Here is a 113474-nt window from a genome sequence, read left to right on the forward strand (position 1 = left end):
CTGCTACCGCTCCCGCGACTGGCGCGACGCCCTCACCGCGGCCGGGATCACCCACAAGCGCACCCGGCCCTACCGGCCCCAGACAAACGGCAAGGTCGAACGCTTCAACCGCACCCTGCTCGACGAGTGGGCCTACGCCCGCCCCTACCGCTCAGAGCAGGAACGACGCGACGCCTTCCCCGACTGGCTGCACACCTACAATCACCACCGCGGACACACCGCGCTGAACGGCCAACCACCCGCCAGCCGCGTCCCCAACCTCACGGGTCAACACACCTAGGGGTCCCCCCGGGGTCGAACAACGCCGGGCCGGATATCCACATCCGCCCGGTTGTCCACAGGCCGGCACGGGCCTGTTGACGCGGCCTGCGACGACTGTCACATTCGCCAGTGTCAGGTTACGGGCACGTACCGCGGTCGGCGTGAGCCGGCCTGGACAGGTGGGCGCTGGCATGACCACGACGGTGACGGAAGAGCTCTCCGCGGAGCTGCGGGGATTCAGGCGGGCCCAGCGGCTGGCGTACGAGTGCGCCGAGGCGGTCGCGGCCCGGCTGCGGCCCGGGGTGACCGAGCGGGAGGCGGCGCGGATGCAGCGCTCCTGGCTGCGTGAGCGGGGCGTGCGGGACTGGCTCCATCTGCCCTTCGCCTGGTTCGGGGACCGCACGGCGTTCGTGGGCTTCCGGGTGCCGGTGCAGTTCTTCCCGACCGACCGCCGGCTGGAGCCGGGTATGCCGTTCATCCTGGACATGGCTCCGGTGTACAGGGGCTTCACCGCCGACATCGGGTTCTCGGCCTCCCTGGGGAGCAACCCGGTGCAGGAGCGGCTGACGGCCGACCTGAAGGCACATCGCGCGCTGATCCTGACCTCGGCGCGCGAACGCCGTCCGCTGCGGGAGATCTACGAGGAGGTGGACCGCCTCATGGTCCGCCAGGGTTACGCCAACCGGCATCGCGCGTACCCGTTCGGTGTGATCGCGCACAAGGTGGGACGGGTTCGGGAGCGCCGCTGGTCACCGCGGCTCTTCGGGTTCGGCACCCAGGCCCTCAAAGGGCTGGCGGGCGACGCGCTGCACGGTCATCGCGAGGGCTGGTCCCCGCTGTGGTCGCCGTACCGCTTCTCCGACCACCCGCCGCACCCGGGCCTGTGGGCGGTCGAACCCCATCTGGGCTTCCGGGGCACGGGCGCGAAGTTCGAGGAGCTCCTGGTCGTCACCGACTCCCGGGACCCCGAGCAGAGCGCCTTCTGGCTGGACGACGACCTGCCGCACACGCGGCGCTGGGCGGAGGAGAGGTGACGGGCTTGTCGCAGGCGGGACCACGGGGCGCGCGGGAACGCCGGGTACGGACCGGCGGGGTCGAACTGTGTGTCGCCGAGCTGGGAGACCCCTCGGCGCCGACGGTCGTCCTGGTGCACGGCTACCCGGACAGCAAGGAGGTGTGGTCCGAGGTCGCCTCCCGGCTGGCCGAGCGCTTCCACGTCGTCCTGTACGACGTCCGCGGCCACGGCCGGTCCACGGCGCCGCGGCCGCTGCGCGGCGGGTTCACACTGGAGAAGCTCACGGACGACTTCCTGGCCGTCGCCGACGCGGTCAGCCCCCACCGGCCGGTGCACCTGGTGGGGCACGACTGGGGCTCGGTGCAGTCCTGGGAGTTCGTCACGGTGAGGCGCACCGAGGGCCGCATCGCCTCCTTCACCTCCCTGTCCGGGCCGTCCCTCGACCACTTCGGCCACTGGATCAACAAGCGCCTCAAGCGCCCCACTCCGCGCCGGATCGGCCAACTGCTGGGCCAGGGCGCCAAGTCCTGGTACGTGTACCTGCTGCACACGCCCGTGCTGCCCGAACTGGCCTGGCGCGGCCCCCTCGGCAAGCGCTGGCCGCGCATCCTGGAGCGCGTCGAGAAGGTCCCCGGCGGCGACTACCCGACCTCGTCGCTGCCCACGGACGCGGCGCACGGGGTGTGGCTGTACCGGGACAACGTCCGCCCCCGGCTGCGCCGTCCGCGCCCGGACGCGTACGCGCACGTGCCCGTGCAGCTCATCACACCCCTCGGGGACGCGTTCCTGTCGGAGAGGCTCTACGACGACCTGCACCTGTGGGCCCCGCGGCTGACCCGGCGCACGCTCCCGGCCAAGCACTGGGTGCCGCGCACCCGTCCCGACCAACTGGCTGCCTGGGTCACGGAGTTCGTGACGTCCGTGGAGAACGGGAACTCCCCGAGGGGAGCGACCGGGCGGTACGCCGAGCGGTTCGGCGGGCAGCTCGTGCTGATCACCGGCGCGGGCAGTGGCATCGGCCGGGCCACGGCGTTCGCGTTCGCCGAGGCCGGCGCGCGCGTGGTGGCCGTCGACCGGGACGCGCAGGCCGCGGCGCGTACCGCCGAGCTGTCCCGGCTGCTCGGCGCGCCCGAGACCCGGGCCGAGACGGTCGACGTCTCCGACGAGCAGGCCATGGAGAAACTCGCCGCGAAGGTCGCCGCCGAGTACGGCGTGGTGGACGTCCTGGTGAACAACGCCGGCATCGGCCTGTCCGGGTCCTTCTTCGACACCACCCCGGAGGACTGGAAGAAGGTCCTCGACGTCAACCTGTGGGGCGTGATCCACGGCTGCCGGCTGTTCGGAAGGCAGATGGCGGAGCGCGGGCAGGGCGGCCACATCGTCAACGTCGCCTCGGCGTCGGCGTACCAGCCCTCCAGGGCGCTGCCCGCCTACAGCACCTCCAAGGCGGCGGTGCTGATGCTGAGCCAGTGCCTGCGAGCGGAGCTGGCCGCCCTGGACATCGGGGTCACGGCGGTCTGCCCCGGCTTCGTCAACACCAGCATCACCTCGACCGCGCACTTCGCCGGCGTCGACGACGAGGAGGAGAAGCGGCTCCAGAGGCGGACCGCCCGCCTGTACGGACTGCGCAACTACCCGCCGGAGAAGGTCGCCGACGCGATCCTGCGGGCGGTCGTGCGGGGTGACGCGATCGTCCCGGTGACGCCCGAGGCGCGCGGTGCCTACCTCATGTCCCGCTTCGCGCCCAGAGTGCTGCGGCGGATCGCCCGACTGGAGCCACCGCTGTGAGCCACCGGACGGCCGCGCACCGGGCGGCTCCCGACCGAGCCGGACAGCCGCCTGCCCGCCAGGCCGAACAGCCGCCTGCCCGCCAGGCCGGACAGCCGCCGGCCCAGCGGCCCCAGGGACTGTCCGAAGGACAGCCCGCCCCTCCAGCCGAAAGCTCCGCCCGCCCACCCGCAAGCTCCGCCCATCGGCCCGAACCCCCCGTCTACCGGATCGAGGACCTCGCGCACCTCAGCGGTGCGACGGTCCGCACCATCCGCGCGTACCAGGACCGCGGTCTGCTGCCCCGCCCCGAGCGCCGCGGCCGTGCCAACGTCTACGCGGACGCCCACCTCGTGCGTCTGCGCCAGATCGCCGGCCTCCTCGACCGCGGCTACACCCTGGCCTCCATCAAGGAACTCCTGGAGGCCTGGGACGCGGGCCGGGGCCTGGGCGGGGTGCTCGGGCTGGTCGCCGAAGTCGACGGTCCGTGGACCGACGAGGAGGCGGTACGGATCTCACGCGCCGAGCTGGACGAGCGGTTCGGCGGCACCCCGGACGACGCGGCGGTCGCCGAGGCCGTGGAGCTGGGCGTGCTGGAGCCGGTCCCCGGCGACGACGAGGTCTACCTCGTACCGAGCCCGCAAGAGCTCACTGTGGCCGTCGAGTTGCACGCGGCGGGTGTGCCGCTGTCCGAGATCTCGGGCCACCTCCGGGAGTTGAGGGGCCAGGTGGAGCACATCGCCTCCCGTTTACTGGAGTTCACCACGGACCACGTCTTCGCGCGCCACCTCGACGGATCGCACCGTCCGAGCGACGCGGACGCGACCGCGGCGGCGGCCCTCGTACGACGACTGCGTCCCCTTGCCCAGCAGACGGTGGACGCGGAACTCTCCCGCGCCATGCGCCTGTTCGCGGTACGCCACCTGCGGATGCACCTAGGTTCACAAGAGGCGCCGGATCCGCCGGACCGGAAGCGTTCCGTCTCGCTCCCCGCCCGCACAATGCGGGCGGTGGAGCAGCTGGTTGGCGAGGAGCGGGCGGCGGAGTTCATCGCCTTGGCCGCCGAACGGGAAGTGCGCGCCCGGGCCTTGGACCGGCTGACCACAAGCCCCATACCGTCGGCCGACGTTGGTCAAATTCCCTGAATCCAAGGAGGGTTGTCCACAGAATCGCCAATTCCCCTGTGGATAACTACACTTGGCTGTGGATCAAACATCGGAGGCAAAATCATTCGCGTGATTCACGTCTCTCCCGGCACGCTGGCGGGATGAACGAAAGAGCGAGCGACGAGAGACGCACCGTGAAGGTGTCGAAGTACCTCTCGAAGCACCTGCGGCACCAGCCGGAGCGGATCGGGCTCACGCTCGACGAGGGCGGCTGGGTCGAGATCGACACCCTGATCGACGCGGCGGCCACGCACGGATTCCGGTTCACGCGCGAGGAACTGGACCATGTGGTCGCCGCCAACGACAAGCAGCGCTTCGCGATCGACGGCACCCGGATCCGCGCCAGCCAGGGGCACAGCGTCGAGGTCGACCTCGGACTGGCACCCGCGACCCCGCCGCCGTACCTCTACCACGGCACCGTGGACCGCCACCTGGACGCCATCCGCGCGGAAGGACTGCGGCCGATGAACCGGCACGACGTGCACCTCTCCCCCGACCGGGAGACGGCCGCACGCGTCGGCGCTCGCCGCGGCCGCCCCGTGGTGCTGTCGGTGGACTCAGGCGCCATGCACGGCGACGGCCATGTCTTCCACGTCAGCGCCAACGGGGTGTGGCTCACCCGGGCCGTACCCCCGCGGTACCTGCGGTTTCCCGAGCGGCACTGACCCCTCCTCCGGCATGCTCCCTCTTCGGCGACCTCGCCTACGTGCGGGCCCGTCGTTTCCCGCCCGGCTACTTCCTGATCGTGCCGTTGCCCGGCGACCGTAAGCACAAAAAGTACGTGCCGATGATCAGGCTCAGTCCCTGGCTGGGCGGACGAGTGCGGTGACCCTGTGCGCACGTTTCACGTGAAACACGACGCTCCGCATTCGCTCGACCCAGAGCGGCACTTCCGTACTCAGACGCCGATGAGCCGGACCCGGTCACCGCCCAGCCGGGCCATGTCGTCAAGGTCGGACCTGCTCGCCGACGCGTGCCGTTCCGCTGTACGGCCGCGGACTGGACCTGGGAGCAGGAGCCCGCCCGCGTCTTCGCGCGCTCCCGCGAGGGCTGAAGGCGACCCCAGCCGGGGATGTCCGGTGCTGCCGTTGCCGCAGTCACCGGAGCATAGGGTCGTAGGCATGCGACTGAGCACCGTGATCCTGCCCATCCACAGGTGGAGCGAGGGACAGAAACTCTGGCAGCGCGCCGAAGACCTCGGGTTCCACGCCTCCTACACCTACGACCACCTCTCCTGGCGCACCTTCCGGGACGGGCCCTGGTTCGGTGCCCTGCCGACGCTGACCGCCGCCGCGGGCGTCACCGAGCACCTGCGTCTGGGCACCCTGGTGACCTCGCCGAACTTCCGGCACCCGGTGACCCTCGCCAAGGAGCTGATCTCCCTCGACGACATCTCCGGCGGGCGGATCACGCTCGGTATCGGCGCGGGCGGCACCGGCTTCGACGCCACCGTGCTCGGGCAGGAGCCGTGGACCCCGCGCGAGCGGGCCGACCGCCTCGCCGAGTTCGTGCCGCTCCTGGACCGGCTGCTGTCCGAGGACGGCCCGAAGGGGGTGTCGTACGAGGGCGACCACTACTCCGCGCACGAGGCGCGCAACATCCCCGGCTGCGTGCAGCGCCCCCGGCTGCCCTTCGCGGTGGCCGCGACCGGCCCGCGCGGGCTCGCACTCGCCGCCCGGTACGGGCAGGCCTGGGTGACCACCGGTGACCCCAAGCTGTACGAGACCGGTACTCCCGAACAGTCGATGCGAGCCATGCGCGGACAGATCGAGAAGCTGGCCGACTCGTGCGCCGCGCTCGGGCGGGACGTGCGGGAGCTGGACAAGACCCTGCTGACCGGGTTCACCCCGGACCGCGGCCGTCCGCTCGAGTCCCTCGACGCGTTCGTGGACTTCGCGGGCCGCCACCAGGACCTGGGCTTCACCGAGATCGTGATCCACTGGCCGATCCCGGACTCGGACTTCGCCGCGGACGAGAAGGTCTTCGAGCAGATCGCCATGGAAGCACCGGCTCAGCTGGGATGACCGGCTGCGCCGGGCGGAGAAGACTCACATGTGCCGACTCCTGCACGGTCGTGCGCAAGATCTGCAGGAGAATGGCCGGGTGACCTCAGCGACTCGACAGCCCGAGACCCCGGCCGCCACCGTCCCGCCGCGCCTGATCGCCACCGATCTCGACGGCACCCTGCTGCGCGACGACAAGTCGGTCTCCCCCCGCACCGTCGCGGCCCTCGCGGCCGCCGAGAAGGCGGGCATCGAGGTCTTCTTCGTCACCGGCCGCCCGGCCCGCTGGATGGACGTCGTCAGCGAGCACGTCCACGGCCACGGCCTGGCCATCTGCGGCAACGGCGCGGCGGTGGTCGACCTGCACGGCGGCCCGGGCGCGCACCGGTTCGTGAAGGTGCGGGAGCTGGCGCGGCAGAACGCGCTGGACGCCGTACGGCTGCTGCGTGAGGCGGCGCCCGGCACGGTGTACGCGGTGGAGCAGACCTACGGCTTCCACCAGGAGCCGGACTATCCGAAGCTGCACATGGAGATCCCCGACGAGCTGGCACCGGCCGAGGAACTGCTGGCGCCGGACGGTCCCGGGTCCGCCGAGCCGGTGCTCAAGATCCTCGCCTACCACCCCACGGTCGACCCCGACGCCTTCCTCACCCTCGCCCGCCTGGCCATCGGCGAGCGCGCCAACGTCACCCGCTCCAGCCCCAGCGCCCTGCTGGAGATCAGCGGCCCCGAGGTGTCCAAGGCCAGCACGCTCGCCCTGTGCTGCGCCGAGCGCGGTATCTCGCACGAGGAGGTCGTCGCGTTCGGGGACATGCCGAACGACGTCGAGATGCTGACGTGGGCGGGCCGGTCGTACGCGATGGGCAACGCGCACCCCGATGTGCTGGCCGCGGCCTCCGGCCGGACCGTGGCCAACAACGAGGACGGGGTGGCGGTCGTGATCGAGCGGCTGCTGGAGGAACGAGGGTGACCGTGTCCCGGCGGGGCTCCGGCCCGTAGGCCGACGCGGGCCTACAGCGCGACCCCTCGCGCCGACAGCCATGACACCGGATCCACCGCCGAGCCCATCCCCGGCGTGACCCGCACCTCGAAGTGCAGGTGCGGGCCGGTGGAGTTGCCGGTGGTGCCCGACTGCCCGATCCACTGGCCGGGGCTCACCCGCTCGCCCTGGTCGACGGCGACGGCGGCGAGATGGGCGTACTGCGTGTAGTAGCCCCCCGCGTGCTCCACGACGATCTCGATGCCGAAGGCGCCCCCGCACGACACCTTCACCACCCGTCCCGCACCGACCGCCCGGACCGGCGTGCCGATCGGCACCGCGAAGTCCTGCCCGGTGTGCCGACTGACCCATCGGGCACCGCCGCTGCCGAAGCCGGCGGACAGTTCGTACGAGGCCACCGGGGCGACCCAGGCGCTCGTGGCGGCCGCCGCCTGCGCCTGGTCCAGCCGGACGGCACCGCGGCAGGCACCGGCCGTGACGGAGGCGTCGGCCTGACCCTGCAACTGCCCTCGCGCCTGGTCGAGCTTCTGCTCGATGTCCTTCTTCAGGTCGGCGAGTTCCGTGTTGCGCTGCTCCAGCGTCCGCCAGGCCGCCGCGGCCTTCGCCTCGTCCGCGGCGAGCCGCCTCTCCGCCCGTCGGCTCTTGTCGATCGCGTTGTGGACGGCAAGATGCGTCTGGGAGAACACGTGCTGACCCCGCATCAGCTCGCCGGGGCTGTCCGCGAGGATGATCTGCGCGGTCAGCGGCAGTCCGCCGCCGCTGCGGTACTGGGCCCGTGCGATCCGGCCCAGGTCCTCGCGCATCACGGCGATCTCCCGCCGCTCCCGGTCGAGAAGCGCCTCCAGCCGCAGCGCCCGCGCCCGCTGCTCCCCGGCCTCGCGCCGCCCCGCCTCGTACTGCTGTGACGCCACGGCCGCGTCCTCGTACAACCGGGCCACCTGAGCGCTGGTCCCGGTCCCCGGGCCGCCATGGGCGCCCTCGTCCCCTCCGTCGGCGGCGTCGGTGGGCCGGGCCGCGAGCACGGCGAACGCGCACAGCAGCGCCGGAACGAGCAGCGGGTGACGGCGAGGTGAGCGCATGTCAGCCATCGTGTCCCCGCGGCAGGGGTGCGGTCCTGTTCATGTGGTACGGGTGGGGGACAGGTTGCGGCAGATGGCTCAGCGGGGCGGGATCGTCACGGGCGTGCGGACCTGCGGGCAGCCGCGCCGCCTACCGCGCCCCCGCCAGCAGATCCGCTTGCTCCTCCCGCTCCGCCATCCTCCGCAACGGCCCTTGCGCCGACGTCAGTTCCGCGTACGTGCCCCGCTGCACGATCCGTCCTTCGTCCAGCACGATCACCTCGTCCACCGCCGCGAGACCGGCCAGCCGGTGGGTGATGAGCAGGGTCGTACGGCCCTCGGTGGCGGCCAGCAGGTCGGCGGTGAGCGCGTCGGCCGTCGGCAGGTCGAGGTGTTCGGCGGGCTCGTCGAGCACGAGGACCGGGAAGTCGGCCAGCACGGCCCGGGCCAGCGCCAGACGCTGCCGCTGCCCGCCGGACAGCCGTGCTCCGAGCTCGCCGACCAGCGTGTCGAGCCCGTCGGGCAGACCCTCGGCCCAGTCGAGCAGCCGGGCCCGCCGCAGCGCGTCCCGCAGGTCGTCCTCGGTCGCGTCCTTCCTGGCCAGGAGGAGGTTCTCGCGCACCGAACTGTCGAAGAGGTGCGCGTCCTGCGCGCACAGCCCGACGAGCCGCCGTACGTCGTCGCCGTCCAGCGCGTACGCGTCCACGCCGCCCAGCGTGTACGAGCCGGCGTCCACGTCCAGGAAGCGCAGCAGCACCTGGGCGAGCGTCGTCTTGCCGGACCCGGACGGCCCGACCACGGCGATCCGGCGCCCCTCCTCCAGCACGAGGTCGACTCCGGTGAGCGCGTCCCGCTCCTGCCCGGCGTAGCGGGCGGCCAGGCCCTTCACCACGACCGGGAAGGGCGACACGGGCGCCTGCCGGTGCCGCTGCGGTTCCCGGACCGGCTCGGGCGCGTCCAGCACCTCGTACACGCGCTCCGCGCTCTTGCGCACCCGCTGCCGGTACTGCGCGGCGAGCGGCAGCCCGAGGACGGCCTCGAAGGCGGCCAGCGGGGTGAGGACGACGACGGCCATGACCACACCGCTCAGGCGCCCGTCGGCGACCGCCTGAGTGCCCACCAGGGCGGTGGCGGTGACGGTCAGGCCGGAGACCAGCGCGGTCAGTCCGTCGCCGAGCGCGGTGGCGGTGGCGGCGCGCGAGGCGATCCGGGTGAGTGTCCGGTCGGCGCGCCGCACCTCGGCGGTACGTCCGGGCAGGGCACCGGCGACGGTCAGCTCCGCGGTTCCGGTGAGCAGGTCGGTCACCCGCGTGGCCAGCGCTCCCCGGGCGGGGGCCAGCCTGCGCTCGGCCCGCCGCGCCACCGCGCCGGTGACCAGGGGGACACCGGCACCCGCGGCCAGCAGTCCGACGGCGAGCGCGGCACCGGCCTCCGGCAGCAGCCAGGCCGTGAAACCGACGGACGCGGCGGACACGGCCACGGCCGCGCCGGCGGGCAGCAGCCAGCGCAGCCAGTAGTCCTGCAGGGTGTCCACATCGGCGACGAGCCGGGAGAGCAGGTCGCCCCGGCGGGTGCGCCGCAGTCCGGCGGGCGCCAGCCGCTCCAGTCGGCGGTACACGGCGACCCGGGTGTCGGCCAGCATCCGCAGCACGGCGTCGTGCGACACGAGCCGCTCGGCGTACCGGAAGACGGCCCGCCCGATCCCGAAGGCCCGCGTCGCCGTCACGGCCACCATCAGATAGAGCACCGGCGGCTGCTGCGAGGCCCGCGAGATGAGCCACCCGGACGTCGCCATCAGCCCGACGGCACTGCCGAGCGCGAGAGCGCCGAGCAGCAGGGCGAGCATCAGCCGTCCCCGCCGGGCACCGGACATGGCCCGGACCCGGGCCAGGACACCGCTTCCGGCCGTACCGGGGGCCGGGGCGCCGACGCCGTCCCCGAGCGGAACCGTGCCGGGGGCGCTCGCGGGGCGCGTCCCCCCGACGACCAGTTCGCCGGCCTCGGCGCCCTCCCGGCCGGCGCTCGCGGGAAGGGAGCGGGAGACGGCGGGCTGCCTGGACGGTGCGGGGGACACCGGCTCCGCCAGCCGTACCACCCGGTCCGCCACCGACAGCAACGCCGGCCGGTGCACCACCAGCAGGACCGTCCGGCCCACCGCCAGTCGCCGCACCGCCTCCACGACCTCGGCCTCGGTCGCCCCGTCGAGCGCCGCCGTCGGTTCGTCGAGCAGCAGCACCGGCCGGTCCGCGAGGAACGCCCGGGCCAGCGCGAGGCGTTGCCGCTGCCCGGCGGACAGCCCGGCCCCGTCCTCGCCCAGCACCGTGCCGGCCCCCTCGGACAGCGCGTCCACGAACTCCAGCGCGCCCGCGTCGCCCAGGGCCCGCCGTACGGCGGCATCGTCGGCGTCGGGCCGGGCGAGGCGTACGTTCTCGGCGATCGTCCCGGCGAACAGGTGCGGCCGCTGCGGCACCCACGCGATCCGCGACCGCCACTGTTCCAGGTCGGCCTCGGCCAGGTCGACTCCCCCGGCCAGGACCCGGCCCGCGGTGGGCCGCACGAACCCCAGCGCCGCGTTGAGCAGGGTCGACTTGCCCGCACCGCTCGGCCCGACGAGCGCGACCGTCTCACCGGGCTCGACGGCGAAGGACACGTCCGTCAGGGCGTCCGCCGACCGTCCGGGGTAGCGCATCGTGACGTCCTCGAAGGACAGGCCGCCCGCCGGCACGGCGGCGGAACCCCGCTCCGGCACCGGCGTCTCCAGCACCGAGAAGATCTCCTCGGCGGCGGCGAGCCCCTCCGCCGCCGCGTGGTACTGCGCACCCACCTGCCGCAGCGGCAGATAGGCCTCGGGCGCGAGCACCAGGATGACCAGGCCGATGTACAGGTCCATGTCCCCGTGCACGAGCCGCATGCCGATGGTCACGGCGACCAGGGCCACCGACAGTGTCGCCAGCAGTTCCAGTGCGAAGGACGAGATGAAGGCGATCCGCAGCGTCCGCATGGTCGCCTGCCGGTATTCGCCGGTGATCCGCCGGATGGACTCGGCCTGCGCCTTGGCCCGCCCGAACACCTTCAGGGTCGGCAGACCGGCCACCACGTCCAGGAAGTGTCCGGACAGCCGGGACAGCAGCCGCCACTGCCGGTCCATCCGGGACTGCGTGGCCCAGCCGATCAACACCATGAAGACCGGGATGAGCGGCAGGGTCCCGACGATGATGGCCGCCGAGACCCAGTCCTCGGTGACGATGCGCGCCAGCACCGCCACCGGCACGACCACCGCGAGGCCCAGCTGCGGGAGGTAGCGCGCGAAGTAGTCGTCGAGCGCGTCGACTCCCCGCGTGGCGAGGGCGACCAGTGATCCGGTCCGCTGCCCGCTCAGCCACCCGGGCCCCAGCGTGACGGCACGCTCCAGCAACCGCCCCCGCAGCTCCGACTTCACCGCCGCGCTCGCGCGGTGCGCGGCGAGCTCGGTGAGCCAGGAGACCAGAGCACGGCCTCCTGCGACAGCCGCCAACAGCAGCAGGGGAGTGCGCAGTTCGGTGACGGACATGCCGTGCTGGAACGCCCCCACCACCACCTCGGCGATGAGCATCGCCTGCGCGATGACCAGTCCCGCACCGACGGCACCGAGGCCGACGACCGCCACCAGGAAGAGCCGGGTGGCCCGGGCGTACCTGAGGAGACGAGGATCGATCGGTTTCACGTGAAACATGCCCTTCGGTCCTGGAGATGCGCTTCACGTGTTTCACGTGAAACATCGCGCAACGCGGTGCCGCGCGACACGGTGAACCACATCCCCTCGCGGACTCAGTGAGTGGCGTCGACGGCGAGGTGCTGCGTGCCGATCCGCTTGCGGAACACCCAGTAGGTCCAGCCCTGGTAGACCATGACGACCGGAGTGGCGATCGCCGCGCACCAGGTCATGATCTTCAGGGTGTACAGGCTCGACGAGGCGTTGGTGACCGTGAGGTTCCAGTCCGCGTCGAGCGAGGACGGCATCACGTTCGGGAAGAGCGTCAGGAAGAGCATCGCCACGGTGGCCACGATGGTGACGCCGGACAGGGCGAACGACCAGCCCTCGCGCCCGGCCCGGTTGGCCACGAGCGCCGCGACCAGCGCGCCGACCGCCACGACCAACGCGACCAGGCTCTTGCCGTCACCGCCGTCGACCTGCGTCCACAGCAGGAAGAGCAGCGCCAGCGCGGCGGTGACCAGACCGAGCCCCGACGCCAGCTTCCGCGCCCGCTCCCGGATGTCGCCCACGGTCTTGAGCGCCGTGAACACCGCGCCGTGGAAGGTGAACAGCGTCAGCGTCACCAGTCCGCCGAGCAGCACGTACGGGCTGAACAGATCCCAGAAGCCGCCGACGTAGTCGAAGTTCTGGTCGATCTTCACGCCCCGCACGATGTTGCCGAAGACCACGCCCCACAGGAAAGCCGAGATCAGCGAGGTCCAGAAGATCGCGTGCTCCCAGTTGCGCTGCCAGTTCTCCTCGGGCCGCTTCACCCGGTACTCGAAGGCGACACCCCGGACGATCAGGCAGACCAGGATGATCAGCAGCGGCAGATAGAACCCGGAGAAGAGCGTGGCGTACCACTCGGGAAAGGCCGCGAACGTCGAGCCGGCGGCCGTGAGCAGCCAGACCTCGTTGCCGTCCCAGACGGGGCCGATGGTGTTGATCAGCACCCGCCGCTCGGGCCGGTTGCGGGCGAGCACCTTGGTGAGGACACCGACCCCGAAGTCGAAGCCCTCCAGGAAGAAGTAGCCGGTCCACAGGACGGCGATGAGGACGAACCAGACGTCGTGAAGTTCCATGACTGCGGCTCCCTGGGCCTAGTAGGAGAAGGCCATCGGCTTGTCGGCGTCACGGGAGCCGCCGCCGATCTTCGTGGGCGGGTTGAGGTCGGCCTCGCTGAGCTCGGGCGGGCCGGCCTTCACGTACTTCACCAGCAGCTTGACCTCGATGACGGCGAGGATGGCGTACAGCACGGTGAAGGTGATCATCGAGATGAGGATCTCGGTCTGGGAGACACCGGGGGAGACGGCGTCCCGGGTCTGCATCACGCCGTACACGACCCACGGCTGGCGGCCCATCTCGGTGAAGATCCAGCCCCACGAGTTGGCGATCAGCGGGAACGCCATCGTCCACAGGGCCAGGAGCCAGTACAGCCGGGTGAACCTCGGCCCGAGCGGCTTCCTCAGCAGCACCAGATGGGGCACCTCGTCCTCCCCCGTCCGCAGCGCGGCCGGCAGCAGGAACTTCTTCCGCGTCAGCCACAGACCCAGCAGTCCGAGGGAGAAGGACGCCATGCCGAAGCCGATCATCCAGCGGAAGCCCCAGTAGGCGACGGGGACGATGGGCTTGTAGTCACCCGGGCCGAACTTCTCCTGGAGGGTCTTGTTGGTGTCGTGGATGCCGGGCACGTACGAGTCGAAGTCGCTGTGGGCGAGGAAGGACAGGAGTCCGGGTATCTCCAAGGCGACCTTGTTGTGCCCCTCGTCGACGTCCCCGTAGGCGAACACGGAGAACGGGGCCGGGCTCTCGCCGTCCCACAGCGCCTCGGCGGCGGCCATCTTCATGGGCTGCTGCTCGTACATGACCTTGCCGAGGGTGTCGCCGCTGATGGCGGTGAACATGCCGCCGACCGCGAGGGTGACCAGGCCGAGCCGGAGCGAGGTCCGCATCACCGGGATGTGCTTCCTGCGCATCAGGTGGAAGGCGGCGATGCCCACCATGAAGGCGCCGCCTGTCAGGAAGGCCGCCGAGAAGCTGTGGAAGACCTGGTTGAGCGCGGTGTTCTGGGTCAGGACCCGCCAGAAGTCGGTGAGCTCGGCGCGGCCCTTCGCCTCGTTGATCCGGTAGCCGACCGGGTGCTGCATCCAGGAGTTGGCCGCCAGGATGAAGTACGCCGACAGCAGCGTGCCGATCGAGACCATCCAGATGCACGCCAGGTGGACCTTCTTGGGAAGCTTGTCCCAGCCGAAGATCCACAGGCCGATGAAGGTGGACTCGAAGAAGAAGGCGATCAGCGCCTCGAACGCGAGCGGGGCACCGAAGACGTCACCGACGAAGCGCGAGTAGTCGGACCAGTTCATGCCGAACTGGAACTCCTGCACGATGCCGGTGACCACGCCCATCGCGATGTTGATCAAAAAGAGCTTGCCCCAGAACTTGGTGGCCTTGAGGTACTTCTCCTTCTCGGTACGCACCCACGCGGTCTGCAGACCGGCCGTGAGGGCGGCCAGCGAGATCGTCAGGGGCACGAACAGGAAGTGGTAGACGGTCGTGATGCCGAACTGCCAGCGCGCCAGGGTCTCCGGCGCCAAAGCCAGGTCCACGTTGCCGCTCCTTACTCACCCGCTTGTGAAAGCGTTCACATTCACAAGCAATTATGCAGCACCGTTTCTGCCCTCTGCGAAGGGGGTCCCTGTTCCACGTGAAACAGGCGCCCGACAGGCCTCCCGCGCTCGTGTGCGAGAGGCCCCTGGACGCCTGGCAACGGACCCGGTACGGCCCGTCTGACCTGGTCAGCAGCCCTACAGCTCCTTGCGGAAGCCTTCCGCCGCCTTCAGGAAGATGTCGTTCGCCTCACATTCTCCGACCGTGACCCGCACACCCTCACCCGGGAACGGCCGGATCATCACGCCCGCCTGCTCGCACGCCTGCGCGAACGCGACCGTGCGCTCCCCCAGCCGCAGCCAGACGAAGTTGGCCTGGGTCTCCGGCACCGTCCAGCCCTGGCCACGCAGCGCGTCCACCACCCGGGTGCGCTCGCACACCAGCGAGCCGACCCGGCCGAGCAGCTCGTCCTCGGCACGCAGCGAGGCGATCGCCGCGTCCTGCGCGAGCCGGCTCACCCCGAACGGCACCGCCGTCTTGCGCAGCGCCGCCGCCACCGGCTCGTGGGCGATCGCGAAGCCGACCCGCAGCCCGGCGAGACCGTAGGCCTTGGAGAACGTGCGCAGCACGCAGACGTTCGGCCGGTCGCGGTACAGCTCCACACCGTCGGGCACCTCGGGGTCACGGATGAACTCGCGGTACGCCTCGTCCAGGACGACCAGCACATCCCCGGGCACCCGGTCGAGGAACCGTTCCAGAGCGGCCCGCCGCACGACCGTGCCGGTGGGGTTGTTCGGGTTGCAGACGAAGATCAGCCGGGTCCGCTCGGTGATCGCGTCCGCCATCGCGTCCAGGTCGTGCACATCACCCGGCGTCAGCGGCACCTGGACAGGGGTGGCCCCGCTGACCTGCGTGATGATCGGGTACGCCTCGAAGGACCGCCAGGCGTAGACCACCTCGTCGCCGGGACCGGAGGTGGCCTGGACCAGCTGCTGGGCGACGCCGACCGAGCCGGTACCGGTGGCCAGGTGGGAGAGCGGGACGCCGAAGCGGTCGGACAGTTCGCTCATCAGGGCCGTGCAGGCCATGTCCGGGTAGCGGTTGAACGACTGGGCCGCGGCCGTCACGGTCTCCAGCACACCGGGCAGCGGCGGATACGGGTTCTCGTTGGAGGACAGCTTGTAGGCCACCGGGCCGCCGGCCGCGGCAGGCTTGCCCGGCACATAGGCGGGGATACCCTCCAGCTCGGCACGCAGCTTGGGGCTCGTCTCGCTCACCGCAGTCCTCCTCGTGACCACCGGCGGACCGTCAGCACCACCGGCTTCCATGCTCCTCACCTTATGAGGATTCGGCGCCGCCGCGTACAGGTGCGGGAACGGCCTCGCTCCCCGCAGGCACCTCTGCCTCCTGGGCCACAGCGGCATCACGGGCATCACCGTACGAACGCGTACGAATCGAGGGGCGCGGTCACATATATCTATGCGCCGGTGGCTCACGCCGTGGCGCGCATCCCTCGTGAAGGTGAGTTGAGACCGCTTCGAAACATCCGCGAGTTGGCAGGCCGGTGTGCATCGACACGCTACGTCCTGCCATGTAAACGCTCAACTCCCTTGCATTCAAAGGGAATTAACCCCTGAAGGCCTTGCAGAAACGTGCCTGTCAACGCGTGCATATGCGTCCGCCCTACCCCACCACATGAGCCCTACTATCGGCTCGCCATGACAGCAGCAGGGAAGCACCAGGTGAGCCGCGCGGAAACCTCACGGCGAGGCAGCCGGCCGGGACGAGCGGGTATCAGAGACGTTGCCGCCGCCGCCGGAGTCTCCATCACGACCGTCTCCGACGCCCTCAACGGGAAGGGCCGGCTCCCGGACGCCACCCGACGACATGTCCGTGAGGTCGCCGACCGACTGGGGTACCGCCCCTCGGCCGCCGCCCGCACACTCCGTACCGGCAAGTCAGGACTGATCGGCCTGACCGTGACGACCTACGGGGATGAACCTTTCACCTTCACGGAGTTCGCCTACTTCGCCGAAATGGCGCGGGCCGCCACCTCGGCCGCGCTCGCCCGCGGCTACGCCCTCGTCATCCTCCCCGCGACCTCCCGCCACGACGTGTGGTCGAACGTCGCCCTCGACGGCACGGTCGTCATCGACCCGTCCGACCAGGACCCGGTCGTCAGCGAACTGGTCCGCCAGGGTCTACCGGTCGTCTCCGACGGCCGCCCGGCCGGCTCGCTCCCGGTCACCGCCTGGGTCGACAACGACCACGAGGCCGCCGTCCTCGGCATCCTCGACCACCTGGCCGACGCCGGCGCCCGCCGCATCGGCCTGCTGACCGGGACCACCACGGACACGTACACCCATCTGTCGACCACCGCTTATCTGCACTGGTGCGAGCGGGTGGGCCAGGATCCGGTGTACGAGGCCTATCCGGCACACGATCCGTGCGCCGGAGCCGTCGCCGCCGACCGGCTGCTCGCCCGCCCCGACCGCCCCGACGCCGTGTACGGCCTGTTCGACCCGAACGGCACCGACCTGCTCGCCGCCGCCCGCCGCTACGGACTGCGCGTACCGGACGACCTGCTTCTGGTCTGCTGCAGCGAGTCCACCGTGTACGCCAACACCGAGCCGCCCGTCACCACGCTCTCCCTGAAGCCGCGCCGCATCGGCACGGCCGTGGTCCAGCTCCTCATCGACGCCATCGAGGGACTCGATTCGGACCAGCCGGTCGAACAGGTGATACCGACCGAACTGATCGTGCGTACCTCGTCCCAGCGACGTCCGCCGCGGACGACGGTCAGCCCGCCGCGGTCGCCCGAGGAGAGTTAGCCCCGGGACAGCCGGACCGCGGAAAGCGCGTTCCGCGAGGCGGGGCAAGGGGAGTCGCGGCGGAGCGAGGAAAGTCACGGGGTGGTCGAAGCCCTGCCCAATCGGGGCGAAAGCCGCGGTGAACTGGACTCTTGCGCTGATTCACCACCCCTGGGTCATCACATGGCGCGATCCGCATTCCTATGATGGGCCCACGACACCGCGGGCCGCTGCGACCAGGCAGTCCGAAGCGGTGCAGATGCGGCGCGATGGTGGAGGGGTCTGATGACTCAGGGGGCCGGTCAGGGACCCGAGGTGCAGCGAACGGCGACGTTGCGCGACTTCCGGGTGCCCGCGTACATCCACGAGACCGGTCCGTACCCGCAGGGTGTGCACTCCGGCGAGACCGTCCCACCGGTCGCCGAACCGGAGGACTACCCCGAGGGGTACACCCCCACGGAGCGCGACCTGCCGGTCATCAACCGGGGTGACACGCTGCGTACGGCGGTCGATCCGGCGTCCTTGCCGGCCCCGCAGCCGGCGGACGGCCCCGGTCCGCTCTTCGTCGTCGGGGACGTGCACGGCTATCTCGACGAACTGGTGGCCGCCCTCCAGGACAAGGGCCTCCTCGACGCCGCCGGGAACTGGTGCGCGGGCACCGCCCGGTTGTGGTTCCTCGGTGACTTCACCGACCGCGGCCCGGACGGCATCGGCGTCATCGACCTCGTCATGCGGCTGTCCGCCGAGGCGGCTGCGGCCGGCGGCTACTGCAAGGCGCTCATGGGCAACCACGAACTGCTGCTCCTGGGCGCCAAGCGGTTCGGCGACACCCCCGTCAACTCCGGTGCGGGCACCGCCACCTTCCAGGCCGCCTGGCTGCTCAACGGCGGCCAGAAGACCGACATGGACCGCCTTCAGGACCATCACCTGCAGTGGATGGCCCGCCTCGACGCCATGGAGGAGGTCGACGGGCACCTGCTCGTCCACTCCGACACCACCGCCTACCTGGACTACGGCGACTCGATCGAAGCGGTCAACGACACCGTCCGCGAGACGATCACGCGCAACGACGCGGACGAGGTGTGGGACCTGTTCCGCAAGTTCACCAAGCGCTTCTCCTTCCGCGACGAGGGCGGTGCCGACCACGTACGCTCCCTGCTCGACACGTACGGCGGCACCCGGATCGTCCACGGCCACAGCCCCATCCCGTACCTGCTCGGCGAGGTGGGTTCCGAGGACGGTGAGGACACGTCCGGTCCCGTGGTCGAGGGTCCGCACCTCTACGCCGACGGACTCGCCATCGCGATGGACGGCGGGGTGACCATGGCCGGAAAGCTGCTGGTCCAGCAACTGCCACTGGATATCTGAACGTTGCCAGGGCAGGCGGTCCCCCATGGAGGACCGACCGGCGACGGCACCGACCGCAGCGCATTTTCGGTAAACCCCCTGTCACCGCGTGCCGTCATCGCTCTACCATCGGCTTATCCGTAGCAGGCTCCCCTCCGTTCCTGCCCGACGGCTCGTCAGCGTGCGAGCCCCAAGCCCTACGGAGCATCGGGGGATGCACATGAACAGCGTTCCGCAGCACCTGCTGAGCGAGGACCGCCAGGATTACGAGCGGATCCTCGATGAGGCGCTGCGCTCCGCACCACACCGCCCGGAACTGGCCGCTGTCGGACAACGGCTCAACCCGGAACAACTGCGCACCATGGCGCTCAACGCCACCGCGCTCATCACGGCGGCTGCGGCGACCGAGTACCAGCACTACGTGAAGGTCCGCGAGGAACTGCGCCACCCGGCGCCGTCCACCCCCTCGTCCAACCGGGAAAGCGGCTCCGCGGAGCCGGGCACCGGCACGATGGGGCTCGCCGCCACCATGGGAGAGGTCGCCGAGACCGCGGGCGCGGGCGCCGTCGCCGTCGTCGCGGTCCTGGCCCCTGTCCTGGCCGGGACCGCCGCGGCGATCTTCCTGCTCGTGGGCTACATCCTGAAGATGCTGGACCCGGAGCCGGCCTTCGCCCAGGCCATGCTCACCACCGGATGGGTGTTCGGCGCCGTGACGGCGGCCGCGATCCTCATCGCCGCCGTCGGACTGCTGCTCACCGCCCTGCGCAACAGGCCCTCGCTCGCCGCCGGCCCGTACGGCGAGATGAACGCGGAGGTGACCCGGGCCAGGGAAGCCTGGTGCGAGGCACTGCTGGAGCGCGGCGTCCTGCCGTTCCTCAGGGAAGCACTCGCCGACCCCGGCACCGCCGCAGTGCGTCGTACGCCACCGCCGGCACCGACCAGCCGTATGCCGCACCTCGGCTACGACCGCCCCGGTTTCAGCAGCCCGGACGAGGGTGCCACCGGTCCGCGTCCGAGCTTTTCGAGCCCGGACTACACGAGCCCGGACTTCGGAGGGCCGGAGCACAAGCCGGAGTAACCCCTCGGCTTGCGCCCCCGTCCCTGGGAGCGCAAGCCGAGGACCCGGCCGGACACCGCCTCGGCGCCGCGCCGCGGCGGTGTCCGCCACAGGCGGCGGAGGATTTGCGCCTCCATCCATCCGACGAGCGGCCGGCAGAACGCGTGCACCGGAGCGAAGTGGAGAGAGCGGGTGCGGTGGCCGCCCATCGGTGCACAGGGTCCTCACGCAGCAGGTACGTGACCACGATCGCCGGACGGAGCCACATCGATCCCGTCCATGGCCACGACAGTGAGGAATTTGATGAGGACGGGCAGCGTCGTGCCGTCTTCCGTTACACCGGTCCTCCCTGTCGTCCCCCTCCATCCAGAAGGGCCCTGCCCGGCCTGCGCTGAACACGCGGCCGGACAGGACACCGGTCGGTTCGATCGGCCCGGTCGCTCAGTCGGCCCAGTCGCTCAGTTGGCTCAGTCGGCGATCGGCAGGTACACGCGGTTGCCCGCCGCCGCGAACTCCTTCGACTTCTGGGCCATGCCCTCCTCGATCTCACCCTGGCTTCCGCCGTGGCGACGGCGGATGTCCTGCGAGATCTTCATCGAGCAGAACTTCGGCCCGCACATCGAGCAGAAGTGAGCCGTCTTGGCGGGCTCGGCCGGCAGTGTCTCGTCGTGGAACTCCCGTGCCGTGTCCGGGTCGAGGGCCAGGTTGAATTGGTCCTCCCACCGGAACTCGAAGCGGGCGTCGGACAGCGCGTCGTCCCACTCCTGCGCACCTGGGTGCCCCTTGGCGAGGTCGGCTGCGTGGGCGGCGATCTTGTAGGTGATGACGCCGGTCTTGACGTCGTCACGGTTGGGCAGGCCCAAGTGCTCCTTGGGCGTGACGTAGCAGAGCATGGCCGTGCCCCACCAGGCGATCATCGCGGCACCGATGCCGGAGGTGATGTGGTCGTACGCCGGCGCGACGTCCGTCGTCAGCGGGCCGAGCGTATAGAACGGAGCTTCATCACAGATCTCCTGCTGAAGGTCGATGTTCTCCTTGATCTTGTGCATCGGGACATGCCCGGGGCCTTCGATCATGGTCTGCACATTGAAACGCTTCGCGATCCGGTTGAGTTCCCCGAGCGTGCGCAACTCCGCGAACTGCGCCTCGTCGTTGGCGTCCGCGATGGAGCCCGGCCGGAGGCCATCGCCGAGCGAGTACGTGACGTCGTAGGCGGCGAGGATCTCGCACAGTTCCTCGAAGTTCTCGTACAGGAAGCTCTCCTTGTGGTGCGCGAGGCACCACGCGGCCATGATCGAGCCGCCGCGCGAGACGATGCCGGTCTTGCGGTTCGCCGTCAGCGGGACGAACGGCAGGCGCACGCCCGCGTGGACGGTCATGTAGTCCACGCCCTGCTCGGCCTGTTCGACGACCGTGTCCTTGTAGATCTCCCAGGTCAGCTCCTCGGCGCGGCCGTCGACCTTCTCCAGTGCCTGATAGAGCGGCACCGTGCCGATGGGGACGGGGGAGTTGCGCAGGACCCACTCGCGGGTGGTGTGGATGTTGCGGCCGGTGGACAGGTCCATGACCGTGTCGGCGCCCCAGCGGGTCGCCCAGGTCATCTTCTCGACCTCCTCCTCGATGGAGGACGTCACCGCGGAGTTGCCGATGTTGGCGTTGACCTTCACCAGGAACCGCTTGCCGATGATCATCGGCTCGATCTCCGGGTGGTTGACGTTGGCCGGCAGCACGGCCCGCCCCGCCGCGATCTCCTCCCGGACCACCTCGGGGGAAACCTTCTCCCGGACGGCCACGTACTCCATCTCGGGCGTGACCTCGCCCCGGCGGGCGTACGCGAGCTGGGTGACCGCGTTGCCGTCGCGGCTGCGGCGCGGCATCCGGGGCCGTCCCGGGAACACCGCGTCGAGGTTGCGCAGGCCTCCTCGTGGCGAGGTGTGCTTGATCCCGTCGTCCTCGGGACGGACAGGCCTGCCCGCGTACTCCTCGGTGTCGCCGCGGGCGATGATCCAGTTCTCCCGCAGCGGCGCCAGGCCCCTGCGGACGTCGGTTTCGACCAGGGGATCGGTGTACGGGCCGGACGTGTCGTACAACGTGACCGACTGCCCGTTGGTGAGGTGCACCTGACGGACCGGCACCCGCAGATCGGGGCGTGAGCCCTCGACGTACGCCTTGTGCCAGCCGATGGACTTCCCGGCCTCCTCGTCCGGCGCGGTCTCCGTCGGCGTTGCCGTCGAAGTCCGCGCGGGCTCCGTGGAGGCAGGCGTGCGTGCGTCCTTGTTGGTCATGAGACCTACTCCCTACGCCGGCATTACCCGGTAACAGGTTCGGCGGTCGACGCAGCGATGTCCGTCTGCCATTGCTTCGTGTGAAACATCACTCGCTTGTGGCGATGTTTCATGTGAAACATGGCTGGGACGGAGGTCAGCGCCCTCTCAGCCCGGTGCTCCGAGCTCCCGCGTGTTCAAAGGTGCCTCCACGCTAGCGTCAATTCGGGCGCGGTGAACAGAGGGCCTCTGTCGTTCTTGCGATGATCGGTCGGTGACCACGACACAGCAGTTCCCGTTCCCGCCATCCGAGCCGCCGCGCGGGCCGGGCGGCGGGAACGGCAACGGAGACGACGGCGGACGTGGCGACGGCCGTGGAAACGGCGCTGGTGACAGCTCTGGTGGCGCGCCCGGCGGCGGCCACGGAAGTGGCCAGGGAGACGGCCATGACTTTTTCGGTGCCCGGGGCGGCAGACGCGTCCAGGGCGCCGGATTCGCTGACGGGCAGGGCCAGGGCTCCAGCGGTGGGCACGGGCACGGGCAGGGCCAGGGCTCCGGCGGTGGGCACGGGCACGGGCAGGGCTCCGGCGGTGCGTCCGGTCACGGTCACGACTCCGGTGGCGGACCCGGTCACGGCCACGGCGGTGACGGTTCCGGAGGCGGGCAGGGGCACGGTGGCAACGGCTCGGGGGGCGGTCACGGTCATGGCGATCCCGGCCCCGGTGGCGGGCACGGCCACTCGCACAGTCATGGGCCGGCCGCGCCCGTCTCCAAGCATCTGCGCAAGGTCATCGCCGCCGTCCTGATCCCGTTCGCCGCCGCGGTGGTGGTCGGGCTCGCGGTGTTGTGGCCCGGGGGTGCGCCGGCGCACGAGCGCACCGGCGTCGGCTTCGACCGGCAGACCCAGCAGGCGACGGTCACCAAGGTCGAGACTCTGAGCTGCGAGTCGGTGAACGCCTCCGGGGGCACGCCGACCGGCGACACCTCCACCGCCGAGGGCTCGTCCGCCCAGCAGCAGGCGAACGGCACCTGCAAGAGGGCGACGATCCGGGTCGACACCGGCAAGGACAAGGGCCGTACGTTCACGGAGATCGTGCAGCCGGACCAGTCACGGCAGCTGGACCAGGGCGAGAAGGTCGTGGTCGCCTACGAGCCCTCCGCGCCGCGGGACCTGCAGTACTCGGTCACCGACGTGAACCGCAGGCTGCCGATGTCCCTGCTCGCCGGCATCTTCGCCCTCGCCGTCGTGGTGGTGGGCAGGCTGCGCGGTGTCATGGCGCTGGTCGCGCTGGCCATCAGCTTCCTGCTCCTGAACTTCTTCGTCCTGCCCGCGATCCTGCAGGGATCGAATCCGCTGGTCGTGGCGGTGGTCGGGTCGAGCGCCATCATGCTCATCGCCCTGTATCTGTGCCACGGCCTGTCGGCCAGAACCTCCGTGGCGGTGCTCGGCACACTGATCTCCCTGCTGCTGATCGGTGTCCTCGGCTCGCTGTTCATCGACTGGGCGGCGCTCACCGGCAACACGGACGACAACACGGGTCTGATCCACGGTCTCTACCCGGCGATCGACATGAGCGGTCTGCTGCTCGCCGGCGTCATCATCGGTTCGCTCGGTGTCCTGGACGACGTGACGGTCACGCAGACGTCCGCGGTCTGGGAGCTGCACGAGGCCAATCCGTCCATGGGCTGGCGCGGGCTCTACCGGGCGGGCATCCGCATCGGCCGCGACCACATCGCGTCCGTCGTCAACACGCTCGTCCTCGCTTACGCGGGCGCCGCGCTGCCGTTGCTGCTGCTCTTCTCGATCGCCCAGAGCAGCGTGGGGACGGTCGCCAACAGTGAGTTGGTCGCGGAAGAGATCGTGCGCACGCTGGTGGGGTCGATCGGCCTGGTCGCCTCGGTGCCGGTCACCACGGCTCTGGCCGCCCTGGTCGTCTCGGCCGACCGGCCGGGAGCGGAGACGGCGGCCGTGGGGGCGGGGGCGGCAGGCGGAACGGGGACAGGGACGGGACCGGCATCTGCGGGCGCCCGCCCGGCTCCGGCACGCGGCGGTAAGGGACGTCGGCGCAGGCGTTGAGGTGGGAGCGGGTGGCCCTCAGGGGCCACCCGCGGCGTCAAAGGACGCCCAACCCGCTCAGTGGCAACAGGTGCGTACCGCTCGCTCGTACATACAGCTCGTGTCGACGGCACCTCGTGTCGACGCCCGTCGACACACCATGGAGCCGCAGCTGGAGCCGAGGGCACGGAGCTGGAGCGGTAGCCGCCGACCTAGTCACCGAACGTAATCACTCCCCGCCCCAGCCACCTGAGCAGAAGCGTTCCTGCGCCTCCGCGGCCGGGGCGGCTGAAGCGTTCCGCCACCTTCGCAGGGCGTGACGCCTCAGCCCGCGCTCTGCTCCTCCGCGAGGATGCGGTCCAGTGCCTCGTCGAGGTGGGCGTCGAAGTCGGCCAGGGCACCCTCCTGGCCCAACGGCACCAGCTTGTCGGTGCGGTCGAGGAAGGCGATCAGCGGGGCCGTGGACGAGCGGAACAGCGCCTGGTCGCTGCCGACCTGAAGCCGGATCAGCACGTCACCCAGCGTGTCGGCGTCTGCGGGCGTGACCCGTACGTCCCCCTCGCCGCATGGCCGGCCCACCCCGTCGATCAGCAGCTCGCGGCCGAACGCCCAGGTCACCGGGGCATCGCCGGGCAGATGGAAGGTCAGCCGGACGGCGTAGGGATCGCAGGTCTCGTAGCGCAGCTCCACCGGGATGCGGAAGGAGAGCTCCTCGGACACGAGAAAGCTCATCATGACCTCTGCCTGTACGGACTCGCGCATCGCCTACCCCGTCGTGTGACGTCGTCTGGCCGGGAATGACCCCTCTGACACTGTTGGCATCTTGCTCAACGTGTACGCCAGATCACAAGGAGTGAGTTTTCAAATGCTGATAGAGATCGCGAGTGACCCCAGCAGCCGTCCCACTTCGTCCTGCAACTGGCGGGTCGCCGCAGGCAGACGATCCGCCTGATGCGCGGGAAGGGAGATGGCCATGGTCGCGGCCGTCGTCCCCACCGTGATCGGAATCGCCGCGCACACCGTGCCCAGCGCGTACTCCTGCCGTTCCGTCACCGGATCCATCCGCCGCATGCGTTCGAGCCGCCGGAGCATGCTGTGGCCGTCACGCACCGTGTACGGGGTGATGGACTGCACGGGGTGGCGGTCGAGGTGGTCGCGGCGGGCGTCCTCGTCCAGCTGGGCCAGCAGACACTGGCCGATGGCGTGCGCGTGGCCCGTCTCGCGGAAGTCGGCCCACTCCTCGACCGCCGGATTGCCCGGGGTGTCGGAGACGCAGACGACCTCGATCTCGCCGTCGCGGTACATGGCGTAGTAGACGGGGACTCCGAGGGCGTCACGCCAGTCGGCGAGTGTGTCGACGACGGTGCTGCGACGTTTCTGCCGCGCTCCGCTGCTGCCCAGCCGCTCGGCCGCCTCACCGAGGAAGAACAGCCCCTTGTCCCGGCGCAGATAGCCCTCATGGACGAGGGTGCGCAGCAGGTGGTAGGCCGTCGGAAGCGCCACACCCGTCTCGCGCGCCAGTTGTTTGGCGGGGGCCCCGTACGCGTGCTCGGCGACGGCCTCCAGCAGGCGCATGGCGCGCTGTACCGACCCGATGAGGGTCGTGGAGTGCGGAGGCGCGGAGGACGGCGGTACGTGCCGCTGCGCGGGAGGGGGCGCGGTCGGGCGGGGCGGTGCCGATGGCGCCGGCCGCTCGGGAGGTGCCGTCGGGCGTGGCGGCCCGGCCGGCGGTGCGGGTTGCCCGGGGGGCCGGATGCGGGCCGGGACGGCGGTCGGGGAGGATGCGGGGGGATCGGCGGGGGCGGTGTGAACCGTGGCCAAGGTGCACTCCCGAAGCGCGAGGGGGCGGCCCGTGCGGGGGAACACGGGAGGGGGTACGCCGCTCACGGGGGCGGTCCCCGCGACGAGTTCCGGACTCTAATCGTCCGCCTCGGCCCGCAGACGGCCTGCCCGGAAAACTTCCCTCGCGTGAGGGAACCGGTGATTCCTGTTACCGATCCCCGGTCACCTCACGTTGACCTCTCACTCGTCGCCCTGGTCACACCGGGCGCACGCGCCGCTCACCAGTCGCCGCGCGACGAGGAGCTCGCCGTGAACTTCCGTACGACGTAGATGAGTCCGCCCACCAGTGCCACGAAGACCAGCACCTTGAACAGCAGTCCGATCACGAAGCCGACGACGCTGGCGATCACTCCGCCGAACACGACCAGGGCGACGACCGGCACCGCGACCCACTTCACCCACCACGGCAGTCCCGAGAAGATCTCTCGCATCGTCCCAACCTCTCCTGTGCCCGGCACGTCCGCTGCCGGATCTTCCGACGTCCTGCACTCGATGCTAGGCGGACCAGGGGGTCGGCGGGGGCTCCGCACCCCTTGTCCGCCCCTGACTGATCCCCTAGGGAACCCCGAGGTCACAGGTCACCTCTCGGGCGGAGAGAACACCACCATCACCCTGAGGTCCTCGCTGATGTGGTGGAACTTGTGCGCGACACCGGCCGGTACGTAGACCACGCTGCCGCGTGCCACCTGGGTGGTCTCCATGCCGACGGTGATGGCGGCGCGCCCGCTCACCACGAAGTACACCTCGTCCTGATTGTGCGGCTGCTGCGGGTCGTGCTCACCCGCGTCGAGCGCGTACAGGCCGACCGACATGTTCCGCTCCCGCAGGAACTGCAGGTAGGCGCCATCGTTGGCGGCGCGCTCCGCCTCCAGCTCGTCCAACCGGAATGCCTTCATCGACTTCGTCCGCCCTCGCCGTGCTCGTAACCGATCTCGTCTGCCACGATCAGACACATGAAGAATTTCGTAGTCAAGACGATCGCCAACGCGGGCGCCCTGGCGGTCGCCGTCTGGCTGCTCGACAAGATCACTCTGTCCGGTGACAGCACCGGCAAGGAGATCTGGACGCTGATCCTCGTCGCCCTGCTCTTCGGCCTGGTGAACTTCCTGGTCAAGCCCGTCGTGAAGCTGCTCACCCTCCCTCTGTTCATCCTGACGCTCGGCTTGATCACGCTGGTGATCAACGCCCTGATGCTGCTGCTCACCTCGTGGCTGGCCGACAAGCTCGACCTGAGCTTCCACGTGGAGGGCTTCTGGACCGCCGTCCTCGGCGGCCTGATCATCTCGATCGTGTCCTGGGCGCTCCACGTCGTCCTGCCCGACGAGGACTGAGCACGCCATGACCTACCGCGTCTGCTTCGTCTGCACCGGCAACATCTGCCGATCCCCGATGGCCGAGTCGGTCTTCCGCGCCCGCGTCCAGGAGTCCGGGCTCGGCGCTCTGGTGGAGGTCGACAGCGCCGGCACGGACGGCTGGCACGAGGGTGATGGCGCCGACCCGCGCACCGTCACCGTCCTGCGGAACAACGGCTACGACAGCGCGCACATCGCCCGGCAGTTCCAGGCCTCGTGGTTCTCCCGCCTCGACCTCGTCGTCGCCCTCGACACGAGTCACCTCAAGGCCCTGCGCCGCCTCGCGCCCACCGCGCAGGACGCGGACAAGGTCCGGCTGCTGCGTTCCTACGCCCGCCCGTTGCCCGGCCACCACCCCTCGGCGAGTGAGGTGCCGACCGATGCAGCGGGCGCCGGCCTCGACGTCCCGGACCCGTACTACGGGGGCATGGACGGCTTCGAGAAGTGTCTTGAGATGGTGGAGGCGGCGAGCGAAGGGCTGCTCGCCTCGGTGCGCGAGGACGTGAAGGGTCGGGCGGCATGAGCGGGACGAGCGGGACGAGCGGGCAGGGCCTGTCCGGTGGCGATGACGGCACCCGTGGGCAGGGGCAGCCCGACGGGAGTGACGGCACCCATGGACTGGGGCTGCCCGCCCGCAGCGGTGACGGTACGCGCGCGGTGCGGGCCGGGCTGCCCGATCCGGTCAAGCACGAGCCGACGCTGCCCGGCCCGGTCTTCGCCGCGCACTTCCATCTGCCGGGCGAGGTGACGGGTCCGTACTCCTACGGGCGCGACGACAACCCCACCTGGACCCTGCTGGAGCACGCCATCGGCGAACTGGAGGCACCCGGGCAGGACGGCGTCGAGACGCTCGTCTTCGCCTCCGGGATGGCCGCCATCTCGTCGGTGCTCTTCTCACAGCTGCGCGCCGGGGACACGGTCGTCCTGCCCGACGACGGCTACCAGGCGCTGCCTCTGGTGCGCGCGCAGCTGGAGGCGTTCGGGATCGAGGTGCGCACCGCGCCGACCGGCGGCGACGCCCAGCTGAACGTCCTCGACGGCGCGAAGCTGCTGTGGATCGAGAGTCCGTCGAACCCCGGGCTGGATGTGTGCGACATCCGGCGGCTCGTCGAGGCGGCACACGCGCGGGGCGCGCTGGTGGCGGTCGACAACACGCTCGCGACACCGCTCGGGCAGCGTCCGCTGGAGCTCGGCGCCGACTTCTCCGTGGCCAGCGGCACCAAGCAGCTGACCGGACACGGGGACGTCCTCCTGGGATACGTCACCGGCCGGGACGCCGAGGCCATGGCCGCGGTACGCCGCTGGCGCAAGATCGTGGGGGCGATCGCGGGGCCCATGGAAGCCTGGCTCGCCCACCGTTCGATCGCCACGCTCCAGCTGCGGGTCGACCGGCAGAACGCGAGCGCCCTGATGCTCGCCGAGGCACTGCGCGAGCGGCCCGAGGTGACCGGACTGCGTTATCCGGGACTGCCCGACGACCCGTCGCACAAGGTCGCCTCGCGGCAGATGCGGCGCTACGGGTGCGTGGTCTCCTTCACGCTGTCCACGCGCGCGCGTGCCGACCGTTTTCTCGACGCGCTGCGGCTGGTGGACGACGCGACCAGCTTCGGCGGAGTGCGGTCCACGGCGGAGCGACGCGGCCGGTGGGGCGGAGACGCCGTGCCGGAGGGCTTCATCCGCTTCTCGGTCGGCGCCGAGGATCCCGAAGACCTGGTGGCGGACGTGCTGCGGGCCCTGGACGCGTCGGCCCGCTGAGCGCTGTACAGCCGCCGTCGCAGTCGCAGTCGCAGTCGCAGTCGCAGCAGATGGTCTGCGGCCACATACCCGGACAACGGACGGTCCGAGCCTCCCCCTCCTGGCTCGGACCGTCCCCAAGCGTTTGTGCGGTCCGGACGGAACGCTCGCCATGCCGCCGTATCGCACGGGCTCACGTGTAGCTGCTGCGGGCGGCCGACGGCTGGTGCGGAGCACCGATTCGGCCTGGTGACGCAACGAATCCTATCGGTGACGTTTCGCGATGTTTCACGTGGAACCAGCCGGGCCACATTCCTCCCATGACCGACCGACCCGTGGTCAAGCGCACCGCTCGTGCCGTTCTGCTGGACGGCGACGACCTGATCTTGATCAAACGCACCAAGCCCGGTATGGATCCCTACTGGGTCACACCCGGCGGCGGGGTCGAACCGGAGGACCCCACCGTCGTCCACGCTCTGCACCGCGAGGTGTACGAGGAACTCGGCGCCAAGATCACCGACGTGGTGCCGTGCTTCGTCGACACCGTCGAGCACATCGGCGACGACGGTGGCGCGACCGGCGTGAAGGTGCAGCACTTCTTCGTCTGCCACCTGGAGTCGATGGACCCGGCTCTGCGTCACGGCCCCGAGGTGGACGAACCGATCGGCGAGTACGAGATCGTGCGGGTGCCCTTCACCCGGGTGGGCATCGCCTCCGTCCACCTCGTACCGCTGTCCCTGCGGCACTATCTGGACGGCAACATCGAGGGCGTACGCGCCATGCACGCGCCGGACCTGGGCTGACGACCGCCGGCCTCTCGACGCGACGCCTCGCCAGGCCTCGGCTCGGAATCGCCGGAGGCCGGCTCACCAGCGCCAGGACTGGGACTGGGCTCAGAGCCTCAGGCCTCGGTCGGCGGCCGGCGGTTCACTGGACGGCCGCGAGTTCCTCCACCGAGTCGTGGCGTATGCGCTCGGACGGGATACCGCTGTCCCTGAGCGCGTGCAAACCGCTGCGGATCATGCCGGGCGGGCCCGACAGATAGGCGTCGAACTCGTTCCACGGGCCGTACTCGCGTATGGCGTCGGGAAGCTGGAGGTGTGCCTGCTGGTCGACGACCGCACGGACCGAGAGCCACGGGTGGGACTGCTGGAGCCTGAGCATCGTGTCGATGTCGTAGAGATCGTGGTCGGTGCGGGCGCCGTAGAACACCTCCATCGGCCGTCGCTCCCCGTGCTCGGCGACATCCTCGACCAGCGCCTTGATGGGCGCGATGCCGGTGCCGCCGCCCAGGCAGAGCAGTCCGCTGTGGGAGGTGTGGTCCACGGTCATCGACCCGGCCGGCGGACCGAGGCGGATGATGTCCCCGGGGCGCGCGCGATGCACCAGCGCGTTGGAGACCCACCCCGCCGGGACGGCCTTCACGTGGAACGACAGCAGACCGTCGGAACGGGGTGCGGAGGCGAAGGAGTAGTGCCGCCAGATCCGCGGCCACCAGGGGGTCTCCAGGCTCGTGTACTGCCCGGCGAGGAAGGGGTAGGGCTGGTCCGGGCGGACGGTGACGACCGCGACGTCCGGTGTTCTCAGGTCGTGCGCGACGACCTCCGCGTACCACCAGGCCGGGGCGCGCAGTTCGTCTGCGGCCGCCGCGTCGATCATGACCTGCGAGATCGTCGTGTAGGCCCGGACCCATGCGGCCTCCGTCTCCGCGTTCCACTGCGTGGCGTACTTGCTCAGCGCGCCGATGAGGCATTCGCCGACGGCCGGATAGTGCTCGGCTCGGGTGCCGTACTTGCGGTGGCCGCGACCGAGGTTCTGCAGGTAGTCGACGAGGACCGCGGTGTTGTCGATGTGCTCGGCCGCGGTGAGCAGGGCCTTGAGCAACCGGTCCCGCTGGGTGTCCATCGCCGCCGGGAACAGCGACCGCAGATCGGGGTGGCGTACGAAGAGCAGCGCGTAGAAGTACGAAGTGACCTTGTCGGCGACGGGGCCGACCTCGGCCATGGTCTGACGGATGAGCACGGCGTCCGGCGAGGCGCCCCGGGGCGGCGGGGCGGACCGCTGGGCGGGGACGCGCTGACCACTCGGGGGGGCTTCGGTGGGCGGCGCCGCCGTGAACGGGGCCGCAGTGGGCGATGCTGCGGCGGGCGCCTCGCTCGGGGTGGGAGCGGAGGCGGGGGGCGATATCGAGGGGCCGTGAGGCGCGCCGGCCGCTCTCGGGCCAGCCGGTATCGGGGCCGGTTCCTCGGCTGCCGTGCGCCGCGGTATGCCGTCCGGGGCCGGGACGGACTGCCGCATTTCGTCCGGGGCCGGGACGGACTGCCGCGCTTCGGCGACCGTCGAGGTGCGCGACCCTGCCTGGTCGGCCTGGTCGGCCTGGTCGACGGTCGAGGTGGGCAGTGGGGCGTCGTCGGTCGTGACAGGCGGTGTGGACTCCTCCGCACGAGGGGCCGAGCCGGTGCCTGTCGTGGTCCTGCCCACCGGGCGCAGCGCGGCCAGACGACTGCCCTCGCCCGCTGCCTGCTGTCCCCCACCGGCCGGTGTCGGCTGCTTGTGCGGCGTGAACCAGCCGCCCCCGCCGCCGGAAGTGCCGTTGTCGGCCGACGTGGTGGTCGGAGCGTCCATGGTGTGCCTCGCCTCGAACATCTCTCAGTCGGTCTGCGCACTTCCTCGGTCGGAAGATGCCTTCTTTCCCCCGCAGACGGCTTGCTCTCCGCATTCACTGCCGCAGCCAATGCGGCCACATTCAACCCGTGTTCCGGCTCCGTACGGACAAGTAAGGCGAGAGTGTGACATTGGCCGCACTCCTCTCACCGCAGCGTCCCACCCAGTGGGGGGGGCCGGGCCGCGTAACCAGAAATGCGGGTCTTCGATCTCTCCGTCCCGTTAGGCTGCACTGCCTTGCTCTGGGTTCGCACAGGGTGCACAGGATGTGCACCTCGCCCCGACGCGAACCGGAGTCGACCATACCGGCCGCCGGTCCGCACACAACTCCCCCCTCCTCCTCCATGAATGAGACAGGGGGCGAACCGTGAATTCCCTCAATTACCGGGCGTGCCACACCAATTCATAGACTTCCCACAGATCCTCCCTGGAGGAGCGGGTCGGCAGCCTGGACAGACCGCGGTCCGCTCGCGGGCCGAGTTGCCGGGGATTTCCAGCGGGCGCGCCGATCCGCTCCTTGACCGACCACCGCCGGACAGGCTCCGTTCGCCGATGTTTCACGTGAAACACCCAGCTTCTCTTCCCGCACTGCGGGGTTGCCCATGGCATGACCAAAAGCCCGTACGAGCCCGCGGAAAGAGGTGGACGGCGAGGCACTCTGTCGGACAGCCTGACCTGCGTGCCCACTCCTTCCCCCATCGCTCTGCCCATCCGCCGTCTGACGCTGCGCGATCACGCCGCCTGCTCCGACTTGTCCGAGGACCGGGGGTGGCCACGCGAGGAGCACAAGTGGGGCTTCCTCCTCACCGCCGGGAAGGGTTACGGCATCGACGATCCCGACGGCGGACTCGTCGCCGCCTGTGTGGTCACCGAGTACGGACCGCCGCACCGACCCGACCTCGGGGCCATCGGCATGGTCCTGGTCGCCGAACGGCATGCCCGCCAAGGCGTGGGGCGCCGGTTCATGCGTCACGTCGTCTCGTCCATGGGCACCACACCACTGACACTGCACGCCACGCCGAACGGCCGCCCGCTCTACGAGGAACTCGGCTTCAAGGTGACCGGCCGGGCCGAAATGCTGTGCGGACACTTCACACCGGAGGGAACGACGTCCGGGATCGCCACACGTCCGGCCACCGCCGAGGACCTCACCGCCCTCCTGCGGCTCGACGAGGAGGTGTTCGGCGCCGATCGCACGCACATCATCACCCGGCTGCCCGCCTTCGCGGACCAGTTGCGCGTCGCCGAGGAGAAGGGCCGGATCATCGGGTACGCGGCCGCGTGGCCCAACATGGAGACTCACGTCGTGGGCCCTCTGATCGCCCGCGACACCCGGACCGCGAAGGCCCTGCTCACCTCCCTCGCCGCCCACACCGACCGTCCCCTGCGCACCGACATCGACGTACGGCACGAGGAGTTGCTGGCGTGGGCGAAGGAGCGGGGTCTGACATCCGTGGCCTTCAACGCCGTCCTGACGTACGGCATCGCGGAGCCGCCCGGCGACTGGAGCCGACGGTTCGCCCCGCTGACGGTGGCGGCGGGCTGAGGCGTTGTAACCCGGCGTTGTAACCCGACGACGTCGGCCCTCGGAGTCTCCGAGGGCCGACGCATTCCGGTTCCGTACAGCTCAAGCCCTGGGGCCGGTACGGCGCCGTGGTGACTCAGCGGTGGACGGCAGCCGGCTGGTCGGTCGGCACGGCCTCCGCGACCACCATGCTGGGCTTGCTGTCACGGCGCTCCAGGGCGGCCGAGAGGAAGGCGAGGAGCAGGGCGGCCGCTGCGAGGGCGGCACCGACCCAGTTGGGGGCGGTGTAGCCGAAGCCGGCCGAGATCACGAGACCGCCGAGCCAGGCGGACAGCGCGTTGCCGAGGTTGAAGGCACCGATGTTCACGGCCGAGGCCAGGGTCGGGGCGCCGTGCGCCTGGTCGAGGACCCGCTTCTGCAGAGGCGGGACGGTGGCGAAGCCCAGGGCGCCGATCAGCGCGATCGTGACAGCCGCCAGGGCCTTGTGGTGGGCGGTGAGCGTGAAGAGCGCCAGCACGACGGCGAGGGCGCCCAGGGAGACGTAGAGCATGGGCATCAGGGCGCGGTCGGCGTACCTGCCGCCGATGAGGTTGCCGCCGACCATGCCGAGGCCGAAGAGGACCAGCAGCCAGGTGACCGAGCCGTCGGCGAAGCCGGCGACGTGGGTCATCATCGGCGCGATGTAGGTGATGGCCGCGAAGACGCCTCCGAAACCGAGGACGGTCATCGCCATCGCGAGCAGTACCTGCACGTTCTTGAAGGCGGCCAGTTCGTGGCGCAGGCGGACGCCTTCCGCCCTGGGCATGTCGGGAACGAGCTTGGCGACACCGAGCAGGCCGACGACGCCCAGGAGAGCGACGATCCCGAAGGTGACGCGCCAGCCGACGGACTGCCCGACGAGAGTGCCGAGCGGGACCCCGACCACGTTGGCGACGGTCAGACCGGTGAACATCATCGCGATGGCCCCGGCCTTCTTCTCGGGTGCGACGAGGTCGGCCGCGACGACCGAGCCGATGCCGAAGAAGGCCCCGTGGGCGAGTGAGGCGATCACCCGGCCGATGAGCATGACGGAGAAGGCCGGGGCGAGGGCGGACAGCACATTGCCGATGATGAACAGCCCCATCAGCAGCATCAGCATCCGCTTGCGGGAGACCTTCGTGCCGAGCACGGTCATCACAGGGGCGCCGAACACGACACCGAGGGCGTAGCCGGTCACCAGGAAGCCGGCGGTGGGGATGGAGACCCTGAAGTCACCCGCGACCTCGGGCAGCAGGCCCATGATCACGAACTCGGTCGTTCCGATTCCGAAGGCCCCGATCGCGAGGGCCAGAAGCGCGAGCGGCATGGGGGTAGTACCTTCCCAGACGATTGCAGGAGCGCATTGCGCAACCACACAATAGTTGCGTAGGCGCTATAAATGCAAACGCTGGTATTTTCGTCCGTGTAGCGAACGGCTCACATAGAGTGCGGCCATGGGAGATCTTGAGATACGGCCCGCCACCACGGACGACATCCCAGCGATCGTCGCGATGCTCGCCGACGACCCGCTGGGCGCCCAGCGGGAGTCACCGGACGACCTGACCCCCTACCTGGCCGCGCTGGACCGCATCGTGTCCGACCCCCACCAGCATCTGGTCGTAGCCGCACGCGCCGACCGGGTCGTCGGCACGCTCCAGCTGACGGTCATCCCCGGCTTGTCCCGGCGCGGCTCCACCAGGTCCCTCGTCGAAGGCGTCCGCGTGCACGCCGACGAACGCGGCAGCGGGCTGGGCACGCAGCTCATCGAGTGGGCGATCGACGCGTCCCGCCGCCAGAACTGCCAACTGGTCCAGCTGACCTCGGACAGCACCCGCACGGACGCCCACCGCTTCTATGAGCGGCTCGGCTTCACGGCCTCCCACGTGGGTTTCAAGCTCCACCTGTGACGCGATGCCCCGGCATGGACGCCGCGGCCTGTTTCACGTGAAACAGGCCGCCACCACGCGAGGACGCCTAGCCGACGCCCCGCCACCCCTCGGGGTCCACCCCACCGGGCACCTCCGCCCCCTCGTCGTACGGCTGACGCGTGAACACGAACGATCCAAGGTCCAGATGGCTCACGGACCCGTCCGGCCGTCGTACGGCCTTCAGGAGCTCTCCGGCGTAGTAGCCCTCCAGCCCCGTCCACGTACCGTCGCCGTTGGCCCGGAACCGCGAGCGGCGGCCGTTTCCGGACAGCGGCTCCAGCGAGACCAGTCCGTCGGCCGTCAGCCGCAGGCCGACGGCATGGGTCCCCCAGTACCACTGGCCCGCCAACTCCAGCACAGACGCATCGACCTCGCGCACGGGCCGCCAGGGAGCGGGAATCCGCGGCTCGGCCTCCGCGACGATCCGTACGAGATCGGCGCCCACCGCCGCCACCAACGGGCCGGAGGTGCAGTTGGCCAGAACGACCGCCGCGACGTCGTCCGCCACGCTGAGGGTGAGGTTGGCCAGGAATCCCGGCAACGAACCCGAGTGCCCCACGAGCAGTCGGCCGTCCCGGTGCTGAATCTGCAGGCCAAGACCGTAGGCGACGCCGTCCACCACATCCGAGGCCTCCGCCGGCGCCGCGGGTGTCCGCATCTCCCGGACCGTCTGCGCGCTGAGCACGCGGTCGTCCCCGTGCGCCAGGAAGACGGCGAACCGCGCCAGATCCCCGGTGGTGGACCAGAGTTGCCCGGCCGGAGCCATCCGTCCGAGGTCCTCGACCGGCTCGGGCAGCATCGCATCCGCCCAGGGATGCACGGCCCAGCCGCCCGCATGGGGCACCTGCGGCTGTCCACTGGTGCGGTCGAGCCCCAGAGGTACGAGCACCTCTCGCCGCAGTACCTCCTCCCAGGGAGCCCCACGCAGCCTCTCCACGAGCGCGCCCAGCAGCGTGTAGCCCGGGTTGGAGTAGTGGAAGCGGCGGCCGACCGGATGCCGGAAGGGCTGCCCGCCCAGTACGTCGGCGAGCTCGGGGCGCAGGGACCCCGGGGTGCGCTCCCACCACGGCGCGGGCGACTCGGCCGCCAGCCCGCTCGTGTGGGCGAGCAGCTCCGCGACGGTCGCCTCCCCCGCGCCCGTACCCGGCAGATGCTTCTCCAGCGGATCCCCGAGGTCGAGCATCCCCTCGTCACGCAACCGCAGGACGAGAACGGCGGTGAAGGTCTTGGTGATCGACCCGATCCGGTACTGCACGTTCTCGTCCGGCCCGTGCCCGTCCACCGATGTCCGCGAGCCGTGCCACACGGCCCGCCCGTCCCGTACCACCGCCGCGACCAGCGAGGGGGCACGCCCGTCGGCCTGGGCCACGGCGATCCGGTGCAGCAACGCCCGGCGCGTGGCGGGCAGCAGCTCTTCCTGAGGTGTCGTCATGCTCCCAGTCCATCCCGGCCGGCAGGCGTACGTCGAACGGAATTCGCCGGCCGGCGGTGCAGGGTCTCGCCGCCGATGACATGTCGATCCTCTGTGAGGACTACATGCGAGCTCAGATCGCGCACCGATGAGTTTCCCGCGCCGCGCCGGTCTGTACGCGTGAGACCGACTCACGAAAGGCTGGCGCCATGCGGAAACTGATCTACGGCATGAACCTGACCCTGGACGGCTACATCGCCGCGCCCGGCGACGACATCGGCTGGAGTGTGCCGAGCGACGAGCTGTTCCAGTTCTGGTCCGACCAGCTGCAGGCGACCGACCTGTCGCTGTACGGGCGCAAGCTGTGGCAGACGATGAGCTCCTACTGGCCGACCGGCGACCAGCAGCCCAACGCCACACCGGCCGAGATCGAGTTCGCGCGCCGCTGGCGGGACATGTCGAAGGTGGTGTTCTCCTCGACGATCGACAAGGTCGACTGGAACACCCGCCTGGTCACCGGCGACGCGGTCGCCGAGATCACCCGCCTCAAGGCCGAGGACGGCGGCCCGATGGACATCGGCGGCGCGACGCTCGCCGGGGCGGCCATGCGGGCCGGGCTGATTGACGAGTACGTGCTGGCCACCGCACCGGTCCTGGCGGGCGGCGGCACGCCGTTCTTCACCGCGCTGGACAGCTGGGTGAACCTGAACCTGGTGGAGACGCGGACGCTTCCCTGCGGCGTGATCCTGTCCAGGTACGAGACGAGGCGCTGAGCGCCCGTCCGGGAGTCACGGGCGACGGTGCGGGCCGCCCTGATGTCGCCCTCGCACTTCGCCCGCCAGTTCCCCGCCGTGTACGGCGAGACGCCCTCCAGCTACCTCATGACCGCCACATCGAGCGGGCGAAGGCGTTGCTGAGGTGCAGCGACCGGGCCGTCACCGAGGCGTGCACGGAGGTCGGCGGCACCTCGCTCGGCTCGTTCAGCGCCCGCTCCGCAGTTCCCGGTCAGCCCGACCCGGTCCGACCCGGCAGACAGGGATCCGCTCGTGTCCCTGGCTCGTGAACGGACCCGGCTCCTCGATCTCCCGCTGGTGGAAGTCGCGGGCGAACGCCAGAACCGAGGTTGTCCTGCGGCTCGCTCCCCACTTGAAGGCCACCTCGGGTTTGGACAACCGGTGCAGCGGCTTCGGCGGTGGATCAGGTCTGCGCCATGTCCACGAATCGCGAGTAGTGACCCTGGAAGGCGACCGTGATCGTCGCCGTCGGGCCGTTACGGTGCTTGCCCACGATGATGTCCGCCTCGCCCGCCCGCGGCGACTCCTTCTCGTAGGCGTCTTCCCGGTGCAGCAGGATCACCATGTCGGCGTCCTGCTCGATGGAACCGGACTCTCGCAGGTCGGACACCATCGGCTTCTTGTCCGTGCGCTGCTCGGGACCACGGTTGAGCTGGGAGAGCGCGATCACCGGGACCTCCAGCTCCTTGGCCAGGAGCTTGAGGTTTCGCGACATGTCCGACACCTCCTGCTGACGGCTCTCGGAACGCTTCGAACCACCGGACTGCATCAGCTGCAGATAGTCGATGATCACTAGCTTGATGTCGTTGCGCTGCTTCAGCCGACGGCACTTCGCGCGGATCTCCATCATCGACAGGTTGGGGGAATCGTCGATGTAGAGCGGCGCGGACGAGACCTCGGGCATCCGTCGCGCCAGGCGGGTCCAGTCCTCGTCCGTCATGGTGCCGGAACGCATGTGGTGCAGGGCCACGCGCGCCTCCGCCGACAGCAGACGCATGGCGATCTCGTTGCGTCCCATTTCGAGGGAGAAGATGACGCTGGCCAGGTTGTGCTTGATCGACGCCGCACGTGCGAAGTCCAGCGCGAGCGTGGACTTGCCCATGGCGGGACGGGCCGCGATGACGATCATCTGACCCGGGTGCAGGCCGTTGGTGAGCGAGTCGAGGTCCGTGAAGCCGGTGGGCACACCGGTCATCTCCCCGCTGCGTGAGCCGATCGCCTCGATCTCGTCGAGCGCGCCCTCCATGATGTCGCCGAGCGGCAGATAGTCCTCGCTGGTGCGCTGCTCGGTGACCGCGTAGATCTCCGCCTGGGCGCGGTTGACGATCTCGTCGACGTCGTCGTCGGCCGCGTAACCCATCTGTGTGATGCGGGTGCCGGCCTCGACCAGGCGGCGCAGGACCGCCCGCTCATGGACGATCTCCGCGTAGTACTCGGCGTTGGCCGCCGTCGGCACGGTCTGCACGAGGGTGTGCAGATACGATGCGCCGCCGACCTTGTTGATCTCACCGCGCTTGGTGAGCTCGGCGGCGATCGTGATGGGGTCGGCCGGCTCGCCCTTGGCATAGATGTCGAGGATCGCCTGGTAGATCGTCTCGTGCGCGGGCTTGTAGAAATCGTGGCCCTTGAGGACCTCGACGACGTCGGCGATGGCGTCCTTGGACAGGAGCATGCCGCCGAGGACGGACTGTTCGGCATCGAGGTCCTGCGGCGGTACGCGTTCGAAGGCGGAGCCGCCGCCGTCCCAGTCGCCGCTCTCCCTGCCGCGCTCGTGCTGCTCCTCGCGGGCCCGGCCTCCGTCGCCGCGCCGGCGGGAAGAAGGCAGACGATCACTGGGACCGCTGTCGGCCCAAGGATCGTCCAAGGGCTCGGAAATACTCACCGAGCCACCTCCTCCCGTCCGCGGAGCGGACCTCGGCGTGCCCCTCATTTCTACGGCACGCCACTGACAAATAAGACGCCCAACTCCGGTTCTGGCGCGTCGGGTTTGTGACGATTCACAGGCCGACGGACGGAGGCGGGCGCCGGACCACCGTAGGCCCGCGGGCACCGTCAGCCAATCTGGTTATCCACAGGCCATGTGGACGACGGCCCAGATGCTGTGGAGAACTCGGCAAAACCTGTGCACGACCCGGTGGACAGGCCTGTGAACAAGCCCCGGCTCATCTCCGGACAGCCGTCTTGACCTGCAACTTTCCCGTCCACCGGCTGTGCAGAAGAAAAACTTCTCGACTAGGACCAAGATCACTTCGAAGTGGGCGCGACAACAGGCGTCACCAGAAGAGAAGTAAGGGTCATTGCCGCATTGCATCTCTTACCTGTGGACGATTAGATTAGTGCTCATGACACAGGCTCCCGCGACCTCCAAGGCCGTCCGGCGACAGCATGACCGAGAGATCGTCGCGCTGGCCGTTCCGGCCTTCGGCGCACTCGTCGCCGAGCCCCTCTTCGTCATGGCCGACAGCGCGATCATCGGCCATCTCGGTACGGCCCAGCTCGCTGGACTCGGCGTCGCCTCCGCCCTTCTCATGACAGCCGTCAGCGTTTTCGTCTTCCTCGCCTACGCCACCACGGCTGCCGTCGCCCGACGTGTCGGAGCGGGCGATCTCCCGGCCGCCATCCGCCAGGGCATGGACGGCATCTGGCTGGCACTGCTGCTCGGTGCCGCCGTCATCGCGGTCGTCCTGCCCACGGCACCGGCCATCGTGGAACTCTTCGGCGCCTCCGACACCGCGGCCCCGTACGCGACCACCTATCTGCGGATCTCCTCTCTCGGCATCCCGGCCATGCTGGTCGTCCTCGCGGCGACCGGTGTCCTGCGTGGACTGCAGGACACGCGGACACCTCTGTACGTCGCCGTCGCGGGCTTCATCGCCAACGCCGCCCTGAACGTGGGCCTCGTCTATGGCGCCGGCCTCGGCATCGCGGGCTCCGCCTGGGGCACCGTCCTCGCCCAGTGCGGCATGGCCGTCGCCTATCTGGTGGTGGTCGTCCGCGGCGCCCGTCTGCATGGAGCTTCGCTGCGTCCCGACACCGCCGGGATCCGCGCCTCCGCGCAAGCCGGTGTCCCTCTGCTGGTCCGTACGCTCTCCCTGCGGATGATCCTGATGATCACCACTGCCGTGGCGGCCCGTCTGGGCGACGCCGACATCGCGGCGCACCAGATCATCCTGTCCCTGTGGAGTCTGCTGGCCTTCGCCCTCGACGCCATCGCCATCGCCGGGCAAGCCATCATCGGGCGCTACCTGGGCGCCGGCGACCCCGACGGTGCCCGCACCGTCTGCCGCCGCATGGTGCAGTGGGGCATCGCGGCCGGCGTCGTCCTCGGGCTGCTCGTGGTCATCGGCCGGCCCCTCTTCCTGCCCCTGTTCACCGGTGACACCGCCGTCAAGGACACCGCGCTGCCGGCCCTTCTCGTGGTGGCGCTCTCCCAGCCGATCTGCGGGATCGTCTTCGTGCTGGACGGCGTTCTGATGGGAGCGGGCGACGGGCCCTATCTCGCCGGGGCGATGGTGCTCACCCTGGCGGTCTTCATCCCCGTGGCTCTGCTCGTCCCCGCCCTCGGCGGAGGTCTCACCGCGCTCTGGGGAGCGATGACGCTGATGATGACGGTCCGCATGCTGACCCTCTGGCTGCGAGCCCGCTCCGGTCGCTGGCTGGTGACGGGTGCGACGCGCTGACGTGTTTCACGTGAAACGCTCGTTTCACGTGAAACATGCCTACGCCCTGCCCCTGTCTCCGAGCACGCAGAAGGGGTCGCACCCGGCTGGGTGCGACCCCTTCTCAGCTGTTCAGCCGAGTACGGCGATCAGGCCGCGACGACCTCGATGTTGACCTTGGCGGCAACCTCGGGGTGCAGACGCACGGACGTCTCGTGAGCGCCCAGAGTCTTGATCGGCGCGCCCAGCTCGATGCGGCGCTTGTCGACCTCGGGGCCACCGGAAGCCTTGATCGCGGAAGCGATGTCGGCCGGGGTGACGGAACCGAAGAGACGACCGGCGTCGCCGGAGCGGACGGCCAGACGAACCTTGACACCTTCGAGCTGGGCCTTCACAGAGTTGGCCTGCTCGATGGTCTGGATCTCGTGGATCTTGCGAGCACGACGGATCTGCTCGACGTCCTTCTCGCCACCCTTGGTCCAGCGGATAGCGAACTTCCGCGGGATCAGGTAGTTGCGAGCGTAACCGTCCTTGACGTCGACGACGTCGCCCGCGGCACCGAGGCCGGAGACCTCGTGGGTGAGGATGATCTTCATCTGTCGGTCACCCTTCCCTTATCGCGCGGTGGAGGTGTAGGGCAGCAGCGCCATCTCACGGCTGTTCTTCACAGCCGTGGCGACGTCACGCTGGTGCTGCGTGCAGTTGCCGGTCACGCGGCGGGCACGGATCTTGCCGCGGTCGGAAATGAACTTCCGCAGCATGTTCGTGTCCTTGTAGTCCACGTACGTGACCTTGTCCTTGCAGAATGCGCAGACCTTCTTCTTCGGCTTGCGCACAGGCGGCTTCGCCATGATGTATCTCCTGTGTGATCAAGAAGTGGGGGTACGGCCCACCCTCGGCCCGAAGGCCTAGAAGGGGGGCTCGTCCGAGTAGCCGCCGCCCTGCTGGCCGCCGCCGGAGTTTCCACCCCAGCCGCCACCACCGGCACCGCCGGCCTGGTTGCCACCAGCGGGAGTGCCGGTCGCCCACGGGTCGTCGGCGGGAGCACCGCCGCCGCCCTGCGGGGCGCCGCCGGGGCCACCGCCCCAGCCGCTGCCACCCTGGGCGCCGCCGCCACCACCGCCGCCACCGCCGAAACCACCCTGGCCACCGCGGCCAGCGGTCTTGGTGATCTTGGCTGTGGCACTGCGCAGGCTGGCGCCGACTTCCTCGACGTCCAGCTCGTAGACCGTGCGCTTGACGCCCTCACGGTCCTCGTAGGACCGCTGCTTCAGCCGGCCCTGCACGATGACGCGCATGCCTCGCTGGAGCGACTCGGCGACGTTCTCCGCCGCCTGACGCCAGACCGAGCAGGTCAGGAACAGGCTCTCGCCGTCCTTCCACTCGTTCGTCTGACGGTCGAAGGTGCGGGGAGTGGACGCGACACGGAACTTCGCGACCGCCGCACCGGAAGGGGTGAAGCGCAGCTCGGGGTCGTCGACAAGATTGCCGACGACCGTGATGACGGTCTCGCCTGCCATTGGGGGAACCTCTCGGCGGGTTTGCTGCTGGCTGCTTGTGCTGCTACTCGAATCCCGAGTTCAGCTGAGCGGGAGAGCTCAGTGGGTCTCGGGGCGGAGGACCTTGGTCCGGAGGACCGACTCGTTCAGGTTCATCTGGCGGTCGAGCTCCTTGACGATCGCAGGCTCGGCCTGCAGATCGATGACCGAGTAGATGCCCTCAGGCTTCTTCTTGATCTCGTACGAGAGACGACGACGGCCCCAGGTGTCGACCTTCTCGACCTTTCCGTTGCCCTCGCGGACGACGGAGAGGAAGTTCTCGATCAGGGGGGCGACGGCGCGCTCCTCCAGATCGGGGTCGAGGATGACCATCACCTCGTAGTGACGCATGTGGAACCCACCTCCTTTGGACTCAACGGCCACGGCGGTTCCGTGGCAGGAGGGTTGTGATGCGTACGCAACGGTATCGGCCGCCACTGACAATCGGGGTTCCTTGAGGGGAGTCCCAGGTCGTGGCATGGGCAGACACCAGTGCAGAGGGTACAGACTACCCGCACACCGGCTTCCGGTTGAAATCCGGCCGCGGGGACCGTCAATCTGTACACATCGGGTGTGTATGGCGCTACGATGCGCCGTCTTCCGCAGGAGGTGCCCTATGGCACAAGCGTTGCGACCCAATACCGTCGGAGGCCTGTTCGCCACGGACGGCAAGCCCCACCCTCTCCAGGACACGCTGCTCGCGGTCACCCTGGTGCTGGGCCTCACCGCGTTCGTCACGGCGATGTTCCACAGTCTGCACCTGCTCAGCTCCTGGGCCGGCCTCGCGGGCATCCTCACCGGCGCGTACGGACAGTGGGTCTCGGAGACGACACGTGAGCGCTTCGGGCTGATCCTCGGTCTGGGCGCCGCGGGGGTCGGGTTCTTCCTCGGCATGGCCCACGGCGGTCTCTTCGGCTGACGCCAGGGACACTGTTCACCCACCACCTCATAAAGTGCTGCGGAACGCCTGGGTGGCCCACGGGCCACGGCGAAGGTTCCGTATGCCCAGTCGGGGCGCTCGCCAGGCGCAGTAGGCTTCGGCGCGAGAGCCGGAGCCCCCGTACCCATGGGGCCACACCAGCCCGAGGAGCGCCCCGAATGAGCCTGACCCTGAGGACGATCAGCCGCGAGCAGCATCTGGCGTACATCCAGAGCCTGCCGTCGGCGAGCCACATGCAGGTTCCGGCCTGGGCAGACGTCAAGGCGGAGTGGCGCTCCGAGAGCCTGGGCTGGTTCGACGACCGCACCGGCGACATGGTCGGTGCCGGCCTCGTCCTCTACCGCCAACTTCCCAAGATCAAGCGCTACTTGGCCTATCTGCCCGAGGGCCCGGTCATCAACTGGTTCGCGCCGAACCTGGCCGACTGGCTGGAGCCGATGCTCGCGCACCTCAAGAACCAGGGCGCCTTCTCCGTGAAGATGGGCCCGCCCGTGATCATCCGGCGCTGGGAGGCCACCTCCATCAAGGCGGGCATCCAGAACCCGGACGTCAAGCGTCTGCGGGACATCGAGGCGGACTTCATCGAACCGCGCGCCTTCGAGGTCGCCGACAAGCTGCGCCGCATGGGCTGGCAGCAGGGCGAGGACGGCGGCGCCGGCTTCGGCGACGTACAGCCCCGCTACGTCTACCAGGTGCCGCTGGCGAACCGCTCCCTGGAAGAGGTCCACAAGAACTTCAACCAGCTGTGGCGCCGCAACATCAAGAAGGCCGAGAAGGCGGGCGTCGAGGTCGTCCAGGGCGGCTACCACGACCTGGAGGAGTGGCAGCGCCTGTACGAGATCACGGCTGTGCGTGATCACTTCCGGCCCCGCCCGCTGTCGTACTTCCAGCGCATGTGGACGGCCCTCAACTCCGAGGACCCCAACCGCATGCGGCTCTACTTCGCCCGGCACAACGGCGTGAATCTGTCGGCGGCGACGATGCTGATCGTCGGCGGGCACGTCTGGTACTCCTACGGCGCCTCCGACAACATCGGCCGTGAGGTCCGGCCCTCGAACGCGATGCAGTGGCGGATGCTGCGGGACGCCTACGCGCTCGGCGCGACCGTCTACGACCTGCGCGGCATCTCGGACTCGCTGGACGAGACCGACCACCTCTTCGGCCTGATCCAGTTCAAGGTGGGCACGGGTGGCCAGGCCGCCGAGTACCTCGGCGAGTGGGACTTCCCGTTGAACAAGCTGCTCCACAAGGCGCTCGACATCTACATGTCGCGCCGGTGACGTCGCGTTCTTCGCCTCAATGACTCCCATACCTCTGATACACCGCAGCCACCAGAAAGGTTCCAGGTCCGGCCATGGCGCTCACGCTCTACGTCGACACCGCGCGCTGGCGGGCGCATCACAAGCACGTGCAGGAGCAGTTCCCGGGGCTCGTCCCGGTCTGCAAGGGCAACGGCTACGGCTTCGGACACGAGCGGCTGGCGGAGGAGGCCACGCGGCTGGGCTCGGACGTCCTCGCCGTCGGCACGACGTACGAGGCCGCGCGGATCAAGGACTGGTTCGGTGGTGACCTGCTGGTGCTGACGCCGTACCGGCGCGGCGAGGAGCCCGTCCCGCTGCCCGACCGGGTCGTCCGCTCGGTGTCGTCGATCGACGGTGTCTACGGCCTGGTGGGTGCCCGCGTGGTGATCGAGGTGATGTCCTCGATGAAGCGCCACGGCATCAGCGAGCAGGACCTGCCCCAGCTGCACGCCGCCATAGAGAACGTCCGCCTGGAGGGCTTCGCCATCCACCTGCCGCTGGACCGCACCGACGGCTCGGACGCCGTCGAGGAGGTCATCGGCTGGATGGACCGGCTGCGCGCGGCCCGGCTGCCGCTGCACACGATGTTCGTCAGCCACCTCAAGGCCGAGGACCTCGCCCGGCTCCAGCAGCAGTTCCCGCAGACGCGCTTCCGCGCCCGCATCGGCACGCGTCTGTGGCTCGGCGACCACGAGGCCACCGAGTACCGCGGTGCCGTCCTGGACGTCACGCGCGTGGCCAAGGGCGACCGCTTCGGCTACCGGCAGCAGAAGGCGGCCTCCGACGGCTACCTGGTGGTCGTGGCGGGCGGTACGTCCCACGGGGTGGGCCTGGAGGCCCCCAAGGCGCTGCACGGCGTCATGCCGCGCGCCAAGGGGGTCGCCCGCGCCGGCCTCGCCACGGTCAACCGGAACCTTTCTCCGTTCGTCTGGGGCGGCAAGCAGCGCTGGTTCGCGGAGCCGCCGCACATGCAGGTCTCGATCCTGTTCGTGCCGACCGACGCCCCGGAGCCGAAGGTCGGCGAGGAGCTGGTGGCCCATCTGCGGCACACCACGACCCAGTTCGACCGGATCGTCGACCGCTGAGAGCACCCTGAACCACGGAAAGGCCGTACACGGAACCCGTGTACGGCCTTTTGCGCGTGTCACCTGTAGCGCCCTACGCGCCGTTCGCTCAGAGCGAACGGCCTTCGGAGGGATCCGTGGAGTGATCATCCCCCCGGCTGCCCCACTCCACCTGAGGACCTCCGATGGGGGCCGCGTGCCGTGCCGGCCGTGCGGCAGGACCGAACACGAAGACGTCCGGCGCGCCGTCGAGCACGCCCCCCGAGGGGTCGTCATCACCGGCCTGGCGCACCACGTCCCGTTCCGGTACGAGGATGTCGCGCACGACCACCGCGCACAGGTACAGCGTGCCCAGCAGGTGCAGGGCGATCGCCCAGTGGTAACCGTCGGTGGGCAGTCCCTTGTGGGCGTCTCCGCTGGTGGTGTAGGCGAGGTACATCCAGATCCCCAGGAAGTACGCCACCTCGCACGCCTGCCAGATCAGGAAGTCCCGCCACTTCGGCCGGGCCAGCGCGGCCAGCGGCACCAGCCACAGGACGTACTGCGGCGAGTAGACCTTGTTGGTCAGGATGAACGCGGCGACGATCAGGAAGGCCAGCTGGGCGAAGCGCGGACGGCGGGGAGCGGTCAGCGCCAGGGCCGCGGTACCGGCGCAGCACAGCAGCACCAGCAGTGTCGCCATGGTGTTGACGGAGTCGGTGCTGGGCGGGTCGCTCGAGTTCTGGGACCAGATCAGCCAGAAGGAACCGAAGTCGACGCCCCGCTCCTGGCTGAACGTGTAGAACTTCGACCAGCCGTCGAAGGCGAAGAGCATCACCGGCAGGTTCACCACCAGCCAGGCGACGACCGCGCCCGCCAGGGCCGTGCCGAACTCCCGCCACTTGCCCGCCCGCCAGCACAGCACGAGCAGCGGTCCGAGCAGCAGGAACGGATACAGCTTGGCGGCCGTGGCAAGCCCCAGCAGGACGCCGAAGGCGAGGGAACGGCCCCGTGACCACATCAGCATCGCGGCGGCCGTCAGAGCGACCGCCAGCAGGTCCCAGTTGATGGTGGCGGTCAGCGCGGCGGCGGGCGCCAGGGCGACCAGCAGGCCGTCCCAGGGGCGCCTGGCGTGCGTACGGGTCACACAGACGGCGATGACGGCGACGCACACCATCAGCATCCCCGCGTTGACCATCCAGTACCACTGTTCCTGGTCCTGGATGCTGCCGCTGCCGGGTGTCAGCCACGAGGCGACCTCCATGAACACACCGGTGAGCACCGGGTATTCGAGGTACTGCATGTCGCCGGGCAGCTTGTCGAAGTACGGGACGAGCCCATCGGCGAAGCCACGCCCCTGGTAGAGGTGCGGGATGTCCGAGTAGCACGCGTGCGTGTACTGCGAACTGGCGCCGAAGAACCAGGCGCCGTTGTAGCAGGGCGCCTTCTGGACCAGGCCGAGGGCGAACATGCCGATCGCCACCAGGGCGATCACCCGGACGGGAGTCCACCAGGACGTCCCGAGCAGGGCGCGCCGCCCCAGGGGACCACCGATCAGTTCGCTGCCGGCCGCGGCGATCGCGTCGTCCTTCGTCGGCCGTACCGGCTCCGGCTCGTGCACGCTCGCTTGCGTCGATTCTGCGCTGGGCATGGGGGACATCCTGCCGTACGAGCCTGGGGATACGCCGAGGGCCGTCGCACCTGGTGGTGCGACGGCCCATGTTTCACGTGAAACACCCTCGACGGGCGATATGACGGCTAACCTGCTGGACCTCCGAAGATGCCCCCGTTGCCGTTTCCTCTGGTGTTCCCGCTCTCACCCGACTCGGAGATCGTGGGCGTGGGTGACACACCACCGCCCCCGTCGGTGCCGCCGGTCTCCGTTCCGCCGGTGTCATCGCCGGGGCACTGGAACTCGAACTGGCAGGACTCGGACGGCGACGGAGACGGGGAGGTGGTCACCGACTCGCTGGGCGTCGGACTCGGAGTCGGGCTGGCCTCCTCGGTCTCGCTGAACGTGGGGGTGGGCGTCGGGGTCGGGAAGTCGTTGATGACCTTGCCGATGGGCTCCGGCTCCGGGAAGTCCTTGGCCGGCGTGCCCTTCAGCGCCTGCTCCATGTAGTCGTGCCAGATCTCGGCCGGGAACGACGCACCGTGGATCTTGTCCTGGCCACCCGTCCCGTACATCTCCAGGAACTCACGGTTCTTCTTGGTCTCGTCGTCGTCCAGCCGGAACATGCTGATCGAGGTGGACAGCTGCGGGGTGTAACCGACGAACCAGGCGGACTTGTTGCCGTCGGTGGTACCGGTCTTGCCCGCCACGTCACGGCCGGTCAGCTGGGCGTTGGTACCCGTGCCGTCCTCGACCACGGTCTTGAGCACGTCCGTGACATTGTCGGCGACCTTGGCCTCGAACGCCTGCTTGGTCTGCACCTCGTGCGTGTAGACCGGGCCGTCCTTGCTGGTGACCTTCTCGACGGAGAACGGAGCACGCTGCTTGCCGCTGGCGGCGAAGGTGGCGTAGGCACCCGCCATGCGGATCGCGCTGGGGTCGGAGATGCCGATGGAGAAGGACGGGAAGCTCGTACCGGTCAGGCTGTCCTCGAGAATGCCCGCGTCCTCGGCCGACTCCTTCACCTTGTCCAGACCGACGTCCATGCCGAGCTGGACGAAGGCGGAGTTCACGGACTCCCTCATCGCCTCACGAAGGTCGATCTTGTAGTCCGGTGGAGAGCCGTACGACTTCTTGCCGTCGTTCTCCTGGAGCCACTCCTTGCCCTTCTCGTTCTTCCAGACCGACCCGTCGTAGTTCTTGATCTTGAGGTTGTTCTCGCCGCTGTACAGGCTCTGCGGGTTGACCTGGGTGCGCTCGTCCTGCGCCTGGACCGCTTCGAGGTTCTTGTCCCGAACGCCCCACTTCATCGCCGCCGCGAGCACGAACGGCTTGAAGGTCGAACCGACCTGGGCACCTGTCGCGTCGGCGTTGTTGGTGAAGTGCTTGGTCGCGTCCTCACCGCCGTAGATGGCCTTGATGGCACCGGTTCCGGGATCCACGGAGGCCCCGCCGAACTGGACGTACTTGTCCGTCTCCGGGCGCTCATCGGGCTTGATGTTCGCCTTCTGGACCTTCTGGACGGCCTTCTCGAGCTCGTCCACCTTCTTCTTCTCGAAGGTCGTGTAGATCGAGTACCCGCCGCGCTGCAGGTCATCGGCGGTGATCTGCGTGTTGTTGATCAGGTACGCCTTGGCCAGGTCGACGAGATAGCCGACCTGGCCGCTCAACTCGTTGTTCGCGCGCGGGTTCTGCGACTTGGGCAGCGTCGTGTACTTGGCGCGCTCCGTGGCGCTCAGATGCCCGTACTCGACCATCTTGTCGAGGGTGTCCTGCATCTGCGCGAGGGCACGCCTGCTGTTCTCCTTGGGCGTCGCGGCCGTGTCGATGGACGTCGCGCCCGCGGGGTCGTAGTAGGTGGCGCCCTTCAGCATCGCCGCCAGGAAGGCACACTCGCCCGCGTTCAGGTCGTCGGCTTCCTTGTTGAAGTACGCGCGTGCCGCTGCCTGGATCCCGTACGCCCCGCGACCGTAGTACGCGGAGTTCAGGTAGCCCTGCATGATCTCGTCTTTGGTGACCGTGGTGCCGACCTTGATCGAGACGAAGATCTCCTTGAACTTACGGGAGACCGTCTGCGACTGGTCGTTCAGCATCGCGTTCTTCACGTACTGCTGGGTGATGGTGGAGCCACCCTGCGTCTGCCCGCCTCGGGCCATGTTGAGCACGGCACGGCCGATGCCCTTGGGGTCGATGCCGCTGTCGGTGTAGAAGGTCTTGTTCTCCTGCGAGATGACGGCGTACTGCATGTTCTTGGGGATCTGCGAAAGGTTGATGATCTGCCGGTTGGTCTCACCACCCGTGGAGACCATCTCGGTGTCGTCGGCCCAGTAGAAGACGTTGTTCTGGGCCTCCGCGGTCTTCGCGACGTCTGGAACGTCCACCATGGCGTACGCGATGCCCGCGACGGCCACCATGCTCCCGAAGAACCCGATGAACAGGCCGGTCACCAGCTTCCACGACGGCATCCAGCGCGCCACGCCATACTTGCCCGCGCGCGGGTAGTCGATGATCCGCTGCTTGCCGGGTACGGCCGCGCGGCCGCGCCCGGGGCCGCTGGGGCTCCCGCGCCGACCGCGGCCGGTGGGTTCGGCCGCTCTGCGCCGGCCGCCGGTGCTTCTCTGTGCGGACCGGCGGGCCTCGGCGCGGCTGGTGTACGCACGCTCCTCGCCTCCCGGACCATAGGAATCCGACTCCTGGGAACTCGCCCCATAGGAGCCGGAAGGAGACCCGGTGGCGCCTCGCGGTGCCGCACGGCGGCCGGAGGACGAGCCGGACTGGCCGCGTCGGGCCGCGGCACGTCCGCCTCCCTGCGGCTGCGGCGGTTTGCGACGGTGCTCGCTCATCGAACGACTACTCCTCGGGCAGGCGCACCTTTGCGCGCCTGGAAACGGCGGCTGGTTTCCGGTCCCCCCGAAGTACGGATGCGGCCGGTTCCGCATTCACCCGTACTGCACCGAGGATGACGACGCCCCCCAGGCGTCACTCGGTTCCCGGTGGTCTGCATGGCGCACAGACTACGCACCGTCAAAACCCACCTAGCCCAGAAGTTCACCCCAAACCAGGCAACTTGCTTCCCATGAATCAGTGATGTGATCCCGTTCACCACCCCCGCTCTTGTCGCATCCGGAAGGTCGTTCTATCGTCATGATGTATCGAGTCGATACATCAGCTCGGCATAAAGACCGTCACGGCCCGTCCGCGGCAGAGAGGAGGCGACCATGAGCCGGCGTTCCGGAATCCTGGAGTTCGCCGTCCTCGGCCTGCTCCGGGAGTCCCCGATGCACGGCTATGAGCTGCGCAAACGACTCAACACATCGCTGGGTGTGTTCCGTGCGTTCAGCTACGGAACCCTGTACCCCTGCCTCAAGACGCTGGTCGCCAACGGCTGGTTGATCGAGGAGCCGGGGAACACCCCCGAGGACGCCCTCGCCGCACCACTCGCAGGGCGTCGCGCCAAGATCGTCTACCGGTTGACGGCAGAAGGTAAGGAGCACTTCGAGGAGCTCCTCTCACAGACCGGGCCCGACGCGTACGAGGACGAGCACTTCGCCGCTCGCTTCGCCTTCTTCGGGCAGACCTCTCGCGATGTGCGCATGCGCGTCCTTGAGGGCCGCCGCAGCCGGCTCGAGGAGCGCCTGGAGAAGATGCGTGCCTCTCTGGCGCGCACCCGGGAGCGCCTCGACGACTACACGCTTGAGCTCCAGCGCCACGGAATGGAGTCCGTGGAGCGCGAAGTGCGCTGGCTGAACGAGCTCATCGAGAGCGAGCGGGCGGGGCGTGACCGCAAGGGTTCCGCCACCGGGCCCGCTTCGCAGGACACCACATCTGGAGCGTCGGGCGATCTGCCCCGGCCGGGGGACACCTCCCGGCCGGATTCGCCCGGCGACACCGCCACGTGAGCGCCCATTCAGGGCCTCACTCGTACACACAGGGAGCAACCGGAATGGGTTCGGTTCGCGTAGCCGTCGTCGGCGTGGGCAACTGCGCCGCGTCGCTGGTGCAGGGAGTCGAGTACTACAAGGACGCCGATCCGGCGGCCAAGGTGCCCGGCCTGATGCATGTCCAGTTCGGCGAGTACCACGTCCGTGACGTCGAGTTCGTCGCCGCGTTCGACGTGGACGCCAAGAAGGTCGGCCTCGACCTCGCGGACGCGATCGGCGCCAGCGAGAACAACACCATCAAGATCTGCGACGTGCCGTCCACGGGCGTGACGGTCCAGCGCGGCCACACCCTCGACGGTCTCGGCAAGTACTACCGCGAGACCATCGAGGAGTCCGCCGAGGCCCCGGTCGACGTCGTCCAGGTCCTCAGGGACAAGCAGGTCGACGTCCTCGTCTGCTACCTGCCGGTCGGCTCCGAGGACGCGGCGAAGTTCTACGCCCAGTGCGCCATCGACGCCAAGGTCGCCTTCGTCAACGCCCTTCCGGTCTTCATCGCCGGCACCAAGGAGTGGGCGGACAAGTTCACCGAGGCCGGCGTGCCGATCATCGGTGACGACATCAAGTCGCAGGTCGGCGCCACCATCACGCACCGCGTCATGGCGAAGCTGTTCGAGGACCGCGGTGTCGTCCTGGACCGCACGATGCAGCTGAACGTCGGCGGCAACATGGACTTCAAGAACATGCTCGAGCGCGAGCGCCTGGAGTCCAAGAAGATCTCCAAGACGCAGGCCGTCACCTCTCAGATCCGCGACCGCGACATGGGCGCGGACAACGTCCACATCGGCCCGTCCGACTACGTCGCCTGGCTGGACGACCGCAAGTGGGCGTATGTCCGTCTTGAGGGCCGTGCCTTCGGTGACGTGCCGCTGAACCTGGAGTACAAGCTGGAGGTCTGGGACTCCCCGAACTCCGCCGGCGTCATCATCGACGCCCTGCGCGCCGCGAAGATCGCCAAGGACCGCGGTATCGGCGGCCCGATCCTGTCGGCGTCGTCGTACTTCATGAAGTCCCCGCCGGTCCAGTACTACGACGACGAGGCTCGCGACAACGTCGAGAAGTTCATCAGCGGCGAGGTCGAGCGATAGGCCTCCGGTCCTGACGCGCTCGTCGAGGGTCCCCGGGGCGGTTCGCCCGGGGACCCTGTCCGTATGTGAGGCTGAGCCTCATGTCCGTCGTGCGTGATCTGCGCGTACTGCTCCGCTTCCGGGACTTCCGGCGTCTGCTGGCCGTACGCCTGCTCTCCCAGGGCGCCGACGGCGTCTATCAGATCGCGCTCGCCGGCTACGTCGTCTTCTCGCCGGAGAGGCAGACCTCGGCCACCGCGATCGCCTCCGCAATGGCGGTTCTGCTGCTCCCGTACTCCTTGGTGGGCCCTTTCGCCGGTGTCCTGCTGGACCGCTGGCGTCGCCGCCAGGTCTTCCTGTACGGCAACCTGCTCCGTGCCTTGATGGCCACGGCCACGGCCGTCCTGATGGTCAGCGACGTCCCCGACTGGCTCTTCTACGTTTCCGCGCTGTGCGTCACCGCCGTGAACCGCTTCGTCCTGTCCGGCCTGTCCGCCGCGCTGCCGCGTGTCGTCGACGCCGAGCGCCTGGTGATCGCCAATTCCCTCTCGCCGACCGCCGGGACACTCGCCGCGACCGTGGGCGGTGGCCTCGCCTTCCTCGTACGGCTGGCGGTCGCCGACTCCGATGCGGCCGTGGTGCTGCTGGGAGCCGTGCTGTACCTGTGCGGGGCAGCCGCCTCGCTGCGTATGGCAGCGGAACTGCTGGGCCCCGAGCGTGCGCTGGTGCAGCCCCGCCTGTCGACGGCAGTCACGGGCACCCTCCGCGATCTGCGGGCGGGCGTACGGCATCTCGCCGCCCCCTCACGCCGGGAGGCCGCCTGGGCGCTCGGCGCGATGTCGCTGATGCGGTTCTGCTACGGCGCCCTGCTCGTGATGCTGCTGATGCTCTGCCGGCACACCCTGACCTCGGACCCCGACGACGGACTCGCCCTGCTGGGGCTGGCGTTGGGGGTCTCCGGCGCCGGCTTCTTCACGGCGGCCGTCCTGACCCCTTGGGCTGCGGGCCGGCTCGGGCCGGGGCGCTGGATCGTGGTGTGCGCCGCCGCCGCCGCGGTCCTGGAGCCCTCTCTGGGGCTGCCCTTCGCCACCGCGCCCATGCTGGCCGCGGCGTTCGTGCTCGGACTCATCACCCAGGGCGCGAAGATCGCCACGGACACGATCGTGCAGTCCTCGGTCGACGACGGCTTCCGGGGCCGGATCTTCTCCGTCTACGACGTCCTCTTCAACGTCGCCTTCGTCGGTGCCGCCGCCGTCGCCGCTCTGATGCTGCCGCCCGACGGCCGCTCGGCACCGCTGGTGCTCACCGTCGCCGTCATCTACGGGGCGGTCGGAGCGATGTTTCACGTGAAACGACGCCCCTCAGCACCTCCGGGTCCGCCCCAGCAGTAAGCCCGGGGTCATGTTTCACGTGAAACATGACCCCGTTGCACGGCCTCAGCTCTGCTCGGCCCACCACTGCTTGAGCGCGGCAACCGCTTCGTCGCGCTCCATCGGCCCGTTCTCCAGCCGAAGCTCCAGCATGTGCTTGTACGCCCGACCGATCGCGGGACCGGGACCGACGCTGAGGATCTCCATGATCTGGTTGCCGTCGAGGTCCGGGCGGATCGCTTCCAGCTCCTCCCGCTCCTGAAGCTGGGCGATCCGGTCCTCCAGGCCGTCGTACGCCCGGGAGAGCGCGGTCGCCTTGCGCTTGTTCCGCGTCGTGCAGTCCGAGCGGGTCAACTTGTGGAGGCGGTCGAGCAGAGGGCCCGCGTCCCGGACATAGCGGCGGACCGCGGAGTCGGTCCACTCCCCGGTGCCGTACCCGTGGAAGCGCAGGTGGAGTTCGACCAGGCGCGAGACGTCCTTCACCAGCTCGTTGGAGTACTTCAGCGCGGTCATGCGCTTCTTGGTCATCTTCGCCCCGACCACTTCGTGGTGATGGAACGAGACCCTGCCGTCCTGCTCGAAGCGGCGGGTACGCGGCTTGCCGATGTCATGCAGCAGCGCGGCCAGGCGGAGAGTGAGGTCGGGCCCGTTCTCCTCCAGCGCGATCGCCTGCTCCAGAACGATCAGCGAGTGCTCGTAGACGTCCTTGTGCCGGTGGTGCTCGTCGCTCTCCAGACGCAGCGCCGGGAGTTCGGGCAGCACGTACTCGGCGAGCCCGGTGTCCACCAGCAGCGTCAGGCCCTTGCGCGGGTGCGTGGACAGAACCAGCTTGTTCAGTTCGTCCCGGACCCGCTCGGCCGAGACGATCTCGATGCGCCCGGCCATCTCCGTCATGGCCGTGACGACCTCGGGGGCGACCTCGAAGTCCAGCTGAGCCGCGAAGCGCGCCGCCCGCATCATCCGCAGCGGGTCGTCCGAGAAGGACTCCTCGGGCGTGCTCGGGGTGCGCAGCACGCGCGCGGCGAGGTCGTCGAGCCCGCCGTGCGGGTCGATGAACTCCTTCTCCGGCAGCGCGACGGCCATCGCGTTCACGGTGAAGTCCCGCCTGACCAGGTCCTGCTCGATAGAGTCGCCGTACGACACCTCGGGCTTGCGCGAGGTCCGGTCGTAGGCCTCGGAGCGGTAGGTGGTGACCTCGACCTGGTAGCCGTCCTTCTGCGCCCCGACCGTACCGAAGGCGATTCCGACCTCCCACACGGCGTCCGCCCACGGCCGGACGATCTTCAGCACGTCCTCGGGGCGGGCGTCGGTCGTGAAGTCCAGATCGTTGCCGAGCCGTCCGAGCAACGCGTCCCGGACCGAGCCGCCGACCAGGGCAAGCGAGAACCCGGCCTCCTGGAAACGGCGGGCGAGATCGTCGGCGACCGGGGCGACCCGCAGCAGTTCACTCACCGCGCGGTGCTGCACCCGGCTCAGGGCACTGGAGGTGTCTTCGTTGGCGTTCGGCACAACAGAAAAGGGTACGTGGCCCGGACTGCCGCGAGCGCCTTCATTAAATGGGCACAAACCCTCCACCCGCCTCTGCACCCGGTCTGCCGACGGACCGTACGGAGGCAGCCCCCTGTATACGTGCACATACGGGACAGCCTGCCGTCGTCCTCCGATCTTGTGGCGCGGTCCGCGGCACTTCCCCTCAGCGCGCATCGTTACCATGCGTGGACGCACATTCCGACGACCACTGACGACGACGAGGGACGGGCGAGCGCGTGGCCGAGGCGGCAGACTTCCAGGGGACCAGTGCCTCACCTGCCCGCCGGTGGATGCGGCGCACCGGAGCCCTGCTCGCCGGCGCGCCCCTGCTGGCCGGACTGTTCCAGCTGCCCGCCGCCACGCCCGCCCAGGCCGCCGACCCGGGCACCGTGTCCGTGGCCGTCGACACCTTCACCCCCAGCGCCCCCACGGACGGCGACACGCTGACCGTGTCCGGCACGGTGACCAACAACGGCAAGCAGGCCGTCACCGACGCCCACGTCGGACTGCGGGTGGGGCCGGAGCTGACCACCCGCTCGGCCATCGACCGCGCGGCCAGGAACAGCGGCGACGTCCAGCGCGCCGCCGGGCCGGAGATCGGCGGCAAGTACGTCGAGAAGTTCTCCCAGCTCACTCCGGGCGTCGCCGAACCCTTCTCCATCTCCGTGCCGGTCGACGAACTGGACCTCGGTGACAGCGGTGTCTATCCCTTCGCCGTGTCCCTCTCCGGCGAGACGTCCGCTCAGCCCTGGGAGCAGGTGCTCGGCAGCCGGAGCACGTTGCTGCCGTGGCAGTCCGGTGAAGCCGACACGAAGACCAGGACGACGTACCTGTGGCCCCTCGTCTCCACCCCCCACCTGACGGCGGAGACGGGATCGAACGAGCAGCAGACGCCGGTCTTCCTCGACGACGGTCTCCTGAAAGAGCTCTCTCCGGGCGGCCGCCTGGATCAGATGCTGTCGCTGGGCAAGGACCTCGACGTCACCTGGGTGGTCGATCCGGACCTGCTGGCCTCCGTCGACGCGATGACACGCACCTACCGCGTCAGGACGGGCAGCACCACGCGGACGGTCCCCCCTCAGGCGGTCGCCAAGCAGTGGCTCGCCGAGTTGCAGGAGGCGGTGGCGGACAAGGAGGTCGTCGCCCTTCCCTTCGCCGATCCCGACCTCGCCTCCCTCGCGCACAACGGCACGAGCGTCACCGGCTCGCTCAGCCACCTCGACGAGGCCACCGATGTCGCCGCCACCACGGTGCGGACCGTGCTGCACGTGACGCCGAGCACCGACTTCGCCTGGCCGGTGGACGGCGCCGTGGACCCGTCGATCGTGAAGGTCGCCACCTCCGCCGGCGCCGACAAGCTGATCGCGCGCAGTGACAGCCTGCAGGAGACGGGCAGCCTGACGTACACGCCGTCCGCGGCCCGCCCCATCGGCGGCGGCACTACGGCGATCGTCGCGGACGCCCGGCTGTCGACGGCGTTCCAGGGCGATCTGACGAGGGCTTCCGCCTCCACGCTCGCGGTACAGCAGTTCCTCGCCCAGAGCCTCGCGCTCAATCTCCAGACGAGCCAGCAGCGCAGCATCGTCGTCGCCCCGCAGCGCATGCCGTCGGCACGCCAGGCCCAGGCGATGGCCGAGGCGCTGACGGCCCTGCAGAGCGGGAACTGGTCCGAGTCCCAGGACCTCACGGCGGCCGCCGCCGCCAAGCCGGATCCCGAGGCGACCACGACGGTGCCGGCGACGTCCAGGTACTCCTCCGCGCTGCGCAAGCAGGAACTGCCGCGGACCGCCTTCCAGGAGATCGCGGCCACGCAGGGCAAGCTCGACAACTTCAAGGTGATCCTCAGCGACCCGTCCCGGGTGGTGACCCCCTTCGGGCGGGCCATGAACCGCGAGATGTCCGCCTCCTGGCGCGGCCGCGCCACCGACGCGGCCAGCTTCCGCGGAGATGTGGAGGCGTATCTCGACGAACTGGCCGACCAGGTCAAGCTGATCGACAAGTCCGACACCAAGCTCTCCGGGCGCAGCGCCACGATCCCGGTGACCGTGCAGAACAACCTGGTGCAGGGCGTGGACCATCTGGTGCTGCGGCTCACCTCGCTGAGCCCGAAGCGCCTGGAGATCGGCGGCGAGTCCTACTCCGAGCAGTCGGTCGAGGTCTCCGGCGGCCACAGCCAGACCGTGAAGTTCACCACGACGGCCAAGGTCAACGGCCAGGCCACGGTGATCGCCCAGCTGTACACGGAGGACGGCCAGGCGTACGGCGAACCCGTCACCTTCGACGTGAAGGTCACCGAGTTCACGGCCACCGTGATGCTGGTCATCGGCGGCGGCTTCCTCCTGCTCGTCCTCGCCGGCTTCCGGATGTACACCCAGCGCAAGCGCGCGGCCGCCCGCGAGGCCGAGGAGGACGGTTCCGACGAGACGGGCGAAGCCGCCGATCTCTCGGGGATCTCCGAGGACACCGACGACCGTCTCCACGAGGAGTCCGGCATCCGCTCCCGGGCGGGCGACCCGGAGCAGCCGAGTGACCCGACACCGGACACCCCAGCGGAAAGCGCAGACCCGTCCGGCACGGGTGAGAGAGTGGACCGTTGAGGATGTCGTGGCCGGTGGGCCCGGGACGATGAGGTGGGGTAACCATGAACGCGCCGTACGACGGTGACCGCGGCCAGGCCGCGGGCGGCTCGGGCGACCCCGAGGGCCCGCCGCCCGAGCACGGCCAGGTGCCGCCGCAGCCCCCCGCCGACATGTACCTCCAGGACGCCTACGACCAGGACCCCTACCGGGCACAGGACCTCTACGCCCAGGACCCGGTCGCCGAGGCGCTGTACGACCGTGCCGCGCATCCCCCGCCGCCTCCGGGCACGTACCAGCCGCAGCAGCCGCTGTACGCCCAGCCGCCCCAGTCGCCGTACGCCCCCGATCCGCGCGTGTGGGCGCAGACCCCGGCGCCCGAGCCGGACGGTCCGACCCAGTACCTGCCGTACGGCGACAACCCTCGCACCACCCAGTTCGTGGGCGTCGACGACCTGGTGACCCAGGCCGGCGAGGAGCGCCACGAACCGGACGCGTTCGCGCATCTCTTCCGGGACCAGCAGCAGGGCAGCGGGCATCCGTCGTACGAGCCGCCGTCGGTGCCGGGCCCGGCAGCGGCCCCGAGGGAGCGAGTACCGTCGCCGCAGTACCAGGCTCCGGCTCCCCTGCCCGCGGACGACCAGACCATGAACCTCGCCGCCACGCCCGCCGCGGCTCCGGCGCCGTCCGTCAAGAAGGGCGGACGGGCCGCCGGCCTGCTGAAGTCGAGCGCCGTGATGGCGGCCGGCACGATGGTCTCCCGCCTCACCGGCTTCATCCGCTCCGCGCTGATCGTCTCGGCACTCGGTGTCGGCCTGCTCGGCGACACCTTCCAGGTCGCCTACCAGCTGCCGACGATGATCTACATCCTGACCGTCGGCGGCGGCCTCAACTCCGTCTTCGTGCCGCAGCTCGTGCGCGCCATGAAGGAGGACGAGGACGGTGGCGAGGCGTACGCCAACCGGCTGCTGACCCTGGTGATGGTGGCGCTCGGCACGCTGACCGTACTCGCGGTCCTCGGCGCGCCGGTCCTGATCCGCCTGCTGTCCGACTCGGTCGCCAGCGACCCGGCGGCCAACGAGGTCGGCATCACCTTCGTCCGCTACTTCCTGCCCTCGATCTTCTTCATGGGCATTCACGTGGTGATGGGTCAGATCCTCAACGCGCGCGGGAAGTTCGGCGCGATGATGTGGACGCCGGTCCTGAACAACATCGTCATCATCGTGACGCTCGGCATGTTCATGTGGGTGTACGGCACCGCGGCCGACTCGGGCATGAAGGTCACGACCATCCCGCCGGAGGGCCAGCGGCTCCTCGGCATCGGCGTCCTGCTCGGTCTCGTGGTGCAGGCGCTGGCGATGATCCCGTATCTGCGGGAGACCGGCTTCCGGATGCGGCTGCGCTTCGACTGGAAGGGCCACGGCCTCGGCAAGGCCGTCACACTCGCCAAGTGGACCGTCCTGTTCGTCCTCGCCAACCAGGCCGGCGCGATCGTCGTCTCGCAACTGTCCACCGCCGCGGGCACCGACTCGCCCGTCGACGGCACCGGCTTCGCCGCCTACGCCAACGCCCAGCTGATCTGGGGCCTGCCGCAGGCCATCATCACCGTCTCCCTGATGGCCGCCCTGCTGCCGCGCCTGTCCCGCTCCGCGGCCGAGGGTGACTCCGGTGCCGTCCGCGACGACATCTCCCAGGGCCTGCGCACCACGGCCGTCGCGATCGTGCCCATCGCCTTCGGTTTCGTGTCGCTCGGCATCCCGATGTGCACACTGATCTTCGGCTCCTCGGGCACCAGCGAGGCCACGAACATGGGGTACATGCTGATGGCCTTCGGCCTCGGCCTGATCCCGTACTCCGTGCAGTACGTCGTCCTGCGCGCCTTCTACGCCTACGAGGACACCCGTACTCCCTTCTACAACACGGTGATCGTGGCCGTGGTCAACGCGAGCGCCTCGGCCCTGTGCTACTTCGTCCTCCCGGCCCGCTGGGCCGTGGTGGGCATGTCGGCCTCGTACGGCCTCGCCTACGCGATCGGTGTCGGTGTCGCCTGGAACCGGCTGCGCAAGCGGCTGGGCGGTGACCTGGACGGCAACCGCGTCCTGCGGACGTATGCCAGGCTGTGCATCGCCGCGGTGCCGGCGGCCCTGCTCAGCGGCGCGGCCTGCTACGGCGTCGGCAACTCGCTCGGCCAGGGCGTCGTCGGATCCTTCGCCGCCCTGATCGCCGGCGGTGCGGTACTGCTCGGAATCTTCTTCGTCGCCGCCCGCCGCATGCGCATCGAGGAGCTGAACTCACTGGTCGGCATGGTGCGGGGGCGGCTCGGGCGCTGAGGCGGGGGTAAGCGCACAACCATCGTCTGCCACCGTGTGTCGTGCATAGCGGCGGACTGTGGGCACAATTGGTCTCGGCGTCGTACGGCGCGCAATGGATGGGGAGGCAGGGAACGACGGTGGCGGAACGGAGCACGGCTGCCGTCGACGTGGCAGACAACAGTGGTGATGAGCCGCTGACCGCCAAGGCGGACCAGTCCACGGCCGACGGGGTGGCCAAGAACCGGGAGCGGGACACGGAAGACGTCGAGGCACAGGGGAGCGGCGGGACCGACGGTCCCGGAAAGGCCTCACCGCCGGAGCTGCACAGCGGTCACAAGCTCGCCAGACGCTACCGTCTCGAGGAGTGCGTCACCCGCCTGGACGGGTTCAGCAGTTGGCGGGCCGTGGACGAGAAACTGCGGCGCGCCGTCGGCGTCCACCTCCTGCCCGCGGACCACGCGCGGGCTCGTTCCGTGCTGGCAGCAGCACGCTCCTCCGCGCTGCTCGGCGACCCCCGTTTCGTCCAGGTCCTCGACGCCGTCGAGGAGAACGACCTCGTCTACGTCGTCCACGAGTGGCTGCCGGACGCCACGGAACTGACCACGCTGCTGGCCCCCGGTCCGCTGGAGGCGCACGACGCCTACCAGATGGTCACTCAGATCGCCTCGGCCATGGCCGCCGCCCACCGTGAAGGCCTGGCACACCTGCGCCTGAACCCGAACGCCGTCCTGCGCACCTCGTCCGGCCAGTGGCGTATCCGCGGCCTCGCCGTGAACGCCGCGCTGCGCGGCGTCACCTCCGACACCCCGCAGCGCACGGACACGGAGGCGATCGGCGCCCTGCTGTACGCGGCGCTCACCCAGCGATGGCCGTACGAGAGCGACGCCTACGGCCTGTCCGGGCTGCCCAAGGACATCGGGCTCATCGCCCCCGACCAGGTGCGCGCGGGCGTGCACCGCGGTCTGTCCGAACTCTCCATGCGGGCCCTCGCCAACGACGGCGCCACCGCCTCCCGCCACGAAACCCCGTGCACCACGCCCGAGGAACTGGTGAAGGCGATCAGCGAGATGCCCCGCATCCGCCCGCCGGAGCCGTCCTTCACCGCACCGCCGGACTACCAGCGCACGACATACCAGCAGGGGACGTACGGCCGCGGGCCGGCGCACCCGGGTGCCGCGCAGCCCGTGACCACGCCGCCGCCTCCGCTGCAGAGCCGTACCGGCAAGGCGCTGAAGTGGGCGGTCTCGGCCCTCCTCATCGCCGCGCTGGGGCTGGGCAGCTGGCAGCTGGCGGACGCCCTGATGGACCAGGGCAACAAGGCGGACGACACCGGCAACACGCAGACGACCGACGAGGACGACAAGAACAGCACCGCCCCCAAGCCGGTCAAGACGCTCAGCATCCAGGGTGCCCAGGAGTACGTGGCCAAGGGCCAGGCCCAGCACCCGGCGGACGTCGGCAAGACGTACGACAGCGACAGCTCGACGTACTGGCGTACCGCCAGCTACAAGGACGGCCCGGACATGAACCCGGCCTTCAAGCCGGGTGTCGGCATCGTCTACGACCTCGGCTCGGAGCAGGAGGTCTCGACGGCTTCGATAGGGCTCCTGTTCGGTGGTGACCACACCACGGTCACGCTGTACGCGACGGAGTCCATGAGTTCGTCCGTCCCCCTGACGTCGATGACGAAACTGGGATCCGTGACGACGACGGGAACCACCGCCAAGGTGTCGGTCGCCAAGCCGGTGAAGAGCCGGTACGTGCTGGTGTGGTTCACCGCGCTGCCGTACGCGCCGGGCGACGCCTATAGCGACTCCGGCTACAAGCAGGCCATCACAGACCTCAAGTTCACAGGCTGAGCAGGTCGTCAGGGGAGGGGGTCCGATGGCAGAGGGCACCGCGTACGGCGACGTAAGCGATCAGGACCTCCTGGCCCGCCATGTGGAAGGTGACCCCGATGCCTTCGGTGAGCTCGTGCGCCGCCACCGCGACCGGCTCTGGGCCGTTGCCCTGAGGACACTGGGGGACCGCGAGGAGGCTGCCGACGCCGTCCAGGACGCCCTCGTCTCGGCGTACCGGGCCGCCCACACCTTCCGCGGCCAGTCGGCCGTCACGACCTGGCTGCACCGGATCACGGTGAACGCCTGCCTCGACCGAGCCCGCAAGGCGGCCTCCCGCAAGACGTCTCCGGTCGACGACACCGAGCGCCTGGAGCAGTTGCTGGAGCCGCACGAGTCGGCCTCGGCGCCCGCGGAGCGCAATGATCTCCACCGGCAGCTCCTGGAGGCGCTCGGCACGCTCCCGCCCGACCAGCGAGCCGCGCTCGTCCTGGTGGACATGCAGGGCTATCCGGTCGCGGAAGCCGCCCGGATCCTCGACGTCCCCACTGGGACGGTGAAGAGCCGCTGTTCTCGCGGCCGAGCCAGACTCCTGCCTCTCCTCACCCATCTGCAGCCGGAAAGAGCCGAGGACGGAAGAGAGGCGGGCGCCGGGCGGAACCGGACGCAGGGGACATCCGTCCCACCCGCAGCGGGACCGCGTGAGGCGGGTCTCCCGGAACCAGGGCCAAGCGATTCAGCTGCCGTGAAGGGCGGAGGTGGGCGAGCGTGACATCGACGACAGACACGTCCGGGCACCCGGACGTCGCGGAGATCTCCGACCTCACCGAAGGCCTGCTCCCACCGTCCCGGATCACGGACGTGCGGCGGCATCTGGCCGAGTGCGCGCTCTGTGCGGACGTCTACACATCGCTGGAGGAGATCCGCGGACTGCTCGGCACGCTGCCGGGCCCTGTGAGCATGCCCGCCGATGTCGCCGGCCGGATCGATGCCGCCCTCGCCGCGGAGGCCCTGCTGAACGCCACGACACCGGATACCGGCAACGCGCAGCCGCCGACCGGTCCGATGCTTCAGTCCGCGTCCGCCACGGACTCGGACGCCCGGGACTCGGACCCTCGTGACTCGGACCCTCGTGACTCGGACGCCGCGGACTCGGACGACGCTGCGCGTGTTTCACGTGAAACATCGACACCGGCGGACCGCCCCTCGGGGCACCCCCGTACCGGGACCACGGGCCCCGGCCGCAAGGAGCGCAGGAAGAGCGACAGGCGCAGGGTCGCCGTCCTGGGTGCTGTGTTCACGGTTGCCGCTCTGGGGTTCGGCTCCGTGCTGCTGTCCTCCATGAACGACGGCAAGCCGTCCGGCCCGGAGGCAAGCGGGCAGCAGTCCACCCCCGCGGACACGTTCTCGGCGGAGCAGCTGGAGAAGCAGGTCACCGACCTCCTGGCCACGAGCCGGAGCGCGGGAAGCGGGTCCCGCCCCCGGAGCAGCCTGGGCGCGGAGTCCTTCCCCGGCAGCGACGAGCCCAAGATCCTTCAGGACACCACCCCGGTGCCCGCCTGCGTCCATAAGGGCATCGGCCGCAGCGGCTCGGCGCTCGCGACCGAGCCGGGCATCTACCAGGGGACGGACGCACTGCTCGTCGTGCTGCCCGACGCGTCCGACGCCACCCGCGTCACGGCCTACATCATGGACTCGACGTGTGTGGCCGACCCGTCCGTCGGCACGGCCGAGGTTCTGCTGAAGCAGACCTACACGCGGTCCTGAGCGCACACGCTTCGTCTTCGTCCTGCGTGGTATCTCCTGCGGTGGCGCGTCTCCGTGTGCCCGGACACAGCGGGAATGCGGGACCCTTAGGATCCGTTGGGTGGGGTGAGAGTTCCGAGAGGAGCTCCCCCGGTCGTACGACGCAGTCCAGAGACGAGGAATCAAGCCGTGACCGACGTCCGTAACGTGATCATCATCGGCTCAGGGCCCGCCGGCTACACGGCGGCGCTGTACACCGCGCGCGCGTCGCTGAAGCCGCTGGTGTTCGAGGGCGCCGTCACCGCGGGTGGTGCGCTCATGAACACCACCGAGGTGGAGAACTTCCCGGGCTTCCAGGACGGCATCATGGGCCCCGAGCTCATGGACAACATGCGCGCCCAGGCCGAACGCTTCGGTGCCGAACTCATTCCGGACGACATCGTCAACGTCGACCTGACCGGGGAGATCAAGACCGTCACCGACACCGCGGGCACGGTCCACAAGGCGAAGGCCGTCATCATCACCACCGGCTCGCAGCACCGCAAGCTCGGCCTGCCGAACGAGGACGCTCTCTCCGGCCGCGGTGTCTCCTGGTGTGCCACCTGTGACGGCTTCTTCTTCAAGGACCAGGACATCGCCGTGATCGGCGGCGGCGACACCGCGATGGAGGAAGCCACCTTCCTCTCCCGCTTCGCCAAGTCGGTGACGATCGTCCACCGCCGCGACACCCTGCGCGCCTCCAAGGCGATGCAGGACCGCGCGTTCGCCGACCCGAAGATCAAGTTCGTGTGGGACAGCGAGGTCGCCGAGATCCAGGGTGACCAGAAGCTCGCCGGCCTGAAGTTGCGCAACCTCAAGACCGGCGAGTTCTCGGACCTCCCGGTGACCGGCCTGTTCATCGCGATCGGCCACGACCCGCGCACCGAACTCTTCAAGGGCCAGCTGGAGCTGGACGAGGAGGGCTACCTGAAGGTGGAGGCGCCCTCCACACGGACGAACCTGTCCGGTGTCTTCGGCGCCGGTGACGTGGTGGACCACACCTACCGGCAGGCCATCACCGCTGCCGGCACCGGTTGCTCCGCCGCCCTCGACGCCGAGCGCTTCCTCTCCGCCCTCGCGGACGAGGAGAAGGCGGAGCCCGAGAAGACCGCTGTCTGACCCTCACTCACCACCCCACGCACCCACCAGTTAAGGAGCCCGCCGTGGCCGGCACCCTGAAGAATGTGACCGACGATTCCTTCGAGCAGGACGTCCTCAAGAGCGACAAGCCCGTCCTGGTGGACTTCTGGGCCGCTTGGTGCGGCCCGTGCCGCCAGATCGCGCCGTCCCTCGAGGCGATTGCCGCCGAGTACGGCGACAAGATCGAGGTCGTCAAGCTGAACATCGACGAGAACCCGGGTACGGCCGCCAAGTACGGCGTCATGTCCATCCCGACGCTGAACGTCTACCAGGGTGGCGAGGTCGCCAAGACCATCGTCGGCGCGAAGCCGAAGGCCGCGATCGTCCGCGACCTTGAGGACTTCATCGCCGAGTGACGTTTCACGTGAAACATGAGGGGGTCGATCCTCAAGGGTCGGCCCCTTCTTCGTATCAGAGGGGCCGCAGCGCCGGCTCCTTCTGCACGGCTCCCAGCAGCCGGTCGAGCGCCATCTCCACGTCTTCCTTCCAGGAGAGCGTCGTCCGCAACTCCAGGCGCAGACGCGGGTACGTCGGATGGGGCCGGACCGTCTTGAAGCCCACCGCCAGCAGATGGTCGGCGGGCAGCAGACAGGCGGGTTCCTCCCAGCGTGCGTCTCCGAAGGCCTCGATGGCCTTGAAGCCCCGCCGCAGCAGATCCTTCGCGACCGTCTGGACCATCACACGACCCAGCCCCTGGCCCTGATAACCCGGCATGATGAACGCGGTCATCAGCTGTACCGCGTCGGGCGAGACCGGGCTCGTGGGAAAGGCCGTCGAGCGGGGGACATAGGCCGGAGGGGCGTAGAGCACAAAGCCCACCGGTACGTCGTCGACGTACACCACTCTGCCGCAGGACCCCCAGTCCAGCAGGACGGCGGAGATCCAGGCCTCTTTCTCCAGAGCGGGCGTTCCGGCCTTTACCGCGGCCTCGCCACTGACTGGGTCGAGTTCCCAGAAGACACACGTGCGACAGCGCTGGGGAAGGTCCTGAAGGTTGTCCAGCGTGAGCGGTACGAGCCGACGCCCCATGAAGGCTGATCCTCGCTTCCTTCGCCCGCCGCGTCGCGGGCGGCTGTCAGAGCGCTCCGTTCCCTGAGCAGACCGCCGACGAAACCGCCGACCGCGCCCAGTCCCAGGCCTGCGCTCACCAGTCCGGTCCGGCTCACCGTTCGCATGGCCCCTGCCTCTCCCCTCAGAGGTGCTGCCGGGCGGATGCGCCATACCCGAACGCATCGTATCCACGATGCGATTCCACCGATACCGAACGCAAGCAAAGGGCGGGCCGTGTCCGGTATACATCGGACACGGCCCGCCCTGTCGGCCTCTCCAACATGCCCCTCCGAGGGACGGCGGATCAGTCCTCGGTCTCTTCGGAGGCGCCTTCCAGAAGGCTCTTCTGGAGGGCCAGCTTCTCGCCCGGAGCGAGCGTGCTGAGGATCCGCTCAAGGTCCTCCGGGGAGGCGAACTCCACGGTGATCTTGCCCTTCTTCTGACCCAGCTCGACCTTCACGCGCGTCTCGAAGCGGTCCGAGAGGCGGGTCGCGAGGTCACTCAGCGCGGGCGCGACCCGGGCGCCGGCCCGTGGCCCCTTGGAGCGCTGCGCCTTCTGGGGACGCGAGCCCATGAGGGTCACGATCTCCTCGACGGCCCGCACCGAAAGTCCCTCTGCCACGATCCGATGGGCCAGCCGGTCCTGCTCCTCCGAGTCCTCGACGGAGAGCAGTGCCCGGGCGTGTCCCGCCGAGAGCACTCCGGCGGCCACCCGCTTCTGAACGGTGGACGAGAGCTTCAGCAGACGCAGAGTGTTGGAGACCTGCGGGCGGGAACGACCGATACGGTCCGCCAGCTGGTCGTGCGTGCAGTTGAAGTCCTTCAGCAGCTGGTCGTAGGCAGCTGCTTCTTCCAGAGGGTTCAGCTGGGCCCGGTGGAGGTTCTCCAGCAGGGCGTCCAGGAGGAGCTTGTCGTCGTCCGTGGCCCGGACGATCGCCGGGATCGCCTCCAGCCCCGCCTCACGGCAGGCCCGCCAGCGCCGCTCGCCCATGATGAGCTCGTAGCGCCCAGGACCGAGCTGCCGGACGACGACGGGCTGGAGGAGACCGACCTCCTTGATGGAGGTGACAAGCTCCTGGAGCGCGTCCTCGTCGAAGACCTCACGGGGCTGCCGCGGGTTCGGCTTGATGGAGTCGAGGGGGAGCTCCGCGAAGTGGGCGCCCACGGGAGACGCGGGCATCTCCGTCGCGCCGTCCGCCGACGGCTCCTCGGTTTCACGTGAAACAGGCGGAAGCGTGGCCACCTTCGCCGCGGCCACTCCGCGGTCGCTGGTCAGTACCGGCACCGCCGCCGGGGACGTGGAAGCAACGCCCCCCACCGTGGCCGTAGCCACCTGCTTCTCCGTCGGGGCAGCAGGGATCAGTGCGCCGAGACCACGCCCCAAACCCCTCCGTCGCTCGCTCACTGGATCCCCTCCACCATGTTCGGGTCGCTCTGTGCGCCGATGTGCGCGTGTGTCGCGTCGTAGGAGACGCCGACACCCTTCAGCGCGATTTCTCGTGCCGCCTCAAGATAGGACAGCGCACCGCTCGATCCTGGATCATAGGTCAGTACGGTCTGTCCGTAGCTCGGCGCCTCGGAGATGCGGACCGAGCGGGGAATGCTCGTCCGCAGCACCTCGTCGCCGAAGTGGCTGCGCACCTCGTCCGCGACCTGGGACGCCAGGCGCGTCCGGCCGTCGTACATGGTGAGCAGGATGGTCGACACATGCAGGGTGGGGTTGAGGTGGCCCCGGACCAGGTCGACGTTGCGCAGCAGCTGTCCCAGTCCCTCCAGCGCGTAGTACTCGCACTGGATCGGGATCAGGACCTCTTCGCCCGCCACCAGGGCGTTGACGGTCAGCAGACCGAGCGAGGGCGGGCAGTCGATGAGGATGTAGTCCAACGGCTGCTCGTACGCCTGGATCGCTCGCTGGAGCCGGCTCTCGCGAGCCACCAGGGACACCAGCTCGATCTCCGCACCGGCGAGGTCGATGGTGGCGGGGGCGCAGAAGAGACCCTCGACATCAGAGACCGGCTGGACGACGTCGGAGAGCGGCCTGCTGTCGACCAGTACGTCGTAGATGGAAGGGACTTCGGCGTGATGGTCGATCCCCAGTGCGGTGGACGCGTTGCCCTGCGGGTCGAGGTCGACCACCAGCACACGGGCGCCATGCAGGGCCAGCGAAGCGGCAAGGTTGACGGTTGTCGTCGTCTTGCCCACTCCGCCCTTCTGGTTGGCGACCACCATGATCCTGGTCTGCTCAGGACGCGGCAGACCCTCGCCGGCACGGCCCAGAGCCTCTACCGCCAGTTGGGCGGCACGACCGATCGGAGTGTCGTCCATCGGGGGCGGTGTTTCACGTGAAACATCCTCCCCCATCGACTCGGTACGGGGACCGGGGACCGGATCGGTCATCGGTCCCGCGATGTTGGCGTCGGACCGCAAGGATTCACTCTCCTCGACTTCAGGCTCGCAATGAACAGAGCCTCCCATGCCTTCGGGGTCGTGAACCAGTGAGGCCTGTTGTTCTGTGGAGAAATCCACCTCTGTGGACAACTCCGCACCCTCTCCGAGTGAACCGAGAGGTTTCCGGTCGCGGGGTTCGGCCGCGGCGCGGCCCCGGCCAATGATGCCGTGCAGCAGTGAGCGACGTTTCACGTGAAACACGATGCACAGCAGAACGAGCCGAACTGTCGCGACACTCCGGCATGCGTAGGTTTGGCAGCTTGTGTGGAGTACGTCTCGTCGTCAGGACGGATCACCGACCCACCACCTCGGCAGGTCATCCGCGACGTCGGCGCGCCCTGCCCGTCCGCGCGGCCTTGGCTCGCTTCGCCGCGAAACGCACACCACCCGGACTCTCGCCGACCTCCACCCGCACGACCGTGGACAGCGGATCCACCACGCCCTCGCCGACATGCAGGATGGACGTCTCCACGGCCCCCAGCTTGCTCAGCGCGGTCGCCGCGCTCTTGAGCTCCTCCTCGGCGGTGTCGCCCTTCAGTGCGAGCATCTCCCCGTACGGGCGCAGCAGCGGGATGCCCCACGCGGCCAGGCGGTCCAGCGGGGCCACCGCCCGTGCCGTCACCACGTGGACGGGTGTGAGCTTGCCCATGACCTCCTCGGCACGGCCGCGGACGACCGTCACATGATCCAGTCCGAGCAGCTCCACGACCTCGGTGAGGAACGTGGTGCGCCGCAGCAAGGGCTCCAGCAGCGTGATCTTCAGATCCTCCCGGACGAGCGCCAGGGGGATGCCGGGCAGACCGGCGCCGGAGCCGACGTCGCACACCGTGACACCCTCGGGCACGACCTCCGAGAGCACCGCGCAGTTCAACAGGTGCCGCTCCCACAACCGGGGCACTTCACGCGGTCCGATCAGACCGCGCTGCACACCCGCCTCGGCAAGCAGCTCCGCGTAGCGGACCGCGTCCGCGAAGCGATCACCGAACACCTCGCGCGCCTGCTCGGGCACGGGGGGAAGCTCCGCAGCCTCCGTCACGGGGGACCGTCCTTCCGTATGGCGTCGGCGCACCGGCGACGACGCCAGAACCACCAGAACTATCAGGCTGACAAAGTTCGGCCCCGCCTGCGCAACAGACGGGGCCGGAGGGTCGTACGGACCGATCAGGCGGGAAGCACAACGACGAAGCGCTGCGGCTCCTCGCCCTCGGACTCGCTGCGCAGGCCGGCGGCCTTGACCGCGTCGTGCACGACCTTGCGCTCGAAGGGTGTCATCGGCTGCAGCTGTACGGGCTCGCCCGAGCTCCTGGCCTCAGCCGCGGCCTTGGCACCCAGCTCGGAGAGCTCTTCGCGCTTCCTGGCGCGGTAGCCCCCGATGTCCAGCATCAGACGGCTGCGGTCCCCGGTCTCCCGGTTGACGGCCAGACGCGTGAGCTCCTGCAAGGCTTCCAGCACCTCGCCGTCGCGCCCCACCAGCTTCTGCAGGTCACGGCTGCCCGAGTCGCTGACGATGGAGACAGCGGCTCGATCGGCCTCGACGTCCATGTCGATGTCGCCGTCGAGATCGGCGATGTCCAGCAGACCCTCGAGGTAGTCCGCCGCGATCTCGCCCTCCTGCTCCAGGCGGGTCAGAGTGTCTGCACCCTCGGCAGCGGAGGAGATGGTGCCTTCCGTCACGGGATGGACTCCTTCTTACTTCTTGGACGGGGACTTGGGCCGCTGCGGACCCTTGCGCTGTCCGGACTGGGCCTTGCTGCGGGAACTCCCGCCGGGCTTCTGGCCGGCTTTCTTCGCGGCGGGCGTGGCGTCCTCGGGCTGGTCGTCGGACTTGCTGAGCGACGTCTTCTCACCGGCCGCCTTCTGGCCGGTCGCCTCGTCCGCGGCCTTCTGGACGGCGGACTGACGCTGGGACTTGGACTGCCGCTTGGGCTGCTGGCGCTTGGGAGCGGCGGCGCTCGTCGTCGTACCGTCCTCGGCCTGGGCGACGGCCACGGTCTCGCCCTTCACCACGGTGCCGTCCGCCTGGGCCGCGAGACCCGCCTTGTTCAGGCCGTTGATGAACTTGCGCTCGAACTCGTTGCGGTCGCGGCCCTTGGCCACGATGGCCTTGACGATGGCCTTCTCACCACGGCCGCGCGTCTTGCCGTGGTGCGTGACGTGCTTGTACAGACGGTCCAGGTACGCGGCCTGGGCCTTGGACCCCGGGGTCGGGTTGTTGCGGATGACGTACATCTGCTGGCCCATGGTCCACAGGTTGGTGGTCAGCCAGTAGACGAGGACACCGACCGGGAAGTTGATGCCGAAGACGGCGAACATGATCGGGAAGACGTACATCAGCATCTTCTGCTGCTGCATGAACGGCGTCTTCACCGTGGTGTCGACGTTCTTCGTCATCAGCTGGCGCTGCGTGTAGAACTGCGACGCCGACATCAGGACGATCATCACCGCGGTCACGACGCGGACGGTGGTCAGCGAGGCGTCGAGCGCGGCGACGTCGGAGGAGCTGTCGGTGAACTTCGCGGCCAGCGGGGCACCGACGATGTGCGCCTTCTGCGCGCTCTGCAGCAGGCTGTCGTTGATGACACCGATGGTGTCGTTGTTCGCGATGCTGTTGAGCACGTGGTACAGGGCGAAGAAGAACGGCGACTGCGCCAGGATGGGAAGGCACGAGGAGAGCGGGTTGGTGCCCGTCTCCTTGTACAGCTTCATCATCTCTTCGGATTGACGCTGTTTGTCGTTCTTGTAGCGCTCCTGGATCTTCTTCATCTCGGGCTGCAGTGTCTGCATGGCCCGGGTCGCCTTGATCTGCTTCACGAAGAGCGGGATCAGGCAGATGCGGATCAGGATCACCAGAGACACGATGGACAGGCCCCAGGCCCACCCGGTGTCAGCGCCGAAGAGGGCGCCGTACACGGTGTGGAACTGGACGATGACCCAGGAGACAGGTGTCGTGATGAAGCTGAAGAAGCTGGCAATCGTGTCCACTAATCATGCTCCTTGGGCATGGGACGGGGTCTCTGCGGCCGGGCTCGAAGGAGCCTGCCCCTCGGTGGCCGGTTCGGCGGAAGACGGCCCGCCCTTGCGTGCGCTCCAGGTGTGACGCAGCATTTCGTGCCACCGCGGACGCTTGCGCGGCGGGACATGGTCCACACCGCCCGGCGACCACGGATTGCACCGCAGGATGCGCCAGGCCGTGAGTGCCGTGCCCTTGACCGCACCATGCCGGTCGATGGCCTGGTAGCCGTAGCGGGAGCACGACGGGTAGTACTTGCACACCGGCCCGAGCAGCGGGCTGATGGTCCACTGGTACAGCTTGATCAGCGCCAGCAGCGGGTACTTCATCGTGCGCCCCCTCCCAGCAGCCGCTCGAGGGCGGCGTCCAGGTCTCGGGCCAGTTGTGCATGGTCGGCGTCACCCGCACCGGGCAGCGCTCGTACGACTACCAGGCTACCGGGGGGCAGCAGGGCGACTCGATCGCGCATCAGATGGCGGAGCCTGCGCTTCACCTTGTTGCGCACGACCGCACCGCCCACGGCTTTGCTGACAACGAAACCCGCACGCGTCGGGGGAGCGCTCTCCCCAGGCGCGTGCGGGTCCGTTGCACCGCTACGGAAGTGGACGACGAGAAACGGGCGTCCAGCCCGCCGGCCCCGTCGTACCGCGGTCGCGAAGTCCTCGCGCCGCCTCAGCCGGTTTTCGGTGGGCAGCACGACGTCATGACCTGATCGGGATCAGGCGGACAGGCTGGCGCGACCCTTGCCACGACGGTTCGCGAGAATCGCGCGACCGGCACGGGTACGCATCCGCAGGCGGAAGCCGTGGGTCTTGGCGCGACGACGGTTGTTCGGCTGGAAGGTGCGCTTGCTCACTCGGGGGCTCCAGAAAGAAATCGGGGTCTGCGGGTGCCGTCCTGGCTGTCACCGTGCGCCCACGAGTAGCTCGCGTCACGCCCGAGTGCACCGCTGACCGATCACCCAAATGATCTGTGCCCATCGGAGGCAGGCGGCAGCAGCCATCGACAACTCGACCTGGTTACGGTACGCGCGGCTACGCCATCCGGTCAAACCAGCGGTCACCGGGAGACACTGTCCACAGGCTGGGGACAACAACTTGAACCTCAGCCGCCGCCCTGACTACCGTGGCTGAACTCCGATTCGTTCCCTTGTACCTGCCCCACCCCATTTGAATCCCGACCGGTCCCGAACCACACGTTCGTGGGACCCCGTGAGAGAGCGTGCCCTGTGGCTGACGTGCCTGCCGATCTTGCCGCAGTGTGGCCACGAGTACTGGAGCAGCTTCTCGGTGAGGGGCGCGGGCAGGGGGTCGAGACCAAGGACGAGCACTGGATCCGCCGCTGCCAGCCCCTCGCGCTGGTCGCGGACACCGCACTGCTCGCCGTACCGAACGAATTTGCGAAGGGTGTGCTCGAAGGCCGTCTCGCGCCGGTCGTCAGCGAGACACTGACGCGCGAGTGCGGCCGGCCGATCCGCATCGCGATCACCGTGGACGACTCGGCGGGCGAGCCCCAGGGCCCGCCGATGGCCCCCTCTCGGCCCCAGCAGCAGCGCTACGAGGAGCCCGAGCCCTCTCCCGGCCAGTACGAGGGGTACGGCCGCCACCGCGCCGACGACCACCGGCAGGGCCGCGGCGAGCAGCACCCCGGCTCCCAGGGCGACCACGGGCCCCGCCCGGACCAGCTCCCGACCGCCCGCCCCGCGTACCCCTCCGAGTACCAGCGCCCCGAACCCGGCGCCTGGCCCCGTCCGCCGCAGGACGAGTACAGCTGGCAGCAGCAGCGGCTCGGCTTCCCGGAGCGCGACCCGTACGCGTCGCCGTCCCAGGACTCGTACGGTTCCCCGTCCCAGGATTCCTACGGGTCGCGCTCGCAGGACTCCTACTCCCAGGACTACCGTCCGCAGCCGATGGAGCGCTCCGCCTACGACGGACAGCGTCCCGACTACGACCAGCCGCGTGGCGACTACGACCAGCGCGACGGCCGCCGGGACCGGCCCGAGATGCCGTCCGGGTCCGGTCGCGTCCACCGCGGCGGTCCGGTCGGATCCCAGCTGCCCGCCAACGGCGCCCCCGGGCCGCTCGCCGCGCAGCCCGCGCCGGCGAGCGGTCCCGGTGAGCCGACCGCGCGCCTGAACCCGAAGTACCTCTTCGACACGTTCGTCATCGGCGCCTCCAACCGGTTCGCGCACGCGGCCGCGGTGGCCGTCGCCGAGGCGCCCGCGAAGGCGTACAACCCTCTCTTCATCTACGGGGAGTCGGGTCTTGGCAAAACGCATCTTCTGCACGCGATCGGGCACTACGCGCGCAGCCTCTACCCGGGCACGCGGGTCCGCTATGTGAGCTCGGAGGAGTTCACCAACGAGTTCATCAACTCCATCCGCGACGGCAAGGGCGACAGCTTCCGCAAGCGCTACCGCGAGATGGACATCCTGCTCGTCGACGACATCCAGTTCCTCGCGGACAAGGAGTCGACGCAGGAGGAGTTCTTCCACACCTTCAACACGCTCCACAACGCGAACAAGCAGATCGTGCTCAGCAGCGACCGGCCGCCCAAGCAGCTGGTGACCCTGGAGGACCGGCTGCGGAACCGTTTCGAGTGGGGCCTGATCACCGACGTCCAGCCGCCCGAGCTGGAGACGCGGATCGCGATCCTGCGCAAGAAGGCGGTCCAGGAGCAGCTCAACGCTCCGCCGGAGGTGCTGGAGTTCATCGCCTCCCGGATCTCGCGCAACATCCGTGAGCTGGAGGGCGCGCTGATCCGGGTGACGGCGTTCGCGTCGCTCAACCGGCAGCCGGTGGACCTGGGCCTGACGGAGATCGTCCTCAAGGACCTCATCCCCGGCGGCGAGGACTCGGCCCCGGAGATCACCTCGACGGCCATCATGAGCGCGACCGCCGACTACTTCGGGCTCACGGTCGAGGACCTGTGCGGCACCTCACGCGGGCGGGCGCTCGTCACGGCACGCCAGATCGCCATGTACCTGTGCCGCGAGCTGACCGACCTCTCCCTGCCGAAGATCGGCGCGCTGTTCGGCGGCCGCGACCACACCACCGTCATGCACGCGGACCGCAAGATCCGCAATCTGATGGCCGAGCGGCGCTCCATCTACAACCAGGTGACCGAGCTGACGAACCGCATCAAGAACGGCTGACGGCGGCCCAGACGCGTCGCCGAGGGCGTTCCCGGACCGGATCCGGGGGCGCCCTTCTTCACGCCCCGGCCGCCGGCTGTTCGATTACCTGCCGGGTTACGGCCTCCCTCCACAGATTCGGTGACTTTTTCCCGTCCACATCCTGGGGACCGGGGAGTTGTCCAGATCGTGTCCACAGCCGCCTCCGGTGAAAGACCATCAGACCAGGTCAGGTGCCTGTGGATTAGTGGACGAAGGATCTCCACAGCCTGTAGACAGAGCGGTGATCCACAGCCTGTGCACCGAGTTGTCCACCGGCGGCCCACAGGCTGAGGACGGTTGTCCCCAGCAATCTCCGGCTTCTCCACATGGCTGTCCACTGTTCGGCAACGTGACGCGCCTGATCACCGGGTCGAGTGAAAGGCGTCACACGAAGGTGCCGGGTTGGCCTGTGGGAAAGGTGGGTAAAGCTGGGGACGGCGCTGGGGAGAACTCCCCTCAAGCTGTGCATGGAGTGTGCAGAACTTTTTGTTCTCCACAGACAGGCCCGGTTGTCCACCGCCGCCGCCCACAGGCCCCGTGGATAAAATTTCCGGTCTGACCTGCGCAAACGAGGTTATCCACGGTATCCACAGGCCCTACTACTACTCCCAACTAGAGAGAGCTGGGAGTCCGTTTCGAAGTGGGTCCTGTGCACAACTCGCCGCTCGGCTCCCGACTGCCCCTCGTCACGACTTGACCCCGAGAGGCACCTACTGTCAGTGGGGTGCGTCAGACTGTTCCCCGGCGTCCTTCCCCGCAGTGGGGCCGACGACACCGACCAGACGACGAAGCCAGGCAGGCCGAGAAGCGCCGGCAACAGCAGGAGGCGGCAACAGTGAAGATCCGGGTGGAACGCGACGTACTCGCGGAGGCAGTGGCCTGGGCGGCACGCAGCCTCCCGGCCCGTCCGCCGGCGCCTGTCCTCGCCGGCCTTCTGCTGAAGGCCGAGAACGGCCAGCTGAGCCTGTCCAGCTTCGACTACGAGGTCTCCGCACGGGTGTCCGTCGAGGCGGAGGTCGAGGAGGAGGGCACGGTCCTCGTCTCGGGCCGCCTGCTCGCCGACATCTGCCGCGCCCTGCCCAACCGGCCGGTGGAGATTTCCACAGACGGTGTACGGGCGACGGTGGTGTGCGGCTCCTCGCGCTTCACCCTCCACACCCTGCCGGTGGAGGAGTACCCGGCCCTGCCGCAGATGCCGAACGCCACGGGCACCGTTCCCGGTGAGGTCTTCGCCGCGGCCGCCGCCCAGGTCGCCATCGCCGCCGGGCGCGACGACACGCTGCCCGTCCTGACCGGTGTGCGGATCGAGATCGAGGGCGACACCGTCACCCTGGCGTCCACCGACCGCTACCGCTTCGCGGTCCGTGAGTTCCTGTGGAAGCCGGAGGACCCGGAGGCGTCCGCGGTCGCCCTGGTGCCCGCCAAGACGCTCCTGGACACCGCCAAGGCCCTCACGAGCGGCGACAGCGTCATCCTGGCGCTGTCCGGTTCCGGCGCGGGCGAGGGACTCATCGGTTTCGAGGGCGCCGGCCGTCGTACGACGACGCGTCTGCTGGAGGGCGACCTCCCGAAGTACCGCTCGCTGTTCCCGACGGAGTTCAACTCCGTGGCCGTGATCGAGACCGCCCCCTTCGTGGAGGCCGTCAAGCGTGTGGCCCTGGTGGCCGAGCGCAACACCCCGGTGCGGCTCAGCTTCGAGCAGGGCGTGCTGATTCTGGAGGCTGGCTCCAGCGACGACGCACAGGCTGTGGAAAGGGTCGACGCCCAGCTGGAGGGCGACGACGTCTCGATCGCCTTCAACCCGACGTTCCTGCTGGACGGCCTGAGCGCCATCGACTCCCCGGTGGCCCAGCTGTCGTTCACGACGTCCACCAAGCCCGCGCTGCTCAGCGGCAAGCCGGCGCTGGACGCCGAGGCGGACGAGGCCTACAAGTACCTGATCATGCCGGTGCGACTGAGCGGCTGACCGGATCCTTCGGAGAACCCGCAGGTCGGGGCGTACGTCTGAGCGCGTATGCCCACAGATGTGCGCGAGCGTCCGGGTTTAGGCTCGGACGCAGGTACGGAAGTGCCGTAACGCCACGTCGCACACCTAAGGAACAACTGATGGAGCTCGGTCTCGTCGGCCTCGGCAAGATGGGCGGCAACATGCGCGAGCGGATCCGCCGCGCAGGCCACACCGTCATCGGATACGACCGCAACCCGGACCTCGCCGATGTCCACAGCCTGGAAGAGCTTGTGGGCAAGCTCAAGGGCCCGCGGGTGGTGTGGGTGATGGTCCCCGCCGGTGCCGCGACCCAGTCCACCGTCGACGAACTCGGCGAGCTGCTGGCGCCCGGTGACGTCGTCGTGGACGGCGGGAACTCCCGCTGGACGGACGACGAGAAGCACGCCGAGGAGCTGGCCGCCAAGGGCATCGGCTTCGTCGACTGCGGTGTCTCCGGCGGCGTCTGGGGCCTGGAGAACGGCTACGCGCTGATGTACGGCGGCGACGCGGAGAACGTCGCCAAGGTGCAGCCGGTCTTCGACGCCCTCAAGCCCGAGGGCGACTTCGGTTCGGTGCACGCCGGCAAGGTCGGCGCGGGCCACTTCGCGAAGATGGTCCACAACGGCATCGAGTACGCCATGATGCAGGCCTACGCCGAGGGCTGGGAGCTGCTGGAGAAGGTCGACTCGGTGACCGACGTCCGGGAGGTCTTCCGCTCCTGGCAGGAGGGCACGGTCATCCGTTCCTGGCTGCTGGACCTCGCGGTGAACGCCCTCGACGAGGACGAGCACCTGGACAGGCTGAGGGGTTTCGCACAGGACTCCGGCGAGGGACGCTGGACCGTGGAAGCGGCCATCGACAACGCCGTGCCGCTGCCCGCGATCACGGCCTCCCTCTTCGCGCGGTTCGCGTCGCGCCAGGAGGACTCTCCGCAGATGAAGATGATCGCCGCGCTGCGCAACCAGTTCGGCGGGCACGCGGTCGAGAAGAAGTAATCCACAGGACTGCTCAGCGGTCCACAACCCTGGGGGAGGTCGGTGAACGACCATGCACGTCACGCATCTGTCGCTGGCCGACTTCCGCTCGTACGCCCGGGTCGACGTTCCGCTCGACCCGGGCGTCACCGCCTTCGTCGGCCCCAACGGGCAGGGCAAGACGAACCTCGTCGAGGCGGTCGGCTACCTCGCCACCCTCGGCAGCCACCGCGTCTCCTCCGACGCCCCCCTCGTCCGCATGGGCGCCGACAGCGCGGTCATCCGGGCACAGGTGCGACAGGGCGAGCGGCAGCAGCTGGTCGAGCTGGAGCTGAACCCCGGCAAGGCCAACCGCGCCCGCATCAACAGGTCCTCGCAGGTCAGACCGCGTGACATGCTCGGCATCGTACGGACCGTGCTGTTCGCCCCCGAGGACCTCGCCCTGGTGAAGGGCGACCCCGGGGAGCGGCGCCGCTTCCTCGACGAGCTGATCACCGCCCGCTCGCCGCGCATGGCCGGCGTCCGCTCCGACTACGAGCGGGTCCTCAGGCAGCGCAACACCCTCCTGAAGTCGGCCGCGCTGGCCCGGCGGCACGGCGGCCGCTCCATGGACCTGTCCACGCTCGACATCTGGGACCAGCACCTCGCGCGCGTGGGCGCCGAGCTGCTCGCCCAGCGTCTCGACCTGATCGCCGCGATCCAGCCGCTCGCCGACAAGGCGTACGAGCAACTGGCCCCCGGCGGTGGTCCGGTGGCCCTCGACTACAAGTCGTCCGCGCCGGGCGAGGCACACACACGCGAGGACCTCTACGAGCAGCTGACGGCCGCGCTGCTGGAGACCCGCAAGCAGGAGATCGAGCGGGGCGTCACCCTGGTCGGACCGCACCGGGACGATCTGCTGCTCAAGCTCGGCCAGCTGCCCGCCAAGGGATACGCCTCCCACGGCGAGTCCTGGTCGTACGCGCTCGCGCTGCGCCTGGCGTCGTACGACCTCCTCAGGGCCGAGGGCAACGAGCCGGTGCTCATCCTCGACGACGTCTTCGCCGAGCTGGACACCCGTCGCCGCGAACGCCTGGCGGAGCTGGTCGCGCCCGGTGAGCAGGTCCTGGTGACCGCCGCGGTCGACGACGACGTACCGCACGTACTGACGGGCACGCGGTTCACCGTGTCCGACGGGACGGTGGAGCGCGCGTGAGCACGGACGAGCCCGCACCGCGCCCGGCGTCCGCCGCGGCCGACGGCCTTGCCCCCGCACCGGGCAAGACCCCGGAACCCTCAGGTGTCGACCTCGCGCGCGTGGCGCTCAGGGCGGCGAGGGCGCAGGCACGCGCGCGTGGGGACGCGGTACAGCAGAAGAAGCAGGCGCGGCGCGGCGGTCTGCGCTCCGGCGCGCGCGCCGACCGCCGCGACCCCATGGCGCTCGGCTCCGCCATCAACCGGCTGCTCACCGAGCGCGGCTGGGAGACGCCGGCCGCGATGGGCGGGGTGATGGGCCGCTGGCCGCAGATCGTCGGCGAGGACGTCGCCAAGCACTGCGAGCCGGAGAAGTACGACGAGGACGAGCGGATCCTCATCGTGCGCTGTGACTCCACGGCCTGGGCGACGAACCTGCGCCTGCTCGCCCCGACGCTCGTCGCCCGCCTCAACGAGGATCTCGGCCACGGCGCCGTGAAGCTGATCAAGGTGAACGGACCGAACGGCCCGGCCCGGCGCTACGGCCCCCTGCGCGCCCCTGGCAGCACCGGTCCCGGCGACACCTACGGGTGACCTCTCTCACATTCACCGTGGTGCGCCAGCGGGCCGGGAGGCCCGCCGCGCAACCGGACGCGGTTGCGAACATCCACCTGACTCCCAAGTAGTAAAGGGTTGACAGCCCGAAGCGCTGAGTGCCTCCGTGAGCCTCTTGGAGCCCCGCTCCGTATATGGGGACCCGGCGGAGACCGGTTCAGGGCGCCACATGAGGACTCAGGTACCGGCAAACCCCCATCACTGTCGGCGCTACCGGTAGACTGAGAGTCAATCCCGCCCCACTCGTGGGGACCGTCCGGGAAAAGCTGAGCAACGCTGATCAGGGCTTACCAACGCAACATGCCGCAGCCGCTCCGGCAACCCTCCTCCAGAGGGGGCACCCCCAGGAGCCTGGCTCGTGCTGTGCCAGAAAGGGCGCTTCGTGGCCGATTCCGGCAACCCCAACGAGAACATCCCGTCCACCGACGCCGGCGCCAACGGCGAGGTCACCTCGAACGGCGAGGTCACCGCCTCGTACGACGCCAGCGCCATCACCGTCCTCGAGGGTCTGGACGCGGTCCGCAAGCGACCCGGCATGTACATCGGGTCGACCGGTGAGCGAGGGCTGCACCACCTCGTGTACGAGGTCGTCGACAACTCGGTCGACGAGGCGCTGGCCGGCCACGCGGACACCATCGACGTGACGATCCTCCCCGACGGCGGCGTCCGGGTCATCGACAACGGCCGTGGCATCCCGGTGGGCATCGTCCCGTCCGAGGGCAAGCCGGCCCTTGAGGTCGTCCTGACCGTGCTGCACGCGGGCGGCAAGTTCGGTGGCGGCGGCTACGCGGTCTCCGGTGGTCTGCACGGCGTGGGTGTCTCCGTCGTGAACGCGCTGTCCTCGAAGGTCGCCGTCGAGGTGAAGACCGACGGCCACCGCTGGACGCAGGACTACAAGATGGGCGTCCCCACGGCGCCGCTCGCCCAGCACGAGACCACAGGGGAGACCGGCACGTCGGTCACCTTCTGGGCCGACGGCGACATCTTCGAGACCACGGAGTACTCCTTCGAGACGCTCTCGCGGCGCTTCCAGGAGATGGCGTTCCTCAACAAGGGCCTGACCATCAAGCTCACCGACGAGCGCGAGTCGGCGAAGGCCACCGCCGGGGCGGACGAGGCGGGCGCCGACGAGAAGGACGAGGTCAAGACCGTCACGTACCACTACGAGGGCGGCATCGTCGACTTCGTGAAGTACCTCAACTCCCGCAAGGGCGAGACGGTGCACCCGACGGTGATCGACATCGAGGCCGAGGACAAGGACCGGCTCCTGTCCCTCGAGGTCGCGATGCAGTGGAACGGCGGTTACAGCGAGGGTGTGTACTCCTTCGCCAACACCATCCACACCCACGAGGGCGGCACGCACGAAGAGGGTTTCCGCGCGGCGCTCACGAACCTGATCAACAAGTACGCGCGCGACAAGAAGCTGCTGCGCGAGAAGGACGACAACCTCACGGGTGACGACATCCGCGAGGGTCTGACCGCGATCATCTCGGTGAAGCTGGGCGAGCCGCAGTTCGAGGGCCAGACCAAGACCAAGCTGGGCAACACGGAGGCGAAGACCTTCGTGCAGAAGGTCGTCTACGAGCACCTCACCGACTGGCTGGACCGCAACCCGGTCGAGGCGGCGGACATCGTCCGCAAGGGCATCCAGGCGGCCACCGCGCGCGTGGCGGCGCGCAAGGCCCGGGACCTGACGCGGCGCAAGGGCCTGCTGGAGTCGGCGTCACTGCCGGGCAAGCTCTCCGACTGCCAGTCGAACGACCCCACCAAGTGCGAGATCTTCATCGTCGAGGGTGACTCCGCCGGCGGCTCGGCCAAGTCCGGCCGCAACCCGGAGTACCAGGCGATCCTCCCGATCCGCGGCAAGATCCTCAACGTGGAGAAGGCCCGGCTCGACAAGATCCTGCAGAACCAGGAGATCCAGGCACTGATCTCCGCCTTCGGCACCGGGGTCCACGAGGACTTCGACATCGAGAAGCTGCGGTATCACAAGATCATCCTGATGGCGGACGCCGACGTCGACGGCCAGCACATCAGCACCCTGCTGCTGACCTTCCTGTTCCGCTTCATGCGGCCGCTGGTCGAGGCCGGGCACGTGTACCTCTCCCGCCCCCCGCTCTACAAGATCAAGTGGGGCCGGGACGACGTCGAGTACGCGTACTCCGACCGCGAGCGCGACGCGCTGATCGAGATGGGCCGCCAGCGCGGCAAGCGCATCCGCGAGGACTCGATCCAGCGCTTCAAGGGTCTCGGCGAGATGAACGCCGAGGAACTGCGCATCACGACCATGGACCAGGAGCACCGCGTCCTCGGCCAGGTCACCCTCGACGACGCCGCCCAGGCCGACGACCTGTTCTCGGTCCTCATGGGCGAGGACGTCGAGGCGCGCCGCCAGTTCATCCAGCGCAACGCCAAGGACGTCCGCTTCCTCGACATCTGAGTCGGTCTCAGCTGACCGCACCAGGAAGGATCCTCACCAGCAATGGCCGACGAGACCCCCAATCTTCCCCCCGGGCCTGTCACCCCCGAAGAGGGCGGCCCGATCGCCCAGCGTGTCGAGCCCGTCGGGCTCGAGACGGAGATGCAGCGCTCGTACCTCGACTACGCGATGTCCGTCATCGTCTCGCGTGCGCTGCCCGACGTCCGGGACGGCCTCAAGCCCGTCCACCGTCGCGTCCTGTACGCCATGTACGACGGCGGCTACCGGCCCGAGCGCGGCTTCTACAAGTGCGCCCGCGTCGTCGGCGACGTCATGGGCAACTACCACCCGCACGGCGACTCCTCGATCTACGACGCGCTGGTCCGCCTCGCGCAGTCGTGGTCGATGCGGATGCCGCTGGTGGACTCCAACGGCAACTTCGGCTCTCCGGGCAACGACCCGGCGGCGGCCATGCGCTACACCGAGTGCAAGATGGCGCCGCTGTCCATGGAGATGGTCCGTGACATCGACGAGGAGACCGTCGACTTCACGGACAACTACGACGGCCGCTCCCAGGAGCCGACCGTCCTGCCGGCCCGCTTCCCGAACCTGCTGATCAACGGTTCGGCCGGTATCGCGGTCGGCATGGCGACCAACATCCCGCCGCACAACCTGCGCGAGGTCGCGTCCGGCGCCCAGTGGTACCTGGAGAACCCGGAAGCGAGCCACGAGGAGCTGCTCGACGCGCTCATCGAGCGCATCAAGGGCCCCGACTTCCCGACCGGCGCCCTGGTGGTGGGCCGCCGGGGCATCGAGGAGGCCTACCGCACGGGCCGCGGCTCGATCACCATGCGGGCGGTCGTCCAGGTCGAGGAGATCCAGAACCGCCAGTGCCTGGTGGTCACGGAACTGCCGTACCAGACCAACCCCGACAACCTCGCGCAGAAGATCGCCGACCTGGTGAAGGACGGCAAGATCGGCGGCATCGCGGACGTCCGTGACGAGACCTCGTCCCGCACGGGCCAGCGTCTGGTCATCGTCCTGAAGCGGGACGCGGTCGCCAAGGTCGTCCTGAACAACCTCTACAAGCACACCGACCTGCAGTCGAACTTCAGCGCCAACATGCTGGCGCTGGTCGACGGTGTGCCGCGCACGCTCTCCCTGGACGCGTTCATCCGCCACTGGGTGACGCACCAGATCGAGGTCATCGTCCGCCGTACGCGCTTCCGGCTGCGCAAGGCCGAGGAGCGGGCGCACATCCTGCGCGGCCTGCTCAAGGCCCTGGACGCCATCGACGAGGTCATCGCGCTGATCCGGCGCAGCGACACCGTCGACATCGCGCGCACGGGCCTGATGAGCCTGCTGGAGATCGACGAGATCCAGGCGAACGCGATCCTGGAGATGCAGCTGCGCCGGCTGGCCGCCCTGGAGCGCCAGAAGATCGTCCAGGAGCACGACGAACTCCAGGCGAAGATCACGCAGTACAACGAGATCCTCGCCTCCCCGGTCCGCCAGCGCGGCATCGTCAGCGAGGAGCTCGCCGCGATCGTCGAGAAGTACGGCGACGACCGCAAGACCATGCTGGTGCCCTACGACGGCGACATGTCCATGGAGGACCTGATCGCCGAGGAGGACATCGTCGTCACCGTCACGCGCGGCGGCTACGTCAAGCGCACCAAGACGGACGACTACCGCGCCCAGAAGCGCGGCGGCAAGGGCGTACGCGGCGCGAAGCTCAAGGAAGACGACATCGTCGACCACTTCTTCGTGTCGACCACGCACCACTGGCTGCTGTTCTTCACGAACAAGGGCCGCGTCTACCGGGCCAAGGCGTACGAGCTGCCGGACGCCGGCCGGGACGCGCGGGGACAGCACGTCGCCAACCTGCTGGCCTTCCAGCCGGACGAGGCGATCGCCGAGATCCTCGCGATCCGCGACTACGAGGCGGCGCCTTACCTGGTCCTGGCCACCAAGGGGGGTCTGGTGAAGAAGACGCCTCTGAAGGATTACGATTCGCCCCGCTCCGGTGGCGTGATCGCGATCAACCTTCGCGAGACGGAAGACGGTTCGGACGACGAACTGATCGGAGCCGAGCTCGTTTCGGCCGATGACGATCTGCTGCTGATCAGCAAGAAGGCGCAGTCGATCAGGTTCACGGCCACGGACGAAGCGCTGCGTCCCATGGGCCGCGCCACCTCGGGCGTCAAGGGCATGAGCTTCCGCGAGGGCGACCAGCTGCTCTCGATGAATGTTGTTCGACCAGGTACGTTCGTGTTCACTGCTACGGACGGCGGGTACGCGAAGCGGACCGCCGTCGACGAGTACCGCGTCCAGGGTCGCGGCGGTCTCGGCATCAAGGCCGCCAAGATCGTCGAGGATCGCGGGTCGCTCGTCGGCGCGCTGGTGGTCGAGGCCACTGACGAGATCCTCGCCATCACGCTGGGCGGCGGTGTGATTCGTACGCGAGTCAACGAGATCAGGGAGACCGGCCGTGACACCATGGGCGTCCAACTGATCAACCTGGGCAAGCGCGATGCCGTCGTCGGTATCGCACGGAACGCCGAGGCGGGACGCGAGGCGGAGGAGGTCGACGGCGACATCGCCGTCGACGAGACCGCCGAAGGTGCCGAGACCAACGGCACGGACGAGGGCGAGGCGCCCTCGACCGAGTAGCACGAGGAGAGAGTCATCGTGAGCGGAGCCACGGGCGCCGGATCGACCGGTACCTCCACCGGTTCTTCCACCGGTTCGGAGACGGACGGCGGCGGCCGTGGCTCCGCCGCGAATCCGACAGATTCGCACACACCCGGCTCACATCCGAGCGACCCGCAGACGACCAACCTGCAGGCGATCAAGTCACCCGCGACCGAGTCGCACTCGCCCGACCCACATGGATCCCAGGGGGGAACTGTGACGGACACCAGAGGTCCGAAGGCGCAGCGGCACGCCACCGGCGCGGGCCAGACCGCGGTCCCGGCCGCTCCGGGCGCCCAGGCTCAGCCGCCCGCCCAGCCGGTGTCTCCCGATGTGGCCTCCCCGCTGCCGGGGGAACGGCAGCCGCAGCAGCAGCCCGGCGGCCCCTACCACCCGCCGCAGGCCTACCCGTCGCAGGCACCGGCGAGCGGGATCCGGCGCCCGCGCACCGGCGCGCGCACCACGCCCCGTACCCGCAAGGCCCGCCTGCGGGTCGCCAAGGCCGACCCGTGGTCCGTGATGAAGGTCAGCTTCCTGCTCTCCATCGCGCTGGGCATCTGCACGATCGTGGCGGCCGCCGTGCTGTGGATGGTCATGGACGCGATGGGCGTCTTCTCGACGGTCGGCGGCACGATTTCGGAGGCGACCGGCTCGAACGAGTCGAACGGCTTCGACCTGCAGTCCTTCCTGTCGCTGCCCAACGTCCTGATGTTCACGACGATCATCGCGGTCATCGACGTCGTCCTCGCGACGGCCCTCGCGACGCTCGGCGCGTTCATCTACAACCTCTCCGCCGGCTTCGTCGGCGGTGTCGAGCTGACGCTGGCCGAGGACGAGTGACCCGCCTCCCCACGTGCGGTGACGGTCGTCCGACAACCGATTTTGGGACTGCCCGCGTCGTGCGCTAATCTTCAGGAGTCAGCGCGCGGGACACACACCGCAGAGCGCGGCGGGGCTATAGCTCAGTTGGTTAGAGCGCATCCCTGATAAGGATGAGGCCACAGGTTCAAATCCTGTTAGCCCCACAGACAAAGATCGAATGGATCGGGCGTTTCCCACAGTGGGAAGCGCCCGATGTGTTGTTCACGTCGAGTCGACGCGGTCGATGCCGGTCGAGGAACGGGCACCGGGGGAACGACGGCTCGCCTCGTGGGGCGGTCGCTGTGTGAGCCAGTCGTAGGCGCGCGGCTCACCAGCTCCGTACAGATCGCCAGGAGCGGTCGGTGAGCGGGCCGACCCGGGTCGGCAGGGGCGCGTCGGGTGCAGCGGCGATGACGGCGAGCGCTTCCAGGCCAAGTGCCGTAAGGCCGGCCTGGGCGGGGACTCTGGGGTGCGGTTACGGGATCCGCAGGTTCAGCACCGTCTCAAGCAGCAGGTCAGATCCCTGTGCGAGCGGTGTCTGGCGGAGAGCGTCACGCGTGCGGTGCATCCGCGACGGCACCCTTTGTTCTGGAGTCGTCGGTACGTCGGTACATCGGTACGTCGGTTCTGCCGGTTGGGCTGGTTCTGCGGGTTCTGCTGGTTCTGCCGGTCTGCCGGCCTGCCGGTCTGTCTGTCTGTCTGTTATTCGTGCGTCGAAGGTTTGGCCGTCCTGTTCGAGGCCGTTTCGTTCGAGTGGCTGGGCCTTCTGCCGGGTGGTGCTGTGCCGGGTGGTGCTGTGCGCGGGGCCGTCATGTCGGGGCTGGAACGCGGACGATGGCGCGCGGTACGCCGAGTCATCAGCGCTGGAGCGGGGCGAGGAGCCCGTCCGCGGTCACGGTCGGGGCGCAAGGGGCGGTGTCCTGAACGGCGGCGGGCGTGTCGGGAGTGGCTGACGCGGACTGTGTGGCGGTGGCGGCCTGGTCGACGGCGGGCGTGGCGGAGGTGTCCAGAGCCGGGGTCCTCGGGGCGACGGAACCCGCGGCGGAGCCCTGGGTGACGTCCGCTTCCCCGTCCCCGTCCCCGTCCCTGTCCCTGTCCGCGTCCGCTTCCCCGTCCGCGGCTGACTCCGTGTTCATGTCCACGTCCGTGGGCGGGCGGTGCCGGCAGCTGGGGGACTTGCCGTGGGCCTCGGCGCGGATGCGCTGTTTCATCGTCGGGGGCAGCGACCTGTCGTAGGCCCAGGACCAGGGGGACGCCGCCGGTGTCGTCGACGTCTCCTTGGTGCTGTTGCGGGTCGTCTCGGTCTGCGGTACCGCTGCGGCGGCGGTCGTCGTGATGAGTCCCAGCGCGGTGCACAGCGCGAGGAAGGCGGTGACGAACGCGGTCCACAGGTTCATGACCTTGTTCTGGGCCATGGTCCCTCACTTTCGGGTTGGGCGATTTGCGTACTTTCCTCATGATGTGTATGGGGCTGGCGAAGTGGTGGACCGACGCCCGTAGCGCGTCGATCTTCAGATCAACACCACTCGGATGGGTGCAAGAAGGGCGAGAAACAGGAGATACGGGAGGAGAGGCAGGGAAAGTCACCATCTGTGGGGATGTGATCACCCTCTGATCGGAGCACTGTGATCCGCTTCTACTGCGGTGCTCCGGACGGTAGTTGGGGCCGGACGCAGGTCACCGATCGGTATCGGTCGGTGTGTATAGTCGGGCGCCAGAGGTCCCTGACGTCAAGGAAAGACGAGGTCGCGCGGTGAAGAAGCTTCTCCTGGTCGCACTGGCCGCCATCGGCGGGCTCCTCGTGTACCGCCAGATCCAGGCGGATCGCGCCGAGCAGGATCTGTGGACGGAGGCGACTGACTCCGTGCCCACGGGTTCGTGAGTACCGACCGATTCTGAACAGACCCCGGCCGCCCGAGCGGTCGGGGTTTTGTGTTGCGTGGGCGATGTTCCTGTGCCAGGGAGGTGCGGGGCGCTTCCCTGGCGGTGCCGGTGTTCCGGACGCTCGTACGGATTGCCCGGATGGGGCGGGGCCCGGCGGGGCAGGATGGGCGACGGTCACAGGTCGAACGGGTCCGGGCAACGGCGAGTGGGGTGGCGCGTCATGGGGCGGCGTACGGAGTGGAGGCGGTACGGGGGCGGTCGTCCGCCGGTGCCCCTGTCTGCGGTCTTCGGGCGGCCGGCCGTCGTGGGTGTGGTGCTGTGCTTGACGGCGGCGGTGTCCGGGCCGTCCGCGCGGGCGGCCGACCCATGGACCTCCTACGGCTTCGACGCGGACGCCCAGCCGGTCGACGGCGCGACGAGCACGGGGGACGCCGAGGCGCTGGCGCCCGGTACGACGTACCGGAGTTCCCTCCCCGTCGACGGCAAGCTCTCCTACCGCCTCGACCTCGACGCCTCGTCCACCGTGTATGTGTCCGTGACGGCCGTTCCCGGCGCCGGTACGACGGTGTCCGCAACCGACGGCATCAGGGTGTCCGTCCAGGACGCCAACAGCCGTTCCTGCTCCATCGACACCGCCAGCATCGGCACGGACCGCCGACCGCGCCCCCTCACCGCGCTGGGCACGCGTGACACCTCCTCCGGGGCCGGTTCCCGGTGCCGGGAGGCCGGCGCGTACTACGTACACGTCGAGCGCGTCCACAGAACGGGGTCCTCGTCGGACACCTGGGGGCTGGAACTCGCCGCGGTGTCGGAGCCGGGCCTCGGGCAGGCCGGTGCGACGAGTGCGCCCGAGGTCTGGAACTCCGCCACGCCCCAGCCCGTGACGGGGGAGGCCGAGGCCCGGCAGGGTGCCTCGGGCTTCGCTGGGGCGACGGCCGTGGGGCAGGGGGTCTGGCGCGACGACATCCTGCCCGGGCAGACGCTGTTCTACGCGGTGCCCGTGGACTGGGGCCGACAGCTCTACGCCACCGCCGAACTGGGCAGTTCCGGCGACGCCGACGGGCTTGTGGCGAGGGCGCTGGTCGTGTCCCTCCACAACCCCGTGCGCGGATTCGTCGACGACGCGAGCGCGGTCTACGACGGCAGCCAGCGGGCCGCCACCCTCGATCCGTTGCCGCCCGTCTCCTATGCCAACCGGTACGCCGTGTCCGACCGGGTGAGCGGGATGAGGTTCGCGGGCTCGTACTACCTCGCCGTGCGCCTCTCGGAGCAGGTGGCCGACAAGTTCGGGAAGGGACCCTACGACCTGACACTGCGCGTGCGGGTCACGGGCACGGCGACGGCCGGACCCGCGTACGCGGGGGAGCCCGAGCCGCGGGGCGTCTTCGAGGCCACGGCACGTGGAGGGGAGACGGCGGCGGCTGCTGAGGCCGGGACCGCGACGCGGGACGACACCGCGATGAGGCTGCTCGCGGCCGGCGGGATGGGGACGGGGACCGCGCTGCTGATGGGGCTCGGCGTGTGGATGGTGCTGGGGCGGCGGAGGGGTGTGGGCCGGTAGGGCCAGGGGTTGGGGCGGCGGAGGGGTGCGGGCCGGTAGGGCCAGGGGTTGGGGTTTGCGTGTGAGGACGTTCTCAGAGGCGGGTCAGGGCCCAGATACCGACGGCGTAGCAGGTCAGTGCCAGGAGCAGGATCGTGAGCGCCACCTTGGCCGACGGGCCTGAACGGGGGCGCGGGCGGGCAATCGCCTGCGCGGGAGAGGGAACCTGCGGGGCCTCGGCGGTGTACGAAGCAGTGGAGGGTTCAGCGCGCTGGTGCGACGACGCCGGTGAGTGCTGAGCCGGGTACGGGGGCGCGGACGGCCGAGGGGAGGGCAGCACGTGGGTGGGGTCGTGAGGGGAGACGGGGGCCGCGTGGCGGGGGTGCCTCTGGTGTGGCTGTGGCTGCGGCGGCGGCTGTGTCTGTGGGTGTGCCTGTGGATATGGGTGTTGCGGCTGTGGAAGAGGGGTGGGGGGTGTCCCGGGGGAGGACGCCGGGGAGTGCGGGGGCGGCAGGTGGAAGCTGCCGGTGTCCGACATGGTGGTCGGCTGTGCGGGGATGGGCGGGTCCACGGAGGGGGCGGGCGGCTGCGGCTGGACAGGCGCGTCGGCCGGAGGGACGGGACCGCCGCGGGGGCGGGGCGCCGCGCTGTTCCGTTCCGGTTCCGGAAGTGGGCCGGTGCGGTGGTGCGGAGCACCGGTGCGGTGGTGCGGTGCGTTGGGTACGGCGTCGGCGCCGGCGCCGGGACGGATGCCCGGGTCGGAGGGGTGGGGGCCGCTGGTCTGCGACCATCCGGGGTCGGCGGCCGCAGGGTGCGTGCCGGGGTACCGGCTGGCGTGGTTCGCGCCGGGGTGAGGAGGTGCGGGGTTCGCCCCGGGCTGCCCGGTGTCGGGGACTGCGCCGGGGCCTGCGCCGGAGGTGCCGGTCTGGGAGTCCGCGCCGAAGGTGGTGGCTGCCGGGTGCGTACCCGGGTATCCAGCGGCGAGGCCTGCGCCGGGGTAGGCGGTCCCGGAGCCGGCACCGGGACCGGAAGGTGCCGGGTGCGGGCCGGGGCCTGTGCCCTGGAAGGCGGCCTCGGCGCCTGGGGCGGCGTGGGCGGCGGAACCCGGGTGGCCGGGGGTAGGGCGGACGCTCTCCCCTGCCGTCTGTCCCCCTGCCGTCTGTCCCCCTGTTCCGGTTCCTCCTCCCCTGTCTTCTTCTCCTCCCCTGTCTTCTCCTACCGTTCCGAAAGCCCTCCTCCCGGAGGTTCCCGGCCCTGTCTCCACTCCCGATGCCAGGTGATGAGGGCCCTGCGGGCCGAAACCCGGTGGCAGCGGGCCGAGTTGGTCGAAGATTTCGATCACTTCGTCGTCGAGGCCCGGGGCAGGGAGGAGTTCCACGGCGGAGGCGAGTGCCTTGCGGGCCCCCGTGGCCGTGCGGAAGCGGGCCTGGGGGTCCGGTTGGATCATCGACGCGACGACCTGCCACAGCGGCTCGGGGATGCCCTTGGGCGCGCTCGGGGTGCCGTGGGCCGCGAAGTACTGGACGAGGGCCTTGGCGTCCGGCTTGGAGCCCTCCAGGAGATACAGGGCGACCAGGCCGACGGCGAAGAGATCCGCGGGGAAGTCGGGTTCGGCGCCCAGCATCTGCTCGGGCGCGATGTACCCGGGCGTCCCGACCACGAGGTTGGTCTCCGTCAGGCGGGGCTCGCCCAGCCGCATGGCGATGCCGAAGTCGGACAGCCGCAGCCGGGGCCGGCCCGTGCCGGTGGCTTCCAGCAGGATGTTGGCGGGCTTGACGTCGCGGTGGACCACGCCTTCCGCGTGCACGGCGGATAGGCCGGCCAGCAGCTGGTCGAGCAGGGTGCAGACGAAGGGCGGAGGCAGCGGGCCGTAGTCACCGACGAGGTGGACCAGAGAGCCGCCGGCGACCAGGTCCATGGTGAACAAGACCTTGTCGTCGTCCGCGGCCCAGCTGGCCGGCGCCAGCACATGGGGGTGGTCGATCCGCAGCGCCTGTTCGCGGACGAAGCGCAACAGCGCGTGCGCGTCCCGCTGCTGCAGGACCTTGGCGGCCACATAGCGTCGGCGGCGGTGGTCCCAGGCGCGCCAGACGGCGCCGACCCCTCCGCGACCGATCGGGTCGACCAGTTCGTACCGTCCGGCGAAGACCTCACCCATGGCTGTGCGTCGCTCCTCCCCCTCCGGGTCCCCCCGCTTCCCCCTTGCTTCCCCCTCGACGAGCGGCACGACCCCCTCGCGCCCTTCGGCCCGGCTGCCGAACCCCCTTCGGCGACCGGGCCGGGGGCTCAGCTCTGGTGGGACTGGTAGTGCGCGACGGCGTCGGACGTGCGGCCGGCGCCGTACACCCGGAGGAACTCTGCCAGCTCCGGGTGGGTCGGGGCGAGAGTGTCGGCGGCCTCGATGATGTCTCCGGCGGCGGCGACCGAGCGCAGCAGCGACTGGATCTCGCGGACGACCCGCTTGACCGTGGGCGCGCCCGAACTGCTCGTCGTCTGCGTCGTGTTGCCGAGCACCGAACCCCCCTGTGACTTCTTGATCTCCTCCATGCGGTCGGTCGCCTCGGCCGCGCTGACGCTGCCGTCCGCGACCTGCCCCGCCAGGTCCTGCAGCAGCTGCACCCGCTGGACCACCGCCGGGTTGCCGATCTTCGCCCGCTGACCGCTCATCAGCTGCGACAGCATCGGTGCGGACAGTCCCAGTACCCCCGCGAGACGAGCCTGGTTGAGACCAAGATCGTCGATGAGCTTACGGAAGAGCGCCCCCAGCGGCTCCCCGTACCAGTTCCGCTGCAGATCCCGCGCTCTCGCGGTGGCTTCCTGCTGTGCGGCGTCCATTGCGTCTCCCCATCGCTTCCCCAAAACCGCGGTTCGCGGTAGCGAACCACGCGGAGCATCTTACGGAGCGTGGTCGTCCACGGGGACCCCCATCTTTTTGCGGAATCCCGGGGGTGACCCGGTACTCTGTTCTGCGGCGCCCACCGGTACGCGGTTCTTCCGGCGGACGTCCCTCTTCGGGGCCTTAGCTCAGTTGGTAGAGCGCTGTCTTTGCATGGCAGATGTCAGGGGTTCGACTCCCCTAGGCTCCACGCGATTACACCCCTCTGACCTGCATAAACGCAGTCAGGGGGGTATTTTTGCGCCCTACTGGGGATCTTGAGGGCGCCTTGCCAGGGCCAGTCTGGTGCTCCGCCCGGCCACGAAGTTCCTGGACAGCGCGGACAGGGGCCCCGACCGCTGTGCGGCCGGGCCCGGAGCATCGGCTGTGGCGGCTGCCTCGCCCACGCGCCGCTGCCCGGACTGTTCCCGTACCTGCCCCTGGGCCCGCCCTGGCCGATCCCAAGATCGACGAACGACAGATCCTGGCCGGCTCCGTAGAGCGGGGCTCGGCGGCGTACTTCCGCAACCGGAACTGCGGGCAGCGCATGCCAGTGCGTGAACGGTGTGGAAAGCCGGGTGCGGGCGAGCCGCACGCACGGGTGTGAAGTGGCGGAGGCCGGCGACGGAGCGGAAGCCTCCGCGCCAGTCCCCGACCTGGCTCAGACGATGTCGTAGAAGCCTTCGCCGTCCATGTACCGCGCCGACAGGATGTTGTGCATGACGACGCTCTCGGTCTCGTGCACGAGGTACACGCGCATGGGGTAGGTCCAGTCGTCGATCGAGCGATGGATCTCGTCGCCCGGGTGCACGTTCAGCGTGATGTCGTGGAAGCTCTCCAGTCCGCGGAGTTCGGCCATCTTCGGATAGCTGACGAGCTTGCCGGCCGCCGGAGAGACCATGTTGACGATGCCGGCGTGCCGGGTCAGTTCGTAGTCGGCCTCCCAGCGCTCGAGGAAGCGCTCGGGGTCGACGTACGCGTCCACGGTCCAGTCCAGCTGGCTCTCGCCGATCGCGCCCTTGGCCGGGACATGCACGTCCGCACCGCAGATCCGGGCGGCACTCTCGACCAGCCGCGGGCCCTGCGGCGTCAGCTTGAGCTCGGTGTGCGCGGGACCGTGGCGCACCCCCAGGGCATCCAGGACCAGGCAGTTGTACGCGACCAGCGCGTCCTGGTCCACACCATGGCGGGGCATCAGTTGCGCCCCGGCCGCCATGTCGTGCACCCCGTTGGCGCCGAGGTGGTGCATCTTCCAGATGTCCGTGACGTGGTGCTTTCCGTCCAGGCTCACGGTGTTCACGATGTACTCGCTGCCGACCAGGTAATCCTGTGCCAGCACCGCGTGGTTGTGCAGATCCAGCGCGCTCTCGGTGCCGATCAGCGCCTCGAACGCAGCGCGCACCTGGTCCGCGTCGTCACAGAAGTGCACACCGTCGCTTCCCGCGCTCTTCAACGGCTTCAGCACCACCCGGCCTTCGGCCCCCTGGTGCCAGGCGAGCAGCGTGTCGAGGTCGGTGGCCAGGATCTGGCCTGCGCCGGGCACCCCGGCCTCCTTGACCGTCTCCATCATGCGGAACTTGTCCCGGCGGGACGGGCTCAGCGCCGTGCCGTTCGTCCGCAGCCCGAGCGCCTCGCTCAGCACGTCCGCGACCTCGACCCCGCTCTCGATGCCTGCCAGCAGACTCACCGGCGTGTGCGCGGCGAGGGCCGCGACCGTTGCGGCGACGTCCCCTGTGTGCACGATGTTGGCGGTGAAGTCCGATGCCCGGAAGCTCTTCTCGTACACGGCGGGAATCGCCGGGGCGCTCTGGACGTGGACGCATGCGTAGCCGCGCTCCTGGAAGAGCGGGGCGAGGGATCGTGCGCTCGAATACGCGTCGACGATGACGACCACGCGGGGAGCGGCAGGCTTGACGGTCATTCTTACCTCACCATTTGTTGTGGACTGATGCGTTCGGCGGCGGCGATCGAACTCGCCGGCGCCGTCGTGACCGGAAGGCCGAGCCCTTCAGCCGTGGCGGCGACGCCCCGGTGCCCCGGTGGCGCGGTGCCGATCCGCTGCCGATGGCGGGCGGGCTCGACCTGCACGGCGGCGGCGCCGACCGCGACCGGGGCGAACTCCCACGTGCCCCCGTGGGGCTCGCGGGTCCCGATGGTGAGGGCTCTCACCGGCCACTGGTGAGGGAGGGCGCGAACGGGATGCCGGTCACTCGATTCCCAGGGCGGACATCATCGGGAGCAGCTTCGCGCAGGACTCCGCGTACTCGGCCTCGGGATCGGAGTCGGCCACGATGCCGCAGCCGGCGTACAGCGAGGCGGAGGGGCCGTCGACCAGGGCGGATCGTATGGTGACCGCGAACTGGCCCTGCCCGGAGCGGTCGGCCCAGCCGACCACTCCCGCGTACCAGCTCCGGTCGAGCCCCTCGTTGGCGGAGAGCCACCTCAGCGATTCCTCGCGGGGGTGCCCGCCGAGGGCCGGGGTCGGGTGGAGACGGTCGACGAAGTCCAGGATTCCCGCGGTGGACTCCGCCGCCAGCTCGCCGCGGACCTTCGTGGACAGATGCTGGACGTTGGCGAGCTTGACCACGCTCGGTTCCGCATCGGAGGCGACATCGACGCACGAGTCCCGCAGGGCGTCGCGGAGCATCTGCACCACGACGTCGTGCTCGTGCTGGATCTTGGCGCTCCCGGCCAGTTCGAGGGCGAATGCCGCGTCCTGTTCCGGGGTGAGCCCGCGGGGCGCCGTGCCGGCCAGTCCCAGCGCGTGCACCGCCCGCCGGTCGACCCGTACGAGGTATTCGGGGGTCGCGCCGAGGAAGGTGTACTCCTCGTGGTCCACCGCGAAGACGGTGGTGCCGGGATAGGCGCTGCGCAGCCTGTTCACCGCGGTCGGCACCTCGAACGGGCTGGAGGCGGTGACCCGCAGTTCGCGCGCCAGCACCACCTTCTCGAAATCGCCGTCCCGGATCTGGTCGGTGGCGCGCTGGACCAGTCCCTTCCAGTGGCCGGAGTCCGGCACCTCGGTTCTGGCGTACGTCCGTTCGTCCGCGTATGCCGGTTTCGGCGCTTCGGCGGCGGCCTCCGGCGGAAGGCAGAGGTCCGCCAGGTGGATCAGGCCAGTGGCCACCTGCTCGGGGTCGCTGTCGTGCAACAAGACGGCGTTGAGGCGCAGTTCGGCCGGGCCGGGAAGGCCGGTGGCGGCCTGGTCGGGCACCGTGCCACGGATCTGCAGTGCGGGCACCCACATCAGGGCGTCGGGAAGGCGTCCCTTCTCCGAGGCGTCATCGGGGCTGAACGCGAACCCGCCGATGGCCAGGGGGCCTTCGCCCGAGGGCAGTTCGGTGACCGCTGTGCCGCCCGCGACGAGGTCCCGGGTCAGGGTCTGCCACCCGTCGCGGACGGATGTGACGCGGTTCTCGCCCCGTCCCCGCAGATCACGCGCCGATCCGATCGCGAGGACGGATCCGCGGTCCCATGCCGACTGCCACAGGAAGGAACGCGGCGTACCGCGACGGGCACGACTCCAGATCGCGACGGGGTCAGCGAGGGAGAGCGGCTTGGCCCAGCTGACGAGAACAGGGTGCTGGCTGCGGCGGGCCTGGTCGAGGGCGCGCCGGCAGGTGGCCAGCAGGCTTTCCCGGTCGGTACGGCCCAGTACCGCGACGGGCCGTTCCGGGGTGACCACTGGTGCGGGGGTGGACGACATGCCTAGTACACCCCTTCGACAGCGGTCTGGCCGCCGGCCGGGGTGAGGGGCCTGATGTCGGCCAGCCCGTCCTGGGGGTACTTCGCGGTGGGCGCGATGCGCAGCACGGAGTCGCGCTCCAGCGTCCAGGGAAGCAGCAGGTCCCGGGAGACGAGGCTGATCTTCGCCTGTCCCCGCTCGCCGTGGGCGACGGAGCTGCTGGTGTTGTCGGGGTCCACCACCTTGACCCGGCTGAACGGGTGGAAGGGGATGAAGACACAGCGCTCGTCGTCCTGTTCGCCCTCACGGGGGCGCTGCGGGGCGATGCCCATCATGGTGTTGCCGTACAGGCCGACCACGGCGGCATCGGGGAACAACTCGTCCTCGAAGACCCGGAGCGTCTCGGGGCTCACGCTGGTGCCGGCCCAGATGATGCCGCGCACCTTCCGCTGCACCAGATCCAGCAGCTTCTCGTCGGCGGCCAGTGCTTCGAGCACCGGCGGGGTGGCGAAGAGGACGGAGACGGGCTGGGTGGACAGGATGTCGCGGGCCTGCGCCAGGATGTGCTGCACATAGCGGGCAGCCTCATCGGTCCGGCCCTGCTTCACGCTGTTCTTGACCCAGCGCGGGTCGAAGTCGATGTAGTGGCAGAACGTGCCGCGCATCTGTGCCAGCAGCCCGATGGAACGGCCGACGATGTGCGGTCCGGTGGGGCCGAGATGCAGCCAGTGGCCCTCGCCCTCGCCGGGAACCCCGTGATCGGCGAGAACCTCGCTCACCCAGTGGACACCGTTGCGGCGCGAGCGCGATTCGACGATCCGTTTGGGCCGTCCTGTGGTGCCCCCGCTGTCGAAGACCTGGAAGTCCCAGCCCTGCCTGCCGATCCCCGCGGGGACCAGCGTGTCGACCGGGACGTCCTTCCACTCGTCGCTGACGTCCGGGAAGAGGTCGAGGTCGTCCCAGGTGCGGACGTCGGTGAGCGGGTCGAAGTCCAGTTCCGCCGCGCGCTTCACCCAGTACGGCGAGCCGGTGGCTGGGGAGAAGTGCCACTGCATCGCGGCGTGGATGAAGTCCTCCGGCGCGAGATCGGCGGTTAACGGGTCGACGATGTGCTCGGACATGCGGTGTCTCCAAGGAAGCTGGGATCAGACCCGGGCGAGGGAGCGGGTGAGGGCCGGCGACAGGGTGCGCCCCACGGCCTCCACGACCGGCTTGAGCCGACCCATGAGGGTGCTGAACTGCTCACCGCTGAGAGCCTGGGCGCCGTCGCACATCGCGTTCGAGGCGTCGGTGTGGACGTCGACGATCAGTCCGTCGGCGCCGCACGCGGCCGCCGCCAGGGACATCGGCGTGACGAGGTGGGGCTTGCCCGTGCTGTGGCTCGGGTCGACGATCACCGGCAGATGGGTGAGCCGCTTGGCCTCTGCCACCGCGCTGAGGTCCAGGGTGAACCGGGTGCCGCGCTCGAAGCTGCGGATACCGCGCTCGCACAGGACGACGTCGCTGTTCCCCATGTGCAGCACGTACTCGGCCGCGAGCAGCCACTCCTCGATGGTGGCGGACATTCCGCGCTTGAGGAGGACGGGCCGTCCGGAGGCTCCCGCCTCGCGCAGCAGCTCGAAGTTCTGCATGTTCCGCGCGCCGATCTGGAGCATGTCGCTCTCCTCGGCGACGCCTTCCACGTCCTGCGGGGTCACGACCTCGGTGACGACCGGCAGGCCGGTCCGTTTCCGCTGCTCGGCGAGGAGGGTCAGTCCTGCGAGTCCCAGTCCCTGGAAGCTGTACGGGGAGCTCCGGGGCTTGAATGCGCCGCCGCGCAGCATGACGGCGCCGCTCGCGACGACCGAGTCCACCACGGCGTTCATCTGCGCCGGGCTCTCGACCGCGCAGGGGCCGGCGATGACGGCGAATCCGGTGCCGCCGAACACCGCTCCGCCGGCGGAGTGGAGCGTCACCTGGGTGTCCTCGGGACGGAATGAACGGCTGGTCAATCGCTGTGATCCGGAGACCATCACCACCCGGTCGACGCCGGGCGCACTTTCCAGAATTTCTACGAGATCAGTCCCGTCGGTTCCTTCGGTGATTAGTGCTGTGACTCCCGCCACAGTGCTGGATATCGGAATCAGGCCACGTTCCCGAAGTATTTCCATTGCGGATTCAACTTGTTCACGGGCAGCCTGCGGACTCATTACCACGATCATGAAAAGCCTCTCAGAGGGCTGTCGGGATTGCTCCGATGGAGCTCAGGAGGGGTGCCGCCCAGTCGTGGTCGTGGCATCGCTGTCACTGAGTCTTGTCCCCCCCGGAAAGATCTTCTAGCGGACGATAGTCCAGAAGTGGGGGAATTGCCAAGTGCATTCTTCTTGTGTTGTTATCGCCGTGCCGTCCTCGGGTGGGGCGGAGGCCGTTGGCCGGAAAACGAGCAACATGAACAGCAGGGGTAAAACATGAAAATGGTCGATATCAGCCAGGGTTGGTACGAGGGGATGCCGTCCTATAACGCCTCCTGGTATCCCAAGTTTGGTATACGCAAGGCGATGTCCCCGGAGACCGACCCGGCCGGCGGGGGTCGGACCTTCTCTGACCTGCAGATATTCCCGCACAACGGGACACATGTGGAATCCGGATTCCACTTCTATGAGAATGGCGCGAAAATCGACGAGGTCCCGCTGGAGACTTTCGTCGGCCGGGTGGTCATCGCGGATCTCTCCGACCACCGCGACCTCGACCCCGTCACCGGCGACGAACTGGAGAAGGCGGTCCGCGACGTATGGCAGGCCGGCGACCGCCTGCTGATCCGTACCGACCACCCGAACCGGTACCTGGGTCGGGAGGATTACTGGGACAAACCGCCCTATCTCACCCTGTCCTCGGCGGACTGGATGGTCGAGAACGGCGTCGCCCTCGTCGGCATGGACTGCATCACCGAGCGGCCGGACGACCGCAGTGGGCAGGTGCACCGGCGGCTGCTGGCCGCCGACATCCCGATCCTGGAAAACATCCAGAACCTTGATCAGATCACCAGCCGGGTCGCCCATCTGATGGCGCTCCCGGTCAAGATCTCCGGTGTGGAAGCCGCTCCGGCGCGCGCTGTGGTGTTCGACGGATGGCCGGTCTGACCCCCTCGGCGGAACACTCACGCAAGGGGGTCGCATGGCTGGAAATCTGACAGCCTTTTGTCTGGAAGAAGTCAGGAATTCAAAAAACGGCCGCCGCCGCCGACCGTCAAGGAATGGAGGCGGCACTGGGTCTGGTCGAGGTTCCATTTCAGGACATCGGCAAGGGCGAGCCAGTCGTCATCAGGCCACAAATGGTCCAGCGGGAACCGGGCCTGCGGAGGAGCCCGGAGCCGCTGCCGGTGCCGGCCGCGCGCGCGGCGCCGAGGCGTTGATTTCCGGGCGCACTCAGGTGTTCAAGGAAATACTCAACGCCCTTTACGAACGCCGCGAAGTCGGCGTCTATCCGGAATGCTGCTCTCCGCGGGCTATCCGGACGGCCGGAATCCGCCGCGCGAGGGGTCGTGACGTCACGGACCAGGAGCGCACCCGGTTTCGGGTCCCGACCCGGCTCCCGGATGATTCCCGCCCCTTTTCCCGGACGGCACCGAAGGAGTTGGTCTGACGTGTTGTCCATACCCGTGATCCGTGACGGGGAGGAGCGGAGCTCCCGCGACACGCGTGTCCTGCACGGCGTGAACGGCGTTCCCCTCGCCACCGTCCATGAAGCTCCCGCCCTGGTGACCAGGCTCGCGGTCAAGCGCATGCGCGAAGCACCGCAGCTGGCACCGGACGAGCGCCTCGCGGTGCTCGCCGACGCGGGCCGCCGGTTCGCCGAGGCGACCCTGGGCGGACAGACCCCGCAGGAGTACTGCCGCGTCCAGGCACTCGTCTCCGGCGTGCCGATCCGGGTGGCCCGCCAGACTCTCGGCCGGATGCGGGACGACTGCCGGCTGCTCGGCGACGTCGTCGCGAAACAGTGCCCCGTCGGCGCCGGCCGCACCGCCCGCTGGGTGCGCCGCGGTTCGGTCTTCGGCGTCGTGGCCCCCAGCAACCACCCGGCCACCCACGGAGCCTGGCTCCAGGCCGTGGCGCTGGGGTACCGGGTCGTGGTGCGTCCGGGCACCCGTGACCCCGTCACCCCGCTGCGCCTGGTGCGGGCGCTGCTGGAGGCCGGGCTCGATCCCGGCTGGATCAGTCTGCTGCCCGGGTCCCACGCCGCCGCCGACGCTCTCGTGGACGCGGCCGATCTGGCCCTGGTCTACGGCAGCGAGGCCACGGTGGCCCGGCTGCGCGGCAACGACCGGGTGCTGGTCCGCGGTCCCGGCCGGAGCAAGATCCTCGTGGACGGCCCGGCCGGCGAGGCGGTACTGGACCATCTCGTCGCCGAGATCTCCGCGGACGGTGGAGTGCGGTGCACCAACACCACCGCCGTCTTCACCTCGGGCGACCACCGCGCCCTGGCCGAAGCGCTGGCCGGGCGACTGGCCTCGTTGCCGGTCCTGCCGGTCACCGATGACAGGGCCGTCCTCCCCGTCCGCCCGCGTAAGGAGGCCGAAGGCCTGCGGGCGGCTCTCGACCGGGCCGCGCGGGGCGCCGTCGATCTGACGGAGCCGTACTACGAGGCGGACGGCGGTCCGGTGACCGTCGTCGAGGAGGATGCCGCGGCGCTGCGGCCCGCGGTGATGTGCGTGGACCGGTCCGACCACCCGGGGCTGGGCACGGAACTGCCGTTCCCCTGCGTATGGGTGGCGCCCTGGCAGCCGTCGGAAGGCATCGGCCCGCTGGACGACTCCCTGGCCCTGACCCTGCTCACCGACAACGCCGCGCTCGTCGATGAGGCCCTGGACACCCCCGGCATCCGCACGGTCCTGCACGGCAGGGTCCCGGGCTGGTGGCGGGATCCGTATCTGCCGCACGACGGGTACCTCGGGCAGTTCCTCAAGGAGGCGCGTGGCTTCGCCGGATCGTGAAACCAGCGGTGCCCTGACCGGCCGCTCCCAGGTCATCCCGAAGACAGTGAGGTGATTGACATGTCTGCTGCCTGTTCCGACATCCCGATCGTGGTCCTTCCCGAGAACAACACGGTGCGCGGCCGCACCCGCCCTGCCGCACCGGTCGCCGCCGCTCTCACCGCGGCGACCGACGCGCTGATGCGTCTGCACGGCGAGCTGCTGAACCCGGCGGGAGCCGGCGACGCGGTCCGCAAGGCGATGGACGCGGCCGTGGAGGAGACCGACCGGCTCGCCGTCGAGGCCATGGTCGTCCCGATGGATGCCGCGGCGCTGAAGCCGATCGTTCCCAACCACGAGTACTTCGGGGTCCGCACGGCGCCGGTCGACGATGCCCGCCTCGTCTCGGAGGTGACGACGATCATCGCGCGGACGCTGCGCGATCTGCGCAACGCGCGGCTGGATCTGAACGATCAGGCCTACGAGGTCCACGCCATGGCCAAGATCCTGGAGGGCCTGGTTCCGGGCGACGGCGCCGCGGCGCGGCCGGACGGGGCCCCCGTGGAGGGGCTGACCCCCTACGTTCCGGGCAACGACGAGCTGACGCGGTGGGTCATCACCCACCACTTCTACTTCGTGCTCAACCTCGCGGCGGCCGACGCCGTCTCCCGGGCGGCCGCCGGGCTGGCGGACGGGGACCGCGACGCGGCACTCGACGCCCTCCAGGAGTCCATCGCCTATGTCCGCGGCTTCACCGCGGCCATGATCCACTCCGGGGACATGTCGGCTCCGTGCTATGACGCGAAGGTCCGGCCGACCATGCAGCCGCCGGCCGTGCCGGTGGCACTCACCGGCCGGACGCAGCCCGAGCACAAGGCGTTCCGGAAGGCCATGCGGAACCTCGTCAAGGTCTCCGCGCAGCCCTTCGCGGAACTGGTGTCGACCGACCCCGAGCTGGCGATCGTCCGCGACGCGCTGCTGGAGGCCGATCTGCAGGACATCGAGCGGCACATCAGCGTGACGGCCGCTCTGGTCGGCGACGACCGCTCGATCGTCCAGGGCGAGGCCTCGGCCGAGAGCGCGATCGGCGTGCTGCGCACCATGCGGCACTCCCGGGCGGAGCTGTACCGCGACCTGATGAGGTTCGGTGACCCGGTCACCCTCATCGGAACCTGAGCGCCACTGAGTTGACCGGACGGTCCGGGGTCGCCCTCGCCGTCGGCCTCGGCCGGACCGTCCGACCCCGTCCCCCGGAAGGAAACAGCGTGCCGAAGTCCGCTCAAGTCCGTGGCGAGACAGCTCCGTTCACTCTTGTGGCGACCCTGTCCGCGCTGTCCGCGCTCGGCCCGCTGTCGATCGACATGTACCTCCCAGCGCTGCCCGAGCTCGGCAGGGACCTCGGCGGCGGCGCCTCACTGATCCAGCTCACCCTCACCGCCTGCCTGGTCGGGCTCGCGCTCGGCCAGGCGGTGGCGGGCCCGGCCAGCGATCTGCTGGGACGGCGCCGTCTGCTGCTCGGCGGCATCATCGGCTACACCACGGCGTCGCTGCTGTGCCTCATCGCGCCGAACGTCTGGTTCCTGATCGCGTTCCGGCTGTTCCAGGGCGCCGCGGGCGGCACCGTGATCGTGATCACCCGCGCCGTGGTCCGGGACCGGTACGAAGGGGCCGCGGCTGCCCGCTTCTTCGCCAGCCTCGTCCAGGTCAGCGCGCTCGCGCCGATCGTGGCGCCCTTGGCCGGCGGGGCGCTGCTCCAGGTCATGCCCTGGCGGGGGCTGTTCGCCGTCATCACCGCGCTCGGCGCGGTACTGGTCGTGGTCGTGTACCGCGCCATGCCGGAGACGCTGGCCCCCGAGGACCGCCGCGGCGGCGGGCCGAAGGCCGTCCTGGTGACGTTCGGCAAGCTGGCCGCCGACCGGTCCTTCGCGGGCTACATGCTCACCGGCGGGCTGGCCTTCGCCGCGATGTTCACCTACATCTCCGGTTCGCCGTTCGTGATCCAGGAGGTCTACGGCCTTTCCCAGCTGGCGTTCGCCTGCATCTTCGCGGCGAACGGCGTGGGCATCGTCATAGCCGGCCGCGTCGGCGCCCGGCTGCTGGACCGGCACGGCTCCCGCCGGCTGCTCGGCATCGGGCTGGCCATCGCTGCCGTGGGCAGTCTGACCGTGGTGAGTTCGCTGGCGGCCGGGCTCTGGACGCTGCTGCCCGGCCTGTTCCTGGTGGTCGCGCCGATCGGGCTCATCCTGCCGAACTCGATGGCCCTCGCGCTGTCGGGCCGCCCGCCGCGGATGGCGGGCACCGCCGCGGCCCTCATGGGACTGGCCCAGTTCGCCCTCGGCGGACTCGCCGCCCCGATGGCCGGCCTCGGGGGTTCCGGTACTTCGGTCCCGATGGTCCTGGTCATCGTCGCCCTGAGCCTGTCCGCCCTCGCCGCCTTCCGGCTGACCCCGCGCCCGCTGGTGACCGGCTGAGCCGCGCCGGGCGGCACGGTCACGGCGAACCGCGACCGGCTGGGCCGGCTGGACCGGCTGGGCCGGCTGGGCCGGCGGGGAGCGGAACGGACAGTTCGCCGCGGCCGTACGCGCCGCCCTCGGCCCCGACTGAGCAGCAGCACCTCGGGGCCCCGCACGGGACGGCCCCGGGGTCTGCAACACCCCTCCCCCTTCCCCCGACTCCCACGGAGACCTGGCACCTTGACCCTGGACAAGATCGTCGTCGTCGGCGGCGGACTCGCCGGCTCGCACGTCGCCGCGGCACTCCGCGCCCGCGGCTACCGGAACCCGCTCACCCTCGTCGGTGCGGAACCCCACCCGCCGTACGACCGCCCGCCGCTCACCAAGTCGGTGCTGGCCGGCGATGACGGGGACACCTCCTTCCCCACCGACTGGGCGAACCTGGGAGTCGACCTGTGCCTCGGTGAACGCGCCGAGGCCCTCGACCTGCACGACCGCCTGCCGGGCGGCGTGCTGAAGACGACGGCGGGCGCACTCGCCTTCGGGGGGCTGGTCCTCGCGACCGGCTCGGAGCCTGTCCGGCTGCCCGGCGAGGGGCGGCAGCACGTGGTCCGCACCGTGGACGACGTGCGGGCGCTGCGCCCGCTGCTGCGGCCGGGCACGCACCTCGCGCTCGTCGGCGCCGGCTGGATCGGTGCCGAGGTCGCCACGATCGCGGCCGCGAAGGGATGCCAGGTCACGGTCCTGGAGGCGGACCGGGCTCCGATCGCCGCCGCGGTCGGCGCCCGGATCGGCGCGTGGACGGCCCCTTGGTACGCGGAGGCCGGGGTCGTCCTGCGCTGTGGAACGGCCGTCACCTCCGTGGACCCCGGCGGACTGCGCCTGGCTGACGGGGAGTTCCTCGCGGCGGACGTCGTGGTGGCGGGTGTCGGCGCCCGCCCCGCGGTCGGCTGGCTCAGGGACTCCGGTCTGGAGATCGCGCGCGGCGTGGTCGTCGACGAGTCCCTGCGTACCGCGCGGCCCGAGGTGGTGGCACTCGGCGACTGCGCCGCCTGGTGGTCACCGCGATACGGGCGGCACATGGTGGTCGAGCACTGGGACACCGCGCTGCGGGCGAGCGAACTGGCCGCCGCCGCGCTGCTCGGCGAGGACGTGTGCCATGACCCGGTCCCGTACTTCTGGTCGGAGCAGTTCGGCCGGATGGTGCAGTACGCGGGCGACCACCAGGGCGCCGACCAGGTGGTGCTGCGCGGCTCGCCGGAGGACCCGCAGTGGGCGGTCCTGTGGCTGGGCGGGGATCGCCTCCTCGCGATCCTCACCGTGAACCGCCCCCGCGACCTGGTGCAGGCACGCCGCGCCCTCACTGCCGGCTGTGTGGTCGACCTCCCGGCCGCCACCGACCCCGGCACCGCGCTGCGCGACGCGCTGCGCGCAGCATGACCGACCCGGAAGGGACCTTTCCCATGACCACACCGGAAGAACTGCCCCGGTTCCGCGCCGCCCTGCGCGGGCTCGTGAGCTACCGGCCCGAGAGGCCCGCGCTCTCCCCGGAGGGCCGTTCCTACGCCCTCGCCGCCAACGAGACGCCGTTCGGCCCGCTGCCGAAGGTGGCACGGGCGATCCAGGAGCAGATCGAGGGCATCAACCGCTACCCCGACAACAGCGGCCAGGCCCTCACCGCGGAGCTCGCGGAGCGGTTCGGGCTGGAACCGGAAGGCATCGCACTGGGCTGCGGCTCGGTGGGCGTCGCCCAGCAGCTGATCACCGCCGTCGCCGAACCGGGTGACGAAGTCCTCTACGCCTGGCCCTCGTTCGAGGCGTACCCGCTCCTCACCCGGCTCGCCGGGGCGGTCCCCGTCGCGGTGCCGCTGCGCGAGAGCGTCCATGACCTCGCGACGATGGCGGAGCACCTCACCGACCGCACTCGGCTGGTCTTCGTCTGCAACCCGAACAACCCGACCGGAACGGTCGTCGGCCGCGCGGAGCTGGAGGAGTTCCTGGGACGCGTGCCTCCCGGCTGCCTCGTCGTCCTGGATGAGGCGTACCACGAGTACGTGCGCGCCGAGGAGGTCCCCGACGGGCTCTCCCTCCTCCCCGGCCGCCCGCACCTCGTCGTCCTGCGCACCTTCTCGAAGGCGTACGGACTGGCCGGGCTGCGCATCGGCTACGCGGCCGGCCATCCCCAGGTGATCGGCGACCTGCGCAGGGCGTACCTGCCGTACAGCGCGGGCAGCGTCGCGCAGGCGGCCGCGGTCGCGGCGCTGCGCTCGGGGGAGGAGGTGGCGAGGAGGACGGACATCATCACGGCGGAACGCACGCGCCTCGCCGCCGCGCTCGACGCACGGGGGTGGCGGGTACCTGCGAGCGAGGCCAATTTCCTGTGGCTGCCGCTCGGCGAGCGCGCCACCGCCTTCGGCGCGCACTGCGCGACGGCTGGTGTCTCCGTACGGGCCGTGGCGGGCGCCGGTGTCCGGGTGACCCTGGGCCTGCCTGCCGACAACGACGCCTTCCTGGCGGCGGCCGCGGCCTTCCCCTCTGCCTGACTCGCGCCTACTGGGAGCCGGCGGCGCACCGGCTCGAAACGGGGGGACGTATGCCCTTTCTCCGCTCTCGCTTCCCGGGCGAGCGCGCCCTGGTCTCCGGAATCGCCGTGGACGCGGTCGGCTCCGGGATGTACATCCCCTTCAGCCTGGTGTTCTTCCGTCATGTGACCGGGCTGCCGCTGTCGGTGATCGGGCTGGTGCTCACCGTCACCGGACTCGTCGGCATCGCCGCCGTCCCCTTGGTGGGCATCGCGGTGGACCGCTTCGGCGCCCGCACCATGCAGATCTTGCTGTACGTCGTGCGGGGGCTGAGCTTCGCCTGCTTCCCGCTCGCCGACGCACTGCCGGTCTTCGCCGTCGTCGCGCTGCTCACCTCGGTGGGGACCCGCGCCTTTCCCCCCGCCCAGGAAGCGCGGATCGCCGAACTGGCCGAAGGCACCGACCGGGACCGCTTGCAAGCGCTCAGCCGCAGCCTGGGCAACGCCGGTCTCGGCGCGGGGACTCTGATGGCCTCGGTCGTCATCGCCACCGCGGGCGATTTCGGCTACACGGTCACCGCGTGGCTCAACGGAGCGAGCTTTCTCGCCGCGGGCTTCCTCGCCACGCGCACCCCGGCCGCGCCGCCCCGCTCCCCGGCGGGCCCGCGCGTACGCGGCGGTGGCTACCGAGTCGTCGCCAAGGACCGGCCCTTCCTCCGCCTCGTCTGCGCCAACCTGCTCGTCGTCCTCGGCTTCTCGGCGCTCACCACGCTGCTCCCGCTGTACGCGACGGGCTGGCTGGACGTGCCCGAAGGGCTCGTCGGCAGCGCCTTCCTCCTCAACACCGTGCTGTGCGCGGTCCTGGGCGTTCCCGTCGCCGCCCTCACCCGGCGCTGCTTCGCCACCCGCCCCCGGGCCGCCGCCGTCGGTGCCGCGCTCTTCTCCCTCTCCTTCCTCGCCCAGGCGGCGCTCGGCACCGTCCGGCCGCACGGCGTTCCGCTCTTGCTCGCCGGACTACTGGGTGCGGTTTTCGTCATGACGGTGGGCGAGATGATGTACACCCCCTCCGCCGGAGCGCTGTCGCAGTTCGCCGCGCCCCAGCGGCTGCGTGGCCGCTACCTCGCCACCTACCAGTTGTCCTGGTCACTGGCGTACGCCCTGGGCCCGGCGGTCTTCACCTCGCTGCTTACCGTCGACGGCCGCCTGCCGTGGCTGCTCGTGGCAACCACGGCGGCGCTCGGTTCGCTCCTGCTGGTGCGCCTTGAGCGCCACCTTCCGGCCGACGCCGTCACCTTCGTCCCCCCTTCCGCTTCCGCTTCCGCTCCCGCTCCCGGGAGCACGACCACGAACGCCGCCAAGTGATCCCGCTGCTGCACGAGGCGCCGGTTCCCTCCGCGTGAGCTCGCCGCCCGGCCGACCCCGCACCGCCCCGCGTACCGAAGCGCTTCCGGCGCACGTCCCAAGGAGATCACTGTCATGAGAGCCGCTGTATTCCACGGCAGGCGCGACGTCCGGGTCCAGGAGTGGCCCGCCCCCCCGGCTCCCGGGCCCGGGGAGATCCAGCTCGCCGTGGTGCGCGCGGGCATCTGCGGCACCGACGTCGAGGAGTACGCCTCCGGACCGCACCTCATCCCGTTCGCCGGGCCGCACTTCGCGAGCGGTCACCAGGGCCCGCTGGTCATCGGCCACGAGATGGTCGGCGAGGTCGTCGCGACCGGCCCCGGCGTCGACGCCTTCACAGCGGGTGACCTGGTCGTTCCGGGCTCCGGGGTCTCGTGCGGGAACTGCCGCTGGTGTGCGCAGGGGCGGACCAACGTCTGCGGGCGGTACTACACGCTCGGGCTGCATGTGGACGGCGGACTCGCCGAGCGGGTCAACGTCCCGGCCGGGATCAGCCGTTCGGCGGGCGGGCTCGCCCCTGACGTCGCGATCATGGCGCAGCCGCTCGCCGTGGCGCTGCGGTCGGTGCGCGGCATCACTCCCGAGCCGGACCGGACCGTCGTGGTGATCGGCCTGGGCGGCATCGGATCACTCGCGGTGGCCGCCTGCACGGCCCGGGGGGTCGCGACCATCGGCGTCGACGTCTCGGCGGCCCGGCTGGAGACAGGGCGCCGCGCCGGCGCGGGGCTGCTGATCGACGCCTCGCGTGAGGACGCGGCCACCGCGATCAGAGCGGCGACGGCCGGGGTCGGCGCGGACGTGGTGATCGAGGCCTCGGGAGCGACCGCCGGTCTCGCGACCGCGATGAACGCGGTCTGCCGGGGCGGGCATGTCCGCCTGGTCGGCCTCCACCGCGACCCCTCACCGCTCGACCTGACCCGGCTGGTCCTGGAGGAGATCACGCTCGACACCTCCAAGGTCCACGTCTGCGATCAGGACCTCCCCGAGGCCCTGGCCCTGCTCACCGCACACCCGGAGATCGCCACGACCGCGCTCGACGAGGTCATCGCCCTGGACCGGCTCGTCCCCGACGGCCTCGAACGCATCGAGCGGGGGGACGCCACGGGAAAGATCGTCGTCCGCCTCTAGCGGGATTCCGCCGATTCCGCCGGTCTGTGGTGATCGCGACTCGCCGACGACCCGCCCGCGACTGCCCGCAGCCCCTGTGCGACCTGTTCGCGGCCGCGTGCCTGACCGGCCGCACCGGCTCGGGCCCCGCCGGCTCCCTTCCTGTTTCACGTGAAACACCGCGCCGGCGCAGGAAGCCACGCCTGCGTCCCGCACGAGAGCTCATGCCGGACGACGGCACGACGACGGGGCAGGAGACGTCCTCGTCTCCTGCCCCGTCGTGATGCTGGTTCGCGGCGAACCGTCAGCGGCCCTCGTCGCGATGTGCTGCCTCCTCCTCGGCCTGCTTGGCCTGGACCTCGGGGTCGAGCACGGCCGGGTCGCTGCCGTCCACCGAGGTCAGCCGGGTCGATTCGGGAACCTCCGTCGCGGCGGGAGGCTCGACCAACCAGTCCGGGTTGGCCTGCTTGTCCCACCACTTCCAGGCGGCGTAGGCACCGCCCGCGACGGCGCCGGCGACCGCCAGCGCCTTGGCGAGCCGGCCGGCCCGCGCGCGTCGCTGCTGCTTGCGGACCAGCTTCTGGATCTCCTTGGGCGAGATCTGACCGCGCAGGGCGGCCAGCGCGGCGGCGCTGCGGGCAGCGGCCTCGCCTCGGACGGGCCCGGCCGCGGCCACCGCCTGCTCGATCCTCGGCCGGGAATAGTCGGCGGCCTGCCTGGCCGCCTTGCGGGTACGTTCGGCGGCCTCGTGGGCTGCCTGGTCGACCTTCGGCGGGACATGTGCGAGAGCCTGCGATCGAGCCTGGTCCAGACGCGGCGCCACATGAACGCCGTACTGGACACGGGCCTGTTCGGTGGCCTGCGACACCTTCGGTGCGAGCCGTACGCGTGCCTCGTGTGCGTAGTGCGTGGCCCTGTCCTTGGCGGTGTCGGCGTAGGGCGCCACCACTTCCGCGGCGTGCAGCACGCTGTCCTTGGCCGAGCCGGTCGCGGCGCGCACGCTGTCGATGCGGGTCACGGGTTCCTCCTCCTCGGTGGCGTACGGTATTTCGACTTTCCACCCTTTTACGGATCATGCCTGTCCGGGAGAGCCTGGGCATGTGAGATCGAGCATCCGGGTCACGACCACTGGCTCCGGACCATCTCTGATCAAGAACTTCTCACGCGTTGATCATGGGTAAGAGCAGATGAATTCAGGGCAACAGGAGCTTGTCGTCGACAATGCCACGGATCGTCGCGCCGCGCCCCCGACCCGGGGCCACTCGACCGGATTTCTCCGAGCGAAACCGTCGAACCCGGGCGCCCGGGCGGGTGCCGGGCGACGCGTGACACGAAGCGTGCAAGGATCGGAAGGGCACAGGAAGACGACGGAAGGCGGATCGTGGCCGAGCAGCTTTACGCCACCCTCAAGACGAACCACGGCGACATCGAAGTCCGGCTCCTGCCGAACCACGCCCCCAAGACGGTCCGGAACTTCGTCGAACTCGCCCAGGGCGAGCGCGAGTGGACCCACCCGGCCACCGGTGAGAAGTCCACCAAGAGGCTCTACGACGGCACGATCTTCCACCGCGTCATCAGCGGGTTCATGATCCAGGGCGGCGACCCGCTGGGCACCGGTATCGGCGGCCCGGGCTACGAGTTCGAGGACGAGTTCCACCCCGACCTCAGCTTCAACAAGCCCTACCTGCTGGCCATGGCCAACGCCGGCCCGGGCACCAACGGCTCGCAGTTCTTCGTCACCGTCTCCCCGACGGCCTGGCTGACCCGCAAGCACACCATCTTCGGCGAGGTCACCGACCCGGCCAGCCAGAAGGTCGTGGACGCCATCGCCGCCGTCCCGGTGACGCGTCCCAACGACCGCCCGGTCAACGACGTCGTCATCGAGTCGGTGGTCGTCGAGACCCGCGAGGGCTGAGCCCCGGGTCACTCGCGTCGCAGGCCGGTCCGGGACCTCCTCGGCCTGCGCGAAGGGAACCAATCGCCCCGCTCGTCCGTAAGGATGGGCGGGGCGGTGCATGTGGGTACGACGACTTAGGGGATGTCATGGACCAGGCGGCAGGCAGTTCGCAGGATGCCCAGAGCCTGCCCGGCTGCTACCGGCACCCGGACCGGGAGACCGGCGTCCGCTGCACCCGCTGCGAGCGCCCGATCTGCCCGGAGTGCATGGTCAGCGCCTCCGTCGGCTTCCAGTGCCCCGACTGCGTCCGCGGCGCCAACGGCACCGGACCCGCTCCGGCCGCCGCCCGGCCCCGCACCATCGCCGGCGGCACCATCACCGCCGACCCCCGCCTGCTCACCAAGATCCTCATCGGGATCAATGTCGCGGTGTTCGTCGCCGTCCGGGCCCGGCCGGCACTGCTGACCGACGTGGTCCTCCTCGGCGCCTGGCCCCCGGCGCCCTTCGCGCCCACCGAGGGTGTCGCGGGCGGTGAGTGGTACCGCCTGGTGACGTCGATGTTCACGCACAACGAGATCTGGCACATCGCCTTCAACATGCTCAGCCTGTGGTGGCTCGGCGGCCCCCTGGAGGCGGCCCTCGGCCGGGCCCGCTACCTCGCGGTCTACTTCGTCTCCGGGCTCGCGGGCAGTGCCCTCGCCTATCTGCTCACCTCTCCGAGCACGGCCACGCTCGGCGCCTCCGGTGCGATCTTCGGCCTCTTCGGCGCCACCGCCGTCCTCGTGCGCCGCCTGAACTACGACATGCGGCCGATCGTCGCGCTGCTGGTGATCAACCTGATCTTCACCTTCAGCCCCGGGTTCAACATCTCCTGGCAGGCCCACATCGGCGGTCTCGTCGCGGGTGTGATCACCGGCTACGCCATGGTGAACGCCCCGCGTCGGCGCCGCGCGCTGATCCAGTACGGCACCTGCGCGCTGGTCCTAGCCATCATCCTGATCATGACAATTCTGAGGTCGGCCCAGCTCACCTGAGCCCTCGCCGTGGCCACCTGAGCGGACCGTTGTCCACAGCGTGTGCCGGATCTTGTGCATAGTGTGCGAGAACAGGTGCGCCCCCTGTCGCTGATGCGTATTGCCGCAGGTCAGACAGGGGGCGAACGTGCTTTCGGTTGCCGGTCAGTCAGTCACACCGGCGTCAACATCCGACGGGTTATCCACAGATCGTCTTTCTTTTCCCCATGTGGAAAACCGCTGTGGATAACTCAGGGGATAACCCTGGGCAGAGGTGGAGCGCACCTCTCGGCGGCCCTCACTTCCACTGCGTCGAGACGCCGAATCCGGCGGCGATGAAGCCGAAGCCCACCACGATGTTCCAGTTGCCCAGGCTGTCGATGGGCAGCGAACCGTCGGTCACATAGAAGACGACGATCCAGGCCAGGCCGATGAGGAACATGGCCAGCATGACCGGTGCGACCCAGGACCGGCTGTTCAGCTTGATGGCGGTCGCCTGCTTCGCCGGCGGCGGCGTGTAGTCGGCCTTCTTGCGGATACGTGACTTCGGCACGAGGGTCTCTCCTGTCGATGCGCTGCGTGGCCGCGCAGGAAACGGGGGCTGGCTCCGAGGCAGCGTACAAGGGGACTGAGCGCTCCCCCGGGCGTCCGTTAGCGTAGTGCTTCCGCGGTGCCGAAGGAGATAAGGGTACGTTGAGCAATTCTGCCGACTCCCCCGGGACGGGATCCAGTCCTGTACGCCGACGAGTTGTCCGGCCGGTGCGGGTGCTCACGGCGGGCGTCTTCGCCCTCGCCGGACTCATCTTCTTCACCAGTTTCAACACCGCCAAGGGCACCAACATCCGCACGGACACGTCGTTGCTGAAGCTGTCGGACCTCATCCAGGAGCGCAGCCACGAGAACGGTGAGCTCGACGAGTCCAACGGAGCCCTGCGGCAGGACATCGAGGCGCTCGCCGAGCGGGACGACGGCAGCACCAAGGCCGAGGACGCCGAGCTGGCCGCCCTGGAGGAGAAGGCGGGCACCCAGGAACTCACGGGCCAGGCCCTTACGGTCACCCTCAACGACGCCCCGCCGGACGCCACCGCGAAGCTCCCCGGCTATCCCGAGCCGCAGCCCGACTACCTGGTCATCCACCAGCAGGACCTCCAGGCGGTGGTGAACGCCCTGTGGCAGGGCGGCGCCCAGGGGATCAAGGTCATGGACCAGCGGCTGATCTCCACCAGCGCCGTGCGCTGCGTGGGCAACACCCTGATCCTCCAGGGCCGCGTCTACTCGCCGCCGTACAAGATCACGGCGGTCGGGGACCCGGAGAAGCTGCGGAAGGCGCTCACCGCGTCCGCGGCGATCCAGAACTACATGGTGTACGTCAACGTCTACGGGCTCGGCTGGAAAGTCGAGGAGGACGGACGGGTGACGCTGCCCGGCTACTCGGGCACAGTGGATCTGCAGTACGCGCAGCCTGTGGAATGACCGCCGGGGGGCCCTGTGTCGGTGCGGGTGATCGTCAGGACGTTCAGTGAGCTCTGCATCACCCTGGGCACCCTGATCGTGCTGTTCGTCACCTACGTGTTGTTCTGGACCGGTGTGCGCGCCGACCATGTCATGGGCGACCAGATCGAGCAGTTGCGGGAGCAGTGGGCGAGGGAGCCCGTCCGGCCCACGGCGACGGCCGCGCCCGGTGCGTCCGGTGCCGTCGGGTCCCCGCAGCCACCGGTGTCGTACACGGGCGGAAAGCCCTTCGCGATCATGTACATCCCGCGGCTCGGTTTCACGTGGAACAAGCCCGTCCTGGAGAACACCGCCACCGGCACTCTCAAGAAGGGGCTCGGCCACTACGCGAACACCGCGCGGCTGGGGCAGAAGGGCAACTTCGCGGTGGCCGGCCACCGGCGTACGTACGGCGATCCCTTCAAGGACTTCCCCCGGCTGCGCCGCGGGGACGCGGTGGTGCTGACGGACGGGACGACCTGGTTCACGTACCGGATCGGCAAAGGTCCTCACAGAACCGTGCCCTCGGACATCGAGGTGATCGACCCCGTGCCACGTAAGTCGGGGTATACGCGTCCGGGCCGCTACCTCACACTGACCACGTGTGATCCGGAGTGGGGGCACAGCCACCGGCTGATCGTCTGGGCGCACCTGGACTCCACACAGCCTGTGGACACCGGGAAACCACGGGCTCTGCGCCGTTAGTCTGGTGCGGTACGGCGTGAGTCTGGTGCCGTGGCGCGACGGAAGGGACGGCATGTACGGCTGGATCTGGCGGCATCTGCCGGGCAACGCATGGGTGAAGGCGCTGATCTCGCTCGTGCTGGCCGTGGCCGTGGTCTATGTCCTGTTCCAGTACGTCTTTCCGTGGGCCGAACCGCTGCTTCCCTTCAACGATGTGACGGTGGACAACCAGTGACTGCACGGATTCTTGTCGTCGACAACTACGACAGCTTCGTCTTCAACCTGGTCCAGTACCTGTATCAGCTGGGCGCCGAGTGCGAGGTGCTGCGCAACGACGAGGTGTCGACGGCGCACGCCCAGGACGGCTTCGACGGCGTCCTGCTGTCGCCGGGCCCCGGCACTCCCGAGGAGGCCGGTGTCTGCGTCGAGATGGTGCACCACTGCGCCGACACCGGCGTTCCCGTCTTCGGCGTCTGCCTCGGCATGCAGTCGATGCAGGTGGCGTACG

Annotated in this window: 96 protein-coding genes, 2 tRNA genes and 1 pseudogene; 59 read left to right on the forward strand and 40 right to left on the reverse strand. The window is 69.7% G+C overall.

Annotation, left to right across the window (positions count from 1 at the left end):
* The 7 genes from ACWD0J_RS11015 to ACWD0J_RS11045 form a co-directional block, all read left to right on the forward strand.
* On the forward strand, positions 1–280 hold a 280-nt coding region (locus ACWD0J_RS11015; protein ID WP_451495468.1), incomplete at its 5' end, for an integrase core domain-containing protein.
* A gap of 172 nt (positions 281–452) precedes the next feature.
* On the forward strand, positions 453–1295 hold the full coding sequence (locus ACWD0J_RS11020; RefSeq protein ID WP_451495469.1) for a M24 family metallopeptidase: 843 nt from the start codon (positions 453–455) through the stop codon (positions 1293–1295).
* A 5-nt stretch (positions 1296–1300) separates the two neighbouring features.
* Positions 1301–3064 carry an SDR family oxidoreductase gene (locus ACWD0J_RS11025; RefSeq protein ID WP_451495470.1) on the forward strand — a complete coding sequence of 588 codons (1764 nt, stop codon included), beginning with the start codon at positions 1301–1303 and terminating at the stop codon, positions 3062–3064.
* Positions 3065–3273: 209 nt separating this feature from the next.
* Positions 3274–4188 carry a MerR family transcriptional regulator gene (locus tag ACWD0J_RS11030; RefSeq protein ID WP_451495554.1) on the forward strand — a complete coding sequence of 305 codons (915 nt, stop codon included), beginning with the start codon at positions 3274–3276 and terminating at the stop codon, positions 4186–4188.
* Between the two features lie 122 nt (positions 4189–4310).
* Positions 4311–4874 carry an RNA 2'-phosphotransferase gene (locus tag ACWD0J_RS11035; protein ID WP_451495471.1) on the forward strand — a complete coding sequence of 188 codons (564 nt, stop codon included), beginning with the start codon at positions 4311–4313 and terminating at the stop codon, positions 4872–4874.
* 456 nt (positions 4875–5330) lie between these two features.
* Positions 5331–6233 (forward strand): LLM class flavin-dependent oxidoreductase, encoded by a 903-nt coding sequence (locus tag ACWD0J_RS11040; protein ID WP_451495472.1) that lies wholly within the window; start codon positions 5331–5333, stop codon positions 6231–6233.
* A gap of 79 nt (positions 6234–6312) precedes the next feature.
* Positions 6313–7182, forward strand: a complete 870-nt coding sequence (locus tag ACWD0J_RS11045; RefSeq protein WP_451495473.1) for an HAD-IIB family hydrolase — start codon at positions 6313–6315, stop codon at positions 7180–7182.
* 41 nt (positions 7183–7223) lie between these two features.
* Here ACWD0J_RS11045 and ACWD0J_RS11050 read toward each other — a convergent pair whose 3' ends face one another.
* From ACWD0J_RS11050 to hisC (ACWD0J_RS11070), 5 genes are all read right to left on the reverse strand, one after another.
* Positions 7224–8291, reverse strand: a complete 1068-nt coding sequence (locus tag ACWD0J_RS11050; protein WP_451495474.1) for a M23 family metallopeptidase — start codon at positions 8289–8291, stop codon at positions 7224–7226.
* A gap of 130 nt (positions 8292–8421) precedes the next feature.
* Positions 8422–11982 carry a thiol reductant ABC exporter subunit CydD gene (cydD, locus tag ACWD0J_RS11055; RefSeq protein WP_451495475.1) on the reverse strand — a complete coding sequence of 1187 codons (3561 nt, stop codon included), beginning with the start codon at positions 11980–11982 and terminating at the stop codon, positions 8422–8424.
* 95 nt (positions 11983–12077) lie between these two features.
* Positions 12078–13085 (reverse strand): cytochrome d ubiquinol oxidase subunit II, encoded by a 1008-nt coding sequence (cydB, locus tag ACWD0J_RS11060; protein ID WP_451495476.1) that lies wholly within the window; start codon positions 13083–13085, stop codon positions 12078–12080.
* 18 nt (positions 13086–13103) lie between these two features.
* A complete protein-coding gene (locus ACWD0J_RS11065; RefSeq protein WP_451495477.1) occupies positions 13104–14609 on the reverse strand; it encodes a cytochrome ubiquinol oxidase subunit I in 1506 nt (501 codons plus the stop codon).
* A gap of 198 nt (positions 14610–14807) precedes the next feature.
* Positions 14808–15887, reverse strand: a complete 1080-nt coding sequence (hisC, locus tag ACWD0J_RS11070) for a histidinol-phosphate transaminase (protein ID WP_451495478.1) — start codon at positions 15885–15887, stop codon at positions 14808–14810.
* A gap of 441 nt (positions 15888–16328) precedes the next feature.
* On the opposite strand from hisC (ACWD0J_RS11070), the gene ACWD0J_RS11075 reads away from it, so the two are divergent.
* The 3 genes from ACWD0J_RS11075 (at position 16329) to ACWD0J_RS11085 (ending at position 19845) form a co-directional block, all read left to right on the forward strand.
* On the forward strand, positions 16329–17441 hold the full coding sequence (locus ACWD0J_RS11075; protein ID WP_451495479.1) for a LacI family DNA-binding transcriptional regulator: 1113 nt from the start codon (positions 16329–16331) through the stop codon (positions 17439–17441).
* Positions 17442–17705: 264 nt separating this feature from the next.
* The gene (locus ACWD0J_RS11080; protein ID WP_451495480.1) at positions 17706–18788 is read left to right on the forward strand and encodes a metallophosphoesterase; all 1083 of its coding nucleotides are present in this window, start codon (positions 17706–17708) and stop codon (positions 18786–18788) included.
* A gap of 193 nt (positions 18789–18981) precedes the next feature.
* Entirely contained in the window at positions 18982–19845 is an 864-nt protein-coding gene (locus ACWD0J_RS11085; RefSeq protein WP_451495481.1) for a hypothetical protein, read from the forward strand.
* A 446-nt stretch (positions 19846–20291) separates the two neighbouring features.
* Here ACWD0J_RS11085 and thiC read toward each other — a convergent pair whose 3' ends face one another.
* A complete protein-coding gene (gene thiC / locus ACWD0J_RS11090; RefSeq protein WP_451495482.1) occupies positions 20292–22109 on the reverse strand; it encodes a phosphomethylpyrimidine synthase ThiC in 1818 nt (605 codons plus the stop codon).
* 253 nt (positions 22110–22362) lie between these two features.
* Between thiC and ACWD0J_RS11095 the strand changes: the two genes are divergently transcribed.
* Positions 22363–24165: a YibE/F family protein gene (locus tag ACWD0J_RS11095; RefSeq protein WP_451495483.1), complete on the forward strand. Its 1803-nt coding sequence runs from the start codon at positions 22363–22365 to the stop codon at positions 24163–24165.
* A gap of 303 nt (positions 24166–24468) precedes the next feature.
* Here the strand turns inward: ACWD0J_RS11095 and ACWD0J_RS11100 are convergent, their stop codons facing one another.
* The 4 genes from ACWD0J_RS11100 to ACWD0J_RS11115 all read right to left on the reverse strand — a co-directional run bounded on the left by ACWD0J_RS11100 (position 24469) and on the right by ACWD0J_RS11115 (position 26882).
* Positions 24469–24906, reverse strand: coding sequence for an SsgA family sporulation/cell division regulator (locus ACWD0J_RS11100; protein ID WP_451495484.1), 438 nt, complete (start codon positions 24904–24906; stop codon positions 24469–24471).
* A 99-nt stretch (positions 24907–25005) separates the two neighbouring features.
* Positions 25006–25719 (reverse strand): IclR family transcriptional regulator, encoded by a 714-nt coding sequence (locus tag ACWD0J_RS11105; RefSeq protein WP_451495485.1) that lies wholly within the window; start codon positions 25717–25719, stop codon positions 25006–25008.
* A gap of 485 nt (positions 25720–26204) precedes the next feature.
* Positions 26205–26417, reverse strand: coding sequence for a DUF5326 family protein (locus ACWD0J_RS11110; protein WP_451495486.1), 213 nt, complete (start codon positions 26415–26417; stop codon positions 26205–26207).
* A gap of 147 nt (positions 26418–26564) precedes the next feature.
* Positions 26565–26882: a cupin domain-containing protein gene (locus ACWD0J_RS11115; RefSeq protein WP_286063445.1), complete on the reverse strand. Its 318-nt coding sequence runs from the start codon at positions 26880–26882 to the stop codon at positions 26565–26567.
* Positions 26883–26939: 57 nt separating this feature from the next.
* Between ACWD0J_RS11115 and ACWD0J_RS11120 the strand changes: the two genes are divergently transcribed.
* From ACWD0J_RS11120 to ACWD0J_RS11135, 4 genes are all read left to right on the forward strand, one after another.
* A complete protein-coding gene (locus tag ACWD0J_RS11120; protein WP_451495487.1) occupies positions 26940–27317 on the forward strand; it encodes a phage holin family protein in 378 nt (125 codons plus the stop codon).
* A gap of 7 nt (positions 27318–27324) precedes the next feature.
* Complete coding sequence (locus tag ACWD0J_RS11125) at positions 27325–27861, forward strand: low molecular weight protein-tyrosine-phosphatase (protein ID WP_451495488.1); 537 nt, start codon at positions 27325–27327, stop codon at positions 27859–27861.
* Positions 27858–29093 carry a cystathionine gamma-lyase gene (locus ACWD0J_RS11130; protein WP_451495489.1) on the forward strand — a complete coding sequence of 412 codons (1236 nt, stop codon included), beginning with the start codon at positions 27858–27860 and terminating at the stop codon, positions 29091–29093. The genes ACWD0J_RS11125 and ACWD0J_RS11130 overlap by 4 nt, the downstream gene beginning before the upstream one ends.
* Before the next feature lie 299 nt (positions 29094–29392).
* A complete protein-coding gene (locus ACWD0J_RS11135; protein ID WP_451495490.1) occupies positions 29393–29875 on the forward strand; it encodes an NUDIX domain-containing protein in 483 nt (160 codons plus the stop codon).
* A 124-nt stretch (positions 29876–29999) separates the two neighbouring features.
* On the opposite strand, the gene ACWD0J_RS11140 is transcribed toward ACWD0J_RS11135, so the two are convergent.
* Positions 30000–31697: a globin domain-containing protein gene (locus ACWD0J_RS11140; RefSeq protein WP_451495491.1), complete on the reverse strand. Its 1698-nt coding sequence runs from the start codon at positions 31695–31697 to the stop codon at positions 30000–30002.
* Positions 31698–32415: 718 nt separating this feature from the next.
* Here ACWD0J_RS11140 and ACWD0J_RS11145 point away from each other — a divergent pair.
* Entirely contained in the window at positions 32416–33282 is an 867-nt protein-coding gene (locus ACWD0J_RS11145; protein WP_451495492.1) for a GNAT family N-acetyltransferase, read from the forward strand.
* A gap of 115 nt (positions 33283–33397) precedes the next feature.
* On the opposite strand, the gene ACWD0J_RS11150 is transcribed toward ACWD0J_RS11145, so the two are convergent.
* Entirely contained in the window at positions 33398–34606 is a 1209-nt protein-coding gene (locus tag ACWD0J_RS11150) for an MFS transporter (protein WP_451495493.1), read from the reverse strand.
* Positions 34607–34733: 127 nt separating this feature from the next.
* Here ACWD0J_RS11150 and ACWD0J_RS11155 point away from each other — a divergent pair, with 127 nt between their 5' ends.
* Complete coding sequence (locus tag ACWD0J_RS11155; RefSeq protein ID WP_451495494.1) at positions 34734–35186, forward strand: N-acetyltransferase family protein; 453 nt, start codon at positions 34734–34736, stop codon at positions 35184–35186.
* Positions 35187–35253: 67 nt separating this feature from the next.
* Here ACWD0J_RS11155 and ACWD0J_RS11160 read toward each other — a convergent pair whose 3' ends face one another.
* Entirely contained in the window at positions 35254–36639 is a 1386-nt protein-coding gene (locus ACWD0J_RS11160; RefSeq protein WP_451495495.1) for a serine hydrolase domain-containing protein, read from the reverse strand.
* Positions 36640–36827: 188 nt separating this feature from the next.
* Here ACWD0J_RS11160 and ACWD0J_RS11165 point away from each other — a divergent pair, with 188 nt between their 5' ends.
* Positions 36828–37391, forward strand: coding sequence for a dihydrofolate reductase family protein (locus ACWD0J_RS11165; protein WP_451495496.1), 564 nt, complete (start codon positions 36828–36830; stop codon positions 37389–37391).
* 42 nt (positions 37392–37433) lie between these two features.
* Positions 37434–37681 (forward strand): annotated as a pseudogene (locus ACWD0J_RS11170) (helix-turn-helix domain-containing protein).
* Positions 37682–37815: 134 nt separating this feature from the next.
* Here ACWD0J_RS11170 and dnaB read toward each other — a convergent pair.
* Positions 37816–39294 (reverse strand): replicative DNA helicase, encoded by a 1479-nt coding sequence (dnaB, locus tag ACWD0J_RS11175; protein ID WP_451495497.1) that lies wholly within the window; start codon positions 39292–39294, stop codon positions 37816–37818.
* A 460-nt stretch (positions 39295–39754) separates the two neighbouring features.
* On the opposite strand from dnaB, the gene ACWD0J_RS11180 reads away from it, so the two are divergent.
* Positions 39755–41092 carry an MATE family efflux transporter gene (locus tag ACWD0J_RS11180; protein ID WP_451495498.1) on the forward strand — a complete coding sequence of 446 codons (1338 nt, stop codon included), beginning with the start codon at positions 39755–39757 and terminating at the stop codon, positions 41090–41092.
* Between the two features lie 128 nt (positions 41093–41220).
* Here the strand turns inward: ACWD0J_RS11180 and rplI are convergent, their stop codons facing one another.
* The 4 genes from rplI to rpsF all read right to left on the reverse strand — a co-directional run bounded on the left by rplI (position 41221) and on the right by rpsF (position 42960).
* On the reverse strand, positions 41221–41667 hold the full coding sequence (gene rplI / locus ACWD0J_RS11185; protein WP_030665943.1) for a 50S ribosomal protein L9: 447 nt from the start codon (positions 41665–41667) through the stop codon (positions 41221–41223).
* Between the two features lie 18 nt (positions 41668–41685).
* Positions 41686–41922: a 30S ribosomal protein S18 gene (gene rpsR / locus ACWD0J_RS11190; RefSeq protein ID WP_003949403.1), complete on the reverse strand. Its 237-nt coding sequence runs from the start codon at positions 41920–41922 to the stop codon at positions 41686–41688.
* A 57-nt stretch (positions 41923–41979) separates the two neighbouring features.
* Positions 41980–42591, reverse strand: coding sequence for a single-stranded DNA-binding protein (locus ACWD0J_RS11195; protein ID WP_451495499.1), 612 nt, complete (start codon positions 42589–42591; stop codon positions 41980–41982).
* A gap of 78 nt (positions 42592–42669) precedes the next feature.
* Positions 42670–42960, reverse strand: coding sequence for a 30S ribosomal protein S6 (rpsF, locus tag ACWD0J_RS11200; RefSeq protein WP_010353482.1), 291 nt, complete (start codon positions 42958–42960; stop codon positions 42670–42672).
* Positions 42961–43225: 265 nt separating this feature from the next.
* Here rpsF and ACWD0J_RS11205 point away from each other — a divergent pair, with 265 nt between their 5' ends.
* The 3 genes from ACWD0J_RS11205 to ACWD0J_RS11215 all read left to right on the forward strand — a co-directional run bounded on the left by ACWD0J_RS11205 (position 43226) and on the right by ACWD0J_RS11215 (position 45935).
* Positions 43226–43528, forward strand: coding sequence for a hypothetical protein (locus tag ACWD0J_RS11205; protein WP_451495500.1), 303 nt, complete (start codon positions 43226–43228; stop codon positions 43526–43528).
* Between the two features lie 179 nt (positions 43529–43707).
* On the forward strand, positions 43708–44829 hold the full coding sequence (gene femX / locus ACWD0J_RS11210) for a peptidoglycan bridge formation glycyltransferase FemX (protein WP_451495501.1): 1122 nt from the start codon (positions 43708–43710) through the stop codon (positions 44827–44829).
* A gap of 74 nt (positions 44830–44903) precedes the next feature.
* Entirely contained in the window at positions 44904–45935 is a 1032-nt protein-coding gene (locus tag ACWD0J_RS11215; protein WP_451495502.1) for an alanine racemase, read from the forward strand.
* Between the two features lie 88 nt (positions 45936–46023).
* Here ACWD0J_RS11215 and ACWD0J_RS11220 read toward each other — a convergent pair whose 3' ends face one another.
* Both ACWD0J_RS11220 and ACWD0J_RS11225 read right to left on the reverse strand, forming a co-directional pair.
* Positions 46024–47544 (reverse strand): glycosyltransferase family 87 protein, encoded by a 1521-nt coding sequence (locus tag ACWD0J_RS11220; RefSeq protein WP_451495503.1) that lies wholly within the window; start codon positions 47542–47544, stop codon positions 46024–46026.
* Between the two features lie 107 nt (positions 47545–47651).
* Positions 47652–50348, reverse strand: a complete 2697-nt coding sequence (locus ACWD0J_RS11225; protein WP_451495504.1) for a transglycosylase domain-containing protein — start codon at positions 50346–50348, stop codon at positions 47652–47654.
* Between the two features lie 375 nt (positions 50349–50723).
* Here ACWD0J_RS11225 and ACWD0J_RS11230 point away from each other — a divergent pair, with 375 nt between their 5' ends.
* The 3 genes from ACWD0J_RS11230 (at position 50724) to ACWD0J_RS11240 (ending at position 53901) form a co-directional block, all read left to right on the forward strand.
* Positions 50724–51404 carry a helix-turn-helix transcriptional regulator gene (locus tag ACWD0J_RS11230; protein ID WP_451495505.1) on the forward strand — a complete coding sequence of 227 codons (681 nt, stop codon included), beginning with the start codon at positions 50724–50726 and terminating at the stop codon, positions 51402–51404.
* A 44-nt stretch (positions 51405–51448) separates the two neighbouring features.
* The gene (locus ACWD0J_RS11235; RefSeq protein ID WP_451495506.1) at positions 51449–52531 is read left to right on the forward strand and encodes an inositol-3-phosphate synthase; all 1083 of its coding nucleotides are present in this window, start codon (positions 51449–51451) and stop codon (positions 52529–52531) included.
* Positions 52532–52611: 80 nt separating this feature from the next.
* Complete coding sequence (locus ACWD0J_RS11240; RefSeq protein WP_451495507.1) at positions 52612–53901, forward strand: MFS transporter; 1290 nt, start codon at positions 52612–52614, stop codon at positions 53899–53901.
* A gap of 45 nt (positions 53902–53946) precedes the next feature.
* On the opposite strand, the gene ACWD0J_RS11245 is transcribed toward ACWD0J_RS11240, so the two are convergent.
* Positions 53947–55389, reverse strand: coding sequence for a CCA tRNA nucleotidyltransferase (locus tag ACWD0J_RS11245; protein WP_451495508.1), 1443 nt, complete (start codon positions 55387–55389; stop codon positions 53947–53949).
* Between the two features lie 257 nt (positions 55390–55646).
* On the opposite strand from ACWD0J_RS11245, the gene ACWD0J_RS11250 reads away from it, so the two are divergent.
* From ACWD0J_RS11250 to trxA, 7 genes are all read left to right on the forward strand, one after another.
* Entirely contained in the window at positions 55647–58007 is a 2361-nt protein-coding gene (locus ACWD0J_RS11250; protein ID WP_451495509.1) for a DUF6049 family protein, read from the forward strand.
* Positions 58008–58051: 44 nt separating this feature from the next.
* Positions 58052–60316, forward strand: a complete 2265-nt coding sequence (murJ, locus tag ACWD0J_RS11255; RefSeq protein ID WP_451495510.1) for a murein biosynthesis integral membrane protein MurJ — start codon at positions 58052–58054, stop codon at positions 60314–60316.
* 119 nt (positions 60317–60435) lie between these two features.
* A complete protein-coding gene (locus tag ACWD0J_RS11260) occupies positions 60436–62157 on the forward strand; it encodes a serine/threonine protein kinase (RefSeq protein ID WP_451495511.1) in 1722 nt (573 codons plus the stop codon).
* A 25-nt stretch (positions 62158–62182) separates the two neighbouring features.
* A complete protein-coding gene (sigM, locus tag ACWD0J_RS11265) occupies positions 62183–62908 on the forward strand; it encodes an RNA polymerase sigma factor SigM (protein ID WP_451495512.1) in 726 nt (241 codons plus the stop codon).
* Complete coding sequence (locus tag ACWD0J_RS11270; protein WP_451495513.1) at positions 62905–63903, forward strand: hypothetical protein; 999 nt, start codon at positions 62905–62907, stop codon at positions 63901–63903. Before sigM ends, ACWD0J_RS11270 begins: the two co-directional genes overlap by 4 nt.
* Positions 63904–64071: 168 nt before the next feature.
* Positions 64072–65040, forward strand: coding sequence for a thioredoxin-disulfide reductase (gene trxB, locus ACWD0J_RS11275; protein ID WP_451495514.1), 969 nt, complete (start codon positions 64072–64074; stop codon positions 65038–65040).
* Positions 65041–65084: 44 nt separating this feature from the next.
* Entirely contained in the window at positions 65085–65417 is a 333-nt protein-coding gene (gene trxA, locus ACWD0J_RS11280) for a thioredoxin (protein ID WP_003991504.1), read from the forward strand.
* A gap of 55 nt (positions 65418–65472) precedes the next feature.
* Here trxA and ACWD0J_RS11285 read toward each other — a convergent pair whose 3' ends face one another.
* The 9 genes from ACWD0J_RS11285 to rpmH all read right to left on the reverse strand — a co-directional run bounded on the left by ACWD0J_RS11285 (position 65473) and on the right by rpmH (position 72425).
* Complete coding sequence (locus ACWD0J_RS11285; RefSeq protein ID WP_451495515.1) at positions 65473–66090, reverse strand: GNAT family N-acetyltransferase; 618 nt, start codon at positions 66088–66090, stop codon at positions 65473–65475.
* A 325-nt stretch (positions 66091–66415) separates the two neighbouring features.
* A complete protein-coding gene (locus ACWD0J_RS11290) occupies positions 66416–67516 on the reverse strand; it encodes a ParB/RepB/Spo0J family partition protein (protein WP_451495516.1) in 1101 nt (366 codons plus the stop codon).
* On the reverse strand, positions 67513–68586 hold the full coding sequence (locus ACWD0J_RS11295; RefSeq protein ID WP_451495555.1) for a ParA family protein: 1074 nt from the start codon (positions 68584–68586) through the stop codon (positions 67513–67515). The genes ACWD0J_RS11290 and ACWD0J_RS11295 overlap by 4 nt, the downstream gene beginning before the upstream one ends.
* A gap of 289 nt (positions 68587–68875) precedes the next feature.
* On the reverse strand, positions 68876–69595 hold the full coding sequence (rsmG, locus tag ACWD0J_RS11300; protein WP_451495517.1) for a 16S rRNA (guanine(527)-N(7))-methyltransferase RsmG: 720 nt from the start codon (positions 69593–69595) through the stop codon (positions 68876–68878).
* A gap of 125 nt (positions 69596–69720) precedes the next feature.
* Positions 69721–70233, reverse strand: a complete 513-nt coding sequence (locus ACWD0J_RS11305) for a Jag family protein (protein ID WP_451495518.1) — start codon at positions 70231–70233, stop codon at positions 69721–69723.
* A gap of 15 nt (positions 70234–70248) precedes the next feature.
* Positions 70249–71541 carry a membrane protein insertase YidC gene (yidC, locus tag ACWD0J_RS11310; RefSeq protein WP_451495519.1) on the reverse strand — a complete coding sequence of 431 codons (1293 nt, stop codon included), beginning with the start codon at positions 71539–71541 and terminating at the stop codon, positions 70249–70251.
* 3 nt (positions 71542–71544) lie between these two features.
* Complete coding sequence (gene yidD, locus ACWD0J_RS11315) at positions 71545–71898, reverse strand: membrane protein insertion efficiency factor YidD (protein ID WP_451495520.1); 354 nt, start codon at positions 71896–71898, stop codon at positions 71545–71547.
* Entirely contained in the window at positions 71895–72266 is a 372-nt protein-coding gene (gene rnpA, locus ACWD0J_RS11320; RefSeq protein WP_451495521.1) for a ribonuclease P protein component, read from the reverse strand. The genes yidD and rnpA overlap by 4 nt, the downstream gene beginning before the upstream one ends.
* A 21-nt stretch (positions 72267–72287) precedes the next feature.
* Positions 72288–72425: a 50S ribosomal protein L34 gene (gene rpmH / locus ACWD0J_RS11325; protein ID WP_006381191.1), complete on the reverse strand. Its 138-nt coding sequence runs from the start codon at positions 72423–72425 to the stop codon at positions 72288–72290.
* 372 nt (positions 72426–72797) lie between these two features.
* Between rpmH and dnaA the strand changes: the two genes are divergently transcribed.
* The 9 genes from dnaA (at position 72798) to ACWD0J_RS11370 (ending at position 85631) form a co-directional block, all read left to right on the forward strand.
* On the forward strand, positions 72798–74723 hold the full coding sequence (gene dnaA, locus ACWD0J_RS11330) for a chromosomal replication initiator protein DnaA (protein WP_451495522.1): 1926 nt from the start codon (positions 72798–72800) through the stop codon (positions 74721–74723).
* 856 nt (positions 74724–75579) lie between these two features.
* Positions 75580–76710 carry a DNA polymerase III subunit beta gene (gene dnaN, locus ACWD0J_RS11335; RefSeq protein WP_451495523.1) on the forward strand — a complete coding sequence of 377 codons (1131 nt, stop codon included), beginning with the start codon at positions 75580–75582 and terminating at the stop codon, positions 76708–76710.
* A 140-nt stretch (positions 76711–76850) separates the two neighbouring features.
* Complete coding sequence (gene gnd / locus ACWD0J_RS11340) at positions 76851–77726, forward strand: phosphogluconate dehydrogenase (NAD(+)-dependent, decarboxylating) (RefSeq protein ID WP_451495524.1); 876 nt, start codon at positions 76851–76853, stop codon at positions 77724–77726.
* 52 nt (positions 77727–77778) lie between these two features.
* Complete coding sequence (gene recF, locus ACWD0J_RS11345) at positions 77779–78900, forward strand: DNA replication/repair protein RecF (protein WP_451495525.1); 1122 nt, start codon at positions 77779–77781, stop codon at positions 78898–78900.
* Positions 78897–79472 (forward strand): DUF721 domain-containing protein, encoded by a 576-nt coding sequence (locus ACWD0J_RS11350; protein ID WP_451495526.1) that lies wholly within the window; start codon positions 78897–78899, stop codon positions 79470–79472. The genes recF and ACWD0J_RS11350 overlap by 4 nt, the downstream gene beginning before the upstream one ends.
* 379 nt (positions 79473–79851) lie before the next feature.
* Complete coding sequence (gene gyrB, locus ACWD0J_RS11355; protein ID WP_451495527.1) at positions 79852–81933, forward strand: DNA topoisomerase (ATP-hydrolyzing) subunit B; 2082 nt, start codon at positions 79852–79854, stop codon at positions 81931–81933.
* Positions 81934–81975: 42 nt separating this feature from the next.
* Positions 81976–84585, forward strand: coding sequence for a DNA gyrase subunit A (gene gyrA / locus ACWD0J_RS11360; protein WP_451495528.1), 2610 nt, complete (start codon positions 81976–81978; stop codon positions 84583–84585).
* A gap of 18 nt (positions 84586–84603) precedes the next feature.
* Positions 84604–85446 carry a DUF3566 domain-containing protein gene (locus ACWD0J_RS11365; RefSeq protein ID WP_451495529.1) on the forward strand — a complete coding sequence of 281 codons (843 nt, stop codon included), beginning with the start codon at positions 84604–84606 and terminating at the stop codon, positions 85444–85446.
* 111 nt (positions 85447–85557) lie between these two features.
* Positions 85558–85631 (forward strand) — tRNA-Ile (locus ACWD0J_RS11370).
* A 693-nt stretch (positions 85632–86324) separates the two neighbouring features.
* Here the strand turns inward: ACWD0J_RS11370 and ACWD0J_RS11375 are convergent.
* On the reverse strand, positions 86325–86882 hold the full coding sequence (locus ACWD0J_RS11375; RefSeq protein WP_451495530.1) for a DUF6344 domain-containing protein: 558 nt from the start codon (positions 86880–86882) through the stop codon (positions 86325–86327).
* Positions 86883–87220: 338 nt separating this feature from the next.
* Between ACWD0J_RS11375 and ACWD0J_RS11380 the strand changes: the two genes are divergently transcribed.
* Positions 87221–87349, forward strand: a complete 129-nt coding sequence (locus tag ACWD0J_RS11380; protein ID WP_003999697.1) for a DLW-39 family protein — start codon at positions 87221–87223, stop codon at positions 87347–87349.
* 270 nt (positions 87350–87619) lie between these two features.
* Entirely contained in the window at positions 87620–88912 is a 1293-nt protein-coding gene (locus ACWD0J_RS11385; RefSeq protein ID WP_451495531.1) for a hypothetical protein, read from the forward strand.
* Between the two features lie 73 nt (positions 88913–88985).
* Here the strand turns inward: ACWD0J_RS11385 and ACWD0J_RS11390 are convergent, their stop codons facing one another.
* Together ACWD0J_RS11390 and ACWD0J_RS11395 are read right to left on the reverse strand one after the other, a co-directional pair.
* Positions 88986–91049 carry a protein kinase domain-containing protein gene (locus tag ACWD0J_RS11390; RefSeq protein WP_451495532.1) on the reverse strand — a complete coding sequence of 688 codons (2064 nt, stop codon included), beginning with the start codon at positions 91047–91049 and terminating at the stop codon, positions 88986–88988.
* 128 nt (positions 91050–91177) lie between these two features.
* The gene (locus ACWD0J_RS11395) at positions 91178–91726 is read right to left on the reverse strand and encodes a helix-turn-helix domain-containing protein (RefSeq protein WP_451495533.1); all 549 of its coding nucleotides are present in this window, start codon (positions 91724–91726) and stop codon (positions 91178–91180) included.
* Between the two features lie 178 nt (positions 91727–91904).
* On the opposite strand from ACWD0J_RS11395, the gene ACWD0J_RS11400 reads away from it, so the two are divergent.
* Positions 91905–91977: transfer RNA gene (locus ACWD0J_RS11400), tRNA-Ala, on the forward strand.
* Between the two features lie 450 nt (positions 91978–92427).
* Here ACWD0J_RS11400 and ACWD0J_RS11405 read toward each other — a convergent pair.
* The 5 genes from ACWD0J_RS11405 to aroF are packed head-to-tail and all read right to left on the reverse strand — an operon-like array spanning position 92428 to position 97652.
* Positions 92428–93687 (reverse strand): ATP-grasp domain-containing protein, encoded by a 1260-nt coding sequence (locus ACWD0J_RS11405; protein WP_451495534.1) that lies wholly within the window; start codon positions 93685–93687, stop codon positions 92428–92430.
* A 2-nt stretch (positions 93688–93689) separates the two neighbouring features.
* Positions 93690–93935, reverse strand: coding sequence for a hypothetical protein (locus tag ACWD0J_RS11410; RefSeq protein WP_451495535.1), 246 nt, complete (start codon positions 93933–93935; stop codon positions 93690–93692).
* A 37-nt stretch (positions 93936–93972) separates the two neighbouring features.
* Positions 93973–95472 carry an isochorismate synthase gene (locus ACWD0J_RS11415; protein WP_451495536.1) on the reverse strand — a complete coding sequence of 500 codons (1500 nt, stop codon included), beginning with the start codon at positions 95470–95472 and terminating at the stop codon, positions 93973–93975.
* Positions 95473–95474: 2 nt separating this feature from the next.
* Positions 95475–96572, reverse strand: coding sequence for a phenazine biosynthesis protein (locus tag ACWD0J_RS11420; protein ID WP_451495537.1), 1098 nt, complete (start codon positions 96570–96572; stop codon positions 95475–95477).
* A gap of 24 nt (positions 96573–96596) precedes the next feature.
* Entirely contained in the window at positions 96597–97652 is a 1056-nt protein-coding gene (gene aroF, locus ACWD0J_RS11425; protein ID WP_451495538.1) for a 3-deoxy-7-phosphoheptulonate synthase, read from the reverse strand.
* Between the two features lie 246 nt (positions 97653–97898).
* On the opposite strand from aroF, the gene ACWD0J_RS11430 reads away from it, so the two are divergent.
* The 8 genes from ACWD0J_RS11430 to ACWD0J_RS11465 all read left to right on the forward strand — a co-directional run bounded on the left by ACWD0J_RS11430 (position 97899) and on the right by ACWD0J_RS11465 (position 107902).
* A complete protein-coding gene (locus ACWD0J_RS11430) occupies positions 97899–98570 on the forward strand; it encodes a cyclase family protein (RefSeq protein WP_451495539.1) in 672 nt (223 codons plus the stop codon).
* A 503-nt stretch (positions 98571–99073) separates the two neighbouring features.
* Complete coding sequence (locus tag ACWD0J_RS11435; RefSeq protein ID WP_451495540.1) at positions 99074–100420, forward strand: aldehyde dehydrogenase family protein; 1347 nt, start codon at positions 99074–99076, stop codon at positions 100418–100420.
* Between the two features lie 60 nt (positions 100421–100480).
* Positions 100481–101575 carry a hypothetical protein gene (locus ACWD0J_RS11440; RefSeq protein ID WP_451495541.1) on the forward strand — a complete coding sequence of 365 codons (1095 nt, stop codon included), beginning with the start codon at positions 100481–100483 and terminating at the stop codon, positions 101573–101575.
* An 89-nt stretch (positions 101576–101664) separates the two neighbouring features.
* Positions 101665–102870 (forward strand): multidrug effflux MFS transporter, encoded by a 1206-nt coding sequence (locus ACWD0J_RS11445; protein ID WP_451495542.1) that lies wholly within the window; start codon positions 101665–101667, stop codon positions 102868–102870.
* 222 nt (positions 102871–103092) lie between these two features.
* Positions 103093–104292: an NAD(P)/FAD-dependent oxidoreductase gene (locus tag ACWD0J_RS11450; protein WP_451495543.1), complete on the forward strand. Its 1200-nt coding sequence runs from the start codon at positions 103093–103095 to the stop codon at positions 104290–104292.
* 23 nt (positions 104293–104315) lie between these two features.
* On the forward strand, positions 104316–105395 hold the full coding sequence (hisC, locus tag ACWD0J_RS11455; RefSeq protein WP_451495544.1) for a histidinol-phosphate transaminase: 1080 nt from the start codon (positions 104316–104318) through the stop codon (positions 105393–105395).
* 50 nt (positions 105396–105445) lie between these two features.
* Entirely contained in the window at positions 105446–106735 is a 1290-nt protein-coding gene (locus ACWD0J_RS11460) for an MFS transporter (RefSeq protein ID WP_451495545.1), read from the forward strand.
* Between the two features lie 114 nt (positions 106736–106849).
* Complete coding sequence (locus ACWD0J_RS11465; RefSeq protein WP_451495546.1) at positions 106850–107902, forward strand: zinc-dependent alcohol dehydrogenase; 1053 nt, start codon at positions 106850–106852, stop codon at positions 107900–107902.
* A 283-nt stretch (positions 107903–108185) separates the two neighbouring features.
* Here ACWD0J_RS11465 and ACWD0J_RS11470 read toward each other — a convergent pair whose 3' ends face one another.
* Complete coding sequence (locus ACWD0J_RS11470) at positions 108186–108899, reverse strand: DUF5324 family protein (RefSeq protein WP_451495547.1); 714 nt, start codon at positions 108897–108899, stop codon at positions 108186–108188.
* Positions 108900–109262: 363 nt separating this feature from the next.
* On the opposite strand from ACWD0J_RS11470, the gene ACWD0J_RS11475 reads away from it, so the two are divergent.
* Both ACWD0J_RS11475 and ACWD0J_RS11480 read left to right on the forward strand, forming a co-directional pair.
* The gene (locus ACWD0J_RS11475) at positions 109263–109796 is read left to right on the forward strand and encodes a peptidylprolyl isomerase (protein WP_451495548.1); all 534 of its coding nucleotides are present in this window, start codon (positions 109263–109265) and stop codon (positions 109794–109796) included.
* A gap of 128 nt (positions 109797–109924) precedes the next feature.
* Positions 109925–110812 (forward strand): rhomboid family intramembrane serine protease, encoded by an 888-nt coding sequence (locus ACWD0J_RS11480; protein ID WP_451495549.1) that lies wholly within the window; start codon positions 109925–109927, stop codon positions 110810–110812.
* Between the two features lie 277 nt (positions 110813–111089).
* Here ACWD0J_RS11480 and crgA read toward each other — a convergent pair whose 3' ends face one another.
* The gene (gene crgA / locus ACWD0J_RS11485) at positions 111090–111344 is read right to left on the reverse strand and encodes a cell division protein CrgA (protein ID WP_451495550.1); all 255 of its coding nucleotides are present in this window, start codon (positions 111342–111344) and stop codon (positions 111090–111092) included.
* Positions 111345–111484: 140 nt separating this feature from the next.
* On the opposite strand from crgA, the gene ACWD0J_RS11490 reads away from it, so the two are divergent.
* The 4 genes from ACWD0J_RS11490 to ACWD0J_RS11505 form a co-directional block, all read left to right on the forward strand.
* Positions 111485–112264 (forward strand): DUF881 domain-containing protein, encoded by a 780-nt coding sequence (locus ACWD0J_RS11490; RefSeq protein ID WP_451495551.1) that lies wholly within the window; start codon positions 111485–111487, stop codon positions 112262–112264.
* Between the two features lie 21 nt (positions 112265–112285).
* Positions 112286–112987, forward strand: coding sequence for a class E sortase (locus ACWD0J_RS11495; RefSeq protein WP_451495552.1), 702 nt, complete (start codon positions 112286–112288; stop codon positions 112985–112987).
* 16 nt (positions 112988–113003) lie between these two features.
* Positions 113004–113201: a hypothetical protein gene (locus tag ACWD0J_RS11500; RefSeq protein WP_451495556.1), complete on the forward strand. Its 198-nt coding sequence runs from the start codon at positions 113004–113006 to the stop codon at positions 113199–113201.
* Positions 113198–113474 (forward strand): glutamine amidotransferase-related protein (locus ACWD0J_RS11505; RefSeq protein WP_451495553.1); only part of this gene is annotated, 277 nt, incomplete at its 3' end. The genes ACWD0J_RS11500 and ACWD0J_RS11505, both read left to right, overlap by 4 nt.

Source organism: Streptomyces sp. NPDC003011, from assembly GCF_053591515.1.

What these genes read in the sequence shown, in the direction of transcription:
- ACWD0J_RS11125 (WP_451495488.1), top strand. Translation starts at nt 27,325, where the DNA reads ATGACCTACCGCGTCTGCTTCGTCTGCACCGGCAACATCTGCCGATCC.
- ACWD0J_RS11205 (WP_451495500.1), top strand. Translation starts at nt 43,226, where the DNA reads ATGGCACAAGCGTTGCGACCCAATACCGTCGGAGGCCTGTTCGCCACG.
- ACWD0J_RS11135 (WP_451495490.1), top strand. Translation starts at nt 29,393, where the DNA reads ATGACCGACCGACCCGTGGTCAAGCGCACCGCTCGTGCCGTTCTGCTG.
- ACWD0J_RS11150 (WP_451495493.1), bottom strand. Translation starts at nt 34,606, where the DNA reads ATGCCGCTCGCGCTTCTGGCCCTCGCGATCGGGGCCTTCGGAATCGGA.
- ACWD0J_RS11165 (WP_451495496.1), top strand. Translation starts at nt 36,828, where the DNA reads ATGCGGAAACTGATCTACGGCATGAACCTGACCCTGGACGGCTACATC.
- ACWD0J_RS11120 (WP_451495487.1), top strand. Translation starts at nt 26,940, where the DNA reads ATGAAGAATTTCGTAGTCAAGACGATCGCCAACGCGGGCGCCCTGGCG.
- ACWD0J_RS11395 (WP_451495533.1), bottom strand. Translation starts at nt 91,726, where the DNA reads ATGGACGCCGCACAGCAGGAAGCCACCGCGAGAGCGCGGGATCTGCAG.
- gyrA (WP_451495528.1), top strand. Translation starts at nt 81,976, where the DNA reads ATGGCCGACGAGACCCCCAATCTTCCCCCCGGGCCTGTCACCCCCGAA.
- aroF (WP_451495538.1), bottom strand. Translation starts at nt 97,652, where the DNA reads ATGATCGTGGTAATGAGTCCGCAGGCTGCCCGTGAACAAGTTGAATCC.
- ACWD0J_RS11085 (WP_451495481.1), top strand. Translation starts at nt 18,982, where the DNA reads ATGCACATGAACAGCGTTCCGCAGCACCTGCTGAGCGAGGACCGCCAG.
- ACWD0J_RS11285 (WP_451495515.1), bottom strand. Translation starts at nt 66,090, where the DNA reads ATGGGGCGTCGGCTCGTACCGCTCACGCTGGACAACCTTCAGGACCTT.
- hisC (WP_451495544.1), top strand. Translation starts at nt 104,316, where the DNA reads ATGACCACACCGGAAGAACTGCCCCGGTTCCGCGCCGCCCTGCGCGGG.
- ACWD0J_RS11140 (WP_451495491.1), bottom strand. Translation starts at nt 31,697, where the DNA reads ATGGACGCTCCGACCACCACGTCGGCCGACAACGGCACTTCCGGCGGC.
- ACWD0J_RS11100 (WP_451495484.1), bottom strand. Translation starts at nt 24,906, where the DNA reads ATGCGCGAGTCCGTACAGGCAGAGGTCATGATGAGCTTTCTCGTGTCC.
- ACWD0J_RS11235 (WP_451495506.1), top strand. Translation starts at nt 51,449, where the DNA reads ATGGGTTCGGTTCGCGTAGCCGTCGTCGGCGTGGGCAACTGCGCCGCG.
- ACWD0J_RS11465 (WP_451495546.1), top strand. Translation starts at nt 106,850, where the DNA reads ATGAGAGCCGCTGTATTCCACGGCAGGCGCGACGTCCGGGTCCAGGAG.
- ACWD0J_RS11240 (WP_451495507.1), top strand. Translation starts at nt 52,612, where the DNA reads ATGTCCGTCGTGCGTGATCTGCGCGTACTGCTCCGCTTCCGGGACTTC.
- ACWD0J_RS11155 (WP_451495494.1), top strand. Translation starts at nt 34,734, where the DNA reads ATGGGAGATCTTGAGATACGGCCCGCCACCACGGACGACATCCCAGCG.
- ACWD0J_RS11220 (WP_451495503.1), bottom strand. Translation starts at nt 47,544, where the DNA reads ATGCCCAGCGCAGAATCGACGCAAGCGAGCGTGCACGAGCCGGAGCCG.
- ACWD0J_RS11180 (WP_451495498.1), top strand. Translation starts at nt 39,755, where the DNA reads ATGACACAGGCTCCCGCGACCTCCAAGGCCGTCCGGCGACAGCATGAC.
- ACWD0J_RS11050 (WP_451495474.1), bottom strand. Translation starts at nt 8,291, where the DNA reads ATGCGCTCACCTCGCCGTCACCCGCTGCTCGTTCCGGCGCTGCTGTGC.
- ACWD0J_RS11040 (WP_451495472.1), top strand. Translation starts at nt 5,331, where the DNA reads ATGCGACTGAGCACCGTGATCCTGCCCATCCACAGGTGGAGCGAGGGA.
- rplI (WP_030665943.1), bottom strand. Translation starts at nt 41,667, where the DNA reads ATGAAGATCATCCTCACCCACGAGGTCTCCGGCCTCGGTGCCGCGGGC.
- ACWD0J_RS11225 (WP_451495504.1), bottom strand. Translation starts at nt 50,348, where the DNA reads ATGAGCGAGCACCGTCGCAAACCGCCGCAGCCGCAGGGAGGCGGACGT.
- ACWD0J_RS11460 (WP_451495545.1), top strand. Translation starts at nt 105,446, where the DNA reads ATGCCCTTTCTCCGCTCTCGCTTCCCGGGCGAGCGCGCCCTGGTCTCC.
- recF (WP_451495525.1), top strand. Translation starts at nt 77,779, where the DNA reads ATGCACGTCACGCATCTGTCGCTGGCCGACTTCCGCTCGTACGCCCGG.
- ACWD0J_RS11415 (WP_451495536.1), bottom strand. Translation starts at nt 95,472, where the DNA reads ATGTCGTCCACCCCCGCACCAGTGGTCACCCCGGAACGGCCCGTCGCG.
- ACWD0J_RS11440 (WP_451495541.1), top strand. Translation starts at nt 100,481, where the DNA reads ATGTCTGCTGCCTGTTCCGACATCCCGATCGTGGTCCTTCCCGAGAAC.
- ACWD0J_RS11420 (WP_451495537.1), bottom strand. Translation starts at nt 96,572, where the DNA reads ATGTCCGAGCACATCGTCGACCCGTTAACCGCCGATCTCGCGCCGGAG.
- ACWD0J_RS11390 (WP_451495532.1), bottom strand. Translation starts at nt 91,049, where the DNA reads ATGGGTGAGGTCTTCGCCGGACGGTACGAACTGGTCGACCCGATCGGT.
- ACWD0J_RS11295 (WP_451495555.1), bottom strand. Translation starts at nt 68,586, where the DNA reads ATGGGAGGCTCTGTTCATTGCGAGCCTGAAGTCGAGGAGAGTGAATCC.
- cydD (WP_451495475.1), bottom strand. Translation starts at nt 11,982, where the DNA reads ATGTTTCACGTGAAACCGATCGATCCTCGTCTCCTCAGGTACGCCCGG.
- cydB (WP_451495476.1), bottom strand. Translation starts at nt 13,085, where the DNA reads ATGGAACTTCACGACGTCTGGTTCGTCCTCATCGCCGTCCTGTGGACC.
- ACWD0J_RS11075 (WP_451495479.1), top strand. Translation starts at nt 16,329, where the DNA reads ATGACAGCAGCAGGGAAGCACCAGGTGAGCCGCGCGGAAACCTCACGG.
- ACWD0J_RS11035 (WP_451495471.1), top strand. Translation starts at nt 4,311, where the DNA reads ATGAACGAAAGAGCGAGCGACGAGAGACGCACCGTGAAGGTGTCGAAG.
- rpsR (WP_003949403.1), bottom strand. Translation starts at nt 41,922, where the DNA reads ATGGCGAAGCCGCCTGTGCGCAAGCCGAAGAAGAAGGTCTGCGCATTC.
- yidD (WP_451495520.1), bottom strand. Translation starts at nt 71,898, where the DNA reads ATGAAGTACCCGCTGCTGGCGCTGATCAAGCTGTACCAGTGGACCATC.
- ACWD0J_RS11130 (WP_451495489.1), top strand. Translation starts at nt 27,858, where the DNA reads ATGAGCGGGACGAGCGGGACGAGCGGGCAGGGCCTGTCCGGTGGCGAT.
- ACWD0J_RS11215 (WP_451495502.1), top strand. Translation starts at nt 44,904, where the DNA reads ATGGCGCTCACGCTCTACGTCGACACCGCGCGCTGGCGGGCGCATCAC.
- gnd (WP_451495524.1), top strand. Translation starts at nt 76,851, where the DNA reads ATGGAGCTCGGTCTCGTCGGCCTCGGCAAGATGGGCGGCAACATGCGC.
- ACWD0J_RS11110 (WP_451495486.1), bottom strand. Translation starts at nt 26,417, where the DNA reads ATGCGAGAGATCTTCTCGGGACTGCCGTGGTGGGTGAAGTGGGTCGCG.
- murJ (WP_451495510.1), top strand. Translation starts at nt 58,052, where the DNA reads ATGAACGCGCCGTACGACGGTGACCGCGGCCAGGCCGCGGGCGGCTCG.
- ACWD0J_RS11405 (WP_451495534.1), bottom strand. Translation starts at nt 93,687, where the DNA reads ATGACCGTCAAGCCTGCCGCTCCCCGCGTGGTCGTCATCGTCGACGCG.
- ACWD0J_RS11160 (WP_451495495.1), bottom strand. Translation starts at nt 36,639, where the DNA reads ATGACGACACCTCAGGAAGAGCTGCTGCCCGCCACGCGCCGGGCGTTG.
- ACWD0J_RS11115 (WP_286063445.1), bottom strand. Translation starts at nt 26,882, where the DNA reads ATGAAGGCATTCCGGTTGGACGAGCTGGAGGCGGAGCGCGCCGCCAAC.
- ACWD0J_RS11230 (WP_451495505.1), top strand. Translation starts at nt 50,724, where the DNA reads ATGAGCCGGCGTTCCGGAATCCTGGAGTTCGCCGTCCTCGGCCTGCTC.
- ACWD0J_RS11480 (WP_451495549.1), top strand. Translation starts at nt 109,925, where the DNA reads ATGGACCAGGCGGCAGGCAGTTCGCAGGATGCCCAGAGCCTGCCCGGC.
- ACWD0J_RS11105 (WP_451495485.1), bottom strand. Translation starts at nt 25,719, where the DNA reads ATGCGCCTGCTGGAGGCCGTCGCCGAGCACGCGTACGGGGCCCCCGCC.
- ACWD0J_RS11430 (WP_451495539.1), top strand. Translation starts at nt 97,899, where the DNA reads ATGAAAATGGTCGATATCAGCCAGGGTTGGTACGAGGGGATGCCGTCC.
- femX (WP_451495501.1), top strand. Translation starts at nt 43,708, where the DNA reads ATGAGCCTGACCCTGAGGACGATCAGCCGCGAGCAGCATCTGGCGTAC.
- rpsF (WP_010353482.1), bottom strand. Translation starts at nt 42,960, where the DNA reads ATGCGTCACTACGAGGTGATGGTCATCCTCGACCCCGATCTGGAGGAG.
- ACWD0J_RS11080 (WP_451495480.1), top strand. Translation starts at nt 17,706, where the DNA reads ATGACTCAGGGGGCCGGTCAGGGACCCGAGGTGCAGCGAACGGCGACG.
- sigM (WP_451495512.1), top strand. Translation starts at nt 62,183, where the DNA reads ATGGCAGAGGGCACCGCGTACGGCGACGTAAGCGATCAGGACCTCCTG.
- ACWD0J_RS11195 (WP_451495499.1), bottom strand. Translation starts at nt 42,591, where the DNA reads ATGGCAGGCGAGACCGTCATCACGGTCGTCGGCAATCTTGTCGACGAC.
- thiC (WP_451495482.1), bottom strand. Translation starts at nt 22,109, where the DNA reads ATGACCAACAAGGACGCACGCACGCCTGCCTCCACGGAGCCCGCGCGG.
- ACWD0J_RS11020 (WP_451495469.1), top strand. Translation starts at nt 453, where the DNA reads ATGACCACGACGGTGACGGAAGAGCTCTCCGCGGAGCTGCGGGGATTC.
- ACWD0J_RS11375 (WP_451495530.1), bottom strand. Translation starts at nt 86,882, where the DNA reads ATGGCCCAGAACAAGGTCATGAACCTGTGGACCGCGTTCGTCACCGCC.